This is a genomic window from Microbacterium sp. KHB019, assembly GCF_037285405.1.
Taxonomy (GTDB): Bacteria; Actinomycetota; Actinomycetes; order Actinomycetales; family Microbacteriaceae; genus Microbacterium.
Genome location: NZ_JBBDHF010000002.1, coordinates 737,017 through 847,175, shown reverse-complemented (window position 1 = coordinate 847,175; position 110,159 = coordinate 737,017). Strand labels below are relative to the sequence as shown.

Annotated in this window: 122 protein-coding genes (2 of these 122 only partly in view); 46 read left to right on the top strand and 76 right to left on the bottom strand. The window is 68.7% G+C overall.

Annotation, left to right across the window (positions count from 1 at the left end):
- A protein-coding gene (locus KHB019_RS10550; RefSeq protein ID WP_325471695.1) for an ATP-dependent DNA helicase crosses the window boundary here: on the bottom strand, positions 1–81 show its 5' portion. The gene continues 1,311 nt to the left of window position 1, outside the view; only the first 81 of its 1,392 coding nucleotides appear in the window; the start codon lies at positions 79–81; the stop codon falls past the left edge of the window.
- Between the two features lie 72 nt (positions 82–153).
- On the opposite strand from KHB019_RS10550, the gene KHB019_RS10545 reads away from it, so the two are divergent.
- A complete protein-coding gene (locus tag KHB019_RS10545; RefSeq protein ID WP_337458914.1) occupies positions 154–1,212 on the top strand; it encodes a hypothetical protein in 1,059 nt (352 codons plus the stop codon).
- A gap of 1 nt (position 1,213) precedes the next feature.
- On the opposite strand, the gene KHB019_RS10540 is transcribed toward KHB019_RS10545, so the two are convergent.
- From KHB019_RS10540 to KHB019_RS10525, 4 genes are all read right to left on the bottom strand, one after another.
- Positions 1,214–3,208, bottom strand: a complete 1,995-nt coding sequence (locus KHB019_RS10540) for a cytochrome c oxidase assembly protein (RefSeq protein WP_337458913.1) — start codon at positions 3,206–3,208, stop codon at positions 1,214–1,216.
- Positions 3,209–3,300: 92 nt separating this feature from the next.
- A complete protein-coding gene (locus tag KHB019_RS10535) occupies positions 3,301–3,588 on the bottom strand; it encodes an HU family DNA-binding protein (RefSeq protein WP_017203554.1) in 288 nt (95 codons plus the stop codon).
- 182 nt (positions 3,589–3,770) lie between these two features.
- Positions 3,771–4,355 carry a TetR/AcrR family transcriptional regulator gene (locus tag KHB019_RS10530; RefSeq protein WP_325471692.1) on the bottom strand — a complete coding sequence of 195 codons (585 nt, stop codon included), beginning with the start codon at positions 4,353–4,355 and terminating at the stop codon, positions 3,771–3,773.
- Positions 4,356–4,364: 9 nt separating this feature from the next.
- Positions 4,365–4,589 carry a hypothetical protein gene (locus KHB019_RS10525; protein WP_337458912.1) on the bottom strand — a complete coding sequence of 75 codons (225 nt, stop codon included), beginning with the start codon at positions 4,587–4,589 and terminating at the stop codon, positions 4,365–4,367.
- A 27-nt stretch (positions 4,590–4,616) separates the two neighbouring features.
- On the opposite strand from KHB019_RS10525, the gene KHB019_RS10520 reads away from it, so the two are divergent.
- Complete coding sequence (locus KHB019_RS10520) at positions 4,617–5,204, top strand: alpha/beta hydrolase (protein ID WP_337458911.1); 588 nt, start codon at positions 4,617–4,619, stop codon at positions 5,202–5,204.
- Between the two features lie 72 nt (positions 5,205–5,276).
- Here the strand turns inward: KHB019_RS10520 and rpsN are convergent, their stop codons facing one another.
- From rpsN to KHB019_RS10445, 15 genes are all read right to left on the bottom strand, one after another.
- Positions 5,277–5,582, bottom strand: a complete 306-nt coding sequence (rpsN, locus tag KHB019_RS10515; protein ID WP_175987619.1) for a 30S ribosomal protein S14 — start codon at positions 5,580–5,582, stop codon at positions 5,277–5,279.
- 2 nt (positions 5,583–5,584) lie between these two features.
- On the bottom strand, positions 5,585–5,755 hold the full coding sequence (gene rpmG / locus KHB019_RS10510; RefSeq protein ID WP_046014935.1) for a 50S ribosomal protein L33: 171 nt from the start codon (positions 5,753–5,755) through the stop codon (positions 5,585–5,587).
- Positions 5,755–5,991, bottom strand: a complete 237-nt coding sequence (gene rpmB / locus KHB019_RS10505; RefSeq protein ID WP_017203559.1) for a 50S ribosomal protein L28 — start codon at positions 5,989–5,991, stop codon at positions 5,755–5,757. Before rpmB ends, rpmG begins: the two co-directional genes overlap by 1 nt.
- 137 nt (positions 5,992–6,128) lie before the next feature.
- Positions 6,129–6,803, bottom strand: a complete 675-nt coding sequence (locus KHB019_RS10500; protein ID WP_337458910.1) for a DNA-3-methyladenine glycosylase — start codon at positions 6,801–6,803, stop codon at positions 6,129–6,131.
- A gap of 15 nt (positions 6,804–6,818) precedes the next feature.
- The gene (locus tag KHB019_RS10495; RefSeq protein WP_337458909.1) at positions 6,819–8,441 is read right to left on the bottom strand and encodes an Ig-like domain-containing protein; all 1,623 of its coding nucleotides are present in this window, start codon (positions 8,439–8,441) and stop codon (positions 6,819–6,821) included.
- Positions 8,431–9,228: a TIGR03943 family putative permease subunit gene (locus KHB019_RS10490; protein WP_337458908.1), complete on the bottom strand. Its 798-nt coding sequence runs from the start codon at positions 9,226–9,228 to the stop codon at positions 8,431–8,433. Before KHB019_RS10490 ends, KHB019_RS10495 begins: the two co-directional genes overlap by 11 nt.
- Positions 9,221–10,261, bottom strand: coding sequence for a permease (locus KHB019_RS10485; protein WP_337458907.1), 1,041 nt, complete (start codon positions 10,259–10,261; stop codon positions 9,221–9,223). Before KHB019_RS10485 ends, KHB019_RS10490 begins: the two co-directional genes overlap by 8 nt.
- Entirely contained in the window at positions 10,258–10,671 is a 414-nt protein-coding gene (locus KHB019_RS10480; protein ID WP_337458906.1) for a Fur family transcriptional regulator, read from the bottom strand. The genes KHB019_RS10485 and KHB019_RS10480 overlap by 4 nt, the downstream gene beginning before the upstream one ends.
- 10 nt (positions 10,672–10,681) lie before the next feature.
- A complete protein-coding gene (locus KHB019_RS10475; RefSeq protein WP_443193210.1) occupies positions 10,682–11,569 on the bottom strand; it encodes a metal ABC transporter permease in 888 nt (295 codons plus the stop codon).
- Entirely contained in the window at positions 11,569–12,399 is an 831-nt protein-coding gene (locus KHB019_RS10470) for a metal ABC transporter ATP-binding protein (protein ID WP_230102440.1), read from the bottom strand. The genes KHB019_RS10475 and KHB019_RS10470 overlap by 1 nt, the downstream gene beginning before the upstream one ends.
- Positions 12,396–13,400: a metal ABC transporter solute-binding protein, Zn/Mn family gene (locus KHB019_RS10465; protein ID WP_230102439.1), complete on the bottom strand. Its 1,005-nt coding sequence runs from the start codon at positions 13,398–13,400 to the stop codon at positions 12,396–12,398. The genes KHB019_RS10470 and KHB019_RS10465 overlap by 4 nt, the downstream gene beginning before the upstream one ends.
- 77 nt (positions 13,401–13,477) lie before the next feature.
- Positions 13,478–14,812 (bottom strand): dihydrolipoamide acetyltransferase family protein, encoded by a 1,335-nt coding sequence (locus tag KHB019_RS10460; RefSeq protein WP_337458904.1) that lies wholly within the window; start codon positions 14,810–14,812, stop codon positions 13,478–13,480.
- Between the two features lie 28 nt (positions 14,813–14,840).
- Positions 14,841–15,821 (bottom strand): alpha-ketoacid dehydrogenase subunit beta, encoded by a 981-nt coding sequence (locus KHB019_RS10455; RefSeq protein WP_337458903.1) that lies wholly within the window; start codon positions 15,819–15,821, stop codon positions 14,841–14,843.
- Positions 15,818–16,945: a thiamine pyrophosphate-dependent dehydrogenase E1 component subunit alpha gene (locus KHB019_RS10450; protein WP_337458902.1), complete on the bottom strand. Its 1,128-nt coding sequence runs from the start codon at positions 16,943–16,945 to the stop codon at positions 15,818–15,820. Before KHB019_RS10450 ends, KHB019_RS10455 begins: the two co-directional genes overlap by 4 nt.
- An 84-nt stretch (positions 16,946–17,029) precedes the next feature.
- On the bottom strand, positions 17,030–18,100 hold the full coding sequence (locus tag KHB019_RS10445; protein WP_230102435.1) for a histidinol-phosphate transaminase: 1,071 nt from the start codon (positions 18,098–18,100) through the stop codon (positions 17,030–17,032).
- Positions 18,101–18,162: 62 nt separating this feature from the next.
- On the opposite strand from KHB019_RS10445, the gene KHB019_RS10440 reads away from it, so the two are divergent.
- Genes KHB019_RS10440 through KHB019_RS10430 form a run of 3 tightly spaced genes read left to right on the top strand, consistent with a single transcriptional unit; the run spans position 18,163 to position 19,189 of the window.
- Positions 18,163–18,369: a ribbon-helix-helix protein, CopG family gene (locus KHB019_RS10440; protein WP_230102434.1), complete on the top strand. Its 207-nt coding sequence runs from the start codon at positions 18,163–18,165 to the stop codon at positions 18,367–18,369.
- On the top strand, positions 18,366–18,728 hold the full coding sequence (locus KHB019_RS10435) for a type II toxin-antitoxin system death-on-curing family toxin (protein ID WP_230102433.1): 363 nt from the start codon (positions 18,366–18,368) through the stop codon (positions 18,726–18,728). The genes KHB019_RS10440 and KHB019_RS10435 overlap by 4 nt, the downstream gene beginning before the upstream one ends.
- Positions 18,729–18,787: 59 nt before the next feature.
- On the top strand, positions 18,788–19,189 hold the full coding sequence (locus tag KHB019_RS10430; RefSeq protein ID WP_230102432.1) for a phage holin family protein: 402 nt from the start codon (positions 18,788–18,790) through the stop codon (positions 19,187–19,189).
- A gap of 21 nt (positions 19,190–19,210) precedes the next feature.
- On the opposite strand, the gene KHB019_RS10425 is transcribed toward KHB019_RS10430, so the two are convergent.
- The gene (locus KHB019_RS10425) at positions 19,211–20,515 is read right to left on the bottom strand and encodes a hypothetical protein (RefSeq protein ID WP_337458901.1); all 1,305 of its coding nucleotides are present in this window, start codon (positions 20,513–20,515) and stop codon (positions 19,211–19,213) included.
- Positions 20,512–20,775, bottom strand: coding sequence for a hypothetical protein (locus KHB019_RS10420; protein ID WP_230102430.1), 264 nt, complete (start codon positions 20,773–20,775; stop codon positions 20,512–20,514). Before KHB019_RS10420 ends, KHB019_RS10425 begins: the two co-directional genes overlap by 4 nt.
- Positions 20,776–20,990: 215 nt before the next feature.
- Between KHB019_RS10420 and KHB019_RS10415 the strand changes: the two genes are divergently transcribed.
- Genes KHB019_RS10415 through KHB019_RS10405 form a run of 3 tightly spaced genes read left to right on the top strand, consistent with a single transcriptional unit; the run spans position 20,991 to position 23,993 of the window.
- Entirely contained in the window at positions 20,991–21,452 is a 462-nt protein-coding gene (locus KHB019_RS10415) for a low molecular weight protein-tyrosine-phosphatase (protein ID WP_230102761.1), read from the top strand.
- 22 nt (positions 21,453–21,474) lie between these two features.
- Positions 21,475–22,857 carry an adenylosuccinate lyase gene (gene purB, locus KHB019_RS10410; RefSeq protein ID WP_230102760.1) on the top strand — a complete coding sequence of 461 codons (1,383 nt, stop codon included), beginning with the start codon at positions 21,475–21,477 and terminating at the stop codon, positions 22,855–22,857.
- 41 nt (positions 22,858–22,898) lie between these two features.
- Entirely contained in the window at positions 22,899–23,993 is a 1,095-nt protein-coding gene (locus KHB019_RS10405) for a DMT family transporter (RefSeq protein WP_337458900.1), read from the top strand.
- On the opposite strand, the gene KHB019_RS10400 is transcribed toward KHB019_RS10405, so the two are convergent.
- Both KHB019_RS10400 and KHB019_RS10395 read right to left on the bottom strand, forming a co-directional pair.
- Entirely contained in the window at positions 23,876–24,286 is a 411-nt protein-coding gene (locus KHB019_RS10400; protein ID WP_230102428.1) for a hypothetical protein, read from the bottom strand. The two genes, KHB019_RS10405 and KHB019_RS10400, sit on opposite strands and share 118 nt — an antisense overlap.
- Positions 24,283–24,957, bottom strand: a complete 675-nt coding sequence (locus tag KHB019_RS10395) for an acyl-CoA synthetase (protein WP_230102427.1) — start codon at positions 24,955–24,957, stop codon at positions 24,283–24,285. The genes KHB019_RS10400 and KHB019_RS10395 overlap by 4 nt, the downstream gene beginning before the upstream one ends.
- 330 nt (positions 24,958–25,287) lie before the next feature.
- On the opposite strand from KHB019_RS10395, the gene KHB019_RS10390 reads away from it, so the two are divergent.
- Positions 25,288–26,199, top strand: coding sequence for a hypothetical protein (locus tag KHB019_RS10390; RefSeq protein WP_230102421.1), 912 nt, complete (start codon positions 25,288–25,290; stop codon positions 26,197–26,199).
- Positions 26,200–26,205: 6 nt separating this feature from the next.
- Here KHB019_RS10390 and KHB019_RS10385 read toward each other — a convergent pair whose 3' ends face one another.
- Positions 26,206–27,027: a sulfurtransferase gene (locus KHB019_RS10385; protein ID WP_325471677.1), complete on the bottom strand. Its 822-nt coding sequence runs from the start codon at positions 27,025–27,027 to the stop codon at positions 26,206–26,208.
- Between the two features lie 19 nt (positions 27,028–27,046).
- Complete coding sequence (locus KHB019_RS10380) at positions 27,047–28,498, bottom strand: cell division initiation protein (RefSeq protein WP_325471676.1); 1,452 nt, start codon at positions 28,496–28,498, stop codon at positions 27,047–27,049.
- A 127-nt stretch (positions 28,499–28,625) separates the two neighbouring features.
- Here KHB019_RS10380 and KHB019_RS10375 point away from each other — a divergent pair, with 127 nt between their 5' ends.
- Positions 28,626–29,597, top strand: coding sequence for an acetylxylan esterase (locus KHB019_RS10375; protein ID WP_325471675.1), 972 nt, complete (start codon positions 28,626–28,628; stop codon positions 29,595–29,597).
- Positions 29,598–29,678: 81 nt separating this feature from the next.
- Here the strand turns inward: KHB019_RS10375 and KHB019_RS10370 are convergent, their stop codons facing one another.
- From KHB019_RS10370 to KHB019_RS10355, 4 genes are all read right to left on the bottom strand, one after another.
- Positions 29,679–30,698 (bottom strand): zinc-dependent alcohol dehydrogenase family protein, encoded by a 1,020-nt coding sequence (locus KHB019_RS10370; protein ID WP_337458899.1) that lies wholly within the window; start codon positions 30,696–30,698, stop codon positions 29,679–29,681.
- Positions 30,699–30,881: 183 nt separating this feature from the next.
- Positions 30,882–31,637, bottom strand: coding sequence for an SDR family oxidoreductase (locus KHB019_RS10365; protein ID WP_325471672.1), 756 nt, complete (start codon positions 31,635–31,637; stop codon positions 30,882–30,884).
- Positions 31,634–32,050 (bottom strand): FMN-binding protein, encoded by a 417-nt coding sequence (locus KHB019_RS10360; protein WP_325471671.1) that lies wholly within the window; start codon positions 32,048–32,050, stop codon positions 31,634–31,636. The genes KHB019_RS10365 and KHB019_RS10360 overlap by 4 nt, the downstream gene beginning before the upstream one ends.
- Before the next feature lie 5 nt (positions 32,051–32,055).
- Complete coding sequence (locus KHB019_RS10355) at positions 32,056–32,928, bottom strand: aldo/keto reductase (RefSeq protein ID WP_230102759.1); 873 nt, start codon at positions 32,926–32,928, stop codon at positions 32,056–32,058.
- Positions 32,929–33,034: 106 nt separating this feature from the next.
- On the opposite strand from KHB019_RS10355, the gene KHB019_RS10350 reads away from it, so the two are divergent.
- The 3 genes from KHB019_RS10350 to KHB019_RS10340 all read left to right on the top strand — a co-directional run bounded on the left by KHB019_RS10350 (position 33,035) and on the right by KHB019_RS10340 (position 35,348).
- Positions 33,035–33,928 (top strand): helix-turn-helix transcriptional regulator, encoded by an 894-nt coding sequence (locus KHB019_RS10350; RefSeq protein WP_230102414.1) that lies wholly within the window; start codon positions 33,035–33,037, stop codon positions 33,926–33,928.
- Between the two features lie 13 nt (positions 33,929–33,941).
- On the top strand, positions 33,942–34,928 hold the full coding sequence (locus tag KHB019_RS10345) for an aldo/keto reductase (RefSeq protein ID WP_337458898.1): 987 nt from the start codon (positions 33,942–33,944) through the stop codon (positions 34,926–34,928).
- Between the two features lie 69 nt (positions 34,929–34,997).
- Complete coding sequence (locus KHB019_RS10340) at positions 34,998–35,348, top strand: helix-turn-helix domain-containing protein (RefSeq protein WP_290368246.1); 351 nt, start codon at positions 34,998–35,000, stop codon at positions 35,346–35,348.
- A gap of 94 nt (positions 35,349–35,442) precedes the next feature.
- Here KHB019_RS10340 and KHB019_RS10335 read toward each other — a convergent pair whose 3' ends face one another.
- The 4 genes from KHB019_RS10335 to KHB019_RS10320 form a co-directional block, all read right to left on the bottom strand.
- A complete protein-coding gene (locus KHB019_RS10335; protein ID WP_337458897.1) occupies positions 35,443–36,039 on the bottom strand; it encodes a ClpP family protease in 597 nt (198 codons plus the stop codon).
- Positions 36,039–36,659: a ClpP family protease gene (locus KHB019_RS10330; RefSeq protein ID WP_325471668.1), complete on the bottom strand. Its 621-nt coding sequence runs from the start codon at positions 36,657–36,659 to the stop codon at positions 36,039–36,041. Before KHB019_RS10330 ends, KHB019_RS10335 begins: the two co-directional genes overlap by 1 nt.
- 137 nt (positions 36,660–36,796) lie before the next feature.
- The gene (locus KHB019_RS10325; RefSeq protein ID WP_337458896.1) at positions 36,797–38,587 is read right to left on the bottom strand and encodes a hypothetical protein; all 1,791 of its coding nucleotides are present in this window, start codon (positions 38,585–38,587) and stop codon (positions 36,797–36,799) included.
- A 93-nt stretch (positions 38,588–38,680) separates the two neighbouring features.
- Positions 38,681–39,910: a trans-sulfuration enzyme family protein gene (locus KHB019_RS10320; RefSeq protein WP_337458895.1), complete on the bottom strand. Its 1,230-nt coding sequence runs from the start codon at positions 39,908–39,910 to the stop codon at positions 38,681–38,683.
- A gap of 113 nt (positions 39,911–40,023) precedes the next feature.
- Between KHB019_RS10320 and KHB019_RS10315 the strand changes: the two genes are divergently transcribed.
- Positions 40,024–40,488 (top strand): Lrp/AsnC family transcriptional regulator, encoded by a 465-nt coding sequence (locus KHB019_RS10315; protein ID WP_337458894.1) that lies wholly within the window; start codon positions 40,024–40,026, stop codon positions 40,486–40,488.
- 137 nt (positions 40,489–40,625) lie between these two features.
- Here KHB019_RS10315 and KHB019_RS10310 read toward each other — a convergent pair whose 3' ends face one another.
- Positions 40,626–42,098 carry an MATE family efflux transporter gene (locus tag KHB019_RS10310; RefSeq protein WP_337458893.1) on the bottom strand — a complete coding sequence of 491 codons (1,473 nt, stop codon included), beginning with the start codon at positions 42,096–42,098 and terminating at the stop codon, positions 40,626–40,628.
- Between the two features lie 69 nt (positions 42,099–42,167).
- Positions 42,168–42,569 carry a hypothetical protein gene (locus KHB019_RS10305; RefSeq protein ID WP_337458892.1) on the bottom strand — a complete coding sequence of 134 codons (402 nt, stop codon included), beginning with the start codon at positions 42,567–42,569 and terminating at the stop codon, positions 42,168–42,170.
- A gap of 146 nt (positions 42,570–42,715) precedes the next feature.
- On the opposite strand from KHB019_RS10305, the gene KHB019_RS10300 reads away from it, so the two are divergent.
- Positions 42,716–43,516: an alpha/beta fold hydrolase gene (locus KHB019_RS10300; RefSeq protein ID WP_230102405.1), complete on the top strand. Its 801-nt coding sequence runs from the start codon at positions 42,716–42,718 to the stop codon at positions 43,514–43,516.
- A 47-nt stretch (positions 43,517–43,563) separates the two neighbouring features.
- On the top strand, positions 43,564–44,613 hold the full coding sequence (locus KHB019_RS10295; protein WP_337458891.1) for an NAD(P)-dependent alcohol dehydrogenase: 1,050 nt from the start codon (positions 43,564–43,566) through the stop codon (positions 44,611–44,613).
- 123 nt (positions 44,614–44,736) lie between these two features.
- Here KHB019_RS10295 and KHB019_RS10290 read toward each other — a convergent pair whose 3' ends face one another.
- Positions 44,737–46,842 carry an exo-alpha-sialidase gene (locus KHB019_RS10290; protein ID WP_337458890.1) on the bottom strand — a complete coding sequence of 702 codons (2,106 nt, stop codon included), beginning with the start codon at positions 46,840–46,842 and terminating at the stop codon, positions 44,737–44,739.
- Between the two features lie 43 nt (positions 46,843–46,885).
- Between KHB019_RS10290 and KHB019_RS10285 the strand changes: the two genes are divergently transcribed.
- Positions 46,886–47,596 carry a FadR/GntR family transcriptional regulator gene (locus tag KHB019_RS10285; RefSeq protein ID WP_325471660.1) on the top strand — a complete coding sequence of 237 codons (711 nt, stop codon included), beginning with the start codon at positions 46,886–46,888 and terminating at the stop codon, positions 47,594–47,596.
- A gap of 83 nt (positions 47,597–47,679) precedes the next feature.
- On the opposite strand, the gene msrA is transcribed toward KHB019_RS10285, so the two are convergent.
- Positions 47,680–48,222 carry a peptide-methionine (S)-S-oxide reductase MsrA gene (msrA, locus tag KHB019_RS10280; RefSeq protein ID WP_337458889.1) on the bottom strand — a complete coding sequence of 181 codons (543 nt, stop codon included), beginning with the start codon at positions 48,220–48,222 and terminating at the stop codon, positions 47,680–47,682.
- A complete protein-coding gene (msrB, locus tag KHB019_RS10275; protein ID WP_443193204.1) occupies positions 48,219–48,707 on the bottom strand; it encodes a peptide-methionine (R)-S-oxide reductase MsrB in 489 nt (162 codons plus the stop codon). The genes msrA and msrB overlap by 4 nt, the downstream gene beginning before the upstream one ends.
- Positions 48,708–48,851: 144 nt before the next feature.
- Between msrB and KHB019_RS10270 the strand changes: the two genes are divergently transcribed.
- The 5 genes from KHB019_RS10270 to KHB019_RS10250 all read left to right on the top strand — a co-directional run bounded on the left by KHB019_RS10270 (position 48,852) and on the right by KHB019_RS10250 (position 52,823).
- Positions 48,852–49,220: a cupin domain-containing protein gene (locus KHB019_RS10270; protein ID WP_230102391.1), complete on the top strand. Its 369-nt coding sequence runs from the start codon at positions 48,852–48,854 to the stop codon at positions 49,218–49,220.
- Positions 49,221–49,341: 121 nt separating this feature from the next.
- Positions 49,342–50,169 (top strand): SDR family NAD(P)-dependent oxidoreductase, encoded by an 828-nt coding sequence (locus tag KHB019_RS10265; protein WP_325471656.1) that lies wholly within the window; start codon positions 49,342–49,344, stop codon positions 50,167–50,169.
- 61 nt (positions 50,170–50,230) lie between these two features.
- On the top strand, positions 50,231–51,148 hold the full coding sequence (locus KHB019_RS10260; protein ID WP_337458888.1) for a DUF808 family protein: 918 nt from the start codon (positions 50,231–50,233) through the stop codon (positions 51,146–51,148).
- 8 nt (positions 51,149–51,156) lie between these two features.
- Positions 51,157–51,873 carry a nicotinamide riboside transporter PnuC gene (gene pnuC, locus KHB019_RS10255; RefSeq protein WP_337458887.1) on the top strand — a complete coding sequence of 239 codons (717 nt, stop codon included), beginning with the start codon at positions 51,157–51,159 and terminating at the stop codon, positions 51,871–51,873.
- On the top strand, positions 51,873–52,823 hold the full coding sequence (locus KHB019_RS10250; RefSeq protein WP_230102387.1) for a J domain-containing protein: 951 nt from the start codon (positions 51,873–51,875) through the stop codon (positions 52,821–52,823). Before pnuC ends, KHB019_RS10250 begins: the two co-directional genes overlap by 1 nt.
- Before the next feature lie 35 nt (positions 52,824–52,858).
- On the opposite strand, the gene KHB019_RS10245 is transcribed toward KHB019_RS10250, so the two are convergent.
- Together KHB019_RS10245 and KHB019_RS10240 are read right to left on the bottom strand one after the other, a co-directional pair.
- Positions 52,859–53,194, bottom strand: a complete 336-nt coding sequence (locus tag KHB019_RS10245; RefSeq protein ID WP_230102386.1) for a hypothetical protein — start codon at positions 53,192–53,194, stop codon at positions 52,859–52,861.
- 62 nt (positions 53,195–53,256) lie between these two features.
- The gene (locus tag KHB019_RS10240; protein WP_337458886.1) at positions 53,257–54,159 is read right to left on the bottom strand and encodes an RNA polymerase sigma-70 factor; all 903 of its coding nucleotides are present in this window, start codon (positions 54,157–54,159) and stop codon (positions 53,257–53,259) included.
- 148 nt (positions 54,160–54,307) lie between these two features.
- Here KHB019_RS10240 and KHB019_RS10235 point away from each other — a divergent pair, with 148 nt between their 5' ends.
- Positions 54,308–55,102, top strand: a complete 795-nt coding sequence (locus KHB019_RS10235; protein WP_230102384.1) for an SDR family oxidoreductase — start codon at positions 54,308–54,310, stop codon at positions 55,100–55,102.
- A gap of 45 nt (positions 55,103–55,147) precedes the next feature.
- A complete protein-coding gene (locus tag KHB019_RS10230; RefSeq protein WP_337458885.1) occupies positions 55,148–55,906 on the top strand; it encodes an SDR family oxidoreductase in 759 nt (252 codons plus the stop codon).
- Between the two features lie 7 nt (positions 55,907–55,913).
- Here the strand turns inward: KHB019_RS10230 and KHB019_RS10225 are convergent, their stop codons facing one another.
- Positions 55,914–56,093 carry a hypothetical protein gene (locus tag KHB019_RS10225; protein ID WP_325471652.1) on the bottom strand — a complete coding sequence of 60 codons (180 nt, stop codon included), beginning with the start codon at positions 56,091–56,093 and terminating at the stop codon, positions 55,914–55,916.
- 39 nt (positions 56,094–56,132) lie between these two features.
- Here KHB019_RS10225 and KHB019_RS10220 point away from each other — a divergent pair, with 39 nt between their 5' ends.
- On the top strand, positions 56,133–56,357 hold the full coding sequence (locus KHB019_RS10220; RefSeq protein ID WP_230102381.1) for an RNA-binding S4 domain-containing protein: 225 nt from the start codon (positions 56,133–56,135) through the stop codon (positions 56,355–56,357).
- Between the two features lie 20 nt (positions 56,358–56,377).
- Here the strand turns inward: KHB019_RS10220 and KHB019_RS10215 are convergent, their stop codons facing one another.
- On the bottom strand, positions 56,378–56,968 hold the full coding sequence (locus KHB019_RS10215; RefSeq protein WP_230102380.1) for a protein-L-isoaspartate O-methyltransferase family protein: 591 nt from the start codon (positions 56,966–56,968) through the stop codon (positions 56,378–56,380).
- A gap of 3 nt (positions 56,969–56,971) precedes the next feature.
- Positions 56,972–57,538: a dihydrofolate reductase family protein gene (locus KHB019_RS10210; protein ID WP_325471650.1), complete on the bottom strand. Its 567-nt coding sequence runs from the start codon at positions 57,536–57,538 to the stop codon at positions 56,972–56,974.
- 84 nt (positions 57,539–57,622) lie between these two features.
- Here KHB019_RS10210 and KHB019_RS10205 point away from each other — a divergent pair, with 84 nt between their 5' ends.
- The gene (locus KHB019_RS10205) at positions 57,623–58,318 is read left to right on the top strand and encodes a histidine phosphatase family protein (protein ID WP_337458884.1); all 696 of its coding nucleotides are present in this window, start codon (positions 57,623–57,625) and stop codon (positions 58,316–58,318) included.
- A complete protein-coding gene (locus KHB019_RS10200; protein ID WP_337458883.1) occupies positions 58,315–59,166 on the top strand; it encodes a patatin-like phospholipase family protein in 852 nt (283 codons plus the stop codon). Before KHB019_RS10205 ends, KHB019_RS10200 begins: the two co-directional genes overlap by 4 nt.
- Before the next feature lie 67 nt (positions 59,167–59,233).
- Here the strand turns inward: KHB019_RS10200 and KHB019_RS10195 are convergent, their stop codons facing one another.
- Positions 59,234–59,995, bottom strand: coding sequence for an SDR family oxidoreductase (locus KHB019_RS10195; RefSeq protein WP_337458882.1), 762 nt, complete (start codon positions 59,993–59,995; stop codon positions 59,234–59,236).
- Positions 59,996–60,065: 70 nt separating this feature from the next.
- Between KHB019_RS10195 and KHB019_RS10190 the strand changes: the two genes are divergently transcribed.
- On the top strand, positions 60,066–61,109 hold the full coding sequence (locus KHB019_RS10190; protein WP_337458881.1) for an Ldh family oxidoreductase: 1,044 nt from the start codon (positions 60,066–60,068) through the stop codon (positions 61,107–61,109).
- Here KHB019_RS10190 and KHB019_RS10185 read toward each other — a convergent pair.
- The 10 genes from KHB019_RS10185 to KHB019_RS10140 all read right to left on the bottom strand — a co-directional run bounded on the left by KHB019_RS10185 (position 61,096) and on the right by KHB019_RS10140 (position 70,167).
- A complete protein-coding gene (locus KHB019_RS10185; RefSeq protein ID WP_337458880.1) occupies positions 61,096–62,115 on the bottom strand; it encodes an alcohol dehydrogenase catalytic domain-containing protein in 1,020 nt (339 codons plus the stop codon). The two genes, KHB019_RS10190 and KHB019_RS10185, sit on opposite strands and share 14 nt — an antisense overlap.
- Before the next feature lie 18 nt (positions 62,116–62,133).
- Entirely contained in the window at positions 62,134–63,333 is a 1,200-nt protein-coding gene (locus KHB019_RS10180; protein ID WP_337458879.1) for a CaiB/BaiF CoA transferase family protein, read from the bottom strand.
- 53 nt (positions 63,334–63,386) lie between these two features.
- Entirely contained in the window at positions 63,387–64,364 is a 978-nt protein-coding gene (locus KHB019_RS10175) for an NAD-dependent epimerase/dehydratase family protein (RefSeq protein ID WP_337458878.1), read from the bottom strand.
- Between the two features lie 13 nt (positions 64,365–64,377).
- Positions 64,378–65,406 carry a Gfo/Idh/MocA family protein gene (locus KHB019_RS10170; RefSeq protein ID WP_337458877.1) on the bottom strand — a complete coding sequence of 343 codons (1,029 nt, stop codon included), beginning with the start codon at positions 65,404–65,406 and terminating at the stop codon, positions 64,378–64,380.
- Positions 65,407–65,419: 13 nt separating this feature from the next.
- On the bottom strand, positions 65,420–66,217 hold the full coding sequence (locus KHB019_RS10165; RefSeq protein ID WP_337458876.1) for a CoA-transferase subunit beta: 798 nt from the start codon (positions 66,215–66,217) through the stop codon (positions 65,420–65,422).
- Positions 66,210–67,094, bottom strand: coding sequence for a CoA transferase subunit A (locus tag KHB019_RS10160; RefSeq protein ID WP_337458875.1), 885 nt, complete (start codon positions 67,092–67,094; stop codon positions 66,210–66,212). Before KHB019_RS10160 ends, KHB019_RS10165 begins: the two co-directional genes overlap by 8 nt.
- Positions 67,091–67,822: an amino acid ABC transporter ATP-binding protein gene (locus KHB019_RS10155; RefSeq protein ID WP_337458874.1), complete on the bottom strand. Its 732-nt coding sequence runs from the start codon at positions 67,820–67,822 to the stop codon at positions 67,091–67,093. The genes KHB019_RS10160 and KHB019_RS10155 overlap by 4 nt, the downstream gene beginning before the upstream one ends.
- Positions 67,819–68,487, bottom strand: a complete 669-nt coding sequence (locus KHB019_RS10150; protein ID WP_337458873.1) for an amino acid ABC transporter permease — start codon at positions 68,485–68,487, stop codon at positions 67,819–67,821. The genes KHB019_RS10155 and KHB019_RS10150 overlap by 4 nt, the downstream gene beginning before the upstream one ends.
- Positions 68,484–69,188 carry an amino acid ABC transporter permease gene (locus KHB019_RS10145; RefSeq protein ID WP_337458872.1) on the bottom strand — a complete coding sequence of 235 codons (705 nt, stop codon included), beginning with the start codon at positions 69,186–69,188 and terminating at the stop codon, positions 68,484–68,486. The genes KHB019_RS10150 and KHB019_RS10145 overlap by 4 nt, the downstream gene beginning before the upstream one ends.
- An 85-nt stretch (positions 69,189–69,273) precedes the next feature.
- A complete protein-coding gene (locus tag KHB019_RS10140) occupies positions 69,274–70,167 on the bottom strand; it encodes a substrate-binding periplasmic protein (RefSeq protein WP_337458871.1) in 894 nt (297 codons plus the stop codon).
- A gap of 286 nt (positions 70,168–70,453) precedes the next feature.
- Between KHB019_RS10140 and KHB019_RS10135 the strand changes: the two genes are divergently transcribed.
- The 13 genes from KHB019_RS10135 to KHB019_RS10075 all read left to right on the top strand — a co-directional run bounded on the left by KHB019_RS10135 (position 70,454) and on the right by KHB019_RS10075 (position 84,777).
- Positions 70,454–71,845 (top strand): enolase C-terminal domain-like protein, encoded by a 1,392-nt coding sequence (locus KHB019_RS10135; protein ID WP_337458870.1) that lies wholly within the window; start codon positions 70,454–70,456, stop codon positions 71,843–71,845.
- Positions 71,842–72,615: a TIM barrel protein gene (locus tag KHB019_RS10130; RefSeq protein ID WP_337458869.1), complete on the top strand. Its 774-nt coding sequence runs from the start codon at positions 71,842–71,844 to the stop codon at positions 72,613–72,615. The genes KHB019_RS10135 and KHB019_RS10130 overlap by 4 nt, the downstream gene beginning before the upstream one ends.
- A gap of 89 nt (positions 72,616–72,704) precedes the next feature.
- Positions 72,705–73,763, top strand: coding sequence for a MaoC family dehydratase (locus KHB019_RS10125; protein ID WP_337458868.1), 1,059 nt, complete (start codon positions 72,705–72,707; stop codon positions 73,761–73,763).
- Positions 73,760–75,454, top strand: a complete 1,695-nt coding sequence (locus KHB019_RS10120) for a thiamine pyrophosphate-binding protein (protein ID WP_337458867.1) — start codon at positions 73,760–73,762, stop codon at positions 75,452–75,454. The genes KHB019_RS10125 and KHB019_RS10120 overlap by 4 nt, the downstream gene beginning before the upstream one ends.
- Before the next feature lie 27 nt (positions 75,455–75,481).
- Complete coding sequence (locus tag KHB019_RS10115) at positions 75,482–76,918, top strand: xylulokinase (protein WP_337458866.1); 1,437 nt, start codon at positions 75,482–75,484, stop codon at positions 76,916–76,918.
- Positions 76,919–76,966: 48 nt separating this feature from the next.
- Positions 76,967–78,544, top strand: coding sequence for a GMC oxidoreductase (locus tag KHB019_RS10110; protein ID WP_337458865.1), 1,578 nt, complete (start codon positions 76,967–76,969; stop codon positions 78,542–78,544).
- Positions 78,545–78,569: 25 nt separating this feature from the next.
- Positions 78,570–79,649, top strand: coding sequence for an alcohol dehydrogenase catalytic domain-containing protein (locus KHB019_RS10105; RefSeq protein ID WP_337458864.1), 1,080 nt, complete (start codon positions 78,570–78,572; stop codon positions 79,647–79,649).
- 72 nt (positions 79,650–79,721) lie between these two features.
- Positions 79,722–80,438 carry a GntR family transcriptional regulator gene (locus tag KHB019_RS10100; protein WP_337458863.1) on the top strand — a complete coding sequence of 239 codons (717 nt, stop codon included), beginning with the start codon at positions 79,722–79,724 and terminating at the stop codon, positions 80,436–80,438.
- 66 nt (positions 80,439–80,504) lie between these two features.
- Complete coding sequence (locus KHB019_RS10095) at positions 80,505–81,917, top strand: xylulokinase (protein ID WP_337458862.1); 1,413 nt, start codon at positions 80,505–80,507, stop codon at positions 81,915–81,917.
- On the top strand, positions 81,905–82,534 hold the full coding sequence (locus tag KHB019_RS10090; protein WP_337458861.1) for a bifunctional 4-hydroxy-2-oxoglutarate aldolase/2-dehydro-3-deoxy-phosphogluconate aldolase: 630 nt from the start codon (positions 81,905–81,907) through the stop codon (positions 82,532–82,534). Before KHB019_RS10095 ends, KHB019_RS10090 begins: the two co-directional genes overlap by 13 nt.
- Positions 82,535–82,573: 39 nt before the next feature.
- The gene (locus KHB019_RS10085) at positions 82,574–83,632 is read left to right on the top strand and encodes an alcohol dehydrogenase catalytic domain-containing protein (RefSeq protein WP_337458860.1); all 1,059 of its coding nucleotides are present in this window, start codon (positions 82,574–82,576) and stop codon (positions 83,630–83,632) included.
- 172 nt (positions 83,633–83,804) lie between these two features.
- Positions 83,805–83,960, top strand: coding sequence for a hypothetical protein (locus KHB019_RS10080; protein ID WP_337458859.1), 156 nt, complete (start codon positions 83,805–83,807; stop codon positions 83,958–83,960).
- Between the two features lie 31 nt (positions 83,961–83,991).
- Entirely contained in the window at positions 83,992–84,777 is a 786-nt protein-coding gene (locus KHB019_RS10075; protein WP_337458858.1) for a DNA/RNA non-specific endonuclease, read from the top strand.
- A gap of 66 nt (positions 84,778–84,843) precedes the next feature.
- Here the strand turns inward: KHB019_RS10075 and KHB019_RS10070 are convergent, their stop codons facing one another.
- The 5 genes from KHB019_RS10070 to dnaB form a co-directional block, all read right to left on the bottom strand.
- Positions 84,844–85,245, bottom strand: a complete 402-nt coding sequence (locus KHB019_RS10070) for a hypothetical protein (RefSeq protein WP_337458857.1) — start codon at positions 85,243–85,245, stop codon at positions 84,844–84,846.
- On the bottom strand, positions 85,242–85,520 hold the full coding sequence (locus tag KHB019_RS10065; RefSeq protein ID WP_337458856.1) for a hypothetical protein: 279 nt from the start codon (positions 85,518–85,520) through the stop codon (positions 85,242–85,244). The genes KHB019_RS10070 and KHB019_RS10065 overlap by 4 nt, the downstream gene beginning before the upstream one ends.
- Positions 85,517–85,819, bottom strand: coding sequence for a hypothetical protein (locus tag KHB019_RS10060; protein ID WP_337458855.1), 303 nt, complete (start codon positions 85,817–85,819; stop codon positions 85,517–85,519). Before KHB019_RS10060 ends, KHB019_RS10065 begins: the two co-directional genes overlap by 4 nt.
- A gap of 76 nt (positions 85,820–85,895) precedes the next feature.
- Positions 85,896–86,423 (bottom strand): hypothetical protein, encoded by a 528-nt coding sequence (locus KHB019_RS10055; RefSeq protein WP_337458854.1) that lies wholly within the window; start codon positions 86,421–86,423, stop codon positions 85,896–85,898.
- A gap of 115 nt (positions 86,424–86,538) precedes the next feature.
- Positions 86,539–87,930, bottom strand: coding sequence for a replicative DNA helicase (dnaB, locus tag KHB019_RS10050; protein ID WP_337458853.1), 1,392 nt, complete (start codon positions 87,928–87,930; stop codon positions 86,539–86,541).
- Positions 87,931–88,457: 527 nt separating this feature from the next.
- On the opposite strand from dnaB, the gene KHB019_RS10045 reads away from it, so the two are divergent.
- Both KHB019_RS10045 and KHB019_RS10040 read left to right on the top strand, forming a co-directional pair.
- Positions 88,458–89,507: a hypothetical protein gene (locus KHB019_RS10045; RefSeq protein WP_337458852.1), complete on the top strand. Its 1,050-nt coding sequence runs from the start codon at positions 88,458–88,460 to the stop codon at positions 89,505–89,507.
- Between the two features lie 90 nt (positions 89,508–89,597).
- Positions 89,598–91,103 carry a chaplin family protein gene (locus KHB019_RS10040; protein ID WP_337458851.1) on the top strand — a complete coding sequence of 502 codons (1,506 nt, stop codon included), beginning with the start codon at positions 89,598–89,600 and terminating at the stop codon, positions 91,101–91,103.
- Positions 91,104–91,212: 109 nt separating this feature from the next.
- On the opposite strand, the gene rplI is transcribed toward KHB019_RS10040, so the two are convergent.
- The 5 genes from rplI to KHB019_RS10015 form a co-directional block, all read right to left on the bottom strand.
- On the bottom strand, positions 91,213–91,665 hold the full coding sequence (rplI, locus tag KHB019_RS10035; protein WP_230102372.1) for a 50S ribosomal protein L9: 453 nt from the start codon (positions 91,663–91,665) through the stop codon (positions 91,213–91,215).
- Positions 91,666–91,676: 11 nt separating this feature from the next.
- Positions 91,677–91,931, bottom strand: a complete 255-nt coding sequence (gene rpsR, locus KHB019_RS10030; RefSeq protein ID WP_071641238.1) for a 30S ribosomal protein S18 — start codon at positions 91,929–91,931, stop codon at positions 91,677–91,679.
- A gap of 47 nt (positions 91,932–91,978) precedes the next feature.
- Positions 91,979–92,485 (bottom strand): single-stranded DNA-binding protein, encoded by a 507-nt coding sequence (locus KHB019_RS10025; RefSeq protein ID WP_147038990.1) that lies wholly within the window; start codon positions 92,483–92,485, stop codon positions 91,979–91,981.
- Between the two features lie 5 nt (positions 92,486–92,490).
- Positions 92,491–92,859, bottom strand: a complete 369-nt coding sequence (gene rpsF, locus KHB019_RS10020; RefSeq protein ID WP_147038991.1) for a 30S ribosomal protein S6 — start codon at positions 92,857–92,859, stop codon at positions 92,491–92,493.
- A 120-nt stretch (positions 92,860–92,979) separates the two neighbouring features.
- Entirely contained in the window at positions 92,980–93,942 is a 963-nt protein-coding gene (locus KHB019_RS10015; protein ID WP_230102371.1) for a cation diffusion facilitator family transporter, read from the bottom strand.
- Positions 93,943–93,987: 45 nt separating this feature from the next.
- On the opposite strand from KHB019_RS10015, the gene KHB019_RS10010 reads away from it, so the two are divergent.
- Complete coding sequence (locus KHB019_RS10010) at positions 93,988–94,848, top strand: hypothetical protein (protein ID WP_337458850.1); 861 nt, start codon at positions 93,988–93,990, stop codon at positions 94,846–94,848.
- 112 nt (positions 94,849–94,960) lie between these two features.
- On the opposite strand, the gene KHB019_RS10005 is transcribed toward KHB019_RS10010, so the two are convergent.
- The 8 genes from KHB019_RS10005 to KHB019_RS09970 form a co-directional block, all read right to left on the bottom strand.
- Entirely contained in the window at positions 94,961–96,334 is a 1,374-nt protein-coding gene (locus tag KHB019_RS10005; RefSeq protein ID WP_337458849.1) for a DUF6716 putative glycosyltransferase, read from the bottom strand.
- A 40-nt stretch (positions 96,335–96,374) separates the two neighbouring features.
- On the bottom strand, positions 96,375–97,247 hold the full coding sequence (locus KHB019_RS10000) for an N-acetylneuraminate synthase family protein (protein WP_230102368.1): 873 nt from the start codon (positions 97,245–97,247) through the stop codon (positions 96,375–96,377).
- An 86-nt stretch (positions 97,248–97,333) separates the two neighbouring features.
- A complete protein-coding gene (locus KHB019_RS09995; protein ID WP_230102367.1) occupies positions 97,334–98,518 on the bottom strand; it encodes an acylneuraminate cytidylyltransferase in 1,185 nt (394 codons plus the stop codon).
- A complete protein-coding gene (locus KHB019_RS09990) occupies positions 98,515–99,909 on the bottom strand; it encodes a polysialyltransferase family glycosyltransferase (protein WP_337458848.1) in 1,395 nt (464 codons plus the stop codon). The genes KHB019_RS09995 and KHB019_RS09990 overlap by 4 nt, the downstream gene beginning before the upstream one ends.
- On the bottom strand, positions 99,906–100,886 hold the full coding sequence (locus tag KHB019_RS09985; RefSeq protein ID WP_230102365.1) for a glycosyltransferase family 2 protein: 981 nt from the start codon (positions 100,884–100,886) through the stop codon (positions 99,906–99,908). Before KHB019_RS09985 ends, KHB019_RS09990 begins: the two co-directional genes overlap by 4 nt.
- A gap of 57 nt (positions 100,887–100,943) precedes the next feature.
- Positions 100,944–101,342, bottom strand: coding sequence for a DUF779 domain-containing protein (locus KHB019_RS09980; RefSeq protein ID WP_230102364.1), 399 nt, complete (start codon positions 101,340–101,342; stop codon positions 100,944–100,946).
- Positions 101,343–101,406: 64 nt separating this feature from the next.
- Entirely contained in the window at positions 101,407–102,957 is a 1,551-nt protein-coding gene (exaC, locus tag KHB019_RS09975) for an acetaldehyde dehydrogenase ExaC (protein WP_230102363.1), read from the bottom strand.
- Between the two features lie 104 nt (positions 102,958–103,061).
- Positions 103,062–104,402 (bottom strand): GAF domain-containing protein, encoded by a 1,341-nt coding sequence (locus KHB019_RS09970; protein ID WP_443193209.1) that lies wholly within the window; start codon positions 104,400–104,402, stop codon positions 103,062–103,064.
- Between the two features lie 108 nt (positions 104,403–104,510).
- Between KHB019_RS09970 and KHB019_RS09965 the strand changes: the two genes are divergently transcribed.
- Positions 104,511–105,665, top strand: coding sequence for a hypothetical protein (locus KHB019_RS09965; RefSeq protein ID WP_337458846.1), 1,155 nt, complete (start codon positions 104,511–104,513; stop codon positions 105,663–105,665).
- Between the two features lie 43 nt (positions 105,666–105,708).
- On the opposite strand, the gene KHB019_RS09960 is transcribed toward KHB019_RS09965, so the two are convergent.
- Entirely contained in the window at positions 105,709–107,010 is a 1,302-nt protein-coding gene (locus tag KHB019_RS09960) for a glycosyltransferase (RefSeq protein ID WP_230102360.1), read from the bottom strand.
- Between the two features lie 64 nt (positions 107,011–107,074).
- On the opposite strand from KHB019_RS09960, the gene KHB019_RS09955 reads away from it, so the two are divergent.
- Positions 107,075–107,710 carry a TetR/AcrR family transcriptional regulator gene (locus tag KHB019_RS09955; RefSeq protein ID WP_337458845.1) on the top strand — a complete coding sequence of 212 codons (636 nt, stop codon included), beginning with the start codon at positions 107,075–107,077 and terminating at the stop codon, positions 107,708–107,710.
- A gap of 86 nt (positions 107,711–107,796) precedes the next feature.
- Here the strand turns inward: KHB019_RS09955 and KHB019_RS09950 are convergent, their stop codons facing one another.
- Together KHB019_RS09950 and KHB019_RS09945 are read right to left on the bottom strand one after the other, a co-directional pair.
- The gene (locus tag KHB019_RS09950) at positions 107,797–109,425 is read right to left on the bottom strand and encodes an ABC transporter ATP-binding protein (RefSeq protein ID WP_337458844.1); all 1,629 of its coding nucleotides are present in this window, start codon (positions 109,423–109,425) and stop codon (positions 107,797–107,799) included.
- A protein-coding gene (locus KHB019_RS09945; protein ID WP_337458843.1) for an ABC transporter permease crosses the window boundary here: on the bottom strand, positions 109,425–110,159 show its 3' portion. It continues 255 nt past the right edge of the window; the window shows 735 of its 990 coding nt (coding positions 256–990); its start codon lies off the right edge, out of view; the stop codon is at positions 109,425–109,427. Before KHB019_RS09945 ends, KHB019_RS09950 begins: the two co-directional genes overlap by 1 nt.

Genomic DNA, 110,159 nt, shown 5'->3' with positions numbered 1-110,159 from the left:
GGTGATGAACACGTGCTCTCTGGTGTCCTCGATGAGCCGGAACAGCTCCTGCTGCTCGTCGGAGAGGGCGGGGAAAGACACGACTCTCATCGTACGTCGCTCACCGTCACACGCTCGGCACTGTCACAGGCCCGTCCTTCTAGACTTGGCGCCATGGATCAGCCCTCGACGACGCCCGCGCGCCGTCGATTGTGGTTCGATCTCACCGCTCTCGCCGTGGTCGGAGTGCTGCTGCTCGCCGCTCTCGGCGCCGGCGCCCTGGTGCTGTACAAGCAGTTCTACGGCCCATCGGCGTTCGTCACGCGTTACATCGACCTGCTCGCCACCGGCCACGCCGCCGATGCGCTGCACATCCCTGGGGTCTCGATCGACAGGGAGGTCCTCGAGCGTTCGGGCATCGACCCAGCAGCATCCGAGGCGATGCTGCGAAAGGCCGCTCTCGCACCGCTCAGCGACGTCGAGGTCGTCGGCGAGAAGACGGACGACGGCGTCACCTCGGTGACGGTCGAGTACGTCGCCGGCGGCCACGCCGGATCGTCGACGTTCCAGGTCGAGCAGGACGGCTGGGCGGGCGTCACCCCGAACTGGCGATTCACGCAGTCTCCGCTCGCCGCCGTCGCACTCACCGTGCTCGGCGCCGACCACTTCGCCGTCAACGGCTTCGAAGTCGACCGCAACCAGGTCTCGGCGGCGGGTGCAGATGCTGCGCCGACAGATCCGGTGCCGCTGCTCGTGTTCACACCGGGGCTGTACTCGGTCACCGTCGACACCGCGATCGCGACGTCGCCGGGCATGAGCTTCCTCGCCGACTCCCCGCTCACTCAGACCCCCGTCGAGCTGCAGACCGAGCCGACGGACGAGTTCGTCGGGGTCGTTCAGGACCGGGTCGAGGAGTTCCTCGACGAGTGCACGACGCAGGAGGTGCTGCAGCCCACCGCGTGCCCGTTCGGCCTCGAGGTGCAGAACCGCATCGTCGCGCCGCCGGTGTGGTCGATCACGACGCAGCCGACCGTGACCGTCGAGCCGGATGGCGGACACTGGATGATCCCGCCCGCGGATGCCGTGGCGCACATCGAGGTCGACATCCGATCGCTGTACGACGGATCGGTCGAGCACGTCTCCGAGGATGTGCCGTTCCGGGTGGACGGCACGATCACGATTCTGTCGGACGGCTCGGCATCGATCCGCGTCGGCAATCCGGGCGGCAGCTGAGTCAGCGGGCCGCTTCGCGCTCGTCCTTCGCGGCGAGCGCCGCGAGCTTCGCGTTGTACTCCTCGAGCTCGGCATCACCCGTGCGATCGGCGTTCCGGTCCGTACGACGCTGCACCTTGGTGTCGTCACGGCTCCACTGGATCGCCACGGTGATCGCGAGGATCAGTGTGGGGATCTCTCCCACCGACCAGGCGATGCCGCCGCCGATGTACTGATCCTCCATGGGGGTGGGTCCCCAGGTGCGCCCCATCGCGCCGAACCACTCGGCGACCATGAGCCCCTCCTGCATCATGATCGCCATGCCGAAGAAGGCGTGCATCGCCATGACGGCGATCAGCGTGATCAGGCGGCCGGGGTACGGCAGCCGATACGGCACCGGGTCGACGCCGACGAGGCTCATGACGAACAGGTAGCCGGAGATCAGGAAGTGGATGATCATCCACTCGTGGCCGAGGTGCTCGTACATCGCCCACCGGACCAGATCGGTGAAGTAGAAGCCCCAGAGCGAGCCGACGAAGATCCCCGCCGCCACGAACGGGTGCGTCACGACGCGGGAGAACGGCGAATGCACGGCCCACAGGATCCATTCGCGTCCGCCGCGGGTCCCGTCATCCCTCTTGTGGATGCTGCGCAGAGCCAGCGTGATCGGTGCGCCGGACACCAGCAGCAGCGGGATCGCCATCGACAGCACCATGTGGCCCATCATGTGGACACTGAAGAGGTACTCCTGGTACAGGTTCAGCGGTCCGCAGGTCACCCAGAACAGCAGAGCCAGGCCCAGCATCCAGAACACGGTGCGGTGGATCGGCCAGCGATCGCCCCGCCGATGCAGGCGCCACACGCCCGCGATGTAGAAGAACACGCCGAGAGCGGCGGCCAGCGCCCACAGGATGTCGAAGTCCCACGCTGTGAACCATCTGTCGAGTGTGAGCTCGGGCGGCAGCGGTGAGGTGGTGAGGATCTCGGCCGGCGTCTGGCGGACCGCGGCCGTGTCGCCTGTGGGCGGGGGCGTGCGCGCGAGGGCCGCGGCGGCACCGGATGCCAGGCCCATGAGCGCGACCTCACCGAGCACGAGCATCCAGAACCAGCGCGACGCGCGTTCGCCGTCCATACGTGGAATCAGCCGAGTGCGGTACCAGGCCCCGAGCAGGCCCATCCCGCACAGCAGAACCGCCTTGGCGATGATGATGAGGCCGTACGGCGACCAGAGTGCGTCCCAGCTGCCGAGGCCGACCGTCGAGCGCACGACACCCGAGACGGCCACGACGAAGAACGCGACGATCGCGAGGCTCGAGTAGCGGCTCACGAGATCCTTCGCATCGACGCCCTTCGCGAGACGCAGGACGACGAGGAGCATGAGCCCGCCGAGCCAGACGGCAGCGCCGATGGTGTGCAGCAGGATCGAGTTCACGGCGATGACGTGGCCGGACAGTTCGCCGGAGTGCCCCTGCTGCGCCATCGGGACCAGCGCTGCGAGCGCGATGACCGCGGTGATCAGCGTCGGGGTCCAGGTGCGCCAGGCGAACGCGAGGATCGTGACGAGCGCGCCCATGATGGTCGTGATGAGCCAGGCCTGGCCGAGCGGGAGGGCGAGCAGGAATCGGCCGAGCTGCTCGCCGAACTGCTGCTCCAGGCTGATCTGAGGGTTGAACGCGGCGAGGAACGTCAGGAATCCGGTGGCAGCGGAGGAGACGGTGAAGACGGCTGCGCCGATGGATGCCGTGTCCATCGCCGTCTCGAACGGCTTCTCCCCCGCGCGCAGCGCGAACAGGGCGAGCACCATCGGACCGATCATGAGCGCCGCGCTGAGATTGTTCACCGTCCGGGCGATCGGGAGGCTCCAGCGGATGACAACACCGGGGTCGCCCACGAGGAGCGGGGCGGCTCCTCCGCCGAGGATGAGTGCGACAACGAGCGCGAGCGCGGTGCTCACGCTGAGGATCAGGATGCCGGCGCCGCGGTACGACGAGACGGAGACGGCACCGGGAGAACTCATTCCTCAAGCCTAAGCTCGCGCGGGTGTCCTTGCCGCCGCGGAGACCACGAAGGCCGCCCCGATCGGGACGGCCTTCGTGGATGGAAGCAGTCTTACTTGACGGCAGCCTTGAGCTTGGAGCCGGCGGTCACCTTGACGCGCTTGCCGGCCGGGATCTTGATCTCGGCGCCGGTCTGCGGGTTGCGGCCGGTGCGGGCAGCGGTGTCGACCTGCTCGAACGAGATCCAGCCCGGGATCGAGACCTTGCTGCCCTTGGCAACAGCGTCGGACACCGTCGCGAAGAGCGAGTCGAGGACGCCCGAGACGGTGGCCTGGCTCTGGCCGGTGGCGGAAGCGATGCTCGCGACGAGCTCGGTCTTGGTGATGGACTTGTCAGCCATGTCATCCTCCAGCGACGATGTCACGTCGCATTGTCGTTTTAGTCGGAGCGGGTGCTCCTGGTCGATCGACCGCCTCGAATGTATCAACCGAGACCCGTATTTCCGCGTCATTTCGCGGGTTTTGGGCTTTTCTCAGGCGTGTCGCACCACTTCAGTCACTCCAGTCACACGATTTCGGGTCCTCAACCCGCCCGATGAGCCTCGATCACGGCGAGGGCGGTGCGCTCGAAGGCGGGGGTCACGCGGCCCTCTCCGTCCAGATACCCGCCGACGAGGGCCGCATCGCGCAGCAGGACGAGGGACGCTGCGACCTCCTCGGGCCTCTCGAGGCCGGCTGAGTCGGCAACCGTCTGCAGTGTCGCGCGGAACCACTCCCGGTGTTGATCGATGAGACGACGCACCTCGCCGTTCGCGTCGGGATACTCGGCCGCCGCGTTGATGAACGGGCAACCGCGGGTGTGGCGATCACGGATGTCGGCGGCGATGCCGTTGATCACTGCATCGAGCAGTGCGTCGGGGTCGGCGACACCCTGCCCGGCGGCGGCGAACAGCGCGCGGAGGCTCTCGTCCTCGTGCCCGAGGTAGGCGAGGACGAGGTTCTCCTTGCCGCCGAACTGCTTGTAGAGAGTGGCGCGGGTGACCCCGGCCTCCTCGATGACGCGGTCCACGCCGACGGTGTGGATGCCCTCCTCGTAGAAGAGACGGGTCGCGGCGGTGATCAGCCGCTCGCGGGCGGGACTGGGGCGCTTCGTCGTGGTGTTCATCATGGTCCTCTCTCATCGTGGCATCCGGATCGCCGGCATCCCGACAACCGATTCATGATCGTCGGGAATAGAACGTGATAGATAGAACGTTCGGTCTACTATCAGGATTCCTGACCAGGGACCGACACCGAGAGAATCGTCCCCGGTTGGCCCGGCATCGATGATCGGAGCGTCGCGGACATCCGCCGTGATCCGTCCGCCCTGAAGGGCATCGGCCTGAAGCAGATCGTCGACCATTACGAGCGCATCATCCGCACTCTCCCTGTGAAGCCGATCATCATGGGTCACTCCTTCGGCGGCGTCATCACCCAGATGCTTGCCGACCGCGGCCTCGGCGTCGCCTACGTCGGCGTCGCCCCCGGGCAGACCGCCGGCATCTCCACGCTCCCGCTCCCGACGCTCTGGACCGGCACCCCGATCCTGTCGAATCCCTTCGGCCGCAACGGCGCCAAGCCCCTGTCCAAGCGCCACTTCCACTTCACCTTCGGAAACGATCTGACCCGCGGCGAGTCCGACCTCCTCTGGGAGCAGTACGCCGTCAACTCGTACAACCGGGTGTTCTTCGAGGGCGTCGCGTCCGCATTCAACGAGAAGGGCGGCGTCACCCACGTCGACTACGCGCGCGACGACCGCGCTCCGCTCCTGATCATCACGGGCGAGATCGACCACGTCGTGCCGCCTGCGATCGGTCGTGCGATCGTCAAGAAGTACCGTTCCACCGAGAGCGACGCGGTCATCGAGTACAAGGAGTACTCCGGGCGCACGCACCGGCTGGTCAGCCAGGACGGCTGGGAGCAGATCGCCGATGACGCGCTCGCCTGGGCCGTGGCGCACTCCGCACCCGTTGCGTGAACCACGCCTCCCGACAACGCGAAAGGGGCGAGGATCCGAAGATCCTCGCCCCTTTCGGTGATGAAGCGGTTCTTACCAGCTGGACTTGGTCACACCGGGCAGCTCGCCGCGGTGGGCCATGTCGCGGAAGCGCACACGCGAGATGCCGAACTTCGTCAGCATTCCGCGGGGGCGCCCGTCGATGGCGTCACGCGAACGCACGCGAACCGGCGACGCGTTGCGCGGCAGCTTCTGCAGGCCGACGCGAGCGGCCTCGCGGGCCTCGTCGGTTGCGTTCGGGTCGACCAGGGTCTTCTTCAGCTCGGCACGACGCTCCGCGTAGCGGGCGACGATGACCTTGCGCTGCTCGTTGCGAGCGATCTTGCTCTTCTTCGCCATGTTTAGCGCTCCTCGCGGAATTCGACGTGCTTGCGGACCACCGGGTCGTACTTCTTCAGCACGAGACGGTCGGGGGTGTTACGACGGTTCTTCTTGGTCACGTAGGTGTAACCGGTGCCTGCCGTCGAACGCAGCTTGATGATGGGACGTACGTCCTGAGCCTTCTTGGCCATTAGAGCTTCACACCCTTCGCCTGGAGGTCCTTGACCACGTTCTCGATGCCCCGGACGTCGATCACCTTGATGCCCTTGGCGGACACGTTGAGCGTGATCTTACGACCGAGCGACGGAACGAAATAGGTCTTCTTCTGCACGTTCGGGTCGAAGCGGCGCTTCGTCCGGCGGTGCGAGTGCGAGACGTTGTGACCGAAGCCGGGAACAGCTCCAGTCACCTGGCACACTGCTGCCATGTGATTACTCCTTCATTACCGTGAGACCGGACGGCCTCACCCAAGATCCCTTGTCTGCGCGCCGTCCTTCGACAGGCTCAGGAGCCTGCGGGGGAACAGCACACGAACTGCGCACAGGAGTGTGCACAGACAAGGAGTCAGTCTAGCATGGCCTGCGCGTCGGCTGCGCCTCGGCCCCACCGGAACGGCGAGACCGTCGGATCGCCCTCGATCCAGAATCGCCAGGGGAAGGCATCCGTCCCGGCGATGCCGGCGACACCCACGCGCGGACCAGACGCGACGTCGACCACCTCCGACCCCCACCACAGCTCGGCCCGCGCCCCGTGCAGCGGTGTACCGGTGACGAAGTCGATGCCGTCATGAACGGGATGCCGCAGGCCAGAGACCTGTCCGAGCCGCCCAGGCCCTCGAGCGAGATCGCGTCCGGATCTCCCCGCCTTGCTCGACGAACCGGTACGGGATGCCGCGGCATCCGCCCCGAACGTCACGGAACCCGCACGCAGCAGCACACCGCCCGCCGTGCCCTGCGGACCGCACACGACGTTCACGCACGAGTGGATGCCGTGACTGAGGTACACGTACAGGTGCCCCGGCTCACCCCACATGGTCTCGTTGCGGGCCGTGCGCCCCATGCGCGCGTGCGAGCCGGGATCAGGCACGTCTCCGGTGCCCTGACCGTGGTACGCCTCGACCTCGGTGATGCGCAGACGCACTTCGAGGTCATCCACCACAGTGCGCAGTTCGGCACCGAGCAGCCTCGGGGCCACCTCGAGCGGCAATTCCTCGAGTTCGGGCCTTGTGGCGCGACGCATTCCTCGAGGCCCCGCTCAGAAGGCCGGCGCCATCTGGCACCACGACACGTCGAACCCGGTGAGGGCGACCAGTTCATCGCCGCTGCGGAGATCGATCAGGTGAGTCTCGAGAGTCGTCGGCAGCGGCACGAGCATGTCGTCGTACGCGTTGTCCACGAGGTTCGGGGCGACGGTCACCGCCGCGTACTGACCACTCGGCGAGGCGCAGGCCTGCAGGATCGCACTGCCTGACGGCACATCGATCAGCGACTCCGCAGCGCCGTCGTCGTCCACGCGTATTATCGACTGGCCGATCGGCAGGCCGGTGTCGTCGCGCGTGACTATGTGGCGCAGCGTGCCTCCGGGGAACGGAGTGATCGTGGTCGCCGGGCCGAAGTCCGGGTCGGATGCGGCGAGCGGAGTCTCGGACCCGTCAGCCAGATTCAGCTCGACGATGCTCTGGTCGATGCGCTCGACGATCGCCGTGTAGGTTCCCCGCGAGACGCCGAGGAGCTTGGCCGCGAGCCCCAGGTTCTGCGCCCCTGCGTCACCGGAGCGGTCGTCGAGCGACAGGGCTCCGGCGAAGTCGATGAAGAGAACGGCGGCCGAGTCGGGGACGAACTGCCATTCGGCGATGCTCGCCTCGTCGCCGCCGACCTCGACGACGTGCGGCTCGCCCTCGCCGCTCAGCAGCTGGGTCACCAGAACGCTGGCGCGGCCGCTGTCCTCGCTGATCTTGCGATCGGAGTAGATGTATCCGACCAGACCACCCCGGTCGGACACCTGCACCGAGCTCACATACCCGTCGCCGGGGAGTGTCAGCTCGTGCACGTTCTCGCCCTTGTGGTCCATCACGAGCACACGGGAGCCGTCGTCGTCCTCGACAGCGACGACGAGCGACGTCGAGGTCGAGCGGTAGTCGTTGATGCGCGGATGCGTGAAGACGGGCACGGCGTTCTCACCGGTCAGGTCGGTGCTGAAGATCCTGTCGTCATCGTCTGAGCGGTTGAGCAGGAACACCTCGGATGCCGGTGTCGTGAAGGTCGTCTGCAGATCGGATGCCGGCCCCCCGCCGCTGCCGGTGGCGCCGGCGACCTTCACGGTGTAGTCGGTGGCGTCATCGAGCGGCACGGTGAAGCGGATGCCGATGCTCCGACCTGCGGCGTCGACCGTGAACGGCACGGCAGGGTCGACCGTGACCTGGGACTCGTCGATCGCCTGAAGCGACTGGTTCGCGGTGAGGATGACGCGGCTGCCGGAGACCTGGATCGCCTCGGCCGGATCGACCTGCACCTGGCTGATGCGCGGCCCCTGGAGGAGGCTGATGACCCCGAGCCCGCCCGCGACGACGACCAGTACGCCGACGACGGCGAGGATCGTGTAGAGGAAGCGGCGGTTGCGTGGGGAGGCTCCTGCGGAGGATTCCCCCTGTGCGGGATCCTTCTGCTGCGGGTCGTTGAGCGAAGGCTGCGCAGCAGCCGAAGACGAAACGGGCTGAGCGACTGAAGGGAGTCGAAGCCCCACCTCCTCCGGCGCAACAGGAACGGGCGGCACCGTCTCTGCAGAGGCACGCTCAGCGGCCTCGCGCTCAGCGGCCTCGCGAGCGGCGCGGGCCTCGGCGCGCGTCTGCGGACGGCCGGCGGGGTCGTCAGTACTCATACGGGTCCCCGGGCTCGTCGATCGCGACGACGGAGGTGGGGAGCACACGCAGAGAACCGTCGGCGTCCGCCTTCACGGTTCCGGTCACCTCGATCCACTGACCCGTCTTCACGAGATCAGGGCCGTACTCCCCGGCATCCATCGTCACGGGCACGGCCGCCGGCTGGGCGTCGATCACGCAGTGCGTGATGATCATGCGGGTCAGGTTCACGGCATCCGCCTGACCGGGAGTGACGAAGCCGACCAGCGTGACCGGCGAGCCGTCGTAGGCCTCGGGGCGCGAGGCGGTCGCGAACACGCTCGACCACTCGCCGATGCCGAAGGTGGTGGTATCGGCGACGCCGAGCGTCGGGGTGTCAGCGCCGGCGAACAGGGGGCCGGTGGCGTCCGCTCTCGACATCGCCAACTCGACGGACAGAGAAGCCGGCGGCAGCACGAGCGCTGCGGCGACCACACCGGTCGCCACCACGCCCGCCGAGACGGTGCCGACCAGGGTGAGCGTGCGACGGCGGGGTGCCGCGTCATCCGCTTCGTCGTCGACGATCCCGTGATCGTGCCCGTGATCCGATTCGGCACCGAGGGGCAGCACGAACGACCAGATCGCTCCGGCGATGACGACCACGGCGCCGGCGCAGGCGAACCAGATGGACTCGGGGGCGATGTACAGGGTGAGCTGGCCGGTGACGGCGAGTCCGAGAGTGACGACCGAGATGACGGCGGCGAGCCCCACACCGAGCCATCGGGTGCCGACAGCGGACCAGCGCGAGACGGGGTGCGACTCAGCCAAAGACGTTCACCCCGATTCCGATCGCGAACGCGCTCACCAGCACCACGGCGACGATCCCGACGAGGGTGCGGGCGGTGAACGTGGTGCGCAGCAGCGCGAGCATCTTGATGTCGACGAGCGGGCCGACCAGCAGGAACGCGATCAGCGCCCCCGACGAGAAGGTCGACGCGAACGACAGCGCGAAGAAGGCATCGACGTTCGAGCAGATGGCGACCGTCATCGCCAGTGCCATCATCGCAACGATCGAGAGCACAGGGTTCGAGCCGATCGCGAGGAGCATGTCGCGCGGCACGAGCACCTGCACGGCTCCGGCGAGCGCCGAGCCGATCACGAGCGCCGGCATGACGGCACGCAGCTCGATGAGGAACTGCGTGAGGCTGCGCCGCGTTGGCGTGCCGTGCTCGTGGGCGACCCGCTCGCACGTCGCCGTGAACTGGCGGGTGAGCATGGCGTCGGGGTCGGGGTGGCGGCTGTAGATCCAGCCGATCAGGTTGGCGATCAGGTAGCCGCCGATGAGTCGGGCGATGAGGATGCCGCCGTCGAAGCCGAACGCGGCGTGGGTCGTGATGATCACGATCGGGTTCACGATGGGCGCAGCGATCAGGAAGGTCATCGCCTCGGCCGGTGCGAGTCCGCGCATCATGAGGCCGCGGGCGAACGGTACGTTGCCGCATTCGCAGACCGGGATCAGCATCCCGAGCAGCGACAGCACGGCTCGCCTCGCCCAGCCGGCGCGCGGCAGCCAGCGGTGGATGAGATCCGGCGGCAGCCACACCTGCACGACGATCGACAGCACGACGCCGAGCACCACGAACGGCAGCGCCTCGATGAGGACGCTGAGCGCGAGGGTCAGGCCGTCCTGCGCGCGCGTGGGCAGGGTGTCCTGGAACAGGGCAGGGGCGAACCGGTCGATCAGGAACAGCGCGGCGATGATCACCACGCCGATGGCGACGCCGACCCACGGCGAGCGCCTCGGTCGCTCTTGCGGAGCACGAGCCGTTCGCGGTGCCCGCGTCGGCGCGTTGGTGCTCACGCCGCCCCTTCAGCGTCCGCGCGCTTGTTGGCGCACGGCGTGCACAGCCCGAAGATGTCGACCACGTGCTCTGCCTCGCTGAACCCGTGCAGGGCCGCAGTGCGCTGGGCCCACGCCTCGACGTCCTTGGCCTCGATCTCGACGGTGAGACCGCACGAGCGGCAGATCAGGTGGTGATGATGCCCCTCGGTCGAGCAGGCGCGGTAGAGCGCTTCGCCCTCCGGGCTCTGGAGCGAGTCCGCGTCTCCGGACGCAGCGAGGCCCGACAGCGCTCGGTACACGGTGGCGAGGCCGATGCCCGTGTTCTCCTCGCGGAGGGTGGCGTGCAGGCTCTGCGCGCTCACGAAACCGCGCGCATCAGCGAGTGCTTCGCGCACGCGCTCGCGCTGCCAGGTGTTCCGCTGAGCCATGCCCTTGATTCTAGGCGGGAAGCGTTGTGCTCGGCCTGGGAGCAGCCGTGCGACGGATGCGTCCGCGGATGCGCTGGGCGACCCAGCATCCGACGTAGATCAGGAACGAGATCGTCGTGATGTACGGGCTCACCGGCAGAGTGCCTGCGAGAGCGAGCAGGATGCCGCCGACAGCGGAGACGAAACCGAACAGCGCTGCCAGCAGGGGCACCGCGAGGGGGCCAGCGGTCAGTCGCATCGCGGCGGCGGCCGGCGTGACGAGCAGCGCCATCACCAGGAGTGCGCCGATGATGTGGACGCTGACCGCGACGATGAGGCCGAGCAGGACCATGAACGCCAGGCTCACGAAGCGGGTCGGGATGCCACGGGCGGATGCCGCGACCTGGTCGAGCGAGTCGAAACGGAGCGGGTTCCACATCAGCAGCAGGCCGACGAGCACGGCCGCGCTGATGCCGATCAGCCAGCCGAGATCGGGGCTCGAGACCGAGACGATCTGCCCGGTGAGCAGGCTGAAGCGGTTGGCGCTGCGTCCGTCGTAGAGCGACAGGAACAGGATGCCGAGGCCGAGGCCGAAAGGCATGAGAACGCCGACGATCGAGTTGCGGTCGCGTGCCTTCGAGCCGAGGACGCCGATCAGGATGGCGGCGATCAGCGCTCCCCCGAGCGACCCGGCGACCACGCTGCCGCCGAACAGCAGCGCTGCCGCGGCCCCCGCGAAGGATAGCTCGCTGACCCCGTGCACCGCGAAGGCGAGGTCGCGCTGCATGACGAAGACGCCGATGAGTCCGCCGACGATGCCGAGCACGGCACCGGCGATGATCGAGTTCGCGAGCAGGGCGACCAGGTCGCCGTAGTCCTGGAAGGAGAAGATGTCGCTCCAGTCGAACAGCGGCACCATCATGCGTCGTCCTCATCGTGGTCGTGTTCGTGATGCGGCTGGGCGTCCGGCGCTCCGACGACGACGAGCCGGTCACCCGCGCGCAGCACGAACACCGGAGTCCCGTACAGGTCGGTGAGCACACGGCTCTGCAGCACCTCATCTGGAGTGCCGAGCACGAAGCGTCCCCCGGCGATGTACAGGATGCGGTCGACGCGACCGAGGATGGGATTGATGTCGTGCGTGACGAACAGCACGGCGGCATCCCGTTCGCGCCGCTGCCTGTCGATGATCTCGGTCACGCCGACCTGGTTGGCGAGGTCGAGGTTCGACAGCGGCTCGTCGCACAGCAGCAGCGTGGGCTCGTCGGCGAGCGCCTGGCCGACCCGGAGACGCTGCTGTTCGCCACCGGACAGCAGGCCCACACGGCGGTCCGCGAAGTGCGCGGCGCCGACACCCTCGAGCAGTGCGTCGACGCGGGCACGATCGCCGCGGCGAGGGATCGGCAGGCCGAAGCGCGTGCCGTTGACCCCGAGGGCGACGACGTCGCGGGCCCGCATGCTGGTGTCGGGCGGCAACGGTCGCTGCTGGGGGATGTAGCCGATGCGCGGATTGCCGCGCTGGACGGGCTGGCCGGCGACCCGGATGCTGCCGGCGCTCAACGGCTGCAGACCGAGGATCGCCCGCATCAGCGTCGTCTTGCCAGAGCCGGATGGACCGAGCACGGCGATGAACTCGCCGGGCTCGACGGTCAGGTCAAGACCCGACCACAGCTCGCTGTCACCGCGCCGGAGGGCGGCTCCGGCGATCTCGAGGACGGGTTCCGCTTCGCGTGCGACCTCCGCACTCACGAACGGAGTGCGTCGGCGAGGCTCTGGATCGCGTCGTGCATCCACTCAGAGTACGACGATCCGTCTTCGAGCAGCTCGCTGAAAGCGACGACGGGGATGCCGGCATCCTTCGCCGCCTGCTCGACCCGCTCGGTCTCGGAGCCTCCGGTCTGCGCGTTGGTGAGCACGACCTTCACGTCGCCGCTCTCGATGACGTCGAGCGCGTCGAGCAGCGTGGCGGGCGCCACGTCGCTGCCCTCCTCGACGGACTCCGCGAATCCCTCGGGGGTGAGGTCGGTGAGGCCGGCCGCGGCGGCGATGTAGCCGGGCAGCGGCTCGGTCATGAAGACACCCGCGCCGTTCGCCTCGGTCTTGATCGTCTCGAGCTGGGCTTCGGCGTCTTCGATGTCGGCGATGATGTTCTCGGCGTTGGCGGTGAACGCGTCGGCGCCGTCGGGGTCGAGCTCTGACAGCTCCTCGGCCAGACCCTCCACGACGTGAGTCATCGTGTGCGGGTCGAACCAGACGTGCTCGTTGAATCCCTCGATGTGATCGTGACCTTCGTGACCCTCTTCATCAGCGTGGTCGTGGCCCTCCTCGTCGGCCGCGTGGTCGTGAGCGTCGGCATCCTCGCCTGCGTCTTCGCCGTCGTGGCCCGCGTTGCCCGGGTAGTCGTGCGAGAACTCGGCCGCCGTGAAGACGTGCGCGTCGGATCCATCGAGGAGCGTGTCGATGAAGGCGTCGTATCCGCCGCCGTTCTCGACGACGAGGTCGGCGTCCTGCATGGCGAGGCGATCGCGGGCGGTGGCCTCGTAGGAGTGGGGGTCCTGGGTCGCCGAGTCGATGATCGTCGTCACATCGACGCGATCACCGCCGATCTGCTTCACGAGCGAGCCGTAGATGTTCGTGCTCGCGGTGACGTGGATCAGTCCGTCGTCGGCGCCTTCGCCGCCCGCTGTGGAGCATCCCGCGAGGACGAGGGCGGATGCGGTCAGGAGCGCGGCGGCGTGGAGCTTGTGCATACTCCGATGCTACACGCTAATGATAACCATTCTCACCACGAGATGACTCTCGTGGGCGGGAGACGCTACGCGGGCCCTCAGTCGACGAGCAGGGCGGGCTCCTCGAGGATCGCGGCGACGTCCGCGATGAAGCGGCTCATGCCGTCGCCGTCCACGACGCGGTGATCGAACGAGCCGGCGACGGTCGTCACGTACCGAGGGCGGACCTCGCCGTCGACGACCCAGGGCTTCTGGCTGATCGTTCCCATGGCGAGGATGCCCGCTTCACCGGGGTTGATGATCGGGGTTCCGGCATCCATGCCGAACACGCCGATGTTGGTGATCGTGAACGTGCCGCCCTGCTGGTCGGCCGGCGGCGTCTTGCCGTCACGGGCCGTGAGGGTGAGACGGTTGAGCGCGCGGGCGAGGTCCTTCATGCTGAGCTCCTGCGCGTCCTTGATGTTCGGGACGAGCAGGCCGCGCGGCGTCGCCGCGGCGATGCCCAGGTTCACGTAGTGCCGGACTGCGATCTCGGCGCCGTCGTCGGTCTCGACCCAGGCTGCGTTGACCATCGGGTTCCGGCGAATGGCCCAGATCACGGCGCGGGCCACGATCAGCAGGGGAGAGACCTTGATGTCGGCGTAGTCCGGCGACGACTTCAGGCGCTTGACGAGCTCCATGGTCCGCGTCGCGTCGACTTCCTTCCACACCGTCACGTGCGGCGCGGTGTAGGCGCTGCGCACCATGCCGGCAGCAGTGACCTTGCGAACGCCCTTGACGGGGATCGACTCGGTGCGCTCCGCATCGACCCCGGGCCGACCGGGCTCCGAGCCGCGTGACAGGCCGACGGGCGCGATCGACGCCGGCACGGTCTCCTCGCGGACATCGCCCCACTCCGGCGTCTCGATGTTGCGGAACACGCTGGCCTGCGCCGCATGCGCCACCACGTCGTCGCGAGTGACCTCGCCGTCCGCGCCGGTGGGGGTGACAGCGGACAGGTCGACGCCCAGGTCACGGGCGAGCTTGCGGATGGGGGGCTTCGCGATCACGCCGACCGATGAGCGCACGGGCCGGACGGCGGGGCGGCTCCTGCGAGAGGTCGCGCCGGCGCCGGTGCCGTACCCGACCAGAACCGATCCTCCGGTCTCCTCGCCTGCCGGCGCGGGGTTCGGCGGAGTCGTTCCGGGCGCGGCATCCGAGACGAAGCTGATGATGGGCGACCCCACCTCGACCGTCGTCCCCTCGCCGACGAGCAGCTCGCCGACGATCCCCGCGTACGGCGACGGGAGCTCGACGAGCGATTTGGCGGTCTCGATCTCGACGAGCACATCGTTGATGGCGACCGAGTCGCCGGGGGCGACCTTCCACGCCACGATCTCGGCTTCGGTCAGGCCCTCGCCGACATCGGGGAGGTTGAAGTTCTGCGTGCTCATACGTGTTGCCCTTCGATCGGACGGAATTTCAGTAGGCCATCGAGCGGTCGACGGCTTCGAGGATGCGATCGGCATCCGGCAGGAACGTGCCCTCGAGCTTGGCCGGAGGGAACGGGGAGTCATAGGCCGACACCCGCAGCACCGGCGCCTCGAGTGCGTAGAACGCGCGCTCCATCACCGTCGCGGCGATCTCGCTGCCGACGCTGGCATGGCCGGACGCCTCCTGCGCGTAGACCATGCGCCCGGTCTTGCGCACCGAGTCGAGGATCGGCCCATAGTCGACCGGCGACAGCGATCGCACGTCGACCACCTCGCAGCTCGTGCCCTCGCCCTCGGCGATCGCGGCGGCCTGCAGCAGCGTCGTCACCATCGCCCCGTGTCCGACCAGCGTGATGTCCGTGCCGGTGCGCACGACGCGCGACGAGTGCAGCGGCACAGCCGACTGCTCGAGGTCGACCTCGCCCTTCTGCCAGTACCGGCTCTTCGGCTCCATGAAGATCACCGGGTCGTTCGACGCGATCGCCTCCTGGATCATCCAGTACGCGTCGTTCGGGGTCGACGGCGACACGACACGCAGACCCGGCGTGTGGGCGAAGTACGCCTCCGGGCTCTCCTGGTGGTGCTCGACGGCGCCGATGTGCCCGCCGTATGGGATGCGGATCACGATCGGCATCGTCACAGCACCCTCGTGGCGGTTGGTGAGCTTCGCCAGCTGCGTGGTGATCTGGTCGAACGCGGGGAAGACGAATCCGTCGAACTGGATCTCGATCACCGGTCGGAACCCGGCCATCGCCAGTCCGATCGCCGTGCCGACGATGCCCGACTCCGCGAGCGGAGTGTCGAGCACGCGCTTCTCGCCGAAGTCGCGCTGCAGGTGCTCGGTGATGCGGAACACGCCGCCGAGCTTGCCGATGTCCTCGCCCATCATGAGAACGCGCGGGTCGTCCTCCATGGCTTTGCGCAGGCCGGCGTTGAGCGCCTTGGCGAACGGCAGCGTCTCGAGACTCATGCCTGACCTCCTTCGAACGACGCTTCGTACTGCTCGCGCCATGCGCGCTGCTCGTCCATCAGCGGATGCGGCTCGCTGTAGACATGATCGAAGATCTTCGACGCGGGCGGCGGCCCGAGTTCGAGGGTGCGCGTGCGCAGGTCGTCCGCAGCGGCGGCGCCTTCGGCATCCGCCTCGTCGAAGAACGATCCCGCGGCGCCCTTGCCCTCGAGGAAGGCGCGCATGCGGGCGATCGGGTCGCGCTGCTGCCAGGACTGCTCCTCGTCGCTGGTGCGGTACTTCGTCGGGTCATCGCTGGTGGTGTGCGCGCCGAGACGGTAGGTCTCGGCTTCGATCGCGCGCGGCCCGTTGCCTGCGCGCGCCTCGTCGAGCGCGATCCGAGACACGGCGTAGCTGGCGAGCACGTCGTTGCCGTCGACACGGACGCTCGGGATGCCGTATCCGCTGCTGCGCTGCGCGAACGGCACCCGCGTCTGCGTCGACACCGGAACCGAGATCGCCCACTGGTTGTTCTGCAGGAAGAAGACGGTCGGCGCCTGGTAACTCGCGGCGAAGACCATCGCCTCGTGCACGTCGCCCTGGCTGGATGCCCCGTCGCCGTAGTAGACCATGACGGCCTCGTCGCGCTCGGGGTCGCCGGTGCCCGAGCGGCCGTCGAAGGCGAGGCCCATGGCGTATCCGGTGGCGTGCAGAGTCTGCGAACCGAGCACGAGCGTGTACAGGCGCGTGTTCCCGTTGACGGGATCCGTCGGATCCCAGCCGCCGTGCGAGACGCCGCGCATCAGCTTGATGATGCCGAGCGTGTCGACGCCCCGGATGCGGGTCACGGCGTGCTCGCGGTAGGACGGGAACAGCGTGTCCTGCGCGCGGGCGGCTCTGGCGGATCCGACCTGAGCCGCTTCCTGACCCCGACTCGGCGGCCAGAGGGCGAGCTGCCCCTGCCGCTGCAGGTTGGTCGCCTGGTTGTCGATGGCTCGGATGACGACCATGTCGCGGTAGAACTGCTCGAGCTCCGTGTCGCTTATCGCCTCGATCAGCGGCAGGTACTGCTCGGCGGCTGCGTTCGGCGCGTATCGGCCGTCCGCCTCCAGGACGCGTACGAATTGGGTCTCTGACGAGGTCACCGTTCCACGCTATAGGCCTGCGCATGCCCCGTCACGCATAGCTAGGACACCCTTGCAAGTGCCCGGAATGCGGAGGATGACGGCTCAGGAGTGCACGTCGGCGGCGACCCGGAGCACCTTCTCGATCGATTCCTGCTCGCCGACGGAGATGCGGATGCCGTCGCCCGAGAAGGGCCGGACCACGATGTCAGCGCCGCGGAAGGCCTCCGCGATCTCGTCGGTGCGCTCACCGGTGGGCAGCCAGACGAAGTTCGACTGCGTGTCGGGCACGTCCCAACCCTGGCTGCGCAGACCGTCGGCGAGTGCTGTACGCCGTTCGACGATCACGGCGACGCGTTCGAGGAGTTCGGCCTCGGCATCCAGGCTCGCGATCGCCGCGGTCTCGGCGGCAGAGGTGACCGACAGCGGGATGCCGGTCGCGCGGGCTGCATTGAGCACCTGGACGTGCCCGATCGCGTACCCGACACGGAGCCCGGCGAGGCCGTACGCCTTGGAGAAGGTACGCAGCACGACGATGTTCGGGTGCGTCTCGAAGACACGTTCACCCAGCCCGTCGACGGCATCCGCGGCTGTCACGAATTCGGCGTAGGCCTCATCGAGGATGATGAGCACGTCGGACGGGATGCGGTCGACGAACGCCGCGAACTCGGCGCTCGTGACGATCGGGCCTGTGGGGTTGTTCGGGGTGCAGACGATGATGGCGCGCGTGCGGTCGGTGACGGCATCCGCCATCGCGTCGAGGTCATGACGGCCGCCCTCTGCGAGCGGAACCTGCACGGCGGTCGCGCCGGCGACGAGCACGAGACCCGGGTACGCCTCGAAGGAGCGCCAGGCGTAGATGACCTCGTCGCCGACGGATGCCGCGGCCTGAACGAGCTGGTACAGGATCGCGACGCTGCCGCTGGCGACGTGCACGTTGTCGACGCCGACTCCGTAGCGAGCGCCGAGGCGTTCGCGCAGACGGGTCGCCGACGCGTCCGGATACCGGTTGATCGGGGTCGTGCCCTGCAGCGCCTCGAGGACCGAGGGCAGCGGGTCGAAAGGGTTCTCGTTGCTGGACAGCTTGAAAGCGTCCGGACCCGCCTGCTTGCCCTGCCGGTACGGCGCGAGCGCGGCGATCTCGGGGCGGATTCGGGGCAGGATCGGCTCGGTCACGAGTTCGAGTCTACGAGCGCGCAGCCCTGTCGCAGCAGATGCCGTGGTGGTACCATATTGGTATGGCGATGAACGTGCGGCTTCCCGAAGATCTCGATGCCCGACTCGAGGCGATCGCTCGTGCGCGACACACGTCCAAGCACGCCGTGCTCATCGAAGCCGCAGAACGATTCGTCAGCAGTGAATCCAAGACATCGCGTGTACTCGATCTCGTCGACGAGATCGGCGAGCGGTACGCCGACACGATCAAGCGGCTCGAAGACGCGTGATCGAATACATCGACCCGGAGCAGGCGCTGGCGGTCGTCGAGAAACTCGGACTGCAAGTTCGCGATCAGGGACTGTTGTTCTCCGCTTTGTCGCGACCGTCGGCGAGCATGTTCGGGGTCGATGCCTACCCCGACATTCCTCTGAAGGCGGCGGCCCTGATCAGCTCCCTTGCCCAGAACCATCCGCTGTTCGACGGCAACAAGCGGCTCTCGCTCTACCTGACGTTCGCGTTCATCCGGATCAATGGGTTCGACATCACATTCACAAACGATGAAGCGTTCGATCTCGTTCTCGCCGTCGCTCAGAGCCGCCTCGATCTCGAGGAGATCGCCGACGCCTTCCGCGCGCACATCCGCTGAGTCGAACTGTCGCAGATTCCGCGACAGTTCGCGCGTGATCATGCGAGACTGAACCCACCATGCGCTTCCTCATCAGAGTCGTCATCAACGCGTTCGCCATCTGGGTGGTGACGCTCATCCCCGCCCTCGAGGTGCAGGTCAAGCCCTTCGCGCCCGGCGAGACGCTGCAGCTCGTGCTGACGCTGTTGGCCATCGCGGCGATCTTCGCCCTGGTGAACACGATCATCGGCACGGTGCTGAAGATCGTCGCCTTCCCGCTGTACATCCTCACGCTCGGCCTGATCGGGCTCGTGATCAACGGGTTCCTGCTCTGGCTGACCGCCTGGATCACGTCCGGCTTCGGCTGGGGACTCACGGTCGGGTCGTTCTGGTGGGGCGTGCTCGCGGCCATCATCATCTCGATCATCAACGCCGTGTTCGGCGCCATCCTGCGCCCGCAGAAGCGTCAGCGCCGCGACTGAGCGGTCGCCGAAGGACGAGCGTCACTCGCGCTTCGCGACGTACTCGGTCGATTCGATGGACACCGCATCGGTGAGTTCGGCGGCCTTGGCTCGCCAGGCCTCGAGCCGGACGTCGCCGGAGTCATCGAGCATTTCGGCGGTCTCGATGTAGCTCTCCATCATGTGCGGGTGCAACCACAAGTCGTGCACGCTGTACGCGGGATCACCGACCCGCGTAGCGACGATGCTGTCGGGTGACCCTGTTCCGCCCGGCAGACCGCCCCCTGCCAGCCCGTTCACGAGGTCATCGGTGTGCCGCAGCGCGATGAGCAGTTGATCGTCGTCCAACGTGGGATGAAGGGGGCTCCCGGCCGTCACCTGAACCGTCACGTCGAACTCGCTGCCCGACGCGAGATACGCAGCGTTCATCGCCCCCTGGGAGTGGGCATAGATCTGGAGCTCATCCCCCGGCCGCGCGCCGGCCGCGTCGAGCGCCTCGACGGTCGCAGCGTATGACGCTGCTTCCTGCCCGGTGTACAGGTCGAGATTCGACTGCATGTCGAACGGCTCCGTCGGGTCGATGACGCTGCTCGGTTGGGTTCCCCGCGAGTACAGGACGAAGCGGCTGCTCCCGTCCGACATCGTGTACTTCTCCACCTTCAGTTGCGCTCCTGGCGATTCGGGGAAGCGTCTCAGTGCTTCTGCGATGCTCGATGGCGGCCCGATCGGCGCGCTCGTTCGGACGGGCGTGATCGAGACGGGCCCGGCGCTCCCGCTCAGCGTCGCGTTCGGGGCGAGCCGACCGAGACCTGCGCCGCCGAGTGCCGCAACGGCCGCGAAGATCCCTCCTCCGGCCGGAGTGCCCACCGGAGCGCCGAGGAGCTGAACGAGGTCGAACTGCTGGTCGAGACCCTCGTATCGCCCGTTCTCCCACCCCGCGATCAGCCACTTCTCCATCTCGAGTACGCGCGGGTCGGCTGCCACGAGCTCGTCGATCCGATCGGACAGCACTCCTGGCACCGCCTTCCCCTGGATCTCCAGCGCATCCAGCTCGGCCCTGCGTTCGACGAGTTCGTACACGTCGGCCATGAGCCGCGTGTTCTCCCCCGCCATCCGGCACTCCTCGTGCAGCGCCTCCGCCCTGTCCGCGCTCCCCCAGAGCGCCACGGTGTCGACGCTCATGGATGCCGTCGGCAGGGCGACCAGGCTCCCGTGCGCCCGCCGGACAGCGGACGCGGCATCCACGAATCTCGGCGCCAGCGCGGTCAGCGCATCCGCCACCGCACGGAGCGCGTCCGGGTCGACGGCGATCGCGCCGCCGTGGGTCACCTCGAGGTCGTCGCTCATGAGATCGCCATGCTCTCGATCTCCCAGAGCCGTCCGCTGAGCTCGCCGATCTCGGCGGCGGTCCGCCCTCGCGCCTCGACGATGAGCGCGTGCAAGGCCATCGCACCCTTGGCGTGCCACTGGCTCGCTTCGATCAGCGGCATCAAGGCCGACCCGGCGTCCTCGAGCTCGGCGATCGCATCGCGGACGGCGCGTTGCGCGGAGTACCAGGACCACAGGGCATCCGAGGACCATGCTTCGGCGACGATGAAGTTCAGCATGCCGCCAGCATCCTCCGGCACGCGCAAGGGTGCTGACGCCGAATCCACGAGCCGTGCACAGGTTCGGACCACTCAGCCCTGTGGAGAACAAGAGATGTGCAGAACAGAAGCCGAGGATGTACGACACAGGCCGAGGGCGGCAGAATGGATGCGTGTCCCCGACAGACCCCTTCCGCGTCATCTTCGTGTGCACGGGGAACATCTGTCGTTCACCGATGGCCGAGGCGGTCTTCCGCGACCTCGCCGAGCATCAGGGACTGGGCCCGCTGATCATCTCGAGCAGCGCCGGCACCGGCGAGTGGCACGTCGGCGAACGCGCGGACGAGCGCACGTTGGAGGCGCTCGAGCGTCGCGGGTACGACGGTGCGAGACATCGCGCCAGGCAGTTCACCGCGGCATCCTTCTTCGAGAACGACCTCGTCGTCGCGCTCGACCGCACGCATGAGCGCATCCTGAAGCAGTGGGCACCGGATGAGGATCAGGAGGGCAAGGTCACGCTGCTCCTCGCCTACGATCGCGACGCCGACGGGCTGGACGTCCCCGACCCCTACTACGCGGACACCGCGATGTTCGACGCCGTGCTGGCTATGATTGAGACCGCGACCCGAGGCCTGTTCCGGCAGCTCGAACCCGCTCTGCGTCAGAGCCGCATGCCCCGCACGACGCCCCGCATCTGAGGGCCCGATCAGGAGGACTCCCCTGACTTCTGCGACTTCCTTCCCCGTCCAGCCGCTGAGCCCCCTCGATGGCCGCTACCGCCCCGCCGTCTCGGCGCTCGGCGACTACCTCTCCGAGGCGGGGCTGAACCGTGCCCGCGTCGAGGTCGAGGTCGAGTGGCTGATCGCGCTCACCGACCGGTCACTGTTCGAGACCTCGCCCCTGTCGGAAGCCGACAAGGAGCGTCTGCGCGGCCTCTACCGCGACTTCGGCCAGGCCGAGATCGACTGGCTGGCCGAGAAGGAAGCCGTCACGCGTCACGATGTGAAAGCCGTCGAGTACCTCGTGCGCGACCGCTTGTCCGCGCTGGGGCTCGATTCGATCGCCGAGCTCACCCACTTCGCGTGCACCAGTGAAGACGTCAACTCGGTCTCGTACGCGCTGACCGTCAAGCGCGCCGTCGAGAACGTCTGGCTGCCGGCCCTGGACGCCGTGATCGCGAAACTGCGCGAGCTCGGCGTGGAGCACGCGGATGCCGCGATGCTCTCCCGCACGCACGGCCAGCCCGCGACCCCCTCGACCATGGGCAAGGAGCTCGCGGTGTTCGCATGGCGTCTGGAGCGCGTGCGCGCCCAGATCGCGGCGTCCGACTACCTGGCGAAGTTCTCCGGCGCGACCGGCACGTGGTCGGCGCACCTCGCGGCCGACCCGGAGGCCGACTGGCCGAAGATCGCCCGTGAGTACGTCGAGGGGCTGGGGCTGGGCTTCAACGTGCTCACGACCCAGATCGAGTCGCACGACTGGCAGGTCGAGCTCTACGACCGGATGCGTCACGCCGGGGGCATCCTGCACAACCTCGCCACTGACATCTGGACCTACATCTCGATCGGCTACTTCACGCAGATCCCGATCGCGGGCGCCACCGGCTCGTCGACGATGCCGCACAAGATCAACCCGATCCGGTTCGAGAACGCCGAGGCGAACCTCGAGCTGTCCGCGGCTCTCCTCGGCTCGCTGTCGCAGACGCTGGTCACCTCGCGCATGCAGCGCGACCTCACCGACTCCACGACGCAGCGCAACATCGGTGTCGCGTTCGGGCACTCGATGCTCGCGCTCGACAACCTGCGCCGCGGTCTCGGCGAGATCTCTCTCGCGCGCGAGGTTCTGCTCGATGACCTCGACCACAACTGGGAGGTTCTCGGCGAGGCCATCCAGACCGTCATCCGCGCCGAGGTCGTCGCCGGTCGCTCGACGATCAGCGATCCGTACGCCCTGCTGAAGGAGCTCACCCGCGGTCACCGCGTGGGCGCTGCGGAGCTGGCGGAGTTCGTCGAAGGCCTCGAGATCGGGGATGCCGCGAAGCAGCGCCTGCTCGCCCTCACCCCCGCGACCTACACGGGTCACGCCGAGCGCCTCGCGAAGTAGTCTCGGCCGTCACGAGCGGCATGCGGCGGGAGGATCTGAGCATGCGGTCGCGTCTGCGCTGGCTGCGCCCGCGTCCGCCCGAACTCGCACTCATCGCGGTCACGGCGGTGTGGGGCGGAACGTTCCTCCTCGTCCATTGGGCGATGGAGCACTCGGGGCCCTGGTTCTTCGTCGGGGTTCGGTTCGTGTTCGCCGGGCTCATCAGCGTCGTGATCTTCCACCGCGCGCTGCGCGGCATGTGCTGGATCGATGTCGGGGCCGGAGCCGCTATCGGCGTCATGATCCATCTCGGCTACGGCCTGCAGACGTTCGGGCTCCAGACGATCGAGAGCAGCACATCGGCGCTGCTCACCGCGCTGTACGTGCCGATGGTGCCGTTCGCGCAGTGGGCGGTCTTCCGCCGGAGGCCTTCGGCGATGGCGTTCGCCGGGGCGGCACTGGCGTTCGTCGGGTTGCTGCTGATCGCCGGCCCTGACGCCCTCAGTCTCCGACTCGGCGCCGGTGAGATCGCGACGCTCATCAGCACGCTGCCGATCGCCGGCGAGATCATCCTGATCGGGCTGTTCGCGAACCGCATAGACCTCGGACGCATAACGATCGTCCAGCTGCTCACCGCCGGCATCCTCGGGTTTCTGACGATGCCGATCGTCGGCGAACGGATGCCGGAGTTCTCCTGGATCTGGGTCGGAGCCGCGGTCGGTCTGGGCGCAGCGAGCTGCCTGATCCAGCTCACGATGAACTGGGCGCAGAAGTCCGTGTCGCCGACGAGGGCGACCGTCATCTACACGGGCGAGCCGGTGTGGGCGGCGATCATCGGACGGCTCGCCGGTGAACGGCTGCCCGTCACGGCTCTGCTCGGCGGCGCGCTCGTCGTGCTCGGCATCCTGGTCGGCGAACTGCGCCTGACCCGTCGGCGCTCGGCGCATGCGGTCGCGCTGTCGGAATCCGCCGACGCTGCAGAAGTTTCCGCAGCGCCCGCAGCGAAGGACAGCGCGGAGCAGGGATCAGCCGCGCGAGGTCAGGATGCGGCGGGGTCGGCGCCGTCGGAGGGCTTCGGAGCGGAGGGCTCAGCTGCGGACGGCTTCGGAGCCGCGGAGGCCGGGCCGGAGGGCTCGCCGTCATCGTCCTTGTCGTAGAGAACCGGTCGGTCGAGGGTCTTGTCCTCGTACTCGCGCGGGTCGACGGCCAGGATGAGCATCGACAGGATCAGCAGCGTGACGATGAAGGCACCACCGCCGATGACCAGCCCGAGACCGACGGGCGTGAGTCCCTGATAGGTGCCGCTGGCGATCGCGTTGTTGACGCGCGACGTGAAGGCACCGGTCGAGACGAGAGTGACGACGGCTGCGAAGACACCGGCGGCCAGCGCGATGCCGAGCAGGTGCAACGGGCGCAGCAGCTCACGCCGGGTGGACTTCTGGTCGCTCATGCAGCGCCTCCGGTCGGGGTCGAGTCACTCGAGGTCGAATCGGTCCGCGCCGGCGCGCCTGCGACATCGGCGGCCTCGGTCGACACCGGCTCGGGGCGACGCGGCGAGAATCCCGCGATGGCGAGGAAGACCGCGACGATCGCGCAGTAGCCGCCGAACATGCCGACCGCGAGGATGATTCCGGTCAGCGTCAACTCGCCCGCGCCCTCGACCGAGTACTGCAACGCGTAGTTCGCGGGGATCAGCAGGAGAACGACCGCGAGCAGGAGTCCCAGGGCGCCGATCGTGACCGCGTCCCGCGCGGCCGGGTCGGTGCGGCGGGCGCGCAGGCCCGCGATGAGCTCGACGAGGCCCGATGCCGCCGCCCAGATGATCACCACGACGAAGAACGCCGCCTCGGTGCGCCAGGTCGGGATGCCGCTCACAATGGCCGCTGCGAGATCGATGACGGCGAGCAGGATGAACGGCCAGCGGGTGCCGGCGGATGCCACCACCCACGCGCCGACGATGAGGATGAACCCGCTCGCGGCGACGAATCCTCCGAACACGGAGAAGCCGATCGCGGCGGAGTGATCCGGCGAGAACGTGATCATGAGCGCCGAGGCTGCGGCGAACAGCGCGCGCAGCAACTGAAGGTGGCGCACGGTGAACGTGCGGGCAGGGGCAGACATGACGAATCCTCGGTCGGAGTGGTGTCTCCAGTCTACGCGGGGCGGAACGGGCCGCGCCCCCGCTGGATAATGCGGGCCGACCGGACGGCCCGACGATCGCAGGAGCCTTCGCCCCGCAAACGCGAGGCTCGGATCATCCCCAGTTCGATCCGGGCCCCGCGTCGCGCGCAGGGAGGCACCGCGTACGGTCGGCCCGCGGCAGGTACTGACCCCCAGCCACCGCGATACGACCGCGCGACCATCGCCGGGCACCTCGGGCCCGAGGTGCCCCTTCTGGCCGTATGCTCGACACTACTTCCGTGTTCGTCACATACCCCGGGGAGGGCTGTGATGCAGATGCAGGATTATTCCGCGAGCGGTCACGGCGGCGACTTCGCCGCCGCGCTGCGCACGGCCATAGACGCGCGCGCCGTCACCTTGAGCTGGTTGCGCGAACGCCTCGCCGCGAACGGGAACCCCGTCTCCGGGGCCACGCTCAGTTACTGGCGCTCAGGCGACCGACGCCCTGAGGGCCCGCAGTCGCTCGCCGCCGTGGAGCAGTTGGAGTCGCTGCTCCATCTCGACGCCGGGACGCTGCTCTCGCTGATCGGCCCGAGCCAGCGCGTCGGCCCGATCGGCACACCGCAGTACCCGCTCGAGCAGGCGCGTCTGGAGCAGGCCGTCGCGGAGACGTTCACCGCACTGGGCTCTCCGGTGATGGATCCGGGGCGCGACGTCTCCACCCACGCCGTGACCGAAGTCGGTGCGGACGGGTTCGTGATCTCGCGCACCACCCGCACGATCCTGCAGTGCACCTCCGGGACCATCACGCACGTCCCGTACTTGGATCTCACCCCCGATCAGCCTGTACCTGCACCGATCTTCAGCATGGTGTCCGGAGGCCGCATCTCGGGCCTCCACTCCCACCACACGGGTGAAGTGCACGGCGCGATGTTCGAACTCGAGCGCCCTCTCGGGCCCGCGCAGACGACGATGATCGAGTGGAAGCTCGAGTTCCCGTCCGGCTACCCCGGCATGCGTGAGACCGGGCACGGAGTGGCGCGCAATGCGCGCGACCTCCTGCTGTGGACCCGGTTCCATCCCGACGCCCTGCCGTCCTGGATCGACGAGATCGAGGAGACGCCGGATGGCACGATCGTCACCGAGCAGCACCTCGACGGTGCGACGACAATCCACCAGGTCCGGCGCAACTGGGGCCCGGGGATGCTGCTGCACCGCTGGGGCTACGACGACAGGGTGTGACCCGAGTTACTCGCCGGTGGCGACGGCGCGGCCCGGAGTGTTCGACCACTGACTCCACGAACCGTGGAAGATCTTCGGCCGGATCCCCGCCTCGATCATCACCAACGCTGTGTGCGCCGCGGTGATGCCGGAGCCGCAGTACGCACCGACCTCTACGCCGCCGGTGACGCCCGCCTCGACGAGGCGCGTGCGCAGCTCGTCGAGATCACGCAGCGTCCCGTCTTCGCGGACGTGGACGGTCGTCGGCAGGTTCACCGCGCCGGGGATGTGTCCGGCGATCGGATCCATCGGCTCGACCTCGCCGCGGAAGCGCTCCGCCGCCCGGACATCGAGCAGGATGCCGGATGCGGCGAGCGCTGCGGCCTCGTCGATCGTAAGGCTGTCACCGGTGATGTCGCCGAGCACGACGTCGCCTGGTTCCGGCGTGACCTCGCCGGTCTCGACCTCGCCACCCGCAGCCTGCCAGGCTTTCCAGCCGCCGTCGAGCACTCGGACGTCGACGCCGCCCTGGCGCAGCATCCACCATGCGCGCGACGCGGGAAGACCGCCGGCATCGTCATAGGCGATGACGACGTCGCCGTCATCGACACCCCATCGGCGAGCGGCATCCTGAACCTGTTGCGTGGTGGGAAGCGGATGACGGCCCTCATCCGGTCGGCCATGCCGTGAAAGCTCGGTCTCGAGGTCCACGTACACGGCGCCGGGGATGTGGCCCGCGCGGTGATCCGCCCGTCCATCAGGGCGATCGAGGCGCCAGCGCACATCGAGGATGCGCACCCCGCCGTCGATCAGATTCTGAAGCTCTGCCGCGCTCACCAGTTGAGACATGGCTTCAGGCTACGACGCGTCAGTCGCGGTCGCCGCCCTCGTCCGCGTCGTCCTCGTCGTCATCCGCGTCGTCGTCGGACTCCGCCGGCTCGGCGACCTCGGGGTCGAGCTCGATGATCTCGTCGCCCTCCTCGAGAACATCGACGTCGTCGGCGTCCTCCTCTTCGGCGCCGGATGCGGCGGCGACGCCCTCCGGACGGATGAGCTCGCGGACCTCGGCCATGAAGCTGTTCAACTGCTGCTGCTGCCAGCGCAGCTGACGCGTGCGGTCCTCGGCGTCGCGCAGGACGTCGGTGGTGTGGCCGGTGACGGTGCTGACGATCTTCTGAGCCTTCTGACGCGCACGGTCGAGGGTCTCGCGTGCGCGGACCTGCGCATCGGCTTCGATCGCCTGGGCCTGCGAGCGCATCAGCTTCTCGTAGTCATCGGCCTTCGCCGAGATGCGCTTGGAGTGCTCGAGAGACGCCGCGACCTGCTCGTTCGCGTCGGTGGTGATGCGCTCGGCGTGGGCGACCGCCTGATTGTGCAGGAGCAGGAATTCCTGTTGGGCGTCGTCCTGACGGCGGGTCAGTGTCTCTTCGAACTCGAGGACGCGGGCATTCATCTCGCGCACCTCGCGCTCGGCATCCGCTCGCTGCTGCGTCGTCTCGCGGGTGACCATCGAGCGGAGCGCTGCAGCGCCCTTCTCGGCCTCGGTGCGGATGGTCGCGGCCTCCTGCTCGGCCTGGTTCACCTTCTCGGCCGCGTGCGCGGCTTCCCGCTCGATGCCCGCCTGGTGAGCGGTGTACTCGGTATCGATGCGCAAGCGCACCTGATCGGCGTCGTGCTGAGCCTGGGTGGTGACGCGATCGACCTCGGCGGCGAGCTCCGCGCGGCGGCCATCTGCCTCTTCGCGCGCGGCCTGGAGCAGACGCTCGGCCTGCACGGCGGCGTTCTGGATCAGGACGGATGCCTGCTCCTCGGCGACCCGGAGCACAGCCTCGAACTGCAGGCGGGAGCCCTCGGTGTCGGCCTCGTCCTTCGGGGCGTCGACCAGCTCGTTCGACAGTGCGGTGATCCGCTGGTCCGACTCCTCGACCTGCGCGCGAGCGGCGGCGAGGTCCGCCTCGAGGGCTGCGATGCGCTCTTCATCAGCCGCACGAGCCTCGGCCAGCTGCGACTCCTGCTGCTTCTCGATCTCGGCGATTCTGGCGTCGCTCTCGGCGGCGCGCGTCTCGCTCTCCGAGCGCGCGGACTCGAGCTCGGCGCGCACTGCTTCGACCTCGCGGCTCACGCCGGATCGGGCTTCTGCGACCTCGGACTCGGCGCGCTGAACCTGCATGCGAAGGCCGGCGATCGCGGCATCCACCTCACCGCGGTCGTAGCCGCGGAAGCCGACGGTGAACGAGTCCTGCTCACGGGTGGGGCCCTGGGCGAGCTGGTCGAAGAAGTCGGCTCCGTGCTCGGCGGTGTTCTCGACGGATTCGGTCACGATGGACACCTTTCGGAGCGGTGGGAGAAGGGGCGACGAGCCCAATTCCCAGCCTAACCAGTACGCGTGCGCGCCGACACTGTCGCGACGATAAACTGCCGTCGTCCCCCGACTGAAGGAACCAGCGATGCCGCGTTTCGACCTGCCAGCAGAGCAGCTGCGCACCTACCGGCCCGAGGTGGCGGAGCCGGCCGACTTCGACGACTTCTGGGAGCAGACGCTCGCCGAATCCCGCGAGCTCGCCGCTCCCATCCAGCTGCGCCGTATCGACTCGCCGCTGCAGTCGGTCGAGGTCTATGACGTCACGTTCAGCGGGTTCGGCGGCGACCCCGTCGGCGGATGGCTGCTGCTGCCGGCGGATGCCGACGACGCCGTCCCGGCGGTCATCGAGTACAACGGCTACGGCGGCGGTCGGGGCCTGCCGCACGAGAGGCTGGCGTGGGCGGCATCCGGCTATGCACATTTCTTCATGGACACCCGCGGCCAGGGCAGCGGGTGGGGAACCGGCGGCGTGACGCCTGACCCGCACGGCTCAGGGCCCGCGGTGCCCGGGTTCATGACGCGCGGCATCGACGACCCGAACGACTACTACTACCGTCGCGTCTACACCGACGCCGTGCTCGCGATCGACGCGATCCGCTCGCTCGACCGCGTCGACGAGACGCGAGTGGCCGTGACCGGCACCAGCCAGGGCGGCGGGATCGCGATCGCCGCCGCTGCCCTCTCAACCGGGCTCATCGCAGCGATGCCGGACGTGCCGTTCCTGTGCCAGTTCGAGCGGTCCGTCGGACTGACCGAACGCGACCCGTACGCCGAGGTCGTCCGATATCTTGCCGTGCATCGGGATGCCGCGGAACGCACGTTCGAGACGCTGTCGTACTTCGACGGCGTGAACCTCGCTCGTCGTGCCACCGCACCCGCGCTGTTCTCGGTCGCACTGATGGACCCGGTGTGCCCGCCGTCGACGGTGTACGCCGCGCGGAATCACTGGGGCGGCACCGCCGACATCGTCGAGTACGCCTTCAACGAGCACGAGGGCGGGCTGGGCATGCAGTGGCAGAAGCAGGCCTCGTTCCTCGCGGAGCGGCTCGCCGGCTGAGACCGCCGCGGCTGAGGTCGCTTCAAAGAGCGCAAATGACCGCATCTGCGGCTGAGATGCGCTCATTGCGCTTCCTGACGATCAGACGGTCAGCAGCACCTTCGTGGCGCGCCGCTCGTCCATGGCCCGGTATCCCTCGGCGGCGTCTTCGAGCGGCAGGGTCAGGTCGAAAACGGCGCCCGGGTCGATGGCACGGTCCCAGATCAACTGGATGAGCTCGGGCAGGAAACGACGCACGGGCGCCGGGCCGCCGTGCAGGTGCACGCCGGAGAAGAAGAGTTCCTCACCGGGGAGCGCGACATCATGCGAGACGCCGACGTACCCGACGTGTCCGCCGGCCCGTGTGGAGCGGATCGCCTGCATCATCGACTCCTGGGTGCCGACCGCTTCGATGGTCGAGTGCGCACCGAGCCCGTTCGTGAGCTCCTTGATCCTGGCCACGCCGTCGTCGCCGCGCTCTTCGACGATGTCGGTCGCGCCGAACTTCCGGGCCAGCTCCTGGCGATCGGCATGCCGACTCATCGCGATGATCCTTTGTGCACCGAGCTGCTTCGCGGCGAGGATGCCGAGCAGGCCGACCGCACCGTCGCCGACCACAGCGACGGTCTTGCCGGGACCGACCTCAGCCGCGACCGCGGCGAACCAGCCGGTTCCGAGCACGTCCGAGGCGGCCAGCAGTGCGGGGATCAGATCAGCGTCGGGCTGTCCCGGCGTTGCGACCAGCGTGCCGTCTGCGTGCGGAACGAGTGCGTACTCCGCCTGCGTTCCGAACTGTCCCATCGGCACGACGTGCACGCAACGGGACTGGTATCCGGCCTGGCAGATCTCGCAGGTGTTGTCGGAGGCCATGAACGAACCGACGACGAAATCGCCGACCTTCACGTTCTTCACATCGGAGCCGATCTCCTCGACGACGCCGACATACTCGTGCCCCATTGGCGACTCGTGCACGCTGTCGGTGCCTCGATAGGGCCACAGGTCGGAGCCGCAGATGCAGGTCGCGGCGATCTTGATGACAGCATCCGTCGACTTCGTGATGGTCGGCTTCTCGCGCTGTTCGACACGGACATCCCGCGGTCCGTACATGACTACTCCACGCATGTGTGCGCTCCTTCTGTTCCGTCCCCTGTTCTGTTCCCTCAGTCAACTCCTTCCGGCCGCGCACCGGGAGTGCCTGGCGAGCCGTGTACCGACAGGGCACGCTCCGCCTGCTCGCGAGCTGGGCGGCGGAGCATCCGGCGCCGGCCCCACGAGACGCCGCGTCCTGACCCCTTCCGCCCGCGGTCAGGCGTGCAGCGCGCGGATCCGGTCGAGGTCGGCGCGGACATCCGCCGGCTCATCATCGAGTGGCATGTTGTCGGCGTCCAATGCGCCGTCGAGTCCGGCGTCCGAGGCGAGCGCGGCGAACAGCGGGGCGAGGTCGGATTGCGCCTCGCCTCGCTCCGCGACGAGCTCGAACGTCTTCCCGATCGCGGCATCCGAGGTGAGAGCCGCCACGAGTACGTCGGCGATCTGCGATCGGGCGATGGCGCCGTCGGCCGGGCTGCCTGCGTGACGCGTGTCGCCCTGCAGGACCTGCAGGTGATGCTGGTCGTAGTCGTTGTAGTCGAACCACGCCGGCCGCACGATCGTGTACGGGTGACCGCTCGCCCGGACGAGCCGCTCGGAGCGGCGCTTCCAGTCGTGCGCTCTCGTGGAGCGGTTGTATGAGCCTTCCCGGTACGTGACCCCGATGGCTGTCATCAGGGCGATGCGCACCGGCCGGTCGCCGATCGCTTCCAGGACGTTGCGAACCCCGCCGTAGTCGACCTCTCGAATGTCCTGCGCGGAACCGTGAGCGCCGTGGGTGAACACGACAGCGTTGATGTCGCGAACCGCGTCGGCGAGAGACTCGGGGTCGGTGAGATCGCCGGTCACGACGCTTTTCCCGGTGCCGCGACTGAGAATGCGGATGCTGTGACCGGCATCGGTTGCGACGCGAGCGACGTAGCTGCCGATGCTGCCGGCGCCTCCCACGAGAAGGACGTCGAGATTCGTCATGGTGCTCCTTCGTCTGCCGCGGATCGTGCGGCGGTCTTGATCTCGGCGAGGGCGCTCATGAAGCCCTCCGAACAGCCGCTGGCCCCGGCGAGGCGTTGTACGTCGATGGTGTCGACGTCGAGCCCGACGATCTCGTCGCCGAGCGCATCGGCGAACCGCTGCTGGTGGCCGAGGGATGCGGTGTCTTCGGCAGGGGTGGTGAGGCTGACGGCGGTGACGACGCCGCCTTCGAGGGTGAGCGTGACGTCTTGGTGAGACGGGAGTGATCCGTACCAGCCGGTCGCCTCGTACGTGCCGTCGGCGTATTCGGAAGGCAGCGCGGAAGATTCCGGTGCTGGAGTCGAGTTCGCGGCGCAGCCGCCGAGGCCCGCCCCGAGCATCACAGCGCCGAGCGCGGCAGATCGTCCCCGCACCCGCATCATGCTTCCGGGATCTCGCGCCCGAACGTCTCTATCGTGATGTCCTCGGGATCCGGGCCGCGGCGAACGTCGGTGTCGAGCGCGTCGATGGCGGCGAGCTCATCCGCTGTCAGTTCGAAGTCGAACACGGCGAAGTTCTCGGCGATCCGGGCCGGACGCACCGATTTGGGCAGAGCAGAACGACCCTGCTGCAGATGCCAGCGCAGCATCGCCTGAGCCGGTGACTTGCCGTGCTCCGCCGCGATCGCCTTCAGCGTCAGATCATCGAACGCGGATGCTCCGTTGGGGCGATACGCAGTGATACCGCCGATCGGCGACCAGGCCTGGGTGACCGTGCCGGCGGAGGAGTCAGCATTCTGCACCGCGCGCTGTTGGAAATACGGGTGCACTTCGATCTGGTTGATCGCCGGAACGATGCTCGTCTCGGCCTCGAGGCGGTCCAGATGATCGGTCATGAAGTTGCTGACGCCGATCGCGCGGACCCGACCATCGGCGAGCAGCCTCTCGAGTGCCCTGTACGCGCCGACGGTCAGATCGAAACGCGACGGGAGCGCTTGGTGCAGGATCAGCAGGTCGAGCCGGTCGACGCCGAGCTTGCCGGTGGACTTCTCGAACGCATGCAGAGTCTCGTCATAGCCGTAGTCGCTGATCCACACCTTGGTCTCGATGAAGATCTCGTCGCGAGAGAGGCCGGACCGGCGAATCGCCTCGCCGACCTCTCGCTCGTTGCCGTAGGCGGCCGCCGTATCGATCAGGCGGTAGCCCGTCTCGAGTGCCGTCGTGACCGCTGCGACGGTCTCCTCGGGGGCGGCCTGGAAGACGCCGAAGCCGAGGGCCGGCATCGTGACGCCGTTGTTCAGATTGAGGTTCATGGTCATGAGGTCATTCCACTCCGTCCGCGGCATCCGGAACAGTGCAGGCCGTTCCGGGTACTGGCAGTGCCTCCCTCCCTCGGGTGACTCGGCGTACGGTCGGATCATGGACACCAGAGGCGAAGTGCGCGAGTTCTTCTCGACGAGGCGCGCACGCATCACCCCCGACCAGGCAGGCCTGCCGGCGTACGGCACCAACCGACGGGTCCCTGGACTGCGCCGTGAAGAGGTGGCGATGCTGGCCGGCGTCAGCGTCGACTACTACACGCGGATCGAGCGGGGTGATCTGTCCGGCGCATCGGACGGCGTCCTCGACGCCCTGGCACGGGCCCTGCAGCTCGACGACGCCGAGACGGCGCACATGTTCGATCTCGCCCGGATCGCCAGTGCCTCGCCGATCGCGCACAAACCGCGCAAGAAGACCGATGAGCTGCGTCCAAGCATCCTGCGCCTGCTCTCGGCCATCACGGAGGCGCCGGCGATCATCCGCGACAACTACTTCGACTATCGCGCCGCGAACGACCTCGGCCGCGCGCTCTACGCACCGGTCTTCGCAGAGGCTGCTCCGAACAGCGCACGTTTCGCCTTTCTGAATCCCGCCGCGCAGGATTTCTTTCCGGACTGGGACCGAAACACGCAGGAGCTCGTCGCGACCATGCGCGGCGAGGCCGGCCGCAACCCGTTCGACAAGAAGCTCACCGACCTCGTGGGCGAACTGTCGACGCGCAGCGAACGGTTCCGCACCCTCTGGGCTGCCCACAACGTGCGTTACCACCGCACCGGCGTCAAGCGGATCAATCATCCGATCGTCGGAGAGCTCGAACTCACCTATGAAGCGTTCGAGTTGCCGGCCGACCCCGGGCTGCAGCTGTCCACCTACACCGCCGAGCCCGGATCGCCCTCGGAGGACAAGCTCCGACTGCTGGCCAGCTGGGCCGCACCGGACACCACGGGGGGTCCGTCCCTGGCATCCGATGCAACCGACCACACGCAGATCTGAAGGGAGATCGACCGTGCACACGCGCACTCTCGGCCAAGGCCTGCAGGTCTCCGCCATCGGCCTCGGCGCTATGGGGATGTCCCAGAGCTACGGCCCGAACCCCGGCGACCGCGAGGCCATGTTCGGCGTGCTCCGCTACGCGGTCGAGCACGGCGTCACCTTCATCGACACAGCCGAGGTCTACGGGCCGTTCGACAACGAGGAACTCGTCGGGGAGGCCATCGCTCCGATCCGTGACGAGGTCGTGGTCGCGACGAAGTTCGGGTTCGACATCGTGGACGGCGTCTCGCGCGGAACGGACTCGCGGCCGGAGCACATCCGCCGTGCGGCGGAAGGCTCGTTGCAGCGCCTGGGTGTCGAGGCGATCGACCTGCTCTACCAGCACCGTGTCGACCCGACGGTTCCGATCGAGGACGTCGCAGGGACGGTCGGCGAGCTCGTTGCCGAGGGCAAGGTGAAGCACTTCGGCCTGTCCGAGGCGGGGGTGGGCACGATCCGTCGCGCGCACGCCGTGCATCCGGTCACCGCCGTGCAGAGCGAATACTCCCTCTGGACGCGCGACCCGGAGGCCGGGGCGCTGGCGACGTGCGCGGAGCTGGGCATCGGCTTCGTGCCGTTCAGTCCGTTGGGCAAGGGATTCCTCACCGGGACGGTCAGCGCCGACGCAACCTTCGGCACCGGCGAGATCCGTGCGCGCGTCCCGCGCTTCGAGCCCGAGAACCTCCGCGCCAACCAGGGGCTCGTCGACCGGGTCCGGAGTCTCGCCGCCGAGCGGGATGCGACCCCGGGGCAGGTGGCCCTGGCGTGGCTGCTGGCGCAGCATCCCTTCATCGTGCCGATTCCTGGTACGAGACGCCGTGAACGTATCGACGAGAACATCGCTGCCACCCAGGTCGCCCTGTCGGCGGACGACATCGTCGAGCTGAACGGGCTCGCCGACCGCATCGGTGTCGCAGGCGATCGTTACGACGAAGCGGGGATGGCAGCGGTCGGCCTCTGAGGCGCGTCGACGATTCTGCTCTGAGCAGAACGGCTCCCGCCGCGGCGGGGCACGGCGTTACCGTGAACCATGGCTGACATCCTCGATTTCCCCGATCGCTCCACACCGCCTCGACCCGAGCCGCTGTGGCGTCACATGCTCGGCGATCAGTTGCGCCGCAGGCGACACGAGAACCAGGAGACGCTCGGCGAGACCGCCGCGAAGGCCGGGGTGTCGCCGCAGTACCTCTCCGAAGTCGAGCGCGGGCTCAAGGAGCCGTCCAGCGAGATGATCGCCGCGATCGCCGGCGCCCTGGACACCACGCTCATCGACCTCACCAGCAGCGTCGCAGATGACTTGCGCGCGGCTTCGGTGCCGGCATCCGCCGCCGTCCCCGTCTCCGTGTCGGCCGGCCGCGGCGCGTTCGCCCTCGCGGCGTGACGCGCGTCGACAGTCTGGGGTCCGGGAACACGGATGTCGGACGGATGCTGCCGAATCACCCGGCATCCGTGCATCCGGCCCCCGAACTGTCGTCCTAAGCGGCCGTCCGCTCACCGAGCACGGTGTCGATCAGCCCGTACTCGAGCGCTGCCGATGCCGTGAACACCCGGTCCCGGTCGGTGTCGGCGCGCAGCGCCTCGACCGTCCGACCGGTGTGACGGGCGAGGATCGCCTCCATATCCGCTCGCACGCGCACGACCTCGTCGGCGGCGAGGATGAGGTCAGGGATCGCCCCGCGCGACTGTCCGGCCGGCTGATGCAGCACGATGCGCGCGTGCGCGAGGGCAGCACGCTGCCCCGCCGCCCCGGCCGCTGCGAGCAGCGCCGCCGGCCCGATCGCCTGCCCGACGACGGTGGTGGCGACGGCCGGTCGGATGTGCTGCATGGTGTCGTGGATCGCCAGCGCAGCGCCGGGGTCGCCGCCCTCGCTGTTGATGTAGAACTGGATGCCGGTGTCCGGGCTGTCCGCGTCGAGATGCAGCAGCTGCGCGATCAGCACGTTCGCGACGCCCGCGTCGATGCCGGTGCCGAGGTAGATGACCCGCTCGGACAACAGCTGCGAGTAGACGTCCATGATTCGCTCGCCGCGCGGATGCTGCGCGATGACGTTGGGGATCGTGTAGCCGCTCATCACTTCTCTCCTTCGAGGCCGAGCCCCACACGCGCCCTGCGACGGGGGAACACATCGCCGATCGATGTCGCGATCTCGTCGATGAAGCCGTACTCTTCGGCTTCGACCGCCGTATACCAGCGGTCATGCAGTGAGTCCTCGAAGACGCGGCCCGGCTGCTGGCCGGTGTCGTCGGCGATCAGGCCGAGCACGGTGTCGCGCATCTGGCGGAGGTCGTCGGCCTGGATCTCGATCTCGGCGGCCGAACCGCCGATGCCGGCCGAACCCTGATGCATGAGGATGCGCGCGTGCGGAAGCGCGCGACGCTTGCCCTTGGTCCCTGCGGAGAGAAGGAACTGTCCTGCGCTGGCTGCGAGCCCGAGGGCGAGCGTTGCCACGTCGTTCGAGATCATGCGCATGACGTCGCGGATGGCGAGCATCGACGGAACCGAACCTCCTGGCGAGTGGATCCACAGGGCGATGTCCGCGACCGGATCCTCCGCCGAGAGGGTGAGCAGCTGGGTCATCAGCAGCGTGCCGTTGTCATCGTCGAGGGCGCCGTCGAGCACGAGGATGCGTTCGTGGAACAGTGCGCGTCGGGCTTCGGGGCCGAACTGCGGGATCGGTGTCTCTTCGCTCATGCCCCCACTCTGCGAGCCCTCCGGGGTCGCGTGGCGCGAATCCGCTCTGAGCGGCTCTGCTATCGGCAGAGGCCGTACCTCAGACGGAGAACAGGGCCGCGAGACGTCTCGTCCCGCGGCCCTGTTCGGCAGTGGTGCTAGGCCATGGCCACCGCGCGTCGGTGACTGACCCGGTGACCGACCCAGAACCCGATCGCGATCAGACCGGCCAGGGCGATGCCGAGCATCCACGGAAGCATCGACGGTGCGGCGCCGGCGGTCGCCGTTGCGAGCGTTCCGGAGCCGTCAGCGATACGACCGTTGCCGTCTGCGAGTGCGGCGGCACCCGTCTCGAGCCTGGCTCCGCCGTCGGCGAGGGTGCCCGTTCCTTCGGCGACCGTCATCGCGCCATCGGAGAGCGTGCCGAGCCCGGTGTCGAGGTCGAATGCGCCCTGCTGCAACGTCGAGGTGCCCTCAGCGAGCGTCGCTGCGCCTTCGGACAGGCTCGTCGCACCCGAGTTCAGGCGGACTGCGCCATCGTGGAGCGTCGTCGCGCCTGCGGAGAGCGTCGTCAGGCCGCCCGACAGCGTACCTGCACCGGTCGCGAGCTCGGCGGTGCCGGACTTCAGCGGCTTGAGGCCGGAGGCGAGCTGCTTCGCACCGGACGCGAGCTGGGACGTGCCCGCCTTCAGTGGGGCGACTCCGGTCGCCAGGTCGGATGCGCCCGATGCGAGGCCAGTCGTGCCCTGCGCCAACGAAGTGAGGCCAGCGCTGAGCTTCGACGTGCCACCCGCAAGCTCGGCGCTGCCGGCCTTCAGATTCCGCGCACCGGCCACGAGGGCGGGTGCGCCCACCTCCACGTTGGTCAGACCGACAGTTCCGGGCCATTTGACAGAAGCGTCGCCGTTGAGGAGAGCGTACGTGCCAGCGGCGAGCCGCTGCGCACCACCCGCGGCTTCGATGACGCCGCTTGCGAGGACGGGAGCCGCCGCGGCTGCGGGCGCAATGCCCTTCACCTGCTGATTGACACCCGCGGCCAGCGTTACGAGGTCTGCAAGATCGGGGTTCGTCTTGGCGAGCTCGGCCAAGCGATCAGCCAGAACCTGGGAGTCCTGCGACGCGGATGTCACCATTCCCGTGATCGCATCCTTATTGGCTGCGAGATACTTCACCTGATCCGTCGCAGCGGCGGAGATCGCGGCGCTGAGATCCTGAGCACCTGCGTTGAGGTTCGTCGCGTACTGATGGGCACCACCGACACCGTTGGCGAGGCTGGTCACACCCACGAGCAACTCCTCTGCGCCGGCATCCACCCGCGCCGCACCATCCGACACCAGTTTGGCGCCGCCGAGCGCGCTCTGCGCCCCGGCATCCACCTGCGCCGCGCCACCGGCCAGCGCCTGCGCACCGTCGGCGACCTTTGTCGCACCGGCATCCACCTGCGCGGCACCACCGGAGAGCTTCTCCGCCCCCGCGACCGCGGACTGCGCGCCGAGGTCGGCCTTCAGCAGACCGGCGGCGAGCTTCTGCGCACCCGAGAGCGCCGACTGCGCACCGTTGTCGAGGCGCGCGGCGCCCGACTCGGCGCTCGCGGTTCCGGCCGCGAGCGTGCCTGCGCCGGTGACGAGCGTGGCTGCACCCGTCGACGCCTTCAACGCCCCGGCGGCGAGTTTCTGCGAGCCGTCGTGGGCGCTCGATGCGCCGGCTGCGAGGCTCTCGGTTCCGTCCGCGAGCTTCTGAGCTCCGGCGGACAGGTCCTGCGCTCCTGCGGCGAGCTCGGCCGAGCCGTCGCGGGCTGTGCCCGTTCCGTCGGACAGCTCGGCGGCACCCGCCGCGATCTTTCCGGTCGTGAGGAAGAAGATCATCACCATCGCTGCGAGAAGCAGAGCGAGGATGATGACGGTGATGCGCACGCCGTTGCCGTGCGCGTGAGGCTTAGAACTCGTCATCGAGGGCTCCAGAGGTCAGTGGCGTCGTTGCCACTCGCGAGTGTAGGAGCGCGCGGGCCGAAGTCGTCCGGCTTTGCGACTGGGTACTAAGTTTCAGATCCGCTGGGACTCGGTTTCTTGTAGCGATCCGACAACAGTGAACGCGCGAGCGAGGTCGGCGATCAGATCGCCGGCGTTCTCGAGGCCGATCGAGAGGCGCAGGACGTCGGCATCCGGACGCGCGTCCGCCGGCACAGGGCGGTGCGTCAGGGCGGCGGGATGCTGGATGAGCGAATCCACTCCCCCGAGCGAGACCGCGTGCGTGAACAGCGTGACCGCGGATGCCACCCGACTCGCCGCCGCGTACCCACCGCGCATCCGCATCGCGATCATCGCGCCGGTGCCGCGCATCTGACGCTCGAGGATCCCCTGCGGATCTCCATCGAGACCGGGGAAGAACACCTCGTCGACCTCGGGCCGATCGATGAGCCATTGCACGACATGCTGCGCGTTCTCCTGCTGCTGGCGGATCCGCACCGGCAGCGTCGTGAGACCGCGGTGCAGCAGGTAGGCGCCGAGCGGATGCAGCAGCCCACCAGTCACCGCACGAACGCGGCGCAGAGCCTCGGCGATCTCCTCGCTGCACGCGACGACGCCGGCGATCACGTCGCCGTGGCCGCCGAGGTACTTCGTCGCGCTGTGCAGCGACATGGCTGCGCCGTGGTCGAGCGGGTTCTGCAGGATGGGCGTTGCGAACGTGTTGTCGACCACGACGGGAACATCGCCCGCCCCGGCCACGACAGCGGCGATGTCGACGAGGTCGAGCGTCGGGTTCGCCGGCGTCTCCATGACGACGAGCCCGGTGTCGGGGCGGATGCTGACGCCCACCTCGGACGCATGGCAGAAGGTGACCTCGGTGCCGAGCAGGCCTGAACCGAGCAGGTGATCCGTTCCGCCGTACAACGGTCGCACTGCTACGACGTGATGCTTGCCCGTTGCCGCCGTCATCGCGAGGATCACGGCCGTCATCGCGGCCATGCCGGAGGAGAACGCGACAGCCGCCTCGGCGTGCTCCATCTCGGCCAGCGCGTCCTCGAACCGTGCGACCGTCGGGTTCCACAGCCGCTGGTACACGAGACTGCCGTCGGCGATCGGCCGGCCTCCGGTCGCCATCGCCTCGTACGAGTCACCGCCGCGCTCGATATCGGGCAGCGGGTTGGTCGTCGACAGGTCGATCGGCAGAGCGTGGACGCCGAGGTCGGCGAGGTCTCCTCGGCCGCTGTGCACCGCGATCGTGTCGGGATGCAGAGGCGTGTCGAAGGGCGAGTGCGGCATTGCAGTCATGCTCTCTACGTTGCCGGAATCCCGGTGAGAATGGGAGAATTCGACTGCATCCGCCGCCTGAACGCGTGGATGCAGAATTTTCAACGGATTCGACGGGATCAGAGGTGACCAGGTTGGCGAAAGCGCAACTCGACGAGCTCGACCTCGAGATCCTCGCCGCGCTCAGCACGCGCGCCGATCTCACGAACAAGGCGCTGGCGCAGCGGCTTGGGCTCGCCGAGTCGACGTGCGCGCACCGCGTGCGCAGCCTGCGCGATCGCGGCATCATCCGAGACACCCGCGTCCGCCTCGACGCGGCAGCGCTGGGCTACCCGCTCGAGGCCATCATCAAGGTGCGACTGGCCAACCACACCGGCGAGAAGGTCAACGCCCTGTTCGATGCGCTCGTCGCGACACCACGGGTGCTGCAGGTGTTCCACGTCGCCGGCGTCGATGACTTCCTGGTGCACGTCGCGGTTCAGGACGCCACGGCGCTGCGCGACATCGTCCTCGAGCACATCACGGTGCATCCGGTCGTCCGCGGAACCGAGACCCAGCTGGTCTTCGAGCTGCGCGACGGCCGCGGCGTGATCAGGTAGCGCGCCCGTCGCGCTGCTCATTCCTGTCGACGCGGCAGAAGTTTCCGCCGCGCGAACAGCTTTGGACAGCGCGGGGCAGGGAACAGCAGCGCGAGCGCGGGAACAGCAGCGCGGGCGCCTCCCGATAAGGCGAGGTCCTACCGGCGCAGCAGCTTCTTCCACCGGCGCTGCACGACGACCGGGATGGGCTGAGTGACAACGACATCCACGTTCAACGAGCTGTTGTCCGGTCCCACGATCGCGATCGGGGTGGTCAGCGTCGGCTCGAGCGGATCGACCGGCATCCTCATCAGCGCCCGGTGGGCCCGTACGTAGGCCGGGATCAGGATCACGACCGCACCCACCCACGCGAGCGGGTTGCTCATCGCGACGCCGGCGAAACCGAGCACCGCACCGAGCGCGACAGCTGCCGCCACACGGGCGAACAACTCGACGACCCCGGTGATCGTCGGGATCATCGCCTGCCCGAGTCCCTGCAGCGCTCCGCGCAGCACGAACAGCACTCCCAGCAGCGAGTAGGTCGATCCGTTGATGATGAGCATGAGGTGGGCGCTGTCCACGACCTCGTCGGCTCCGTCTCCGACGAAGAGACGGACGAGATTCGTGCCGAATGCGATGAGCACGACTCCCAGGACGAGTGAGGCGATGATCGCCATCCAGGTGGCCTGCACGACGCCGGCGCGAATGCGGTCGGGGCGACGACCGCCGAAGTTCTGCGCGACGTACATCGAAACGGCGAGCCCCAGCGAGGCGAGCAGAGCGGTTGCGAGACTGTCGACCCGGGATGCCGTCGTGTAGGCGGCGATGGCCTCGGGGCCCAGGACGTTCAGTGCCACCTGCACGACAAGGGTGCCGATCGCGATGATGGATGCCTGGAACCCCATCGGCAGGCCGAGCCGAAGGTGGTCGAAGATATCGCCCCGTGTGATGCGCCAGTCTTCGCGCCGCACGTGCAGCACAGGCATCCGCCGCCTGACGAACTCGAGGCAGAGCAGCACGGAAACGGCCTGCGCGACGACGGTCGCGAGAGCCGCGCCGGCGACGCCCCACCCGACCGGACCGACCAGCACGATCACGAGGACGACGTTCAGCGCGCACGCGATCGTGAGGAACACCAACGGCGTCTTGGAGTCGCCGATCGCACGGATGATCGCCGACAGGTAGTTGAAGAACATCGTCGCGCCGCCGCCGAGGAAGCTGATCTGCGTGAACAGCGTCGCCTCCGCGAGCAGCTCGGGCGGTGTTCGCATGAGCACGAGGACGGGCTCTGCGAGCAGAGGGCCGCCGACCGTGATCAGGATGCTGGCGACTGCGGCCAGCAGGGTTCCGGTGGTGACCGAGCGGCGCACCGCTGCGGAGTCCCGGGCGCCGAAGGCCTGTGCGGTCGGGATCGCGAATCCGCTCGTCATGCCCCAGGCGAATCCGAGCAGCAGGAACAGCAGACTGCCGGTCGCGCCGACCGCGGCGAGGGAGTTGACGCCCAGCTCACGACCGACGACCACCGTGTCGACGACCTGGTACAGCTGCTGGACGACATTGCCGATCAGCAGAGGGACGGAGAACGCGAGGATGACGCGCCAAGGGCGCCCGGTGGTAAGGGACGTGGCCATGCGGGGGAACGGCTTCCGGAGACGAAGATCAGGGGGAATCGGCTCGCCGAGGATCGGCGAGCGCCCAGTCTATCGAATCGATTCGGAAGCGACAGTGCGCACGCCGACGATTCGCGGCGCCGGCTTCGCTGACGAAACCGCGGCCGGCGCGGGCAGCGTGACGGATGCCGTTACCTCTGGACGCTGCGGCGTCGGCCGTGCCTGGAACGCCCTGACGAGCGGGCGCGCGAGACCGCCGAGCACGAGAGCCGCGACGAGGCCGCCGACTGCGGCGAGCGCAGGAATCCACTGCCCCGAGAACCCGGACGTGAGGCTCAGCAGCGCCCCGCCGATCCATGCGGCGGATGCTCCGCCCGCGATCCCGGCGGCACCGAACGCGAGTGCGACCAGAGCCACGATCGCGCAGACGAGAGCGATGCCTGCCCCTGAGATGCCGACCCACAGGAAGAACTCTGCAAGGTCTCTAACCATTCCGATCGTTGACATCCTGACCCCCCGGTCGACTATCTGATTCAACGGTACGCACGACCGCGGACATCCGCATCCATCGGAAGGATGATGTTATTGAAACGGGTCCAAGAAGCGTGAGGTCGCGCCGGGAGGACCATGATGGAGATGTGGCTGTTCCTCTCTCCGAACTGACGCGGATGCCGGATCCGCAGCTCGTCTACGCCGCCGACGGAACCCGGTTGGCGACCTACACGTGGGGCGAGTTCGATGCGCCGGTCGTGGTGATCGTCCACGGCTTCGCCTCGAACGTGCGCGACAACTGGGTGCTCACCGGCTGGGTGCGAGAGCTCACGCGCGCCGGCTACCGAGTGCTCGCCCTCGACCAGCGCGGGCACGGCAACAGCGACAAGCCGCATGAACCGGATGCCTACGCGATCCGCACCCTCGTCGGGGACGTCGAGACGGTCATGGACACCTACCTCGTGGAAGAAGCCTTCTACGTCGGGTACTCGCTCGGCGCCCGCGTGGGCTGGGAGGTCGTGCGCGATCTTCCGCAGCGCATCGACCGTGCCGTGCTGGGCGGCGTGCCGGACGGCATCCCTCTGGAGCGACTCGACCTCGACCAGGTGCGCGCGTACGCGGACGACGGCACGCCGGTGACGGATCAGGCGACGCAGAACTACATCGCTCTCACGGAGCGGGTGCCGGGCAACGATCTCCGTTCGCTCGTCGCGCTGGCTGAGGGAATGCGCAGGACGCGGACCGTCGACCCGGACCCGGCGAACGCGCCGACCAGACCGATCCTGTTCGCCACCGGATCGGAGGATGCCATCATCGCCGGCTCCCGAACCCTGGCGGAGGCGGCGCCCGAAGGGACGTTCTTCGAGATCCCCGGCCGTCACCACTTCAACGCGCCGGGGTCGCGCGCGTTCAAGGATGCTGCGCTGGAGTTCCTCGGCCGCGCCTGACCCGCTTCAACGAGCCCAACCCCGGGAGAGCGGTCTACGCTCGGATCATGCCAACTGTGATCCCCGCCATCGTCGCACCCTCAGCCACCGAGGCCCTCTTCACCGGCAGCGTCGAACGCCGTGATGTCGGGCCGAAGGACGTCCGCATCGACATCCGCTGGGCCGGCATCTGCCACTCCGACATCCACACGGTGAACGGCGACTGGGGTCCGCAGCACTACCCGCTGACGGTCGGGCACGAGATCGTCGGCGCAGTCGCCGAGGTCGGATCGGACGTCACGAAGTTCGCGGTCGGCAACCGCGTCGGCGTCGGATGCCTCGTGAACTCCTGCGGCGAATGCGCGAGTTGCGCCGCCGGCGAGGAGCAGTACTGCGAGAGCGGCGCGATCGGAACCTACGGCGCGAAGGACGTCGACGGCACCATCACGCAGGGCGGCTACGCCACCTCCGTCGTCGTGACCGAGGACTTCGTGCTGCGCGTTCCCGAGGCGATCCCGTACGAGAAGGCCGCTCCCCTGCTGTGCGCAGGCATCACCACGTATTCGCCGCTGCGCCACTGGAACGCCGGCCCCGGCAAGAAGGTCGCCGTGATCGGCCTGGGCGGCCTCGGCCACATGGCCGTCAAGATCGCGCACGCCATGGGCGCCGAGGTCACCGTGCTCTCGCGTTCGGACTCGAAGCGGGACGACGCCCTGAGGCTCGGCGCCGACCACTACTTCGCGACGCAGGACCCGGAGACGTTCCGCACGCTGCGGAACAGCTTCGACCTGATCATCAACTCCGTCTCGGCCGCGATCGACCTCGACGCGCACCTGAGGCTGCTCGCACTGAACGGGACGATGGTCAACGTCGGCGCCCCGCCGGAGGCGATGAGCGTCCGCGCCGGAACGCTGATCGGCCGCCGCCGCTCGTTCGCCGGCTCCAACATCGGCGGCATCGCCGAGACCCAGGAGATGCTCGACTTCTGCGCCGAGCACGGCATCGCCCCCGAGGTCGAGATCACCTCGGCCGATCAGGTCAATGAGGCGTGGGCACGGGTGCTGGCATCCGACGTCCGCTACCGGTTCGTGATCGACATCGAGACGCTGCAGGGCTGACGCGGACCTGTTCAGGTCGCACTTCTCGCCGCTCTGGTCCCTTTAGACCGACGAATCCTGCGACCTGAAACGCGGCGAGGGGCGCAGTCGACTGGATCGGCTGCGCCCCTCGCTGTCCGGATGCTACTTCCAGGGCCCGTTCGCGAGCCCGGGCTGCTGGTTCCGCGTCCACCACTTCGCGGTGTACTCGGTGCCGTCGTAGACGACCTCGTCACCCTTGTCGAAGATGCGGGTGGGCGTCCAGACCGTGCGGCCATCGGCATCCACGGCGATCTCCTGCCAGGGGCCGTTCGGGTCGCCGGGCTTCTGCGCCTTCGTCCACCAGGACGCCATCCACAGGCGACCGTCGTACGTGACGTGGTCGCCCTTCGGATAGGCCGTGCCGGTCGCCCACGTCGGCGCCACCGGCAGGACCACCCGATCGGAGTCGACCGAGACGTCTGCGGCGCGCTTCCCGTTCGATGCACTCGCCTCGACGGATGCCGCGCTCACCGTTCCTGCGGCGATGTCGGCGGTCGTGAGCGTGGTCGTCGCCGCCCCGAGATCCGTGCTCGCACCTGACGCGAGGGTGCCGATCTCGGCACCGCCGACGGTGACACCTGTGAGGGTCACGTTGCCGGTGTTGCGGACGGTGCGCTCCCACGTGACGGTCTCGCCTGCCGTGGCGAGACCGTTGCCGTCCGCGTCGTTCCAGGTGCCTGCGACCTCGACGGTCAGGCGCGGGTCGCGGGCGATCACGTCGACCTCGCCGCCGGCGACCTCGATCGTCTTGGTCGGCTGACCGGATGCCGAGACCGTCCAGGTCGTGTCAGCGACGAAGTAGCCGCGCGCGATGTCATCCGCCGTGACGGCGTGCTTCGGCGTCGCGCAGTTGTAGCCGGCATCCACGGCGAGCACCATGAAACGGCCGTTTCCGGCACCCGGCGGGATGAACGGCGCGAAGTCGCCCTTGGTCGGCACGACGGCGACCGTCATCGTCGAGGCGTTGTCGACGCGGAACGCGTACGGCACCTGCTCCCCGGCCGTGTAGGGCTGGGAGGCGAGATCGCGAGCCGTGTCGGTCCGGGCGCCGGTGATCGTCGCGCCGATGACAGTCGGAGCCGGCGGCAGCTCGAGCACCGTGGTCGTCTGGCTCACGCGACCGTCCTGTGTCGTGAACGCGGCCTGCAGCCGCTGCGTTCCCGCCGCCGACGCCGGAGCGGTCACGCTCACCTGCACAGTGGTGCTCTCGCCCGGCGCGAGGTCGGAGACCGGAGCATCCGTCGCCGACCATCCGGACGGCGTGAACAGCGACACCGAACCGGTGAGCGCGGTGTCCTCCTGGTTCGTCACGGTCACCGGCACGCTCTTCACCACGGACGGCTCGAGCGTCGTGGCCGGCACCGACAACGGGGCGCACACAGCGTTCAGCCACGCCTCGTCGAACGACGAGAACGGCATGCTGTTCGTGTAGTTGCCCTCCCACAGCACGCCGACGCGACCGTCGTCGATCGCGGTGGCGGTGGAGTACGCGAAGAACCCCGTCTCGAGCGTCCGCAGCCCTGGCCAGGTCTCTCCGTCGTCGCAGGAGAGGCGCACCGCGCCGTTCTTGCGGTCGCCGTTCGCACCGTTGTTCGCGTTCGTGAAGATGAGCTTGCGCGCATCGGCCGTCCCGGCCGCGGCATCCGGGTGCAAGCGCGTGATCGACGCGTTGTTCGTCGGGTCTGGGAGCTCGGCGTCGGCGGTGACCGGACCGTAGGTGGCACCGCCGTCCGTCGAGATAGCGACCTTGCGCAGGCGACCGTTCGAGCTGTCGCGCGAGTTCAGCATGACGCGTCCGTCCGAGAGCTCGACGGTCTTGTTCTCGTCCATGCCCGTTCCGACATATGCACCGCGGTGCCACGTCGCGCCGTTGTCGTCCGAGTACACCGAGTACGACTGGATGGCAGTCGAGCCATTGGCCTGGAGCACCGTTCCCGCGTATTGCTGGATGAGGCGCCCGGCATGCTCGCCGTAGCGGAGCTGGATGCCCTCGCCCGAGGTGGCGAACATGCCCTTCACGTCACCGGCGACAGGCGTGTAGATGCCGCCGCTGGTGGTGCCGTTCGCGGGCTTTGCGACATCCGTGATGAGGCGCGGCTCGCTCCACGTGAGCCCCTGGTCGTCGGACTGGATGACGGCAGCGCTGGTGATCTGCCGATCCGCGTCGTCGTTGCCGTACCCGCCGTTCTGGAAGTCAGCCGCTCGCACAAGGGTGAGATGATCAGAATTCTCAGAACGAGACGGAGCCGTAATGAAGTCCACCCAGAGTCGGGCGTCGCGGATGCGGCGTTCCACGACGGCGGATCAGATCAAGCAGCTCATCCTCACGCGCGGGCTCGCGCCGGGCGATGCGCTCCCCACGGAGACGGAGCTGTGCGAGACGCTGGATGTGTCACGCTCGTCCGTCCGTGAGGCGATCCGCACGCTGTCGACTCTCGACATCGTCGACGTCAGGCACGGCCACGGCACCTACGTCGGTGAGATGTCGCTCGACCCGATGGTGGAGACGCTGGTCTTCCGCGGAGTTCTCACTCCGGAGGGGTCGCTGCAGGCGCTCCGCGAGGTCGTCGACGTGCGTCTGGCCCTCGATCTCTCGATGGCGGAGCAGGTCGTCGCCGGCGCCCGTGACTCGTCGACGCTCGGCGAGCTGGATCGCCTGGTCGACGAGATGGTCGACAACGCCTCACGCGGCGAATCGTTCCTCGAGGCCGACCGGGCGTTCCACACCCAGTTGTTCTCGGGAATCGACAATCACCTGGTCGGACAGCTCGTCGGTGCGTTCTGGGATGTGCACACGGCCGTGCTCCCCCACCTCGGCATCGCGCAACCAGGCGACATCGACCTCACCGCCAAAGCGCACGGCGACATGCTCGCGGCCGCCCGCGCCGGGGATGTCGAGGCCTATCGCAGGGCCGTCGTCGAGCACTACCAGCCGCTGCAGCGGGTGCTCGCGGAGTCGTAGGCCGGCTTTCTACCGAGAAATCATCATCAGCTCGAGACACCGCGTGTGCAGTGGTGTCTCGTGCGGATAGTGGTTTCTCGAGCTCAGTTCGCTGCGGCTTCGCGCTTCGGCAGCACCCAGCCGGCCCGCGGGAAGTGGCAGGTGTAGCCGTTGGGGATGCGCTGCAGGTAGTCCTGGTGCTCGGGCTCGGCCTCCCAGAACGGTCCCTCGGGCTCGATCGTGGTGACGGCCTTCGCCGGCCACAGGCCCGAGGCATCCACGTCGGCGATCGTGTCCCGGGCGACCTGCTCCTGCTCGGAGCTCAGCGGGAAGATCGCCGAGCGGTAGCTCGAGCCGACGTCGTTGCCCTGACGGTCCAGCGTCGACGGATCGTGGATCTGGAAGAAGAACGCCAGGATGTCGCGGTACGTCGTCTTCGTCGGGTCGAACACGATCTCGACGGCCTCGGCGTGACCGGGGTGGTTGCGGTAGGTCGCGTTGGCGTTCTCGCCGCCGGTGTAGCCGACGCGGGTGTCGAGCACGCCTGGCTGGCGGCGGATGAGGTCCTCCATGCCCCAGAAGCACCCTCCGGCGAGGACGGCGGTCTCGGTGCCCGGTGTTCTGGTGATGGTGCCGGTGTCGGTCATGATGCGTTCTCCTTGGGGGTGGCGTCGAGATCGGTGGCGTCGAAGAGGCTGCGGTACTGACCGTACCCCTCTTCATCGAGGCGGTCGGCGGGAACGAAGCGGAGCGCAGCGGAGTTCATGCAGTAGCGCATGCCGCCCGCTTCTTCCGGCCCGTCGGGGAAGAGATGGCCGAGGTGGCTGTCGGCTCCGGCCGAGCGCACTTCCGTTCGCGGCATCCAGAGCTTGCGATCCGTCTTCGTCGTGACCGCGTCCGCGTCGATCGGCTTGGTGAAACTCGGCCATCCGGTGCCGCTGTCGAACTTGTCGGTCGACGCGAACAGCGGCTGCCCGGAGACGACGTCGACATAGATCCCGGCTTCGTGGTTGTCCCAGTATCGATTGCGGAAGGCGGGCTCGGTGCCGTCCTCCTGTGTGACGCGGTACTGCGCCTCGGTGAGTCGGCTCAGCGACTCGGGGGTCCTGCTGTAGTCCTGTGTCACGATCATTCCTCTTTTCACGTCGCCGGCTGCGGCGTCACTGGGAAGAACCGCGAAGGGGCCCGTTTTGGTCCCGCGGGGCTGGGAGCGCGCTGTGAGTTCGCGGCTGCGGGTGCCAGTCTGGAGAGAACGCGAACGACCTGAGGAGGAACCATGGACGCCGAGGCCTCTGGCGACGTGCCGCGCCTCGTCGGCGATGCCTTCAGAGCATCGGGCCCCGAGGCCGGATCGGTGTGGAGACTCGAACCATCGGAACGCGGACTCGACGCGAACGTGATCGTGCTGCCGGCGGGCGATGAGATCCGGGCGCACATCGGACCGGAGCTGGACGTGCTGATCGTGGTCGTCAGCGGTTCGGGGACGCTCGAGACCGCAGCCGAGTCGATCGCGCTCGAGGCGGGCGGGATCGTCTGGCTGCCTCCCCGGTCGCACCGCAGATTCGTCGCCGGGGACGACGGGCTCAGGTACTTCTCCGTGCATACCCGCAAGCCCGGTCTCGGCATCCGCTCTCCGGCCCGATGAACGCACGCATGCCGTATCGGTTTCGTCGGTTTCGGGCGCTCAGAACCGACGAAGTCGATACCGCATGTCGATGATGCACAAGATCGTGAGGGCCGCTGACGCGAACGCATAGCGTGGCGATATGGAGAACCCGATCACTGACGCTCTCGTCCTCATCACCGGCGCCGCACGAGGCATGGGTGAGCTGTACGCCCGGCGGGCGGTCGCTGCGAACGCACGCGCCGTCGCGCTGTGGGACATCGACGAGGATGCCGCGACCGCTCTGGCCACGGATCTCTCGCGCTCGGGCATCGACGTGCGCGCCTACCGCGTCGACGTGTCGCAGCGCGAGGACATCGCCGCCGGCATCCAGCGCGTGCGCGCCGACCTGGGCTCACCCGACGTCGTCATCAACAACGCCGGAATCGTTCGCGGCACGCCGTTCTGGGAGCACGACCCGCAGCGCGACATCGAACTGACCATGCGGATCAACTCTCTCGCGGCGATGTGGTTGACGCGCGAAGTGCTGCCCGACATGATCGCCGACACGTCCCGCCCGAAGCGCATCCTGAACATCGCATCCGCCGCCGGAACCCTCGCGAATCCGCACATGAGCGTGTACGCGGCATCCAAGTGGGCGATGATCGGCTGGAGCGAGTCCGTCCGTCTCGAGCTGAAGGCGCACGGCCACCGGCACATCGCGGTGACGACGTTCTGCCCGAGCTACGTCTCGACGGGAATGTTCGAGGGGGCGCGGGGTCCGCTGCTCACACCGATCCTCACGCCTCGATCGGCGACCGCCGCCGCCTGGGACGGAATGCTGCGCGGGACGCCGATGGTGCTGCGTCCGTGGACCGTGAAGCTGTCGATGGCGCTTCGCGGCGTGCTGCCGACGGCGACGTGGGACTTCCTGGCCCGGAACGTGTTCAAGGTGTACTCGTCGATGGACCGGTTCACCGGACGACGGTAAGCGGGCAGTAGTCTTGCTTTCCTGAACAGGGTTGGTCCCTGCACACCTCACAGGGGGACGCATGTCTGTTGGTCTGCTCGCTGTCGTCGACGACATCCTGAGCGCGGCGCTGAAGGCGTCGGCGAAATCGGCCGGTGTCGTGATCGACGACGCCGCCGTCACTCCGCAGTACGTGCAGGGCATCTCGCCGGCCCGGGAGCTGCCCGTCGTCCTGAAGATCATGCTCGGATCGCTGGCGAACAAGTTCCTCATCATCATCCCGATCGCACTGCTGCTGACCGCATTCGCGCCGTGGGTTCTGCCGTTCCTGCTGATCATCGGTGGCACGTACCTGTGCTTCGAGGGCGCGGAGAAGGTGCTGGAGTGGTTCGGATTCCATCACGGCCATGAGGGCGAGGGCGCGCGCAACGAGAACAAACTCGTGTGGGGCGCGATCCGCACCGACCTGATCCTGTCGACGGAGATCATGCTCATCTCACTGGCGAACCTCGAGGCCGGGCTGAGCATCTGGATGACGCTGGTCATCCTGGCGGTGATCGCGCTCGTGATGACGGGTCTCGTCTACGGCGCTGTCGCACTTCTGGTGAAGATCGACGACATCGGGCTGAAGATGGCCAAGAGCTCGTCCTCGCGCGTGCGCCACACCGGCACGCGGATCGTCAGGTCGATGCCCGCCGTGTTCCGCGTGATCAGCGTGGTCGGAACGGTGGCGATGCTCTGGGTCGGAGGTCACCTGCTGCTCGCGAACCTCGGCGAGGTCGGGCTGCACTTCTTCAGCGACATGCTGCACGGGATCCACGGGTTCTTGGAGCCGGCCGGCGCCGTCATCGCGTGGATCGGCGAGACCTTCGTCTCGGCCGTCGCCGGGCTCGTGGTCGGGCTGATCGTCGTCGGCGTCGTCATGCTGATCGGTCGGATGCTGGGCAAGAAGCCCTCGTTCACCGAGGGCGGCGAGTCGCCGGTCAACGCAGCCCACTGAACGCCCCGATGGACGTCCTGCGCTGGCTGGTCGACGCCTTCAATTCGCAGTGGATGCTGCCGGGCGGGCAGACCCTCCTGATCCGCGAAGTCGTCGGCAACATCTTCGGACTCGTCAGCGCGCTCGGCGGCATGCGCCGCAAGGTCTGGGCGTGGCCCGTCGGCATCGTCGGCAACCTGCTGCTGCTCACGGTGTTCCTCGGCAGCATCCTCAGCCCGGAGCACGACTTGCCGAACCTGCTCGGCCAGGCCGGACGTCAGGTGATGTTCATCGCCGTCGCCGTCTACGGCTGGAATCGCTGGCGAAACGCAGCATCCGGCACCGGTCAGGTGACTCCGCGCTGGGCGTCGAACCCCGCACGGATCGGTCTCGTACTCGTCCTCGTGATCGGCACGATCGCGCTCACTCCCCTGTTCCGACTGCTCGGCTCGTACGAACCGGTGTGGGCCGACGCCTGGACGTTCGTCGGGTCGCTCCTGGCCACGTACGGCATGGCCAAGGGCTGGACGGAGTTCTGGCTGATCTGGATCGCCGTCGACGTCGTCGGCGTTCCCCTCCTGTTCAGCGCCGGGTACTACGCCACCGGGTTCATGTACGTCTTCTACGGGGCCTTCACCGCCGTCGGCTTCGTCGTCTGGTGGCGCGCGCAGGCGAACGCCAAGCCGCACATCGAGACGATCATGCCCGACCCGCGCATAGCCGGTGCGGACGATAATGGGGACTGATGTTCGACAGCCCGCTCTCCGCCTCCGCCTACGAGGTGCTCGGCGTCGACCCGACGGCGACGGACGACGAGATCAAGCGCGCATTCCGGCTCCGGCTCCGCCAGACCCATCCGGATGCCGGCGGTGACGCCGCCGCGTTCATCCAGGTTCAGCGCGCGTGGGAACTCGTGGGCACCGCTGAGGCGCGTGCCGCCTACGATCGCGGGCATGGCTTCGCCGCGGCGTCCAATACGACCACGACCCAGCAGCACTGGAGCGGTTGGCGACCGCCCGCACCCCGCGCCGACACCCGCCCGAAGGCTCGCACATACGGACACCCCGGCGGCTGGCGCCGCGAACGGTACCTCTCCCTCATGCGCGAATGGGCCGGCCATGGGGTCGAGCTTCCCGATCCGTACGATCCGGCGCTCGTGCGCTCGGCCCCGCTGGAGATCCGACGCCTGCTGGCGGATGCTCTCGCCGAAGAGGCGACCGCGAGCACCGTCTCCGACCTGGGCATGGGCTTCACCGTCTGGCACGACGTCGCGACGAGCTCGGGCCCCACGCGGTCCGCAGACGCCGACAAGCTCGACCATGTCGTGCTCAGCCCGTCGGGCCTGTATGGAGTCATGTCGGAGGACTTCGCCGAGACGGCGCGCTTCCGCCGTGGCGAGATCATCGGTCGGAACCTCGACGGGCGAGCGCCGGTCGCCACCCTGCTCGCCCGAATGCGCGTGGTCGCGCGCACCGCGAAAGTCCGCTTCGGCGGCGCGATCCTCGTGCTTCCGGACGACGATCTCGACCAGGCCGTGGTCACTCTCGGCAAAGTCCGCGGCATCCCTGTCGTCGTCGTGCGCCGAAGCGCGCTCGGCATGGTGCTGCGTCAGGGCGTCCCCGGCGCGCGCGACATCGGCGGCAACGAGCTGTTCGACGTGCGCACGCGCCTGCAGCAGACCATCCGGTTCGTCTGAAGCTGCGCAGGCTCAGGCCGGATGCGGTGCCGCGCTCACCGCCGATTCCAGTGCTCCAGCTTCGTCGGGTTGCAGACGACCCAGACGCTGGAAAGACCTGTCGAGGTCATCTCTGCGGTGACAGCGGTCACGACGACATCTCCTCGAGTGAAGATCAGGCCCGGAGCGCCGTTGATCGCCGCGAGACTGATCGAAGTGTCGGGCGTGAGCAGTGCGGCGAGCGCGGATGCCGCGGCGGTGTCGCCCTCGATCGGGGAAGACGCCGACGGCAGCGCGCCTCCGCTGTCGATGATCAGAATCACGTCCGGATGCAGGAGCGCGCGCAGGGACGCCTCATCGACAGTGCGCAGAGCGCCGGCCAGTGCCTGCATCGTGGCTGTATCGGGCGCGCGACGACCTCTCCGGCGCGCCCCCGCCGGATGCTTCCCTCGGGTCATGCGGTGACCGCGGTGACGTGATGCAGCTTGGGTGGACTCATCACCCAGAGGAGCTGGAGGATTCCTTCGCTCGACGCTGTGAGGGCGACCATGGTCGTGACGGTCCCGTCCTCTGTCAGCGTCGCCGCCGGCTGACCGTTCACCTCGACCCAGCCGATCGACTTGCCCGTCCAGAAGTGGTGTGCGAATGCGGCGACGAACTTCGCCACCCGACCCCGACCGATCACGGGGATCCGCGCGGCGAGCTTGACTCCGTTGCCGTCCGAGTAGCTCACGACATCGGCGGCGAAGAGGGTCTCCAATTCCTGTGCGTCGCCCTTCTGCGCTGCGGTGAGGAAGGCCTCGAGGAGCCGCCGGTGCGCCGACGGCTCCACCGTCGCGTGGCGGGCGGATTCCAGATGTGAGCGCGCTCTGCTGACCAGCTGCCTGGCGCTGACGACCGTGGAGGAGATCACTTCGGCTATCCGCGAATACGGGTAGTCGAATGCTTCGCGCAGGATGTACGCGGCCCGCTCCGTCGGCGTCAGCTTCTCCAAGGTCAGCAGGATCGCGAACTCCAGCGCCTCGCCGCGCTCCGCGCCGAGGGCCGGATCGTCTTCGGTGTTCACCGGCTCGGGAAGCCAGGGCCCGATGTACGTCTCCCGCTTCACATGGGCGGACTGCAGCACGTTGATCGAGAGCCTCGTGGTGATCGTCGCGAGGAACGCGGCAGGCTCATGGACCTCCGCCCTGTCGGTGTTCTGCCAGCGGATCCAGGTGTCCTGGAGGATGTCCTCCGCATCGGCCACGCTGCCCAGCATCCGATAGGCGATACCGAACAGACGTCGTCGCTGTGACGTGAACACGTCCATCGCATCGCCGAGGTCCGTCGTGGATCCTGAATCGTTCGTCACCGTCATGCCGCCAGCCTCTCACCGCAAGGGTCTCCTCAAGACATGACCGGGTAGCGGGAAGTTCTGTGACAAGGAGGTGTCACAACGAGGCCGACTGTCCGGTCTTACGGGTACGGGCGCGTATCGGTCGCCCCGGACATACCGAAGGAGCGACATGAGAATCACAGTCATCGGCGGCACCGGCCTCATCGGCACCCGGCTCGTGCGAACCCTGCAATCGGCCGGTCACGACGTCGTCGTCGCCGCGCGCGCGACGGGCGTCAACTCCTACACGGCGGAGGGGCTCGAGGCCGCGCTGGACGGCGCTGAGGTGCTCGTCGACGTCTCCAACTCGTCGTACATAGACGAGGCCGCCGCTCGAGAGTTCTTCTACACCTCGACAATGAATCTGCTCAGCTACGGTGAAGCCGCAGGCGTGCGTCACCATGTCGCACTGTCGGTGGTCGGCACCGACCGGCTCGCGCGCGCCGAGGGCGGCTACTTCATCGCCAAGGAGCAGCAGGAGCGCCTCATCTCGGCATCCCAGCGACCGTACTCGTTGGTGCACGCCACGCAGTTCTTCGAGTTCATCCGGCACATCACGGCTCACGCCGTGCGCAGCGGGGTCGTCCGGGTGGCTGACGTTCTCATCCAGCCGATGGCCGCCCAGGATGTGGCTGCCGCCGTCGCGCAGACGGCTCTCGCCGAACCGCTGTACGGCACGGTGGAGTTCGGCGGCCCCGAGGTCTTCAGCCTCGGCGAGTTGGCCAGGATCGATCTGCGCTATCGCGAGGACGACCGCGAGGTCGTTCCCGATCCGCTCGGCACGTACTTCGGGGCTCGTATCGCGCAGCGCGACCTCCTGCCCGAGGCCACGGCGACGATCGCACCGACGAGGTACCACGACTGGCGGGTGGGAAACGAGTATGGAGTGGCGCCTGTCACATCCGGCGACTCGCTCCTGTCATAGCTGGCGGATGCCACGAAGGCACCCTCCAATCAGAAAGGCACGGACATGGCAAAGATCGTCGTCATCGGAGGCACTGGCCTCATCGGCTCCAAGGTGGTCGCGAAGCTGACCGCACACGGTCATGAGGCCGTAGCCGCCTCGCCCAACACGGGGGTCGACAGCGTGACTGGAGAGGGCCTCGCCGAAGCTCTGGAAGGAGCGAGCACCGTCGTCGACGTCTCGAACTCGCCGTCGTTCGCACCCGCGGACGTGCTGGAGTTCTTCACCACCTCGACACGGAACCTGCTCGAGGCCGAGTCCGCTGCCGGCATCGATCACCACGTCGCGCTCACGATCGTCGGCACCAACCGGCCGCAGAGCATCCCCTACTTCGTGGCCAAGGTCGCGCAGGAGAAGCTCATCCGCGAATCGGGCATCGGCTACTCGCTCGTGCACGCCACACAGTTCTTCGAGTTCATCGGCAGCATCGCCGACGTCTCCACGGACGGTGACACGGTGCGTCTGCCTGGCGCACTCATCCAGCCGATCGCCGCTGAAGACGTCGCGACCGCAGTGGCGCGCGCGGCTTCGGGCGACGCCCCGCTCGGTGACGTCGAGATCGCCGGGCCGGAGGCGTTCGGCATGGATGAGTTCATCCGCCGCGGTCTGACGTTCCGCGGCGACCCTCGCACCGTCGTTCGCGACGACGATGCGCCGTACTACGGAGCGAAGATCGAGGAGCGCACCCTCATCCCGATCGAGGGGGCGCAGATCTTCACGACCAGCCTCGAAGAGTGGCTGCCGCTGAACCCTCCGCGGAAGTAGTCGCGCACTACTCCGCGTCGGAGCGGAACATCCCTCGAAGCACGAGATACACGATCACGGCCACCACCACGACGATCGCCAGCTTCGCGATGAACCACAGCAGAGAGAACAGCACGCCGACCAGCCACCAGGCGATGACCACGGCGACGATGACGCCGATGACGGTCCACAGGGAGTTCTTGGTCATGACTCCAGCCTAGGCAATGGCGGCGGTTAGCATTCAGACATGATGAACGAAGCGATCACCGAGGTCTCCATCGGCGGCGAGATGATCCGCCTCGGGCAGTTCCTCAAGTTCTCGGGTCTCCTCGACTCCGGCGGAGACGCCAAGGAGGTCATCATCGACGGCTACGTGCAGGTCAATGGCGAGGAGGAGCGCCGGCGCGGACGACAACTCCACGACGGCGACCTCGTCGCATTCGAGGGTCGGACGGTCCGCGTCCGGCCCTGACGGGTGCTCGCCGGCGTCGTTCAGTCCTCCCGTAGCGGCACGAACGTGTAGAGACCCGCATCCTGCCGGCGCCGCACGCGCCCGTCCCGCCGGTCGACGACGGTCATGACGCCGGCGATCGGGGCGACCATCCGCCCGCCCTCCCCGAGCTGGTCGACCAAGGCATCCGGCATCCGCGCGAAATCGGCCGAGACCAGGATGCGGTCGAACGGCGCGGATGCGGGCAGGCCGAGAACCCCGGCGGAAGCCCGCTCGATGCGGGCGATGACTCCGGCGGCAGCGAGCCTGTCCCGCCCGAACTCGACGAGCTCGGGCACCCGTTCCACACCGATCACTCTCCCCTCTTCCCCGGCGAGGTGCGCGAGAAGCGCGGTCGTCCACGCGGAACCGCTGCCCACGTCGAGCACCCGATCGCCCGGTCGCACGGCGAGGAGTTCCAGCATCCGAAACACCGTCGACGGCTGGGAGTTCGTGGCATCCCACCCGATCATCACCGGGCGATCGGCATCGGCGAGGTGCCGCACGGCATCCGGGAGGAAGTCCGCACGCTCGATGACGGCGAACGCGTCGCGCACGCTCCGGCGCGTCTCGTCACTGACCTGGATGCTCACGACTCAGCCGCCTGGAGGACCGTCCAGCACAGTGGGGATGTACTCGAGGAGCTGGCTGCGGTCGTCGAAAGTGCGCGACTCGATCAGGTCGAGACGCACGTCGGGATAGCCGTCGAAGATCCGCTCCTGGCCCGTCGCACCGGTGATGACGGGGAAGATGACGACCCGGAAGCGATCGGCAAGCCCTGCCATCAGCAGCGCCCTGCACAGCGACAGACTGCCGAGGGTTCGAAGCGGGAGGTCGGAGGTCTCCTTCAACCTCCGCACGAAATCGACGGCGTCCTCGCGGATGAGGGTCGAGTTGACCCAGGTGAGCGGCTCTTCAAGTGTGGACGAGAACACGTATTTCTGCACGTCGTTCAGCGACTCGACCCCCTCGGTCTGGCTCGACGCGAACTCCGACATCAGTCGGTAGGTCGTCGCCCCCATGAGGATCGGGTGATCCTTCTCGGGAAGACCGTCGAGCCAGCCGAGGTACTCGGGACCCTCCAGCCCCCACCATCCGGGCCACCCTTCGGCCGCGCCGTACCCGTCGAGGGAGATGATGAAGTCGATCGTCAGTTTCTGCATCGGAGCCTCCGTGTGCGATCGGGCCGACGTTGGCCGCGATCCTACGCCGAGGGATGCTTCGGCATAACCCCGATTCCGGCACGGATGCCCGCCTCGGCACCGGTCGACGAGTACGGTTGCCGTGTGGATGCCGCCGACCCGCTGCCCGATCGCCCCGCCCCGGACAACCCGCAGGGCAAACTCGTGCTGCTGCGGCATGGCGAGACCGAGTGGTCGCGCTCCGGACGGCACACCGGACGCACCGACGTACCGCTGACCGAGCACGGCGAAGAACTGGCGCGGGCAGCCGGAGAGCTCGTGCGCGGGTACGACTTCCGCCTGGTTCTCAGCTCTCCCCTGCAGGGGGCGCGCCGCACCGCCGAGCTCGCGGGACTCGAGGCCGAGATCGATCCGCTGCTGATCGAGTGGGACTACGGCGGATACGAAGGGCGCACGACGAAGGAGATCCGCGCCGAGCTCGGGTACGACTGGTCGGCGTTCATGCACGGCGTCGTCCGCGGCGAGACCCCGGGCGAGACGGTCGAAGAGGTCGCGGCGCGCGCATCCCGCGTGCTGACCAGGGTGCTGCCCGCGATGGTCGACGGCGACGTCGCGCTCATCGCGCACGGTCATTATCTTCGGATCCTTGCGGCCGTGTTCCTGCGGCAGGCGCCCCGGTTCGGAGCATCCATCACGTTCGGTGCCGGCTCCGTCTCGGTGCTCGGGTACGACCGCGAGCAGCCGGCGATCCTGGCCTGGAACCACGGGCCGCAGCTGCCGCTCGAGCCGCCGAAGTCATGACGCGTGCACTCGTCCTGGGCGGCGGAGGGTCGGCGGGCAACGCCTGGACCATCGGGGTGCTCGCCGGTCTTCTGGAAGGCGGAGTGGATGCTGCCGCCGCGGACCTCATCATCGGGACGTCGGCGGGCGCGACGGCAGCCGTGCAGATCACGAGCGGTTCCGCATCCGAGTTGTATACGGCGATTCTCGACGCACAGCTCCCGCCCCAGTCTCAGCGCGGCCGGCCGTCGGTCGATCACCTGGCGCGCACCGGTGCGATCATCGCTTCGGCATCGGATGCCGCCGACATGCGACGCCGCATGGGCGCTGCGGCGATCGTGCTCGATGACGAGTCGGACGGTGCGTGGGAAACCCGCTGGCGCGCGATCACTGCGCATCGGCTGCCAGACGCCGTGTGGCCGGAAAGGCGGATGCTGATCGCCGCGGTGGATGCCCGAACGGGCGAACCGGTGACGTTCGACGCGGCGAGCGGCGTGGACATCGTGGATGCCGTCGCCGCCAGCACCTCCAGCGGTGCCGCCTACCGGATCGGCGACGGGCGCTACATCGACGGCGGCTACCGCCGGAACGAGAACGCCGATCTCGCTGCCGGGCACGACCGGGTGCTCGTGCTGTCTCCGCTGGGTGGGCGGACGCGGCATCCGCTCGCATGGCGCATGCAGCTCGCGGCGCAGGTCGACGACCTGCGGGCGGTGGGCAGCGCGGTGTCGACGATCCTGCCCGACGAGTCCTCGCTCGCGGCTTCCGGCGACGACCTCATGGATCCGTCGGTCAGGCGGCCCGCGGCCGAGGCCGGGTATCGGCAGGGACGCGCCGCGGCATCCGCACTCGCAGAGTTCTGGGGCTGACGCGTCACCGCTTCGGGTTCGATTGGCCGCCGAGCTTGAGCGCACGGTCACCCCGCGCCACTGGGTATCAGCGGACGAGCCACCCGCCATCGACGGGAAGGGTCACGCCGGTGATGTAGTCCGCCGCGGGGCCGACGAGGAAGACGACGGCTCCGGCGATGTCCTCGGGTGTGGCCCACCGGCCGATCGGGATGCGGTCCATGATCCGCTGGTACGCGGCCTGATCCTCCTGCAGGACCCGGGTGTTCTCCGTCGCGACGTAGCCGGGTGCGACGGCGTTGGCCGTGACGTTGTGGCGGCTCCACTCGTTCGCGAACGACCTCGTGATGCCGGCGAGCCCGGCCTTCGACGCGGTGTAGCCGAGAACGCCCTCGCCGCCCTGGAAGACCCGCATCGAGGCGATCGAGACGATCCGGCCGAAGCCGCGTCCGACCATCGCGCCGCCGAGCACCTGGGTGAGCACGAACTGCGACGTCAGGTCGATGTCGAGGATCCGCTGCCACTGCTCCTGCGAGTGCGTGAGCGCGGGCTCGCGGTGGATGGCACCGGCGTTGTTCACGAGGGTGTCGATCGCCGGTCCCTCCGCCACGAGCCGGTCCGCGAACCCGCGGACCGCGTCGGGATCCGAGAAGTCGACGTCGTGACCGGTGAAGCTCCTGCCGTGGGCCTCGACCGCCCGCAAGGTCTCGGCACCGGTCTTCGACATCGAGGAGCTCGCCGCGACGATGTCCGCCCCGGCCTCCGCGAGGGCGATCGCTATCGCCTGTCCGATCCCGACATTGGCACCCGTGACGAGGGCGGTGCGCCCCCTGAGGTCAAAGCTCACCATTGAACGCTTCCTTTGATTGGCCTAGACATCTAGGGTAGCACTGAGGGCGACGGGAACACGAGGTGGATGCATGGGAGAAGCCGTGGCGCATGTCGGCGACGACGAGCTGCGCGCCTGGGCGGAGGCCGTGCTGCGCACCCTCGGCGCGACCTCCGGCAACGCTCGCCTCGTCGCCCGATCGCTCGTCGACTCCGACCTGCGCGGCTACGACACGCAGGGGGTGTGGCGCCTTCCGGACTACGCCGACGCGATCTCGAAGGGCGTCGTCGCGCCCGCGGCGACACCGCGGGAGGAGCCGACGGGGCGGGCGTCGCTGCTCGTCGTCGACGGACACGACGGCTTCGGCCAGGTCGCGGCGGATCTCGCCGTCCGGCGGCTGCGCGAGGTCGCCGCCGACACCGGCATCGCCGTCGCCGCGCTGCGGCGCTCCCACCACGTCGGGCGTCTCGGCGCCTGGGTGGAGCACCTCGCCGCGCACGGGCTGGTCGGACACGCGCTCTCGCAGAGCAACGCGCTGATGGCGGCACCGGGCACGGCGACCCGACTGTTCGGAAGCAACCCGATGGCGTGGGGCCTGCCTGCGCGTTCCGGCCCGCCGGTGATCGTCGACTTCGCCACCTCCGCGACGTCGGTGGGCCGCGTCGCGGCCGCATCCGCGCGCGGCGACGCCCTCGAGCACGGCATGCTGGTCGACGCCGACGGCGCTCCGAGCAGCACCCCCGACGCCCTGTTCCGCGGTGGAGCGCTCCTCCCCTTCGGCGGCCACAAGGGCTACGGCCTCTCCGTGCTCACCGATCTCCTCGGCGGCGCGGTCTCGGGAGACGGCCCGGCCTCCGGCACCGCGTACTCCGGCAGGCACGGCGTCGCACTGCTCGCCGTCGATCCGGCGCTGTGGGGCGGTGCAGACCGGCTGCTCGACGACGTGGAGCGGCTGCGGGCGACGCTCGCCGGCACACCGCATCCGACCGGGCCCGCTCCGCGACTGCCCGGCGAGCGCGCCGCCGACGAACTCGAGCGCCGCCTCGCCGACGGGATCCCACTCGAGGAACCCTGGCTGCGCCGCCTGGACGAACTCTCCGACCGCCTCGGAGTGGCGGTCGTCAGTCGGTCGTGACGACAACCCGCACGGGCGACCCGACCCGCGAGACGAACGCCTCGATCGCCTCGTTGACCCGGTGCAGCGGATAGGTCGCGCTCACCGACGACGAGAAGTCGAGCACGCCGTCGACGAACAGGCGCGCGATGTACGCCAGGTCGGCCGGCGTGTAGCCGTACACGCCGCTGACCCGGATGCCGTTGCGCACGAAGTGCGTCGGGACGGACAGCGTCAGCCGCCGGGTGCCGATCCCGCTGACCGCGCAGATGCCGTTCGTGCGCAGCAGCGACAGCGACACATCGAAGGTGGAGGGGAGCCCCACGCTGTCGACGACACCGATCAGCCTCTCGGGCTCGAGCTCGCGCGCCGCCGCGAGGATGTCGTCGCTCGGGTCGAGCGCCCGCGCCGCCCCGGCATCCGCGGCGCGCTCGCGGGCGACGGGATCGGGATCGACCGAGATCACGGTCGCCCCCTCGGCCACCGCGAGCCGCACGGCGTGCAGGCCGACCCCGCCGGCGCCCATGATCGCGACGACCTCTCCCCCGAGGGGTCCGAGCAGCCGCAGGGCGTGACGCGCGGCCCCGGCGGACTCGATCATCGCGATCTCGGCGAACGGGCGAGAGTCCGGCATGACGATCAGATTCGCCGCGGGGGCGACGACGTACTCTGCGAGGCCCCCGTCGACGTGCACGCCGAGGAGCCGGCGCTGCGAGCAGTGGTTCGGCTCGCCCCTCCGGCAGAACGCGCAGTCGCCGCATCCGGTCAGCGGGTTGACGAAGACCCTGTCGCCGGGCGCGAGCCCCTCGACTCCCGGGCCGACCTCGTCCACCGTGCCGGCGATCTCATGGCCCAGGGTCTGCGGGAGAGGACCGGTCGGCACCTCTCCCGCCATGAAGTGGAGGTCGGAGGCGCAGATGCCCGCCGCGCGCACGCGGATCACGCATTCGCCGGAGCCGGCGCGGGGCTTGGGCACCTCCTCCGCGACGAGCGGCCGGCCGATCTCGTACAGCCTCTGAGCGAGCATCCTCGTCCCGTCCCTCCGTCAGAGCACTCCGTCGTCGCGGAGCTGCTGGAGCCGCTCCGGCGTGTAGCCGAGGAACTCTCGGTAGATGAACTCGTTGTCCTCCCCCACCAGCGGCGGGGGCTTGCGCACCGAGCCGGGGGTGGCGCTGAGCTTGATCGGCATCCCCGGGAGCTTGAGCGTGCCGAGCTCGGGGTGCTCGATGTCGAGCATCATCTCCCGGGCGGCGATCTGCTCCGAATCGGTGATCTCGTCGACGCCGACGACAGGGCTGAACGGGATGCCGGCCGTCTCCAGCACGGCGCTCGCCTCGGCGACGGTCAGGCCGCCGATCCAGTTCTGGACGACGTCCTCGATCGCGCCGATGTTCGCCATCCGGTCCGCCACGGCGGCGAAGCGGGGGTCCTCGACGAGCTCCGGCTGTCCCATGCCCCCCGCCAGTCGCCGGAAGAGGGCGTCCGTGCCGGCGTGCAGGTAGACGAAGCCGTCAGATGCCGTGAAGAGGTTCGCCGGTCCGCTGAGGCGATCGCGCGAGCCGTTGCGAGCCATCTTCTGCCCGAGCATCGCCCAGGCGCTCGGCGCGGTGCCGAGGGTCGAGAACAGCGCATCCACGGAAGCGACGTCGACGCGCTGCCCCTCACCCGTCATCCGGTGGTGGAGTATCGCCACGAGCGCACCGATGGCCGCGTGGTAGCCGGCGATGTAGTCGGCGACGAAGGCGCCGGTGAGCGTCGGCTGCCCGTCCACCTCTCCAGTCATGCTCATGAGGCCCGATGCCGCCTGCGCGATGCCGTCGAACAGCGCCCGCTCGGCGAGCGGCCCGTCCTGGCCGAAGCCGGAGATCGAGACGAGGATGATCCCGGGATGCAGTTCCTGCAGGCGCTCGTAGGAGAGCCCCATCGCCGCCATGGTCCCAGGACGGTAGTTCTCGACGACCACGTCCGCCTTGCGGACCAGATCCTCCAGGATGCCGGCCGCCTCGGTGTGCCGGGTGTCGAGCGTGCCGGCGTGCTTGTTGCGGCTGTACAGCATCGTGTAGATGCTCGCCCCGTTGTAGAAGGGAGCGAGTCTGCGGCTGTCCTCGCCGCCCGGACGCTCGATCTTCAGGACCTGCGCGCCCATGTCGGCGAGGATCTGGCAGCACAGCGGGCCTGCGATGAAGCGCGTGAGATCGAGGACGGTGACCCCGCTGAGGGGCTGCGGGGATGCGGCATCGGCCATGTCGGATGGGCCTTTCTGAATGGTCGGTGGTCTGTTCGTGAGCGTACGCGGGGTCAGCCGAACTGCGCGGCGAGGGCATCGTAGGCGGCGTCGACCTCGCGGTGCACGATCCGCCGCTCGGGCACCTCGTACCAGTCGACGATGTCCCGTGCCCCCTCCTCGAACCGCGTGGTGGCGACCCAGCCGGGCGCAAGAGAGCGGATCTTCGAGTTGTCGAACCAGACCGAGTGCGAGTAGTCGCCGAGGAGCCGCCCGGCGAACTCCGGGAGGGCCCTCGCGACCGTGTCGGTCGCGACGTGCACGATCCTCGCCTCCGCGCCGAGGTGCCGCGCGAAGGTTTTGACGATGTCGTCCCAGGTGAGGTGCTCCTCCGAGGTGATGTGCACCGAGGTACCGATCGCGTGCGGGTTGCCGAGCAGCTCCACGAAGGCGCGCGCGAAGTCCCGGGAGTGGGTGAGGGCCCACCAGCTGGTGCCGTCCCCGTGCACGACGACGGGCTTGCCCTCGAGCATCCGCCCCAGCGATGTCCACCCGCCGATGAGTGGCATGTTCCCGCCGTCGTAGGTGTGCGAGGGGCGCACGATCGTGACGGGGAAGCCGGTCTCACGGTACGCCGTCGTCAGCATCTCCTCGCAGGCGATCTTGTCGCGGGAGTACTGCCAGAACGGGTTGCGCAGCGCGGAACTCTCGGTGATCGGGATGGCGGCGATGGGCTTCTGGTAAGCGGAGGCGGTCGACGGGAAGACGTACTGACCGACGGCTCCGGAGAAGGTCTCGATGTCGGCGGCCACCTGCTCCGGCCGGTACGCACGGAGGTTGACGACGACGTCGAAGCTCCGCCCGGCGATGGCGCTGCGGATGCTCGCGGGATCGTCGGCGTCGCCGACGAGCTCGATGACGCCCTCCCTCGGCGGCCGGTCACGGTTGCGCCCGCGATTGACGATGGTGACCTGCCACCCGCGCTCCTGCGCGCGGCCGGCGACCCACCACGAGATGATTCCATTCCCACCGATGATCAGCAGCTGGCGCATGGCGGCATCCGTCCTATTCCTTGTTCTCTCGCTCGCCGGGAAGGGGGAAGACGAGTCCGATCCGGCGGCGGATCGCGTCCATGACCTCCAGCACGGCGATCGAGTCGGCGAGCGGATGCACCCCCGACTGGAGCGCCCCCTCGTCCACCCCGGTCGCGAACTCCGCGACCTGGTACTGGAACCCGTTCTCGACGGGGAGGTCGAAGGTCCAGCGAGCGCCCTCGCGGGTCGTCATCACCAGGGATGCCGGCACGGCGAACGGCCGCTCCAGATCCACGCGTGCGTGCGTTCCGAGCACGTGCGCCGACTTCGGTCCGAGACCGCGCGTGCTCGTGTAGACGCTGGCCTGCGCTCCGGACGCGTACGTCAGCATCGCCGAGACCTGCTCGTCGACGCCGGTCGACGCGAACTCCGCCACGGCGTGCACGCCCTCGGGCGCGCCGAGCACGGCGTGCGCGAGCGAGAGCGGGTAGACGCCCATGTCGAGCAGGGCCCCGCCCGCGAGCTCCGGTGCGAACATCCGGTGCGCCGGGTCGAAGGGGAAGAAGTGCGCGTAGTTCGCGCTGACGTGCACGACCTGGCCGAGATCGCCGGCGTCGAGGAGCGACTGCAGGACGCGCCGGTGCGGGAGGAACCGCGCCCACATCGCCTCCATCGCGAATACGCTCGCCGCTCGCGCGCTGCGCGCGATCTCCACCGCGTCCTCGGCGGTGACCGCGAGGGGCTTCTCGACGAGGACGTGCTTGCCCGCGGCGATCGCCAGCAGGGCGTGCTCGCGGTGGAACGGATGCGGGGAGGCGATGTAGACGGCATCGACGTCATCCCTCTCGACCAACTCGGCGTGACCGCCCGCCCATCCCTCCACCCCGGTGGCCGAGGCGAACGCCCGCGCACGGTCCGCGTCGCGCGATCCCACCGCGGAGACTGCCGAGCGCGTGTGCCGCTGCACCGCGTCGACGAACTTCCGGGCGACCTTGCCGCCGCCGATGACGCCCCAGCGGATCGGGGGCGCCTCCTCGGGGAGCACGAGCTGCGTCTTCATCGTCGCCTCCTCCTCAGGCGCGCAGCAGTGCGCCGGACGGATCGATCTCCTCGCGGATGAGGCGTAGGGTCGCGGCACTCGGCGCCTCCGTCTCGACCACGTCGTCGGCGACGACCGGTGCGAACGACATCCGCTCGAGGACGTCGTCGACCGACACCCCCGGGTGGACCGACCGCAACCGCATGCGTCCGTCATCCGTGAAGTCGAACACGCCGTGGTCGGTGACGACGAGCGTCGGTCCGCCCCCGGAGTAGCCCAGCGACTCGCGCGTCCTCGTCTCGCTGCCGAAGCCGAAGCTGGTCACGTGGTCGACCCGCTCCACGAACACGCGGGGCGACAGGTCGACGACGATGATCGGCCGCCGGACGAAAGCGAGGTGCTCGGGCTGGGCCAGGCATCCGACCAGACGCACCTTGGGGTGGTCGGCCGGTCCGATGCGCGTGATGTTGAGGTTGCCGTAGCGGTCGACCTGAGCCGCCGACTCGAAGCTCACGTCGAACTCGCCGCGCACCAGCATGTCGACCTTCTGGCCCACGTCGGCCGGCGCGTAGGCGCCGCGCCAGCGGGTGATCGCGTCCTGGGTGAGGTGCTCCGGCACGTCGGTGAGATCGGGGCTGAGCAGGTTGCCCCAGTAGATGTCCAGGCCCGGGGCGTGATCGAGCTGCGCGAGCCGCGCCGCGACCAGCGGGATGCCGACGGCGAGCGTGAACGCGCGGCCGGAGGTGCCGACACCGACGAACACGACGTCGTCGTCCTGCAGCGTGCGGCTGATGGCCGCGACCATCAGCTCGTTGCGAGTGGCGTCAGTCATCGGTGCCCGCTTTCAACGACGAGAGCAGATCGGGGTCGACCGCGGCGAGGAAGGCGGCGTGATCCGGCACACCGTGCACCGTGCGGTCGATGTAGCGAGCGAAGTCCTCCTCCGACCTCCCCGCCGCCGCCCACGCGGCGATCTCGTCCTCGTGCTCGTCGTACACGGTGTCGCAGCTGCCCGGGTAGGCGCCGAAGGGCGCCTCGCAGACGGCGGTGACCTTGGTGTGCGGGATGTAGGTGAGGTTCGGCCTGCGCACCACCTCGGAGTGCGGGATCACGCGCTCGACCGAGACGATCAGGGTCGTCGAGGCGGCGCCCATGATCAGGTCGATGTCGTCGCTGTCGCGGTGGACCGGCCAGACGATGTTGCCGTACTCGTCGCCGGCGTACGCGTGCAGGACCGTGACGTCGGTGGTCGCGGCCGAGACGGTCTGGAGCTCGACCCCGGTGTACGGGCAGGTGACGCTGCGGATGTCGTCACGCGCGCTCATCTCCGTCCCCCGGATGGGGACGACGGGGAGGAACGGCAGGCCCATGGCCGCGGCGCGGAACCGCGCCGTCATGAAGGACTCGGAGAAGTCCGTCGTCCTCACCCTGCCCTGCTCGACCGCGCGGCGGAAGTTCGGCGCACCGCCCTGCCACCACATGCCCACGTAGATGCCCTCCCAGGCGCTAACGCAGCCCGCGGCGACCAGGAGGTCGGTCGCGAGACTCGACGCCCAGGTCAGCAGGGTCAGATCGCGCCGGCCCTGGCGGATCAGCTCGCGGGAGAGCGCCAGGGGCTGGCGGCGGAGGAGGGAGCCCCCGAGGGCGACGGCGTCGCCGTCGGACACGAGTGCGGCCGCCTCGGCGACCGACGTCAGCTTGCGCTTCATCGCTGGTCCAGCACCCGGCTCAGGAACTGACGCAGCCGCGGGTTGGTCGGCGAGCTGAAGATCTGCTCGGGGGGGCCCTCCTCGCCGATGACGCCGCCGTCGAAGTACAGCACCCGGTCGGCGGTCTCCCGGGCGAAGCCCATCTCGTGCGTCACGACGAGCATCGTCATGCCCTCCGAGGCCAGACCCCGCATGACCTTCGTCACCTCGCCCACCAGCTCGGGGTCGAGCGCGCTGGTCGCCTCGTCGAAGAGCATCACCTGCGGCTGCATGGCCAGGGCGCGGGCGATGGCGACGCGCTGCTGCTGGCCGCCGGAGAGCTGCTGCGGGTAGGACTGCGCCTTCTCGGCGAGGCCGACCCGCTCGAGCGCCGTCATGGCCACCTCCCTGGCCTGGTCGCGCTTCATCTTCTTGACCTTGCGCAGGGCGAGCGCCGCGTTGTCGACCGCGTTCAGGTGCGGGAAGAGGTTGAACTGCTGGAAGACCATGCCGACGTACTTGTGCACGTCGTGGGCGGACTTGCGGTCGTGCACCTGCACGCCGTTGACGACGATCTCGCCGGAGTCCACGGTCTCCAGGCCGTTGATCGCGCGCAGCAGCGTGCTCTTGCCGGATCCGCTCGCACCGATGATGGCGATCACCTCGCCGGCCTCCACGGAGACGCTCACCCCGCGCAGCACCTCGTTGTCGCCGAAGCGCTTCCGGACATCGCTGACGTCGACGATCATGCGATCCTCTCCCTTTTCCTGACGCCCCGCTTCTCCAGGCCTCGTGCCACGAGGGAGAGCGGGTAGCTGATGATGAAGAACATGGCGGCGACGACCAGGTAGACCTGGAACGAGTTCACGCCCTGGTCGATGATCGCCTGGCCCTGCCGGACGATCTCGAAGTAGCTGATCACGGACGCGAGGGACGTGTTCTTGATCAGCGTGAGGTACTGCCCGAACAGCGGCGGGAGCACGACGGGCAGCGTCTGCGGGAAGACGACGTCCTTGGTGATGTGGAAGCGCGACAGTCCCAGCGTCGTCGCCGCCTCGCGCTGGCCGCTCGAGACGGACTCGAAGCCGGCGCGGAAGATCTCGGAGATGTACGCGCCCTGATAGAGGGTCATCGCGATCAGCGACGCGGTGAACACCGAGATGCCGTCGAGCCGCAGGTACGCGGCCCCGAAGTAGACGAAAAGCAGCTGCACCAGCAGCGGCGTGCCGCGGAAGATCTCGAGGTAGATGCGCAGGATCACTCCGACGACGGGGATGCGCGCGTAGCGGCCGAGGCCGACGAGGAAGCCGAGCACGGTGCTCGTAGCGATCGACGCGAGAACCAGCACGATGGTCGCGAAGAAGCCCTGCAGCAGCAGGTCGCGATAGTCCCAGATCTGCTCCCAGCCGCTCATGACCGGCCTCCCGTCCGAAGCTGTCGTGATCCGCGGAAGCGGAACCGGTAGGTGGCGGGCACCGAGGGTTTGAAGACGCGGCGCGAGAAGACGCTCGCCCCGAACGAGACGAGGTTCGTGAGGACGAGGTAGAACAGCATGGCGAAGGCGAAGATCGCCATCGTCTCGTAGGTGATGCTGTTCACGATCCGCGCGGCGCTCGTGAGCTCGTTGATCGCGATGGCGGACAGCAGCGAGCTGCCGAGGATCATGTCCACGTACTGGTTGATCACCGGCGGGAACACCGTCCTCATCGCCTGCGGGAGGACGATGCTGAAGAAGATCTGCGCCGGAGAGAGGCGGAGCGTGCGCGCGGCCTCGAGCTGTCCGGCGGGCACGGCGCTGATCCCCGCGCGGATGATCTCCGCCAGGTAGGCGCCGCCGTTCACGCCGAGGGCGAGCACTCCCGCCAGGAGCGCCGGCAACCGGAGACCGATGGAGGCGAGCCCGAAGTACGCCATGAAGATCTGCACCAGCACTGGGGTGTTGCGGAGGACCTCCACGTAGACGGCGCCGATGAAGCGCAGCACGCGCCACTTCGACTCGCGCATGACCGCGACGAGTGCACCGAGCACCAGGGCGAGGGCGAAGGCGACCGTGGAGGTCCAGATCGCCACCCACGCGCCTTCGATGAACTGGGGTGTGTATTGAAGGAAATTCAAGGCTTGTCGACCGATCTTCTTCAGACGGGCAGAGAAGAGGAGTGACGCTGCCGCGGCGAGGCCGCCGCAGCGTCACTCGTGAGGTTCAGTCCTCGAGTCCTGCGAAGACATCCTCGGGCGGAGCCTGACCGAACCACTTCTCATAGAGCTTCTTGCCTTCGCCCTTGGCGTGGAAGTCCGCCAAGAACTCGTCGACCTTCTCCTTGAGGGTCGTGTTGCCCTTCTGCAGGCCCAGCCCGTACGCCTGCTTCTTCCCGATGACGCCGGGGAGGATCTGCAGGTTCGAGTCGGCCTCGCTGGAGATCGCGTACTGCAGCACGCTCACGCTGTCGACGGCGGCGTCGGCCTGTCCCTGCTGGACGGCGAGCCGCACCGCGACCGCCGTGTCGTACTGCTGCATGTTCACGCCGGGGTAGGCCTCGGGGGTGACGGTCGCGCTGATCGCGCCCTTCTGGACGGCGACGACCTTGTCGGCGATCTGGTCGACGTCGGTGATGTCGGAGCCCTTCTGCACCGCGGCGGCCTGATACGTGTTCATGGTGTCGGTGGAGAAGTCGATCTGCTCGGCACGTTCGGGCGTGTGCGTGAGCGTGAACGAGATGACGTCCGCCTTGCCGCTCTGGATGGCAGGGATGCGGCCGTCGGCGCTCACCTCGAAGATGTGCGCCTCGACGCCGAGGTAGTCCGCCAGCTGCTGGGCGACGTCCACGTCGTAGCCGGCGGGCTTGCCGCTCTTGTCCGTCGAGCCATAGGGCGGCGTCGTGAGACCGACGCCGACGTTGATGGTGCCGCGGGCCTGGACGTCCTCCCAGGTGCTGCCCTTGACGCTGGAATCACCGCCGCCCCCGCCGTCCGTGTTCCCCCCGTCCGGCGCGCTTCCCACCGAGCAACCGGTGAGGAGTGCGAGCGCTGCGACACCGGCGACGAGGGCGCCGGAGCGCCACCCCTTCGTGGAGCGCGCTGACGTGAATCTCCGCATATTTGCTCTCCTTTGAGCAGGCCGGGCACGATGCTCCGGCGGTGGCTGATAGTGCTGTGAATCATCTAGACGACTAGTCGAGATTGAACACAGACTACCCGCCGTGCCGCCGGTGTCAAGTCTCGATCCCGACACGTCGGGCAGGGCTTGACAGTCGCACGATGCAGGTGCTCACATGTACGTATCCAGATTGGATGTCTAGATGTTTGGGTCAGCGGCGACCGCCTCCTCCGAGGATACGGAATCGCGACGCCGACGGACCCGGCGGAAGAGTCGGAGGAGCTGTATGGCCAGGATCGTCAGCGCACGCATCAGCGATGTGCGCTTCCCCACGTCGCTGGACGCATCGGGTTCGGATGCCGTCAACGTCGATCCGGATCACTCCGTCGCATACCTCGAGCTGATCGCCGACGACCCCGAGTGGCCGTCGGGCTTCGGCTACGTCTTCACCCAGGGCCGCGGCAACGACCTCGCCGCCCTCGCGATCGAGATCGTCGTCGGCCTCCTGCCGGACGAGGACCTCGAGCGCATGCTCGACCACCTCGGCGAGATCGGCCGAGCCCTGGTGCACGACTCGCAGCTGCGCTGGCTGGGGCCCGAGAAGGGCGTCGCCCACATGGCCGCCGGGGCCGTCGTCAACGCGCTGTGGGACATCAAGGCGCGCCGCGCGGGTCTCCCGCTCTGGCGCCTGCTCGCCGAGATGGAGCCTGAGGAGCTGGTCGAGATCGTCGACTTCTCCCACCTCTCCGACGCCCTGACCCGGGAGGACGCGCTGGAGATCCTCCGCGCCGGACAGCACGGCAAGGCGGATCGGATCGCCGAACTGGAGCGCGACGGTTTCCCGGCCTACACCACGGGGCCCGGCTGGCTCGGGTTCAGCGACGAGAAGATGCTGGGCCTCGTGCGCGGCGCGGTCGAGGCCGGCTTCACGATGATCAAGATGAAGGTCGCCGGCGATCTCGCTGACGACCGCCGGCGCCTGGGCCTGGCCAGGGATGCCGTCGGTCCCGACTTCCGGCTGGCGATCGACGCCAACCAGCGCTGGGAGGTGGACGAGGCCATCGAATGGCTGTCGCACCTGCACCGGTTCGGACTCTGGTGGGTCGAGGAGCCGACGGCGCCGGACGACATCCTCGGCCATGCCCGCATCCGCGAGGCGATCGCACCGACCCGCGTCGCGACGGGCGAAGCGGGCGCGAACCGGCTGATGTTCAAGCAGTTCCTGCAGGCCGACGCCCTCGACGTGGTGCAGATCGACATGAGCCACTACGCGGGCGTCAACGAGAACATCGCCAGCATCCTGCTCGCGGCGAAGTTCGGCAAGCCGGTCGTGCCGCACGCCGGCGGTGTGGGCCTCTGCGAGCTCGTCCAGCACCTGAGCTACTTCGACTACATCGTCGTCGGTCGGAGCCTGGACGGCCGGATGCTCGAGTACATCGACCACCTCCATGAGCACTTCCGCGCGCCGGTCGAGGTCGTGGACGGCCGCTACCGGCTCCCCTCCGCACCCGGGACGGGGGCGGAGCTGCATCCCGCGTCGGTGCGCACCTGGCTCTTCCCGGACGGTCCGGGCTGGCGGGATCTGCGGGAGCGAGGACTCGTACCACGGCCGCAGCCGAGCATCGTGGAGCACGCGATCTCCGCGGACGCCGACGAGCGCGTGGAGGTGACGGCATGACCCTGCAGCTCGCCGCCAACGTCGACCTCCTGTTCACCGAGGCCGGCGACGTGCCCGCCCGTATCGCCGCCGCGGCCGACGCCGGCTTCACGGCCGTGGAGATGTGGACCACCTCAGATCGCGACGTGCGCGAGATCGCCCGCGTCGCCTCCGACCGCGGCGTCGCGATCACCGCGATCATCGCGGAGCCACGGACGAACATCACCTTCCCCGACACCGACCTCGAGGTCTACTACGACGGCGTGGCACGAACGGTCGAGCGGGCGCTCCTGATCGGATGCCCCCGGATCATCACGAGCGGCGGCACCGGGTACATGAGGATGAAGCGGCCGGAGCAGCTCTCGCTGGTCGCCGACATCTACTCGGAGATCATCTCTCGGACGGAGGGATCGGGCATCGAGTTCGTACTCGAGAACTTCAACGCCCGCGTCGATCACCCGGGGTGCCTGCTGGACCAGACGCGTGAGACGGTTCAGACGGCTCGGAAGGTGGGCTCGGACCGGTTCGGCGTGCTCTACGACCTTTACCACTCGATGGTCGAGGGCGAGGATCCCGGCGCCGAACTCGCCGCGGGGATCGACATCATCCGTTACCTCCAGCTCGCAGACGTCCCGGGGCGCGGCGAACCGGGCTCCGGGAGGGTCGACTGGCGCGCGCTGTTCGAGACCGTCCGCGCCTCGGGCTTCGACGGCACGATCGGGCTGGAGTTCTACCCCACCAAGGCGACGCCGGAGGCACTGCGGTACCTGCTGAGCGTCTTCTCCGGGTGACGTCGCACGACCGCTTTGCTCTGGGAGCATCCGTCCCTTAAACTGTATAGACCTCTAGTCTTAAACTGACGAACGACGAAGGAGTCCGAATGTCCGTGGCCGCGTCCGGTGGAGCCGAATGGCGTGACATCACCGACCCCCGGCGAGCCGACGAGATCGACGACCTCGAAGCCGGGCTCAAGACCCCGGTGTTCGAGAACATCGAGCTGCCCGAGGAGTTCGGGCCCGTGAGCGTGCAGGTCGACGATCACAAGATCAAGAGGTACGCGTTCAGCCAGGACGACCACCTCGACTGGGCGATCCGCGGCGACAGCCCGTTCGGGGGGCGCATCGGCCACGCGGCGCTGCTGGCCAACGACGTCCTGCAGCTGTTCACCCTGACGTACGCCGCGAGCGAGGTCGTCGGGCTGCACATCGAGGAGCAGCTCTGGTTCGACAGCCCCGTCCACCTCGACGAGATCGCGACCATGAGCGCGCGGTACGTCGACGCGTACGTGCAGCGCGGACAGGGCTGCGTCGTCATGGAGGGCGAGGCGCGCGGAGAGGACGGACGCACCCTCATCCGCCACCGCGGTGTCGAGATCCTCCGCACCGTCCCCGGAGACATCATCGGCCGCGCGGAGTCCGGCGAGCCCCGCCGCCGGGTGACCGGCACCGTGCCGCCCGAAGCGCGGCGGTCGCGACACCTCCGCGACGACGTCAGGATCGGCGACGCCCTCGAGCCCCTGCGCAAGACGGTCACCGTCGAGCAGGCCGCCGTCTTCTCCCGCATCGGCGAGTACGTCCGCACCACGCACACCGACCTCGCCGTCGCGCGGGAGGCCGGGCTGCGCGTGCCGATCGTGCAGGGACAGCAGCTCGTCGGCATCCTCGCCGAGCTGCTCACCGCGGCGTTCGGCGAGAGCTTCTTCACCTCGGGATGGCTTCGCGTCAAGTTCATCGCCCCCGTCTTCGTCCACGACGACCTGACGGTGGAGGGGATCGTCACCGCGGTCGACCGGAGGGACGACTCCACCGAGGTGGAGCTGGAGATCTGGATCCGCCGGCCGGACGGGCGGCTCGCCGTCGCCGGTTGGGCGAGCGCGACACTGCCCGACGCATCGGCGGGCGGACGTACACAAGAAGAGAAAGAGACACACACACCATGACCACTGCAAAGACCGGCGGGCAGCTCGTCGTCGACTACCTGCGCTCCTTCGGGGTCGAGTACGTCTTCGGCGTCGTCGGGGGCCAGACGCTCGCGATCACCGATGCGATCATCGACACTCCCGGCATCGAGTTCATCCACACCCGCCACGAGGGCGCGGCCGCCGTCATGGCCGACGCCTATGGCCGCCTCACCGGCCGCCCCGCCGCGTGCATCGCCACCACCGGTCCGGGCGCGACCAACCTCCTCACCGGCGTCGGCGGCGCGTTCCGCGACTCCAGCCCGGCCTTCATCCTCACCTGCAACAACAACGGCGAGAACATCCACAAGGACGACGCGCAGAACGCCGACCACGTCGAGCTGTTCGCGCCGCTGACCAAGTTCAGCAGGCTCGTCGCCCACGCGACGTCGATCAAGCAGGCCATGGAGGAGGCCTACGTCAACGCGATGAGCGGCAACCCCGGCCCCGTGCACCTCGACTTCGCCAGGGACACCATCGAGGGGACCATCGAGAATCCCCCCGTCGTGCCCGAGGTCCACCCGTCGCGCAGCTGGGTCACCGACCGGCCGTCGCCGAACCGCGAGGCGCTGGCGCGGGTTGTGGAGCGCGTCCTGTCCGCGGAGCGCCCGGTCATCTGGGCCGGCAACGGCGTGAACATCGCCGGCGGCGGCGAGGCGGTCCTCGCCCTCGCCGAGGCCCTCGATATCCCCGTCATCACCACCTTCAACGGCATCGGGTCGGTGCCCACAGGGCATCCGCTCGTGTTCGGCTCGCTCACCCGCATGGGCACCAACCTGTCGAGCCGCGTCATCCAGGGCGCCGACCTGGTGCTCGCGCTCGGCAACAGCCTCAACGCCGTATCGACGTCGCGCTGGAAGCGCGCCCTCCCGGAGGTCGTCCAGGTCGACGTCGACCCCTCGATGATCGGGCGCTACTACGGCGAGGTCACCTACGGCGTGGTCAGCGACGTCGTGTCGTTCTCGGACGAGCTGCGCGCGGCGGTCGGCGAGAAGGCCGCTCCGGCCCGCGCATCGCGCGCCGACTGGATCGCCGAGCTCACGGCCGCGAAGGCGCAGTGGCTCGAGGACACCGCTGTCGCCGACGCGTCGCCCGAGGGGTTCGTCTCGCCGGCCGACATCGTCACGGCGCTGCGCGAGGTCGCACCCGACGACACGGTGCTCATCCCGGATGCGGGGAACCCCGGCATCTGGTCCTTCCTCTGGGAGATCACCCAGCCGCGCAGCTACATCAAGCCGGTCGGGTTCGGCAACATGGGCTTCGCACTCCCCTCCGCCATCGCGTCGACGCTCATCGACGCCGAGCGGCCCGTCCTCGCACTGATCGGCGACGGCTCCCTCGGCATGAGCCTCGGCGAGCTGGAGACGCTCGCTCGCGTCGGGGGGCGGATCTGCGTGGTCGTCCTCAACGACGCCAGCTACGGCAACATCCGTCAGGAGCAGGAGCTCCACTTCGGCCGCACGGTCGGCGTGGACTTCAACCCGGTCGACTTCGCCGCCGTGGCCCGCGGCATGGGTGTCGACGGCGAGGTCGTCAGCGACCTCACCACGCTGAAGGATCGCGTCGGGGCCGCCCTGCGCGGCGACCGGCCGGTCGTGCTCGACGTGCCACTCGACCGCGATGTGAACGCGTGGACGTTCCCCCCGTTCGCCGAGTTCTCGGCGGGCGAGTGACCACCGAACCGGTGTAAGAAGAGTCCCATGCCTGCCGTCCTCGCCATCGACATCGGATCGTCCGCCGTTCGTGCCGCCGTGGTGCTTCCCCGCCGCATCGTCGCACAGCAGACGGTCCGGCGCGGCGGGGCCGGCTCGGGCCTCAGGTTCGACCCGCTCGCGCTGTGGGACGACGTCTGCCGTGCGGTTGCGGCGCTGCCCGAGCGGCATCGCCGCGACCTCGGCGCCGTCGGCATCGCCGGTCACGTCGGCGCGGTCATCGTCGACGACGTGCTCGCACCGATCGGCGCCGCCTACGGGTGGGCCAATCCGGAGGGCGTGGAGGAGCTCCGCGGCGCGCTCGGCGACGAGCAGGATGCGGTTCTGCGCGAGACGGGCCGCCCGACCCTCGGCGGCGGCCCGATCGCGACCCTCCTCTCCCTCCGTCGGCGCAGTCCCGGAGAGTACGCCCGCGTCGCGCACGTGCTCTCGCCGAAGGATTACGTGCTGGCGCGGATGGGCGGCGCGGTCGTGACCGACCACACCTCCGCGGCCTACTACGGAGCCTCCTCCGTGCGCGACCGCGCGTGGTCGCCCGGCATCCTCGCCCGTCTCGGCCTGCCGGAGCAGCTGTTGCCGGTGCAACACGCCTCCGCCGACGTCGTGGGCGCCGTAACCACCGACGCGGCGCACCGGCTCGGCGTCGCACCCGGCCTTCCCCTCGTCGCCGGCGGACCGGACGGGACGATCGGGGCGATGGCCGTGGCCGGCACCCGGCGCGACGCGATCGTCGACGTCGCCGGCACGACCGACGTCCTGGTCCGGGTCGTGGCCGAGGCACCGACGCCCGGCGGACCCGAGCTGAAGAACCCGTACGCCCTGGACGGACTGTGGACGACGGGCGGATCGACCGGTATGACCGGCGGCGCCGTGTCGTGGTGGGCGCACGCCCTCGGCCTCGGCTCCGCAGCCCAGGCCCTCGACGCACTCCGCGGCGAGATGGAACACACCGGTCCGGGCGCGGACGGCGTCAGGATGCTGCCGTGGATGTCCGGCAGCAGATACCCACGCTGGCGGCCGGACGCCCGGGGTGGCCTGTCGGGCCTGCGCGGTGAGCACGGACCGGCGCACGTGTTCAGGGCGGTGCTCGAGGGCGTCGCGTTCTCGGTGCGGCAGGGCATCGACTCCGCAGCGCACGACGACGGCATGCCGGTGCTGCTCGCCGGGGGCGCCGCACGTTCGCCGTGGCTGGTGCAGCTGCGCGCCGACATTCTGGGACGCCCGGTCACGGCGATGCGCGAACCCGACGTAAGCCTGGTGGGCGCCGGTCTGATCGCCCTCGTGGCGACGGGCGAGCTCGACCGGGACGAGGTGGTGTGGTCGGAGAGCGAGGACATGGACGAGGTCGTCCCGTCCCGCGACTCGGCCGCGTATGACGAGGTGTATTCGGAGTGGCTCGACGCGGCATCCGCCGCGGACGGCTGACGACGAAGACCGGCGATCGAACGCGAGCGCCGGAGGTGGAGTCATCGGATGCCGATGACGAGAGCGCCGCTGCGGCGGAATGGAGACAGCGTGGTCGACGAGATCTTCGACATCATCATCGTGGGGAGCGGCCCCGTGGGGAGCGCGTTCGCGCGCACCGTCGCCGACCTGTCCCCGGATGCGCGGATGCTCATGCTGGAGGTGGGCCCCCAGGTGTCCACCCCGGCGGGCCGGCACGTGCGCAGGCTCGTCGACCCGCGGGAGTCGCAGCGGGCGCAGGTCGCCTCGCAGGGACCGGTCCGGGGCCCGCTGGGTCTGCCGCCCGCCCGCGCGCTGGGGTCGGATGCCGACCGACGACTGCCCGTCGGCATCCGACCCGGCACCTTCCTCCTGTCGGACGGGATGCTGGCCTCGGACTCGCGCGGATTCCCCGCGGGCGCCATGAGCTCGAACGTGGGCGGCATGGGCGCGCACTGGTCCTGCGCGTGCCCCGCGCCGGGATCGAGCGAGCTCATCCCCTTCCTCCCCGCCGACCAGTTCGCCTCCGCGCTCGCAGACTCGTACCGGCTGCTCCACGTCACGCAGCACGCGTTCGACGGCTCCGAACTCGCCGCCGGTGTGCTGGGCGCACTGCAGGCGCGCTTCGACCCGCGGCTGCCCGAGGGCCGCGGCGTGCAGGCCATGCCGCTGTCGCTGCCGCCGGATGCCGACGGCGTCCTCGGCCTCGGCGGCACCGACACGATCCTCGGCGATCTGCTCACCGAGGAGAGCACGCGGTTCACGCTGCGCCCCGACACTCTCGTGACCTCGCTGATCCGCAGCGGCGACCGCGTCGTGGGCGTGCGGACGAGGAGCATGATCGACGGCAGCGAGGCCGTGATCCACGCGGGCATCGTCTACGTGGCGGCGGACTCGCTGCGCACCCCGCAGCTGCTGCACGCCTCCGGCATCCGCCCCGATGCGCTGGGACGCTACCTCAACGACCACCTGGACGTGCGCTGCTTCGTGCGCCTGCACGACGACTTCCGCGATCTGCCGCGGGGCGTCTCCGAGGCGGACAGGGGCGGGCTCGCCCGCGACGCGGGAGTGGTCTGGATGCCGTTCCTGGAGGATGTCTTCCCGTTCTCGGTACAGGTGATGCAGATCGACGCCTCACCTATAGCCCTCGACGAGAGCACCGCTCCGTGGCCGGGCTCCTACATCGGGGTCGTCGTCTTCGGCGGGAAGGACCTCTCCCCCGACGACCGCGTCCGGTTCAGCGACACCGAGACCGACGCGTACGGGATGCCGGCGCTGAAGGTGGAGCACGCGCTCAGCGCCCGGGATCACGAGACGTACGGGCGGATGTTCCAGGTCGAGGACGAGATCGCCCGGACGCTGGGGACCTATGTCAGCGAGGCCGCCGCCCTGCAGGAGGGCGGCTCGTACCACTACATGGGCACGATCCGGATGGGTGAGCACGACGACGGGCGGAGCGTCGTCGACCCGTTCGGTGCGGTCTGGGGCGTCGACGGACTGTGGCTCGGCGGCAACGGTGTCATCCCGACCTCGACCGCGTGCAACCCGACCGCCACCAGCGTCGCCCTCGCCGTCCGCTCGGCGAAGAGCGTCATCGCCGGCTCCTGACCGAACACATCGACGGAGGATATCCATGCACCACGCCATCGTTCTCGCCGAGCCCGCTCCGCTGGCCGAGGTCTCCCTCGACTGGCGCGAGGTGGAGACGCCGGAGCCGTCCGAGGGGCAGCTACGGATCCGGGTCGCCGGATGCGGGGTGTGCCGCTCGAATCTCCACATGATCGAGGGCGACTGGGTGGGCGGTGGGCTCCCGGCCTTCACGCCCATCGTGCCCGGGCACGAGGTCACCGGCATCGTCGACGCCGTCGGCGCCGGGGTGGAGGGGTTCCAGGTCGGAGACCGGGTCGGGACCCAGCCGCTGTGGTGGACGTGCGAGGAGTGCGAGCACTGCCTCGGCGGCCGCGAGCAGTACTGTGCGCGGCGCATCACGGCCGGAGAGCGGGTGGACGGCGGCTACGCGGAGTACATGCTCTCCACGGCCGCGCACACGTACCGCGTCCCGCCCGAGCTCGACCTCGTCGCGGCTGCACCGCTGTTCTGCCCCGGGATCACGGCGTACACCGCGGTGTCGTCGCTCGGCCTGCGTCGGGGCGAGCGGGTCGCCGTGTTCGGGCTGGGCGGGGTCGGTCACATGGCCGTGCAGTTCGCGGCGCTCGCCGGCGCCGAGGTGACCGCCGTCGCGCGCAACCCGAGCCACCTGGAGGCGGCAGGCGAGCTGGGTGCCACGACGCTGGTGGATGTCACGGACGACGACGCTGTCGCGGCACTGCGGGGGACGATGGACGCCGCCGTGCTGTTCGCGCCGTCCGATGCCGTCGCGCGGACCGCCCGCGCCTCGGTCCGGCTCGGCGGCCGGATCGTCAGCGGCGTGAACGCCGACTTCGGCACGATCCGGTTCGCCGAGGGGAAGAGCTACAGCGGATCGCTGCTGGGGTCGCGCGCGGCGATGCACGAGGTCCTCGCCCTCGCCGCCGCGGGCCGCATCCGCACCGTGGTCGAGGAGTTCCCCCTGCGGGAGGCGCGGGAGGCGCTCGATCGCCTCGCTCGCGGCGAGATCCGTTCGCGGGGGGTGCTGCGGATGATGGACGATGCCGAGACGCGTCCTCGCGTAGCACGCCGAGATGGTTCTCGCGCGAGCCAACAGCATAGATAACTATATGATTGCCGCACCAGGTCGCCTCTGGTATATGCGCCCTGATGGCAGTCGACCGGACGGAACCGAACCATGGCCAATGCGCCCCTGTACCAGACCATCACGCAGGACATCCTCGATCAGATCCAGAGCCAGATCTTCCCACCCGGGCACCGGCTCGAGAGCGAGTCCGCGCTCGCCGTGCACTACGGCGTCAGTCGGATGACGGTGCGTCAGGCGCTCGGCCAGCTGGAGTCCGACGGACTGGTCACCCGGAAGCCGGGGAGCGGAACGTTCGTGAACGCCCCGCAGGCGACCCGGCGGGAGACGAACAGGATCGCTCCCTTCCACGAGGAGCTCGGCGTGAGCGCCGAGGAGATCACCACCGTCGTCGAGCTGCAGGAGGTCGAGACTCCGCCGGAGTCCGTCGCGGAGCAGCTGTTCACCGCACCGGGCGCGTCCGCGACCCATCTGATCCGCGTGCGGAAGTACAAGCAGCGCCCCATCGCGGTGCAGGAGTCGTGGGTGCCCTACCTCCGCGCGCCGCAGCTGTCCCGCGAGCCGCTGATCGACGGATCGCTGTACAAGACCCTCGGTCGGCTGGGGCTGGAGGTGGCGACCGCCGACCAGCGGGTGACGGCGGTGCTGGCGACCGAGCGCGATGCCGTGCTGCTCAAGATCGAGGTGGGGAGCCCGCTGATCCGCACCCGGAGGACCGCCCACTCGAGTGCTCGCGACGTGGTGGAGGTCGCCGAGTCGGTGATGCTGCCGGAGTTCCCGATCGCGATCCACCTTCGAGCCGGTGCTTGACTAGACGTCTAGAGTAGGCCACCCTTGCTAGGGGGCCTCGATCGGGCCGCCGAAGGGAACGACGAGGTGACCTACTGGCTCGGACTGGACGTCGGCACATCCTCTCTGAAGGCGGTCGCCGTGGATGCCGGCGGCGACGTGCGGGCACGTGCGTCGATCCCCTACCGCGGCGTCGACCGCGTCGGGGAGCAGGACACCCGCGCCTGGGCCGACGCCGCGCGGCAGGCGATCGCCGAGTGCGCGCACGACGACGGACTCGCCGGCGTCAGCGTCACCGGCCAGGTGCCGACGATCGTGCTCGTCAACGAGCACGGCGACCCCGTGCGGATCGCCTCCACCTGGCAGGAGCAGAAGTCCGCCGCGCACGCCGACGCGCTGGAGGCGCGCTTCGGGCGCTCGACCGAGCTGTTCGGGTTCGCGCTCCCCTGGGCGGCCTCGCAGGTGCCCGCCAAGCTGAGCTGGCTCGCCGACACCGATCCGGAGGCGCGCTCGCGCACCCGCTGGTTCCTGCAGCCCAAGGACTACCTCGGCCTGCTGCTGACCGGGAACGCGGCATCCGATCCGTGGTCGATGAAGGGCGTGGTCAGAGTCCCGGGCGGCCAGGTCATCCCCGACGTGCTGGCCGCGGCCGGCTGGGATGCCGCGACCTGCCCGCCGATCGCGCGGCCGGAAGCGCCGCTGGGCACGACCCGCGGGCGGCCGTTCGGCCTTCCCGACGGCATCCCGGTCAGCGTCGGCTGGTCGGACGCGCTGTCCAGCATGTTCGCCCTCGGGGTGCTGACCGCCCCCGGCGCGTTCGTGATCTCCGGGACCTCGGACGTTGTCGGTCTGACGGGCGACTGGGAGGACGTCGACGCCGCGGGACTGTACGTCGTGCCCGCCGGCATCGCGCCGAAGACCATCGTCTACGGGCCGACACAGACCAGCGGCGCCTCGATCGCGTGGGCGGCGGCCCTCCTCGGGCTGCCGGTCGACGAGGCGCTCGCCCTCGCCGAGACCGCCGACCCCGCCCACACGCCGTCGTTCGTGCCGTACCTCGATGGCGAGCGCGCGCCGCTGTGGCGCAGCGATCTGCGCGCGGTCGTGGCAGGACTCGACCAGCACTGCGGGCGGGCGGAGTTCATGCGCGCGGTCGTCGACGGCGTCGGCGGCTCCGCCCGTCATATCCTCGAGGTGGCGGCGGCGGCCACCGGCGCCTCGATCGCGGGCGTGCGCGTCGGGGGTCGCGGCGAGCAGGAGCTCGTCGGCCTCTCGGCGAAGGCGGCGGCGCTGGGCCAGCCGCTGTCCGTACTCACCGAGCCCTACGTCTCGGCGTACGGCGCCGCCATGCTCGCCGCCGTCACCTCCTCCGGCGGCGACTGGTCGGCGGCGGATCGCCTCCGCGGACGCTTCCTCGACCTCGAGCCTGCCGCCACCGATCGCGACACCTACGACACCTACCTCCGCACGAGCAGAACGGCTATGGAATGGACCGGCTGACCCCCGACACGGCACTGCCCGCAGGCATCATCTGCGTCGTGCGAGCCCCCACCCCCGAGCAGGCCCTGACGATCGGGCGCGGCGTCCGTGCGGCGGGCGTGGATGCGATCGAGATCACCTTCACGGTGCCCGGCGCCGTCGACGTGATCGCCGAGCTGCGCCGCTCCCCCGGCGCCGCCGTCGGAGCCGGGACCGTGCGCTCCGTGGCGCAGGCCGAGCAGGCTCTCGGGGCCGGCGCCGAGTTCCTCGTCAGCCCCGCAATCCGCGCCGAGGTCGTCGCGGCGGCGCACCGCGGCGGAGTGCCCGCCGTGCCGGGCGCGCTGACCCCCGTCGAGGTCGAGGCGTGCCTCGACGCGGGGGCTGTGCACGTGAAGATCTTCCCGATCGGGTCCGTCGGCGGGGCCGCCTACATCAGGGCGCTGTCGGAGCCGCTGCCCGAGGTGCGCTGGGTGGTCTCCGGCGGCATCTCCGTCGACGACGTCGCGTCGTACCGGGACGCGGGGTGCCACGCCGTGTGCCTGGGCGGCACGCTGATCGATCGCCGCGCCGCCGAAGCCGGGGACGTCGACGCGGTGACCCGCCACGCGGCACAGGTCATGGCAGCCCTCGCACCGTGAACCGCGCCAGGCGCACGACCACTTTCGAAGGAGAGAGCGATGACCACGACCATGCCCGCGACCAGCGACACGATGAGGGCGGTGGTGAAGCGCGGCGAAGGCGTCGAGAACGTGGTCGTCGCCGACGTGCCGGTCCCCGGCACCCTGCCGGGACTCGTCAAGGTGCGGGTCGTCGCGACCGGTATCTGCGGGTCGGACGTGCATGTCGCCCACGACGACTTCGGGTACGAGGCTCCGGTCGTCATGGGTCACGAGATCCTCGGCCGCGTCACCGAGGCGGGCTCCCCGGAGGACGAGCACTGGGTCGGGACGAGGGTGGCGTGCGAGACGTACTTCTCCACGTGCGAACGGTGCGACATGTGCCGCTCAGGTCGCCGCAACCTCTGCCGCGACAGGAGGTCCCTTGGGTCGTTCGAGAATGGGGGGTTCGCGCCGTACATCGTCATGCCGGTCATCAACCTGCATGCGCTCCCCGACCGGCTCGACGAGTACGAAGGCGTGCTCACCGAGCCCCTCGCCTGCGTGGCCCACTGCCTCCTGGACCCGCCGGTGGTCGACGCCGGCGACCGGGTCCTCGTCACCGGCCCCGGTGCAATGGGGCAGCTCGCCGCGCAGGTCGCCCGGGTGCAGGGAGGCGACGTCACCCTCGCCGGCCTTCCGCGGGATGCCGAACGACTCGCCGTGGCCGAGGACCTCGGCATCCGCACCACGACGGATGCCGTCGAAGACGAGGCGTTCGACGTCGTGATCGAATGCTCCGGCACCGCCCTCGGAGCGGCAGACGCCCTGCGCGCCGCCGCACGAGGCGCCCGCTACGTGCAGATCGGCATCTTCGGCCGCGAGGTGCAACTCCCGTTCGACCAGGTGCTCGTCAAGGAGCTGAGGGTCTCCAGCGGGTTCTCGTCGACCCCGGAGTCCTGGCGGCGGGCGATCAAGCTCATCCGGCAGGGGCGCGTCGTGCTGAGTCCGCTCGTGACCGCTCGCATTCTCGCGCTTCGCCGACGCCCTCGCCGTAGTCGAGAGCGGCCAGGGGTTGAAAACGGTCATCGTGCCCAAGTAACAAACGACCGTCGTTGTATGGTGCCGCCGCGAGGTTGACGCGATGAGCCTTGAGACTAGTACAGAGCGACGCCGGCGAGTTCGTTCTCACCGAAATGCTGCGCGACGAGTCGGGGAAGGGTCGCAATGAACCGGCAGTCGATCTTGAAGGCTGGATATCCTGGGACGTTAGTCAGGTCGACCCAGTCACCGCCAGGATCTCAAATTTGCGGTGGGCAGCGCGGTGTCGACGATCCTGCCCGACGAGTCCTCGCTCGCGGCTTTCGGCGACGACCTCATGGATCCGTCGGTCAGGCGGCCCGCGGCCGAGGCCGGGTATCGGCAGGGACGCGTCGCGGCATCCGCACTCGCAGAGTTCTGGGGCTGACGGCGTCGGTGGTCTCGGGCACGATGGAGGCATGACCGACGGGTACGACTCCGAGTTCTTGGCCACCTCCGTCCCGCTCCCCCGCCCGCGCGGCGTCGTGCGCGACCTCGCCTATCCGCGGTTCTCGGTGCTGCTCGACCCTGAGCGCCGGTTGGCCGCCGTCACCGCGGTGAACATCGACGGGGCGCAGCTGCGCGAGGTGCCGCGCTCCGGCGACTGGCGCCTCGATTCGCGAGTGGATGCCGACGAGCAGGCCGGCCCCGACGTGTACTCCGGCAACGACCTCGACCGCGGCCACCTCGTGCGCCGTCGCGACCCGGGCTGGGGCACCGCCGCGGAAGCTCGGGATGCCACGGAGGCGACGTTCTTCTACACGAACGCCGCGCCCCAGGCCGCCGGATTCAACCAGTCGAAGGAGCTCTGGCTCGGGCTCGAGGACCACGTGCTCGAGTACGCCGAGGCGACCGACCAGCGGGTCTCGGTGTTCACGGCGCCGGTGCTCGGCGACGACGATCCGCCATACCGCGGCATCCGGGTTCCGCTGAGGTTCTGGAAGGTCGCCGCCTGGCAGGGCCCATCAGGGCTGGCTGCTGCGGGGTTCGTCCTCGATCAGACCGAGCTCGTCGACACCTCGCAGGGTGTTCTCGCCGTTCCCCCGCTGGGAGCGTTCCGGACGTTCCAGGTTCCGATCGGCGACATCGCCGAGATCGCCGGGCTCGACTTCGGCGCCCTCGCCGAGGCGGATGCGCTGAGCGTGCGCGGCGTGCGCCCGGGTGACTGGCAGGTGCTCGACGGCACCGCCGACATCGTGCTCTGAGCGCTGGATTCAGATCGCCATCGCGTACTCCGCCGTACCCCAGCGCGATCAGCAGCGACAGTGCACTCAACCCCCATTCCAGTGCCGCAGCTTCTGCGGGTTGCATACGACCCACACGCTGCGCAGATACCCGGCCCGAATCTCGCTCGTGACCACACCGACGACGACCCCTCCGCGGCGGAGAACGACGCCGGACGCCCCATTGATCGATGCCATCTCGACAGACGTCCCTGGCGTCACCAGCTTCACCAGAGCGAATGCGACGGCGTTCCGCCCTCTCATCGGGGTCGGCGGGACCTGCGCCTCGCCACCGCTGTCGATCGTCAGGATCACGCGAGGATGAAGCGTCGCACCAGCGCGCTCAGCGTCCGTCTCGGCGAGCGCTCGCGCCAACTTCTCGACCGGATCTCGTCCTGACGCACCGCGGCGCCACCGGCGCATCCACGCCGGGTGATTCCCGCGATTCATGCTGTCGCTGCAGCGACATGCTGGAGCTTCGGCGGACTCATCATCCAGAGCAACTGAAGAATGCCGTCCTCCGAGGTCGTCACCGTCACGACAGTGGTCACAGCGCCGTCTTCGATGAGAGCGGCGGCCGGCTGACCGTTGACCTGCACCCAGTCGATCGACTTCCCCGTCCAGAAGTGATGCGCGAATGCCGCGACGAACTTCGCCACCCGGCTGCGCCCGATCACGGGGATCCGCGCGGCGAGCTTCACTCCATTGCCGTCGGAATAGCTCACGACGTCGTCGGCGAAGAGCGTCTCCAGTTGCTGCGCGTCGCCCTTCTGCGCCGCAACGAGAAACGCTTCTCGCGATTCTCATCGCCCGTGAACAGGTCGAGACCGACCCTCCCTGCCCCGACGATAAGCATGAGGTGCGTCGCGTACCGGTGCCAGTCGTCCGTAGGATGTTCGCCGAGCGGCACATGCGCCGCGGTCAGCAAGAAAGCTCTGCCCTCCACCTCCGCGAGGAACGCACTACCGAGCAACGTTGCAACCGGCGTCACCGCGCAGGCCGGGATGGCTGGCAAAAGCGTCACTCTTGCATCCTGGCAGGCGAGGGCGAAAGGCCGCTGGCCGCTCGCGTCTTGTTCGGCTTCCACACAGAGATACCCGCTAGCTTCGATCAAGCAACCGCCGGAGAGCTCCGTAAGCCTCCTGCTCGAAGCCGAGCGAGTAGATCTGCTCGTATGCGCGGTAGGTGCGGCTCCACTTGAACATCTTCGGCTCGCTGCCGTGCCGCCAGATCACAAGACGGCCCGATCGCGTCCAGGGCAGAATGGCTGATTGCCACGTGATCGGGATCAGAGCGATCTCCCCCGGCCTCACATCGAACCGGATCTCCTTCTCTCGCGGAGGATCCATGTGAATGCACTCGTCAGGGTCTTGGAGCTCAGTTGCCGCAAACTCACCCCGGTGCAACGCGCTGACGAGCGGCAGATGCCCGTCACCGCGAAGCGGGCGCCCCTGCTGATCCATGATCGACTGACTGACTGTTATGTCCTTCACCGGGCGCCCTCCACGAGCGTTAGACAGGTGGATAGTGACTTCGGCGGAGTGCGTCAGACGGATCTCGAGGCGGGGGCGGGACAGGTATGCGCTGGCGACTCCGATGATCGCGATCACGCCAGCGACGATCGTCATCCAGTTCGCGACTTGGACAACCGCAGCGTCGAACGCACTCACACGCGGGACCGCCCGAGCTCCGAAATGTCCAGATGGACAAGTCGTGGACATTTCATCTGCGAAATGGACATTTCTAACTAATCCCTACACCACCGCCGCCGAAGTCGCCGGGCGCCATATCCGCGAAGCGCGAGTAGTGGCCCTGGAACGCCACGTTGATCGTCGCGGTCGGGCCGTTACGGTGCTTGGCGACGATAAGGTCGGCCTCGCCGGGACGCACGTCCTTGTCGTAGACGGAGTCGCGGTGCAACAGGATCACCATGTCGGCATCCTGCTCGATAGAGCCCGACTCGCGAAGATCGCTGATCTGCGGCTTCTTGTCCTGACGAGCCTCTGAACCACGGTTCAACTGCGACAGCGCGATGACCGGAACCTGCAGCTCCTTGGCCAGCAGCTTGAGCGCACGAGAGAACTCCGAGACCTCCTGCTGACGCGACTCGACGCGCTTGCCGCTCGTCATCAGCTGCAGGTAGTCGATCACGACCATCTTGAGGCCCGCGCGCTGCTTGAGCCGGCGGCACTTCGCGCGGATCTCGACGAGCGTCATGTTCGGGCTGTCGTCGATGTACAGCGGCGCGTCATTGATGCGGCCACGCGTCGAAGCGACCGTCGTCCAGTCGCGCGGGTCGAGCGTTCCCTTGCGCATGTGCTGCAGCGGAATGGCGCCCTCTGCACTGAGCAGACGCATCGCGATCTCGCTCTTGCCCATCTCGAGCGAGAAGAAGATCGCGGGCTGGTTGTGTCCGATCGCCGCGGCGCGAGCGAAATCGAGAGCCAGCGTTGATTTGCCCATGGCCGGCCTTGCGGCGACGACGATCATCTGACCACCGTGCAGGCCGTTGGTGAGCTCGTCCAACTCTTTGAACCCGGTGGGAACACCGGTCATCGAGCCATCGCGTCCGCTCGCTGCCTCGATCTCCTCGACCGCGGCATCCACGGCGACGGTGAGCGGGACGTAGTCCTCGGCGGTCTCGGTGCCGGTGACCGAGTAGATCTCGGCCTGCGCGTTGTTGACGATGTCCGTCGCGTCGCCCTGGCCGTCGTAGCCGAGTTGCACGATGCGCGTGCCGGCATCGACGAGGCGGCGGAGGATCGAGCGCTCCGACACGATACTCGCGTAGTACCCCGCGTTCGCCGCCGTGGGGACGATCGAGGTCAGGGTGTGAAGGTAGTCGGCGCCACCTGCACGGCCGAGTTCGCCGGTCTTGATCAGTTCGTCGGTGACGGCGACGACGTCCGTCGGCTCGCCGTGCGAATACAGCGACAGGATCGCCTCGAAGATGAGCTCGTGCTTGGGGATGTAGAAGTCGGCGCCCTTGAGCGTCTCGATCACGTCGGCCACGGCGTCCTTCGACAGGAGCATGCCGCCGAGGGCACTCTGTTCTGCGAGGAGGTCGTGCGGCGGGGTGCGTTCTGGCTTGCGCTGCCCTCCGAGTCGCTCCTCCGAGATGTCGGCTATCGACACGGGGCTCCCTTCGGTGCGGCTGGCTGGTGTTACGGCAAGGGATGCTGCGTTCCCCGGCCAGGCGACCACGGAGTGTTCCGCGGCCACTGCGAGCGAACCACACACCACCGACATCTCGTCGCTCGTCCACGCTAAGAGCGGAGTTTTCCCCATGCAACACGGCCTGTGGATAACTCTGTGGAGAGGGTGCGAACAACTTCGGAGTGTCTGTGCAGAACGGGTGTGGATAACCCTGTGGCGCGCTTTCATGTTGGACTTTTATTTGTGCCCTTACCTGCGATTTCCCTTTTCCCCACCCTGTGGATGGCAACCTGCTTAAATCAGTGATTGAAGGTTTCCCCTGCCGCTGCGGGGTGTGTACAACTTGGGGAGAAGTCAAGAGGGAATTTTCTCGGGCGCGTCCGACCCCTGTACACCCCCTGATGGCGTCCATCAAGGCCCCTGGACAAGCCTCGAAACCATGGGTATGGTCTCGACAAACACGCGCGGCATGCTGGCGCGACGTTTCCTCAGAGGGGGAGGTGAACGTGAACTCAACAGCAACGCGTCGGCTCTCGACCGGTATCGGCTGGGGCGCGTTCATCGTGCTCGCCTGGGCCGCGCTCACGCTTCTCGTCTCCAGTGGTACTGCGCACGCCGATGAGGATGCGGACGGACCTCTGGACGGCGTGACCTCGCTCATCGGCTCGACTGTCGGCGCCGGTTCTGGCCTCGTCTCCGACGTCGTCAAGGAGACGGTCCCCACCGTCGTCGAGAAGGTGGCACCCGTCGTCACGAAGACGGTTCCGGCAGTCGCCGCCCCCGCGACGAACACGGTCGCCGCGACAGTCCAGGCGATTCCCGTCGTCCGCGACGTGGTCCCGCCGATCGTCACCCCGGTCGCGCAAGCAACCACCGAGACCGTCGCGGAGGTCACGACCCCGCTGACGGATGCCCTCCAGGACTCCCCCGTCGCTCAGCTCACCGACCCCGTGCTCGAAGTCGTCTCCGACGTGCCCATCGTCGGGCATCTGGTCGATGACCTCGCCCTCCCGGATGCTGTCACCGACATCGCCGGCTCGGTGGATGCCACGACAGCAGCGCTCGGCAGCACCGTAGAAGATGCAGTGCCTCCGGTTCTGGATGCCGTCGAGGCAGTCGTTCCTCCCGCTCCTTCAACACCGGGAGCGGATACGGGCACGGACGTCGTCGTGGAATCGCCGGTTGTGAACCTGCCGCCGCGCGCGGATGCCGTGACGGACGGGTCGAGAGTCACAGCATCCACCGCCGTGCTCGTCTCATCGTCCGCCTTCGTCGAGCGGTACGCGACACCGGCCTTCGAACAGGCGACGTCCACGGCCGAGCCTGACGCCACCGGTGTGCCCGTCCGACCGACCGGCCCCGCTCACGCACCCCCGGGGATCACCAGCGGTCCATCGTCCTCCTCCTCCGGCTCGCCCGGAGGGTCAGTGGGTGATGCCGCTCGCCTGAGCGACGCATCCGCCGACGCGCTGCACGCCTGGCACCGTGCCCTCGGCGACGTCGACGACGATCTGCCGTGTTCACCGGTCGCCGAGACCGACGCTTCTCCTGACTGATCAGGGTCCGGTCATCCCTCGCGGGTGACAGATGATCGGCGCGCACCCGCGCGCTGTTCCGGATCCATTTCAGTCAGGAGTTGAATCAACATGCGAACCTTCGTGAAGCGCGCCCTCTGGGGCGTCGCGATCGCCGGCGGGATCACCCTGCTCGGCGCAACTGCGGCCAACGCGGCCGAAACCGATGGAGAGGACAGCATCCTCTCCGGAACCCAGGCGCTCATCCCCGTCTCGGTACCCGTCGATGTCACAGGCAACGCGATCTCCTTGCTCGGGACCTCCACAGCGGATGCTCCGGCGCCCGCTGCAGCCCAGCCGGCCCCGGCGCCAGCCGCGTCGACGCCAACGGCTCAGACCAGCGGCGCTGACGGCACAGCATCCGGCACCCAGGCGGTGGTCACCGTCGATGTTCCGGTGACGATCGACAACACCGCGGTGAGCGTGCTCGGCACATCCAGTGCTGACGCCCCCGCCGCACCGGCGAGCAACGAACCGGCGGCGCCCGCGACCCCGTCCGTGACGACGTCCGGCACCGACTCGCTGCTCAGCGGAACGCAGGCGCTGCTCGACGTGAACGTGCCGGTGACCGTGACGGGCAACGCGGTCTCCGTCCTCGGCGAGAGCGATGTGGCGGCGGCGAGCGAGTCGCCGGCACCGGTCTCCACGACCCCTGTCACCTCGGATGCCGCAACTGATGGAACCGACGGTGTCGCGAGCGGCACACAGGCGATGGCTCCGGTCACCGCACCGGTGAACGCCACGGGCAACGCGGTCTCCGTCCTCGGAGAGAGCACCGCGACCGACAACGGTGCGACCGCCGCGCCGACCACACCGAGCACCGGAACCTCGGCCATGCCGAACACCGGAGGCATGGACGGCGTCGCGAGCGGCACGCAGGCCGTGGCCCCGGTCACCGCACCGGTGAACGCAACCGGGAACGCGATCTCCGTCCTCGGAGAAAGCACCGCAACCGACAACGGTGCGACCGCACCGGCCGGCGAAGCGAGCGGCACGGCGCCGGCCACTGACGGAACCGACGGCGTCGCAAGCGGCACGCAGATCGCAGCTCCGGTCACCGCACCGGTCACAGTGACCGGCAACGCCATCTCTGCGCTGGGCTCCAGTGCGGCGACAGGTATGACGGCTCCGATGACCGGCGGCACCGGCGGCGGTGACGGCATGCTCACCGGCGGTGCGGACTCGATCCTCGGTGGATCGCAGGTGGCACTGCCGATCTCGATTCCGATCACGATCGGCGGCAACGCCGTGGGTGTGATCGGCGACTCGACGGTCGACGTGCCAGCGGTCGACCCGGGAACGGATCCGGGCACCGACCCCGGAACAGACCCCGGAACAAACCCGGGAACCGATCCTGGAACCGAACCCGGCACAGACCCCGGCACTGATCCCGGAATGACTCCGGGCGCGAACCCCGGCACCGCCCCCGCCCCCAGCGGGCAGGGTGGCAATCTCGCAACAGCAGACGGCGACATGCTCGCCATGACTGGTTCGGACCTCCCGGTCCTCCCGGCCCTGCTCGCCGCGATGATGCTGCTCATCGGAGCCGGACTGCTGCGACGTCACGTCATCGGCTGATCCCCATCAGCGGATGACGATCGTCCGTCCCCAGCGGACGCACGTCGCACACCAAAAGACGGATGCCCCGGGGTCCGAAGACCTCGGGGCATCCGTCGAGCCGTGCTGCTTACTTGGCGGCGACGACCTGAAGGGTGATGACGGCGACGACGTCCTCGTGCAGACGCACGGTGGCCTCGTGGTCACCCGTCGACTTGATCGGCGCGGTGATGGTCACCTTGCGCTTGTCGATCGTGCCCAGGCCTGCGGCCTCGACAGCGTCGGCGACGTGCTCGGTCTTGACCGAGCCGAACAGGCGTCCACCGTTGCCGGCCTTGACCGTCAGGCGGACCTTCTGGCCCTCGATCTTGTCCTTGAGTGCCACAGCCTCGTCGCGGTCGTGGATCGCGCGTGCCTTGCGGGCGGCCTGGATCGACTCGACCTGCTTGGCGCCACCACGGGTCCACGCAGTCGCGTAGCCCTGGGGGATGAGGTAGTTACGGGCGTACCCGTTCTTGACCTCGACAACGTCACCGGCGCTTCCGAGCCCGGCAACTTCGTTCGTGAGAATCAGCTTTGCCATTTCCGTACCCCTTAGCGGCCAGCGCCGGCGTAGGGCAGGAGAGCCATCTCGCGTGCGTTCTTGATCGCCTTGGCGATCAGACGCTGCTCCTGCACCGAGACTCCGGTGATACGACGGGCGCGGATCTTTCCACGCTCCGAGATGAACTTGCGAAGGGTCGCGACGTCCTTGTAGTCAATGACGCCAACCCGGATCGACTTCGCGGGAGCGGTGGGCTTGCCACCCTTCCGCGGCTTGCGGCGGTCGCCGCTCGACTTTCCAGCCATGGTTTTTCCTTAGTGAATGAGCGGATGCCGTGGCATCCAGAAGTTGTTTAGAAAGGCGTGTCGTCGCCGAAGCTGCCCGGAGTGCTCCAGGCATCTGCACTGGTCGACGAGCCGGGCGTTGACCACGGCTCCTCCGACACCTGCTGCTGCTGAGCCGGACGCTGTCCGCCGCCGCCACCTGCGCCGCCGGAAGCAGCGCGCGTGACCTGAGCGGTCGCGTAACGCAGCGACGGGCCGATCTCGTCGACCTCGAGCTCGATGGCCGTGCGGTTGTTGCCCTCACGGTCCTGGTAGGAGCGCTGACGCAGGCGGCCCTGCGCGATGACGCGCATGCCCTTGGTCAGTGATCCAGCCACGTGCTCAGCGAACTCGCGCCACACGGACGCACGGAGGAACAGCGCTTCGCCGTCCTTCCACTCGTTCGCCTGACGGTCGAAGGTTCGCGGCGTCGATGCGATGGTGAAGTTCGCCACCGGCAGCCCGTTCTGCGTGTAACGCAGCTCGGGGTCGGCCGTGAGGTTTCCCACCACGGTGATGACGGTTTCGCCGGCCATGAGACTCAGGCCTTCGCAGCCTTGGCGGCCTTGCGGGCAGCCTTCTCTTCGGAACGCTTGGCCTCAGACGCGATCATCGCCTGTGCCTCTTCAGCGCGGAGGACCTTGGTGCGCATGATCTGCTCGTTCAGCTTCAGCTGACGGTCGAGCTCCTGCGTGGCCTCGCTGGTAGCGGTGAAGTTGACGACGGCGTAGATGCCCTCGTTCTTCTTCTGGATCTCGTATGCGAGCCGGCGCTTGCCCCAGACATCGACGTTGTCCACTGAACCGCCATCGTTGGTGATGACCTTCAGGAACTTGTCGAGCGTGGGAGCAACCTGGCGCTCGTCGATCTCAGGGTTCAGAATGACCATGAGTTCGTACTGGTGCGTCACTTACCCACCTCCTTCGGACTTGAACGGCTTCCGAGACTTTCTCGGAAGCAGGAGGGTGTGTGCACGTGCCAGCCCTTCGCGCCGCAGAGTGCGGTTCGGTGGGCAGACAACCACAACAGTCTACTTCAGATCCGGGCGTGTCGCGAACGGGGCTGTGGAGTCGAGCGCTGCGCCGCCGAACTCCAGCGACGGCTCGTCGTCGACCGACAGCGACAGGACGGCCGTCTCGACCACCTCGTGCGCTTCGATCTGCCGCTCGACCTCGCGCAGCCGGCGAGCGACGTCGTGCTCGCGTTCGTCGCCGGAAAGGTCGATCTCGGCGACGATGAACAGCCGGTTCGGGCCGACGTATTCGATGTGCAGGTAGGTGACGCGTTCGATCGCCGGCGCTTCCAGCAGCGCCCGCCCGACGCGCGAGCGCAGCTCGGGCGATGCGCTGGTGCCGACGATGAAAGCGAGATTCCGGCCGATGAGCAGGACGGCCACGATCGCCAGCAGGATGCCGACGAGGATCGAGCCCACCGCATCCCACACCGCCTCGCCCGTCACCTCATGCAGCGCGATGGATCCGCCGGCAAGGACCAGACCGATCAGCGCAGCGGCATCCTCGAAGAACACCGCACGCAGCGTCGTGTCGCTCGTCTGGATCACGAAGTCCCACGTCGACGATCCCCGCTCGCGCGCCAGCCGCCGCGAGCGGACGAGCGCCTGCGTGAACGACGCGCCCTCGAGGACGAATGCGATACCGAGCACGATGTACGCGATCACCGGGCTCTCGACCGGCTCATCGGAGGCCAGCTCCTGGATGCCGTGCATGATCGACACGATCGCGCCGGCGGTGAAGATGCCGAAGGCGGCGATCAGCGACCAGACGAACGCACTGCGGCCGTAGCCGAGGGGATGGCGCTCATCCTTCTTGCGGCCGCCCTGCCGGTCGGCGATGAGCAGGAAGATCTCGTTGCCGGCATCCGCCCACGAGTGCGCGGCCTCCGCGACCATGGACGCTGAGGACGTGATGATCGCCGCGACCGTCTTGGCGATCGCGACGAGGACGTTGGCGAGGAACGCGATGAGCACCGTCACGCGCCCAGGCTACGCCCGCTGGGGGCGGCGGGTACCGTGGTCGGCATGGAGTGGATCTCGGACGTCTCGGTCGGCGACTGGTTGCGTGCGCGCCTCGACGACGACTGGTCGATGCACCACTTCGTTCCGCACGGGTACGAGGCGTATGCGCGGGTGTTCCATCCTGGGTTTGTCCATCGCGCGCCGGATGCTGTCGAGCATCCCGCCACGTGGGCCGACGCGGCGGCGGCCTTCGGCACGACTCTGCATGCACAGGCATCCTGGCAGCACCTGGTCCGCACCCCCTCCGACGGCGACTGGCACTCGCGCATCGCTCCGGACGGTCGCGAGTTCGCAGCTCCTCTGGAGGGCGCACTGGATGCCAGCATCCTGAGTCGCCTCGTCGACCATCTCTCGACGCACACTACGACGCCGGACTCCTGTGTCGCGGCGGCCTGGGAAGGCTGGGGCGGGATGCTCGGGTACACGGGCACCGGGCCGTCTCAAGCATCGCTCTCGTTCAGTGACGACGAGGTTCATCAGCAGGTGCTGCGGCAGAGCTTCCGCAATCCGTTCGAGAACCCGTTTCAGCGCGCGACCTGGCAGCCCGGCGTCCTATCGGACGAGATCTCGAAGGGCGCCCGACTCGAACTGCCCGACCGCGGTCACGTGCTGTTCTCCAGTTCGTTGTCGGACTTCGCTGACCCGGAGTGGCAGAGCCGGGCGCCATGGGGCGATCAACCACTGAGCCTGTTGTGGCCCGAAGACCGCGCATGGGTGATGGTGAGCGAGATCGACTTCGACTCGACGGTCGTGGCCGGGTCTCATGAGCTGGTCCGTGCGATCTGCGCGGACCCCGCGATCGAAGCGCTGCCGATCCGCGAGAGCTCGTCGCTCCACTGGGACTCCGACGAGATCAACCGCTGAACGCTCGCGTTCCCTGTTCCTCCCAGCGAAGAAGGATTTCGCGGGTCCGGATGCTCCGGAAGCCGAGAGATCCTTCTCCCATCGGGCGCGTAGCGCCCAGCACCGCCTGGGCTCAGCGGCGGACGGGGTCCTTCTGCGGACGCGGCTCGAGCGTGTAGTCCGTCGTGATGTCTGCCCAGGTGTCCTCGCCCGCACGGCCGCGCGCACGGCGCATCCCGAGGATGCCGTCGACCAGCGGTGCTCCGATGCCGAGCGCGAGAGTGCCGGCGACCGAGCGGTCCTCCGAGCCCAGCACGCTCTTGCGGTGCCACGCCGCCCGCAGCGCACCGCCGCGTCCGGTGGGCACGACTTTCGCCGGCAGCGCCCCGCCGCGGCGGAGGGTGACGAGTTCCTGAACGCGGCTCCACCAGTCCGACTCATGCGGGGCATGGAAGTAGTTGTCGTGCATCCAATCGGCCTCGGGATGCCGGAACCGCCGCGCGACGACGTCGTCGGCGTCGCCGAGCAGACCGCTGCCCACGAACACCGTGTTCAGGAGCGACTTCTCGACCCCGAACGTGCTGAGGGCGATGACCGGGATGCCGCGCGCGATCGCCTCGACGGCCGCGGTCGAGCTGACCGTGACCAGTCCCTCGGCACGGGAGAGCGCAAGAGCCATCGGCTCGTACGAGAAGACGAGGTTCGCCGGCCGATTCGCCAGCAGCTCGGCGTAGGCATCGCGCTCGAGGTGCGTCTCGGCCTCTCCTGGCCGCGACCGAAGTTTGACGACCACGCGCCGGTTCGGTCTGGCCGCTGCCGCCCGGCGCAGGATGTCGACGAGCGCCTCGCGCTCATGGCGCTCCGCGGGGACGAGAGCCTGCGCGGCGAAGATCAGATCGGTGCCTCGGCGCTCGCGCTCGGCGACTGCAAGGCCGCCGCGCGGCATCCGCTGATCGCGATCCGACGCGCCGGAGCCGACGGCATCCACGGCTCCCGCGCGCGAACGGGAGAGAGCGCTCGCCGTTGACGCGGTGCGCGCGTACGGCAGGGTCGCGAGGGCCGTCGGAACGACGATGCCGAGCCGATCGGCCAGAGCCTCGAAGGCCCGGATCTCACGGTGCGAGTGCAGCACGAGCAGATCGGATTCGCGACGGTACTCGAGCGCACCGCGCAAGGCCGGGATCGACATCCCCGGCAGTCCGCTCACGACCACCGGTCGTTGCGGAAGACGGTCGATCACCCGTGCTATCAGCCGCACGAAGTGCCCGCGGCCGGCGAGCACGACGACATCGGGCAGGTGCCCCTGCAGCCAGCCGCGAACCTCGTCGAAGCCGAGCCTCGTGACCGATTCACCGCCGAAGCTCGTGCCGGCGAGGGCCATGTGCTCCTGCTCGCGGCTGACCGTGAGCGGCGTGCGCACGAGCAGCATGTGACGGCGGATGCCAGGCACGGCGTCCAGCAACGACGCCGACCACTTCACGAAGGAGTCGGCATCGCCGATCGCCACGACTCGAAGTTCGGAAGCGCGCGGCTCTGGGTTCATGAGCTCAGGCGCCCACCCGCCGCAGCTTCGCCATCGGCGCCTGTTCACCGGGGAAGACGCGCTTGACGCCGTCGCCGAGCGCGGTCTCGATGATGCGGATGTCGCGCACGAGGTGCTCGAGCCCGCCGGGCTCGAGCGAAGCCGCGTGGTCGGAGCCCCACATCGTGCGGTCGAGCGTGATGTGCCGTTCGACGGCGACGGCACCCAGCGCCACGGCTGCGAGCGAGATCTGCAACCCTCGCTCGTGACCGGAGTATCCGATCGGCACGCCGGCGAACCTGTCACGCAGCGTGGAGATCATGCGGATGTTCGCCTCGTCGGGCTCCATCGGATATGTCGACGTCGCGTGCATGAGGATGACGCGATCGGTGTTCAGGACGTCCATCGCGCGATCGATCTGATCCATCGTCGACATGCCCGTCGAGAGGATGATCGGCTTGCCCGTCTCGCGAAGAGCCTCGAGGAGCTCGGTGTCGGTGAGGGATGCCGAAGCCACCTTGTGCGCGACGACGTTCAGCTCTTCGAGGAACTCGACGCTCGGCACGTCCCACGGCGAGGCGAACCAGTCGAGTCCGCGCATCGTGGCGTAATCGCCGACCTCGATGTACTCGTCGCGCCCGAACTCCACGCGGCGGCGGTAGTCCAGATAACTCATCGTGCCCCACGGCGTCTCCCGCTGGACGTCGCGCATGTGCTCCGGTGTCGCGATCTCGGGCGTGCGCTTCTGGAACTTCACGGCGTTCGCGCCCGCGTTCGCCGCGACGTCGATGAGACGCTTCGCGATCTCCACGTCGCCGTTGTGGTTCAGGCCGATCTCCGCGATGACATAGGCCGGGCGGCCCCCGCCGATCACGTGTGAGCCGATGCTGACGGTCATGTCGCCTCCTGTCGTACGGCCTGAGGCCGGAAATGCCCCATCTCTCCTGGGTACGCCCCGACTTTGAACGGCGCGAGACGCGGAGGTTACCGGGGCCGGTCGGCGAGCAGAACGCGCTCGATGAGCTCGCGCACCGCCCCATCGCCGCCGCCGTGCGACAGGACGACGCGGGCGGCAGCGCGCACCTCCGGGCGGGCGTCGGCGACGGCGATCGGCCAGCCCACGATGGCCATCGCCCCGAGATCGTTGACGTCGTTGCCGAGATAGGCGATGTCGTCGAGCGCGATGCCCTGCTCGCCCGCCCACTCGGAGAGCGCTGCTGCCTTGTCGTCGATCGCCTGCAGAACGGGAACCCGCAGCTTGCGCCCTCGAGCGCCGACGACCGAGTTCGTCTCGGTCGAGATGATGAGCATCGGGATGCCGGTCCGGCGCAGCCGCGAGACGCCCATGCCGTCCGCGCGGCTGACCCGGACGAACTCGCGCCCCTCGCTGTCGACGAAGGCGGTGTCGTCGGTGTGGACGCCGTCGAAGTCCGTGACGATCGCTTTCGCAGGGATCGACTCCGGCTGGGCTGCATCGACGGACGGCTCATCGAGTGCGGCGATGGCGGATGCCACAGCGAGCTGCTGTTCGTCGTCGATCTCGATCGCGGTGCGCTCCGGTACCTCGACGATGCCGATGCGTCCGAAGAAGCGGTGCCCCGCCGCGCGGAACCCTGCCGCTGTGAAGGCGTAGAACGCTCCGGTCTCGAGGTAGTGCGGCTCGCGATCCTGCCGCCGCGGGCGGTGTTCGGCGTCGTGGTTGATCGCCTCGGCATGTCCGTGCTCGTCGCGACGCCACAGGAACCCGTAGGTCTCGAACGCGGAGAAGACGCTGTCGTATCGGTCTTCACGGATATGCGAGACCGCCTCGTCGATCCCGGCTGAGGGGATGAACGGCGAGGTCGCCTGCACGAAGACCACCGTGCCGACGGTCTCACCGTCGGCTTCGAGCGCGTCGATCGCGTGCAGCAGCGCGCTCTCGGAGGATGCCTCGTCGCCCGCGAGGCCCGCAGGGCGCTGGACGACCATCGCGCCCGCTGCGGTGCTCGCCGCGGAGATCTCGGCATCATCGGTCGTGACGACGACGAGATCGATCCTGGATGCCGCGGCCGCCGCCCGCACGGCGCGCTCGACGAGCGGCACTCCGCCGACCAGACGGAGGTTCTTGCGCGGAACGCCCTTCGACCCCCCGCGCGCGGGGATGATCGCGACCGTGAGTGCGTGCGTCATAGCCCGCGCACCGCCTTCCATGCTCGGGCTGCGCGACGACGCGCGCCATGGATCGTCAGGCGCAGCTCCTCGACGCGACCCACTCCCCCGGCCGAGCGCAGCATGCGTCGGGGCAGGCTCTCGACCGGAGCACCGGGCAGTCGCAGCTTTGCCAGCCGCGCCGGGTCGAAGTACCGGTCGCGCTCGATCTGCGGCATCGAACGAAGCAGTTCCTCGGCGCGGGGACGCAGGGATGCCGCGATCTTCGGCTGCATCGCGTAGCCGACCGCGTCGGTCAGCAGCTGCAGCCGTTCCGGCGACGCGTACGGCGAATCGGCTCTGGTCAGAGCATCCACGATCGTCGTCGGCACGCGATTGCTGTTCTCGAAGGGACTCAGACCGCGCAGCATCCGGCGCGTTCCTACCGAGGCGATCGGCCGTCCGTACAGAGCGCGGATGGTCGGCAGGGCGGTGGAGAACCCGGCGACGACCCCGACGGCATCCAATCGCTCAGCGACGATCTCGGCCGGCACCGGCCCGCGGTAGACGACGAAGTCGAGGCCATGGCTCTCCGCGCGCTCGCGCACCGCGTCGGTGAGCGCGGGCGGCGCCGACGGGTGCGGCTTGAACACGATGCGGGCGGGCTTCCACTGCAGCGCCGCGTCGATCATGTCCTGCTGCATCCCGACTTCCTCGTCGGACGAGACGAGGCCGAGGGCTGCGAGATACTGCCCGAGCACGAGCGCGGTGCCTCGTTCATCAGACGGCGTGCCGTCGGCGAGCGCGTCGAGCTCGGGGTCGGATCCCCCGGTCTCAGCGAGTGCGGTCTCCTCAAGTGCTGCGGCGAAGCGAGCGGCCGGCACCGGCGTCCGCGCGGCCCCCGATTCCCGGAACACGAGCGGTTCGACGCCGGGGACGACGTCGGCGTAGACCACGCGACCGATGCGCGCGACGACAGTACGGGGCAGCTGCACGCGGATCGGCGAATACGTCATGAGTCCGTCGCCGATGATCGTCAGGCGCGCGTTCGGGAACAGCGCCATCAACGTGCTGGCCGGCGCGACCTGCGGACTCTGCACGCACAGTTCGAGGTCGTCGTCGAGGTTCCATGCGCGCTCGAGCAGGCGGCGGAGGACCGGGAACTCGTCGGCGGGAGGTGCCCAGGAGCTCGGATGCCGCGGCTGCAGCAGCGCGTCGAGCGACTCGACCCGATCGAACCGGACGCGCAGTGAAGCCAGCCCGGCGTGGGCGTCGATGCCGACCGTCGTCTCCGGCACCCGAGCGGAGTTGAACGGCACGAGAACCCGCTCGCCGCTGCCCCACTGCCCGTCGCCCCCGAACAGCCCCTCGTCGATGGCGGCGGCCGCGGTGGTCAGGCCGTAGGCGCTGTGCAGCGCGAACAGGACGGTCACGTCGTGCGCCCCGCCTTCCGCAGCGATCGCGCCAGCACCCGGCGGCGCGATCCGTCGAGTCGCTGCAGGGCGCGCGCGGCGTCGTCGGCGGGAAGGGTCGCGAGCAGGCCCCGGATGCTGCGGCGCATGTCACGGCGGAGCCCGGCGTCCATGCGCCGCGAGCGCACCATGTGGTGCGAGCTCAGGGCCAGGACCGTCTGCACCGCTTTGGGGAGGAAGCGCTCGGCCTCGGCATCCGCCCGCACGATCTCGAGCACCTGCGCCATGGCGCGCGCGAAGTCGAGCTGGCGGCGATCGTGCACCTGGGTGAGCGAGGTCGCGACCCCGCGGCGATACAGCAGCGCCGGGGCGTCGACGACCGCGAAGCGCCGAGCCTGCAGGTGCAGCCGCCAGATCCACGGCCGGTCCTCGGCGGTGAACAGCCCGTCGGGGAAGGCGGCCAGCCCGTCGTCGATCACGCGGCGGTGGAGGATGCCGGCCCACGCGAACGGGTAGTCGACCATGGTCTTGTCGTCGGCGGGGAGGATCGCGTCGCGCGGCGAGGCGACGACGCCGCGCCACGGGTGCGGAGCCCGCACGAGAGTGCGCTCCTGGCCGGTCACCCGGACGTGGTCGGTCCGCAGGAAGTCGCAGTCCAACCCGTGCAGCTTCTCGGTGAGGACCTGCAGCCGGTGCGGCTGCATCCAGTCGTCGCCGTCGATGAAGCAGAAGGCGTCGCCCTCGACACGGGCGAGGCCCTGGTTGCGAGCCGTGGCGAGACCGCTGGGCGACGCGTTTCCGAGCACCTCGGCGTGGGCGAACCGCTCGGCGTACGCACGCATGATGTCGCCTGTCCCGTCGCTGGAGCCGTCGTCGATCGCGACGAGCTTGAGGGCAGAGGTGTCTTCGAACTGGCGCAGCAGCGTCTCGAGCGTGGTGCCGATGTACGGTGCGGCATCCTTGGCGGGGAGGATCGCGGTGACCTGTGCGCTGCGCATGGATTCGGATGCTGGCATCCGCACGTTAACGCCTGGTGACTTGCCCCACCCTCGGCGTCAGGCGGTGGGCGCGAGCCCGAAGTAGGCGAGCTCCGCATCGTTGAGCATCCGGGAGCGGATGAGGAACCGCATTCCCGTCGGCCCCTCGACCGAGAAGCCCGCTCCCCTGCCGGGAACGACGTCGATCATGAGGTGCGTGTACTTCCAGTACTCGAACTGCGACTCGGACATGTACACCTCGATGGGCGCGTCGAGCCCGGCATCGATCGTGCCGAGGAGCACGTCGCTCGGTCCGGTCAGGAACATCCCGACCGGGTAGCACATGGGCGATGATCCGTCGCAGCATCCACCGGACTGGTGGAACATGAGGGGGCCGTGCTGCGCTGTGAGATCCCGGAGCAGGGATGCCGCGGCATCCGTGACCGCGACCCGCTGATAAGTGCCGATGCTGACCATGTCATCCTCCTCGCGTGGTCTCGGGCGGGCGCCAGCGGCGGCACCCGCCCGAAGTCGTGGCGGATCAGAAGAAGCCCATCGGGCCTTCGGCGTACGAGACGAGGAGGTTCTTCGTCTGCTGGTAGTGGTCGAGCATCATCTTGTGGTTCTCGCGACCGACGCCGGACTGCTTGTACCCGCCGAAAGCGGCGTGCGCCGGGTACTGGTGGTAGGTGTTGGTCCAGACGCGGCCGGCCTCGATCGCGCGGCCCGCACGGTACGCGGTGTCTCCACTGCGACTCCAGACGCCGGCACCGAGACCGTACAGCGTGTCGTTCGCGATCGAGATCGCGTCGTCGAATCCGTCGAAGCTCGTCACCGACAGCACCGGTCCGAAGATCTCCTCCTGGAAGATGCGCATGTCGTTGGTGCCCTCGAAGACGGTGGGGGCGACGTAGAAGCCGTCGGTCAGGTCGCCGCCGAGGTCGACGCGCTCCCCGCCGGTGAGGAGTCTGGCACCGCCCTGCTTGCCGATGTCGATGTAGCTGAGGATCTTCTCCAGCTGGTCGTTCGATGCCTGCGCGCCGATCATCGTCGTCCGATCGAGCGGGTTTCCCTGAACGACCTTTCCGACCCGATCGAGGCCGTCGGCCAGGAACCCGTCGTAGATCGAGCGCTGGATCAGCGCCCGCGACGGGCACGTGCACACCTCGCCCTGGTTCAGAGCGAACATCGTGAAGCCCTCGAGAGCCTTGTCGTAGTACGGGTCGTTCGTGGAGCGCGCGACATCCTCGAAGAACACGTTCGGCGACTTGCCTCCGAGTTCGAGCGTGACGGGGATGAGGTTCTGCGAGGCGTACTGCATGATGAGGCGACCGGTGGTGGTCTCGCCGGTGAAAGCGACCTTGCGGATGCGCTTGTGCTGCGCGAGCGGTGCACCCGCCTCGATGCCGAAGCCGTTGACGATGTTCACGACGCCGGCCGGCAGCAGGTCTCCGATGATGTCGAACAGGAACAGCAGGGATGCCGGAGTCTGCTCGGCCGGCTTGATGACGACGCAGTTGCCTGCGGCGAGCGCCGGGGCGAGCTTCCACACGGCCATGAGGATCGGGAAGTTCCACGGGATGATCTGGCCGACCACGCCGAGCGGCTCGTGGAAGTGGTACGCGACCGTGTTCTCGTCGAGCTGGCTGATGCCGCCCTCCTGTGCGCGGAGGACCCCGGCGAAGTAGCGGAAGTGATCGACGGCGAGGGGGATGTCGGCGGCGAGCGTCTCGCGCACCGGCTTGCCGTTCTCCCACGTCTCGGCGACGGCGATGCGCTCGAGGTTCTGCTCGATGCGATCGGCGATCCTGTTGAGGATCACGGAGCGTTCGGCAGGACTCGTCTTGCCCCAACCGGCGAACGCCTTCCAGGCGACGTCGACCGCCCGGTCGATGTCCTCGGTCGTACCGCGCCCGACCTCGGTGAAGGGCTTGCCGTTGACCGGACTGACGTTCTCGAAGTACTGCCCCTTGACGGGATCGACGAACTCTCCGCCGATGTAATGCCCGTAGCGCGGGCGATAGTCCGCGATGGCGCCCGCCGTACCCGGCGCGGCATATGCGGTGGACGCGATCTCTTCGACAATGGTCATGACTGTCTCCTTCGACGGGTCGCAGCGGCGTCGCTGCAGGCTGTGCGTCGACGATAGGACTCCGGACGTTGCACGCCGATGCACAACGTTGCGGATGGTTGCAGTCAGCTGTTCTGCAGCCGCTCGATGCGGGTGACGAGCCCCGCGCGCCGCGGCGAGCGCGCCGGCAGCATCTCGAGGCACAGCTGCAGCACCTCTTCGTCTTCGGCGCCCTCGGGGATGTCGGCGTAGGTCAGCAGCACGTCGATGCTCGCCTCGGTGAGCATCGCCTCACGAAGAACTGCGCGCACCGTGGCGCGGACCTCCTCGACGCCCGGCGACCTCGACTCGGGAAGCACCGGCCCCGCGTATGTCGTGAGCGCGACCCGGTGCGCACCGCGATTCAGGAGGGCGATCATGTTCTGGGCGTCGGTCTCCAACCCCGCGGTGAGTCGATACGGTCGGGACTCCGGCACCAGTGCGGGCGCCGAACCCTGCAGCGCCTTGCGCAGCCGCACCATCTCCGGGCGCAGCGTGTCGGGGGATGCCCCGTCGCCGTAGACGAGCTCGGCGAGCCGTTCGGCCGAAACGCCGTGGGGGTGCACGGCGAGCATGAGCAGGATCTCCGCATGCCGCGCGCTGAGTTCGAGGGCGGCACCCGCTCCTGCCGTCTCGAGCCGTGCCCGATCCCTCCCGAGCACGCGCAACGTCGCACGCATCGGCGAGGTGTGCTTCGCCGCGGGTCGTGCCGACGCGGCTCGTGCCGACGGCGATCGTGTCGGAGTCGCACGTGCCCGAAGCCGGCCGACGAGCAGTTCTGATTCGACCGCGCGAGCCGTGGCATCCACGAGCAGACGCGCCTGCGGCGTCGCCACCTCGGGCCCGCCGGTGACATCGATGACACCGAGGATCCGCCGCGTCTCAGGGTCGAACACCGGGGCCGCGGTGCACGACCAGGGGTGCACGAGCCTGTTGTAGTGCTCGGCCTGGTGGATCTGCACCGATTCGCCGAGCGCCAGAGCGGTACCGGGCGCAGAGGTGCCCACGGCATCCTCTGACCAGTTCGCGCCCGCGACGAAGCCCATCTCGCCGGTCATCACCCTCGTGTGCAGGTCACCCTCGACCCACAGCAGGCGCCCGGCGTGGTCTCCGACCGCCACGATCACCCCGGACTCCGCCGGATCCCCCGGCAGCAGCAGTGAACGGATCATCTCCATGACCCCGGCGAGCGGATGCTCGAGTCGATAGTGCTCCAGGTCCTCTGCGGTGAGCGCGAGTGGAGGCAGACCATCCGCGCCGACCTTCTGCCGCCGTGACCGCTCCCACGAATCGCGGACGAGCGGCCGCACCTGTTCGAGACGCCGGTCGTCGAGGTTGCCGGCGACGAGCTCTTCGTGTGCGCGCTCGATGATCAGCCGGGATGTCTCGGGTGAGACACCACGCGATGCGGACCACGGCGATGACACGAGTCTCCGATCGTCCATGACTCGATCTCTGATCGTCCTCGAGCAGAGTTTCGTCCAGTGTAAGCGCCGGATGACGTGCGGTGCGGGGTCGGCGGCTACCGTTGAGGCGTGACAACGCCCGCACCGGTCTCCTTCGACGCCCGACCGCTCACCGAGCCCGTCGATCCGAAGGACGTCAGCGCGTTCGTCCGCGAGATGCGGGCACGCGGGGCCGGAGGGTCCGTGGCGAGCACGGTCATCGTGGTCATCGTGGTCGCGATCATGGCCGCCGTCGCGCTGCCGATGGTCGCGGTCGGCATCTCCGCCGGCATCCGGAGCGGATCGGCCATCATCGGTCTGCCGTTCCTGTTCTTCTTCGTGGTGCTCGTCGCCATCGCCGCGTTCGCCTTCATCGCTCACCGCCGGAGCCGCGTCGCGCGCTTCCGCCTCAGCCGCTTCGCCACGGCGAACGGCATGACGTACCAGGACCAGGTGGATGATCCGCCGCTGCCCGGCATGATCTTCCATCTCGGCCGTTCGCGCAGGGCGACGCAACTCGTCCGCGGGCACACGCCACGGTTCGTGGAGTTCGGCAATTACCAGTACACGGTGAAGTCGGGCAAGAATTCCACGACCTACAAGTGGGGCTACGTCGCCGTGAAGCTCGACGTTCCGCTGCCGAACATCGTGCTCGACGCCCTCGGCAACAACGGGTTCGGATCGAACCTGCCTGCTTCCTTCGCCAGGGACCAGCGGCTCTCGCTCGAGGGCGATTTCGACAAGTACTTCACGCTGTACTGCCCCGAGGGTTACGAGCAGGACGCCCTGTACCTGTTCACCCCCGACATCATGGCTCGCTTCATCGACAGCGCAGCTCAGCTCGACGTCGAGATCGTCGACGACTGGCTCTTCCTCTACACCAAGCGGGAGGCCTCGACGCTGGATGCCGCGACCTGGGCCTGGCTGTTCGGCGCCGTCGGCGCGCTGATGACGAAGCTCGATCAGTGGGCGCGGTGGCGCGATGATCGACTGATCCAGGAGCAGGGCCCGACGTACTCATCGGCCTCGGCATCCGCCCCGGGTGCGCCCGCCGGTGTTCCGGATGCCGGGAGCACCGGCGCCGGCACGCACGCGCTGCCGTTCGCGCCCCCGGCCGGGATGCTGACGCCGCCGCCCGGGGTGGCCAGGCAGGGTCGGCGGCTGAAGCGGAGCGGCCGCTGGGTCATGATCCTGATCGTCGTTCTGGTGGGCGTCGGGTGGATGTTCTTGCGCGTGCTCGCGTAGCACCGCCCCTCGTCGCACACCCGCCCGCGAGAAGCGGGGGGCGTCAGGCCGCCCGAACCCAGTCGAGGGTCACAGCATCCAGCGCTTCGACCAGCGCCGCCTCGGCGTCGGAGGCGCGCATGGCGGCGCCGATGCGCTCGGCGTTCGCGCGGTAGGACGCATCGTGCAGGACCTTCTCGACTGCTGCGCGCACACGCTCGTGCCTGACCGTGGTCGCGCGCAGGTTCACCCCGGCACCCGACCATCCGACGCGGGCCGACACCTCGACCTTGTCCTCGGTCTGCCCTGCGACGACGATCGGCACCCCATGGGACAGCGCCTGCTGCACACCGCCGTAGCCGCCGTTCGTGACGAGCACGTCGACGAGCGGCAGCAGCCGGTCGTACGGCAGGTACTCCGCGACGCGTACGTTGATCGGCAGGTCGGACGGGAGCGTGTCGATCGGCCTACCGCCGGTGGACACGACGACGAGAGCGTCAGATGCCGCGAGCGCCGTGATCGTGGGGATCACGAGCTGCGTGAAGTCGGAGTTCGCGATCGTGCCCTGAGTGACGTGGACAACGGGGTGCGACCCGTCGAGGTCGCCCCACCAGTCCGGCAGGTCGCCGGTGTTCGCCGGTCTCGGAGTCAACGGCCCGGCGAACTGCACGGTTCCGGGCAGATCCGGGCGCGGATACTCGAACTCCGGCACCGTGAACTGCACGTACGCGTCGGCGCGACCGGGCCAGTCGAGCACGAAGCCGCCGAGCAGCTGCCCGGTCTCGCGGACAGCCATGGCGTCGGCCTCCTTCTGCACGCCGCCGAAGATGACACGCTCGGCCATGGTGCGCAGCGCTGCGTTGCGCAGTCGACCGATGGGTCCGGGCATCGGGGTGACGCCGAGGCCGAACGGCGCCGTGTCGCGGCTGCGGGCGCCGAGCGGGAAGATTCCGAGCACGACGACCGGCGGTCTCCGGGTCTTCGGCAGCAACTGGAGCAGCGCGCAGCCGACGAACAGCGGTTCGGACAGGATCGCGTCGATCTGGCCGCGGGCGATCTCGGCCCGCACAGCGGCGAGCTGCGCGGCGCCGGGACGGATGAACAGGTTGCTCATATCGAAGCGGAGAGCCGCGGGGCCGGTCAGGCCCACGCGCTCGGGGAACGCGGCATCCGCGTCGTCCAGGTCGACGTCGGCGTCGGCCGGCAGTGCGACGAACTGTGCGCCGGTCGCGGTGACGCGTTCGGCGTAGCGGATGCTGGTCAGAAAGCGCACCTCGTCGCCGCGCTCGATGAGGTGACGCGCGATCTGAAGCAGCGGCAGAACGTGGCCGTGCGCCGGCGTACAGGTGATGAGGTAAGTGGACATGCGCTGTTCTTTCCGTAAGGTTGAATTTACTGAAGAAGTATTCATCACCCCGTGAGGAAAGTCAATGGTTTCTGAGGCTCCCCGTGCCTACCGCTCCGAGCTGCGGGCGCAGCAGGCGCTCGAGACACGACGACGCATCATCGAAGCATCCGCCCGCCTTTTCGCCACCAACGGCTACCAGGCGACCACAATCGCGGCAATCGCGCGCGAGGCCGGGGTGTCCAGCGAGACGGTGAAGTCGGCGTCGTCGAAGGCCGAGCTGCTCATCTCGGCCTTCGAGGTCACGTTTTCGGGCTCGGAGGGGGCCGACTCGCTGACCGACACCGAGGTTGCGGCTGGCGTCCTGGATGTCCCGGATGCCGGGTTCCTCGACGCCGTGCTGACGCAGATCGCCGCGGCGAACGCCCGTGGTCACGCGCTGTGGACGGTGCTGCTGGGTGCCGCGCTGTCCGACCCGGTCGTCGATGCCGCGCTGCAGGGGATGCTGGCCCGTCGAGCCGCCGACAACATCGCGTTCGTCACAGAGCTCGTGCGGCGCGGACTCGCCGCGCACACGCAGGATGTCGCCGGCACCGCGGCGGTGCTGTCGTTCCTGCTCTCGCCCGAGGCGTACCAGCAGCTCGTGGCGCAGTCCGGGTGGAGCCCCGAACGCTATCGCGCATGGCTGCGGGCTGCCGTCGCCGCCGAGCTCGGCCGCTGACGCCCGCCCGCGAGAAACCACTTCCAGCCCGAGAAACACCCCTTGAGGTGGTGTCTCGTGCTGGAAATGGTTTCTCGGCAGCGAGGTCAGCCGCGCGCGGCGGCGCGGCGGGCGGCCTGCTCGACCGGATCGGGGACGGGAAGGCTCGCGATGAGCCTGCGCGTGTAGTCGTCCTTCGGGTTGCCCAGCACCTGTGCGGTCGGGCCGGACTCGGCGATCTCACCGTGGTGCAGCACCACGACCTTGTGCGCGAGCATGTCGACGACAGCGAGATCGTGCGTGATGAACAGCGTCGCGAATCCGAACCGCTCCTGCAGCTCGCCGAACAGCTCGAGGACCTTCGCCTGTACGGAGACGTCCAGGGCGCTGGTCGGCTCGTCGGCGATGAGCAGTTTCGGGTCCAGAGCCAGTGCTCGGGCGAGCGATGCGCGCTGGCGCTGCCCACCCGAGAGCTCGTGCGGGAACCGGTCGCCGTACGATCCCGACAACTGCACGGCTTCGAGCAGCTCGTCGACCTTGCCTCGGGCATCGACCGGGTTCTTCGCCAGGCCGTGCACGATCAGCGGTTCTGCGACGTTCTGCGCGATCGTCAGCAGCGGGTTGAAGCTGGTCGCCGGATCCTGGAAGACGAAGCCGAGCTGATTCCGCAGAGGACGGAACCGGCGCTCCTTCATCCCGAGCATCTCCATGCCGAGCACCTCGAGCGAGCCGCCTGCGACGGGGGTGAGTCCGGCGATCGCGCGTCCGATCGTGGTCTTGCCCGATCCGCTCTCTCCGACCAGTCCCACGACCTCACCCGGTGAGAGCGTGAAGTCCACGCCCTTCACGGCCTGGAACGCGTTCCGCCCGAAACGCCCGGCGTACTCGATCACGAGCCCTTCGGCCTTGACGAGCGGTCCCGTCTCGGACACCGGCGCCTCGCGCTCGCTGACCTGCAGCCGCGGCACGGCGGCGAGCAGTCTCCGCGTGTATTCGTGCTGCGGGTCGGCGAACAGCTCCCTGACGGGGGCGGTCTCGACGAGTTCGCCCTCGAGCATCACCGCCACGCGGTCGGCGAGGTCTGCGACGACACCCATGTTGTGGGTGATGAGCACGATCGCCGTGCCCTCCTCGTCCCGCAGGGTCCGCAGCAGCTCGAGGATCTCGGCCTGCACGGTCACGTCGAGCGCCGTCGTCGGCTCATCCGCGATGATCACCGCGGGGTCGAGAGCGAGGGCCATCGCGATGACGACGCGCTGCTTCTGACCGCCCGAGAACTGGTGCGGGTAGTCGTCCACTCGCCGCTCCGGCTCGGGGATGCCGACCCTCCGCAGCATGTCGATCGCTCGGCGTCGCGCCTCCTTCTTCGACACGTTGCCGTGCGCACGGAGGCCCTCGGCGAGCTGCCACCCGACGGAGAACACCGGGTTCAGGGCCGTCGACGGCTCCTGGAACACCATCGCGGCCTTCTCACCGCGCAGCCTGCGCAGGCCTGCGGCATCCAGAGTCGTGACGTCCGTGCCGTCGACGACGACGGCACCGCGCACCGTCGAGGTCTCGGGCAGGAGCCCGAGGATCGAGCGCGCCGTGACGGTCTTGCCCGATCCGCTCTCACCGACGATCGCGAGCACTTCGCCCGCGCGAACATCCAGACTGACGCCGCGGACGGCGTGCACATCGCCGCCGTCCGTGACGAACGTGACGTCCAGGTCGTTGATCTCGACAGCGGATGCCATCACTGCACCTCTCCCAGGTCTTCACGTGCGATCGGCTGCGTCGCGGCCACGGCATCTGCGGGCGTCTTGCTCGCACGCCGGCGGGCCCGCAGGCGGGGGTCGGCGAGGTCGTTCAGGCTCTCGCCGATGAGGGTGATGCCGAGCACCGCCAGCACGATCGCGAGCCCTGGCGGGACCGCCGTCCACCAGATGCCGGCTGCGACGTCGCTGATCGACTTGTTGAGGTCGTACCCCCACTCGGCGGCGGCCGTCGGCTCGATGCCGAAGCCGAGGAAGCCGAGGGCGGCGAGCGTGGCGATCGCCTCGGAGGCGTTGAGCGTCACGATCAGCGGCAGCGTCCTGGTGGAGTTGCGCAGCACGTGGCGGAACATGATGCGTCCGTTCGACGCACCGATGACCCTGGCCGACTCGACGAACGCCTCGGCCTTCACCCGCACGACCTCTGCTCGAACGACGCGGAGGTACTGCGGCACGAACACCACGGTGATCGAGACGGCGGCGGCCATCACGCCGGGCCAGAGACCCGATTGGCCGCCCGAGATCGCGATCGCGGCGACGATCGCCAGCAGAAGCGTCGGGAACGCGTAGATCGCATCGGCGACGACGACGAGGATCCGGTCGACCCAGCCACCGAGGTAGCCGGAGACGAGTCCGAGCAGCACGCCGATGACGACGGAGAGGGCGACGGCCACGATGATGACCATGAGTGCGGTCTGCGCACCCCAGATCACGCG

Bases quoted from the DNA above. Each gene is read 5' to 3' on its own strand.
- KHB019_RS10545 (WP_337458914.1), top strand. From the start codon at position 154: ATGGATCAGCCCTCGACGACGCCCGCGCGCCGTCGATTGTGGTTCGAT.
- KHB019_RS10540 (WP_337458913.1), bottom strand. From the start codon at position 3,208: ATGAGTTCTCCCGGTGCCGTCTCCGTCTCGTCGTACCGCGGCGCCGGC.
- KHB019_RS10535 (WP_017203554.1), bottom strand. From the start codon at position 3,588: ATGGCTGACAAGTCCATCACCAAGACCGAGCTCGTCGCGAGCATCGCT.
- KHB019_RS10530 (WP_325471692.1), bottom strand. From the start codon at position 4,355: ATGATGAACACCACGACGAAGCGCCCCAGTCCCGCCCGCGAGCGGCTG.
- KHB019_RS10525 (WP_337458912.1), bottom strand. From the start codon at position 4,589: ATGGTCGACGATCTGCTTCAGGCCGATGCCCTTCAGGGCGGACGGATC.
- rpsN (WP_175987619.1), bottom strand. From the start codon at position 5,582: ATGGCGAAGAAGAGCAAGATCGCTCGCAACGAGCAGCGCAAGGTCATC.
- rpmG (WP_046014935.1), bottom strand. From the start codon at position 5,755: ATGGCCAAGAAGGCTCAGGACGTACGTCCCATCATCAAGCTGCGTTCG.
- rpmB (WP_017203559.1), bottom strand. From the start codon at position 5,991: ATGGCAGCAGTGTGCCAGGTGACTGGAGCTGTTCCCGGCTTCGGTCAC.
- KHB019_RS10500 (WP_337458910.1), bottom strand. From the start codon at position 6,803: ATGCGTCGCGCCACAAGGCCCGAACTCGAGGAATTGCCGCTCGAGGTG.
- KHB019_RS10495 (WP_337458909.1), bottom strand. From the start codon at position 8,441: ATGAGTACTGACGACCCCGCCGGCCGTCCGCAGACGCGCGCCGAGGCC.
- KHB019_RS10480 (WP_337458906.1), bottom strand. From the start codon at position 10,671: ATGGCTCAGCGGAACACCTGGCAGCGCGAGCGCGTGCGCGAAGCACTC.
- KHB019_RS10475 (WP_443193210.1), bottom strand. From the start codon at position 11,569: ATGGTGCCGCTGTTCGACTGGAGCGACATCTTCTCCTTCCAGGACTAC.
- KHB019_RS10465 (WP_230102439.1), bottom strand. From the start codon at position 13,400: ATGCACAAGCTCCACGCCGCCGCGCTCCTGACCGCATCCGCCCTCGTC.
- KHB019_RS10460 (WP_337458904.1), bottom strand. From the start codon at position 14,812: ATGAGCACGCAGAACTTCAACCTCCCCGATGTCGGCGAGGGCCTGACC.
- KHB019_RS10455 (WP_337458903.1), bottom strand. From the start codon at position 15,821: ATGAGTCTCGAGACGCTGCCGTTCGCCAAGGCGCTCAACGCCGGCCTG.
- KHB019_RS10440 (WP_230102434.1), top strand. From the start codon at position 18,163: ATGGCGATGAACGTGCGGCTTCCCGAAGATCTCGATGCCCGACTCGAG.
- KHB019_RS10430 (WP_230102432.1), top strand. From the start codon at position 18,788: ATGCGCTTCCTCATCAGAGTCGTCATCAACGCGTTCGCCATCTGGGTG.
- KHB019_RS10425 (WP_337458901.1), bottom strand. From the start codon at position 20,515: ATGAGCGACGACCTCGAGGTGACCCACGGCGGCGCGATCGCCGTCGAC.
- KHB019_RS10420 (WP_230102430.1), bottom strand. From the start codon at position 20,775: ATGCTGAACTTCATCGTCGCCGAAGCATGGTCCTCGGATGCCCTGTGG.
- KHB019_RS10415 (WP_230102761.1), top strand. From the start codon at position 20,991: ATGGCCGAGGCGGTCTTCCGCGACCTCGCCGAGCATCAGGGACTGGGC.
- KHB019_RS10405 (WP_337458900.1), top strand. From the start codon at position 22,899: ATGCGGTCGCGTCTGCGCTGGCTGCGCCCGCGTCCGCCCGAACTCGCA.
- KHB019_RS10400 (WP_230102428.1), bottom strand. From the start codon at position 24,286: ATGAGCGACCAGAAGTCCACCCGGCGTGAGCTGCTGCGCCCGTTGCAC.
- KHB019_RS10395 (WP_230102427.1), bottom strand. From the start codon at position 24,957: ATGTCTGCCCCTGCCCGCACGTTCACCGTGCGCCACCTTCAGTTGCTG.
- KHB019_RS10390 (WP_230102421.1), top strand. From the start codon at position 25,288: ATGCAGATGCAGGATTATTCCGCGAGCGGTCACGGCGGCGACTTCGCC.
- KHB019_RS10385 (WP_325471677.1), bottom strand. From the start codon at position 27,027: ATGTCTCAACTGGTGAGCGCGGCAGAGCTTCAGAATCTGATCGACGGC.
- KHB019_RS10375 (WP_325471675.1), top strand. From the start codon at position 28,626: ATGCCGCGTTTCGACCTGCCAGCAGAGCAGCTGCGCACCTACCGGCCC.
- KHB019_RS10370 (WP_337458899.1), bottom strand. From the start codon at position 30,698: ATGCGTGGAGTAGTCATGTACGGACCGCGGGATGTCCGTGTCGAACAG.
- KHB019_RS10365 (WP_325471672.1), bottom strand. From the start codon at position 31,637: ATGACGAATCTCGACGTCCTTCTCGTGGGAGGCGCCGGCAGCATCGGC.
- KHB019_RS10355 (WP_230102759.1), bottom strand. From the start codon at position 32,928: ATGAACCTCAATCTGAACAACGGCGTCACGATGCCGGCCCTCGGCTTC.
- KHB019_RS10350 (WP_230102414.1), top strand. From the start codon at position 33,035: ATGGACACCAGAGGCGAAGTGCGCGAGTTCTTCTCGACGAGGCGCGCA.
- KHB019_RS10340 (WP_290368246.1), top strand. From the start codon at position 34,998: ATGGCTGACATCCTCGATTTCCCCGATCGCTCCACACCGCCTCGACCC.
- KHB019_RS10335 (WP_337458897.1), bottom strand. From the start codon at position 36,039: ATGAGCGGCTACACGATCCCCAACGTCATCGCGCAGCATCCGCGCGGC.
- KHB019_RS10330 (WP_325471668.1), bottom strand. From the start codon at position 36,659: ATGAGCGAAGAGACACCGATCCCGCAGTTCGGCCCCGAAGCCCGACGC.
- KHB019_RS10325 (WP_337458896.1), bottom strand. From the start codon at position 38,587: ATGACGAGTTCTAAGCCTCACGCGCACGGCAACGGCGTGCGCATCACC.
- KHB019_RS10320 (WP_337458895.1), bottom strand. From the start codon at position 39,910: ATGACTGCAATGCCGCACTCGCCCTTCGACACGCCTCTGCATCCCGAC.
- KHB019_RS10310 (WP_337458893.1), bottom strand. From the start codon at position 42,098: ATGGCCACGTCCCTTACCACCGGGCGCCCTTGGCGCGTCATCCTCGCG.
- KHB019_RS10305 (WP_337458892.1), bottom strand. From the start codon at position 42,569: ATGGTTAGAGACCTTGCAGAGTTCTTCCTGTGGGTCGGCATCTCAGGG.
- KHB019_RS10295 (WP_337458891.1), top strand. From the start codon at position 43,564: ATGCCAACTGTGATCCCCGCCATCGTCGCACCCTCAGCCACCGAGGCC.
- KHB019_RS10285 (WP_325471660.1), top strand. From the start codon at position 46,886: ATGAAGTCCACCCAGAGTCGGGCGTCGCGGATGCGGCGTTCCACGACG.
- msrA (WP_337458889.1), bottom strand. From the start codon at position 48,222: ATGACCGACACCGGCACCATCACCAGAACACCGGGCACCGAGACCGCC.
- msrB (WP_443193204.1), bottom strand. From the start codon at position 48,707: ATGATCGTGACACAGGACTACAGCAGGACCCCCGAGTCGCTGAGCCGA.
- KHB019_RS10270 (WP_230102391.1), top strand. From the start codon at position 48,852: ATGGACGCCGAGGCCTCTGGCGACGTGCCGCGCCTCGTCGGCGATGCC.
- KHB019_RS10265 (WP_325471656.1), top strand. From the start codon at position 49,342: ATGGAGAACCCGATCACTGACGCTCTCGTCCTCATCACCGGCGCCGCA.
- KHB019_RS10260 (WP_337458888.1), top strand. From the start codon at position 50,231: ATGTCTGTTGGTCTGCTCGCTGTCGTCGACGACATCCTGAGCGCGGCG.
- pnuC (WP_337458887.1), top strand. From the start codon at position 51,157: ATGGACGTCCTGCGCTGGCTGGTCGACGCCTTCAATTCGCAGTGGATG.
- KHB019_RS10250 (WP_230102387.1), top strand. From the start codon at position 51,873: ATGTTCGACAGCCCGCTCTCCGCCTCCGCCTACGAGGTGCTCGGCGTC.
- KHB019_RS10245 (WP_230102386.1), bottom strand. From the start codon at position 53,194: ATGCAGGCACTGGCCGGCGCTCTGCGCACTGTCGATGAGGCGTCCCTG.
- KHB019_RS10240 (WP_337458886.1), bottom strand. From the start codon at position 54,159: ATGACGGTGACGAACGATTCAGGATCCACGACGGACCTCGGCGATGCG.
- KHB019_RS10235 (WP_230102384.1), top strand. From the start codon at position 54,308: ATGAGAATCACAGTCATCGGCGGCACCGGCCTCATCGGCACCCGGCTC.
- KHB019_RS10230 (WP_337458885.1), top strand. From the start codon at position 55,148: ATGGCAAAGATCGTCGTCATCGGAGGCACTGGCCTCATCGGCTCCAAG.
- KHB019_RS10225 (WP_325471652.1), bottom strand. From the start codon at position 56,093: ATGACCAAGAACTCCCTGTGGACCGTCATCGGCGTCATCGTCGCCGTG.
- KHB019_RS10220 (WP_230102381.1), top strand. From the start codon at position 56,133: ATGATGAACGAAGCGATCACCGAGGTCTCCATCGGCGGCGAGATGATC.
- KHB019_RS10210 (WP_325471650.1), bottom strand. From the start codon at position 57,538: ATGCAGAAACTGACGATCGACTTCATCATCTCCCTCGACGGGTACGGC.
- KHB019_RS10205 (WP_337458884.1), top strand. From the start codon at position 57,623: ATGCCCGCCTCGGCACCGGTCGACGAGTACGGTTGCCGTGTGGATGCC.
- KHB019_RS10200 (WP_337458883.1), top strand. From the start codon at position 58,315: ATGACGCGTGCACTCGTCCTGGGCGGCGGAGGGTCGGCGGGCAACGCC.
- KHB019_RS10195 (WP_337458882.1), bottom strand. From the start codon at position 59,995: ATGGTGAGCTTTGACCTCAGGGGGCGCACCGCCCTCGTCACGGGTGCC.
- KHB019_RS10190 (WP_337458881.1), top strand. From the start codon at position 60,066: ATGGGAGAAGCCGTGGCGCATGTCGGCGACGACGAGCTGCGCGCCTGG.
- KHB019_RS10185 (WP_337458880.1), bottom strand. From the start codon at position 62,115: ATGCTCGCTCAGAGGCTGTACGAGATCGGCCGGCCGCTCGTCGCGGAG.
- KHB019_RS10180 (WP_337458879.1), bottom strand. From the start codon at position 63,333: ATGGCCGATGCCGCATCCCCGCAGCCCCTCAGCGGGGTCACCGTCCTC.
- KHB019_RS10175 (WP_337458878.1), bottom strand. From the start codon at position 64,364: ATGCGCCAGCTGCTGATCATCGGTGGGAATGGAATCATCTCGTGGTGG.
- KHB019_RS10170 (WP_337458877.1), bottom strand. From the start codon at position 65,406: ATGAAGACGCAGCTCGTGCTCCCCGAGGAGGCGCCCCCGATCCGCTGG.
- KHB019_RS10165 (WP_337458876.1), bottom strand. From the start codon at position 66,217: ATGACTGACGCCACTCGCAACGAGCTGATGGTCGCGGCCATCAGCCGC.
- KHB019_RS10160 (WP_337458875.1), bottom strand. From the start codon at position 67,094: ATGAAGCGCAAGCTGACGTCGGTCGCCGAGGCGGCCGCACTCGTGTCC.
- KHB019_RS10155 (WP_337458874.1), bottom strand. From the start codon at position 67,822: ATGATCGTCGACGTCAGCGATGTCCGGAAGCGCTTCGGCGACAACGAG.
- KHB019_RS10150 (WP_337458873.1), bottom strand. From the start codon at position 68,487: ATGAGCGGCTGGGAGCAGATCTGGGACTATCGCGACCTGCTGCTGCAG.
- KHB019_RS10140 (WP_337458871.1), bottom strand. From the start codon at position 70,167: ATGCGGAGATTCACGTCAGCGCGCTCCACGAAGGGGTGGCGCTCCGGC.
- KHB019_RS10135 (WP_337458870.1), top strand. From the start codon at position 70,454: ATGGCCAGGATCGTCAGCGCACGCATCAGCGATGTGCGCTTCCCCACG.
- KHB019_RS10130 (WP_337458869.1), top strand. From the start codon at position 71,842: ATGACCCTGCAGCTCGCCGCCAACGTCGACCTCCTGTTCACCGAGGCC.
- KHB019_RS10125 (WP_337458868.1), top strand. From the start codon at position 72,705: ATGTCCGTGGCCGCGTCCGGTGGAGCCGAATGGCGTGACATCACCGAC.
- KHB019_RS10120 (WP_337458867.1), top strand. From the start codon at position 73,760: ATGACCACTGCAAAGACCGGCGGGCAGCTCGTCGTCGACTACCTGCGC.
- KHB019_RS10115 (WP_337458866.1), top strand. From the start codon at position 75,482: ATGCCTGCCGTCCTCGCCATCGACATCGGATCGTCCGCCGTTCGTGCC.
- KHB019_RS10110 (WP_337458865.1), top strand. From the start codon at position 76,967: ATGCCGATGACGAGAGCGCCGCTGCGGCGGAATGGAGACAGCGTGGTC.
- KHB019_RS10105 (WP_337458864.1), top strand. From the start codon at position 78,570: ATGCACCACGCCATCGTTCTCGCCGAGCCCGCTCCGCTGGCCGAGGTC.
- KHB019_RS10100 (WP_337458863.1), top strand. From the start codon at position 79,722: ATGGCCAATGCGCCCCTGTACCAGACCATCACGCAGGACATCCTCGAT.
- KHB019_RS10090 (WP_337458861.1), top strand. From the start codon at position 81,905: ATGGACCGGCTGACCCCCGACACGGCACTGCCCGCAGGCATCATCTGC.
- KHB019_RS10085 (WP_337458860.1), top strand. From the start codon at position 82,574: ATGACCACGACCATGCCCGCGACCAGCGACACGATGAGGGCGGTGGTG.
- KHB019_RS10075 (WP_337458858.1), top strand. From the start codon at position 83,992: ATGACCGACGGGTACGACTCCGAGTTCTTGGCCACCTCCGTCCCGCTC.
- KHB019_RS10070 (WP_337458857.1), bottom strand. From the start codon at position 85,245: ATGAATCGCGGGAATCACCCGGCGTGGATGCGCCGGTGGCGCCGCGGT.
- KHB019_RS10055 (WP_337458854.1), bottom strand. From the start codon at position 86,423: ATGACGATCGTCGCTGGCGTGATCGCGATCATCGGAGTCGCCAGCGCA.
- KHB019_RS10040 (WP_337458851.1), top strand. From the start codon at position 89,598: ATGCGAACCTTCGTGAAGCGCGCCCTCTGGGGCGTCGCGATCGCCGGC.
- rplI (WP_230102372.1), bottom strand. From the start codon at position 91,665: ATGGCAAAGCTGATTCTCACGAACGAAGTTGCCGGGCTCGGAAGCGCC.
- rpsR (WP_071641238.1), bottom strand. From the start codon at position 91,931: ATGGCTGGAAAGTCGAGCGGCGACCGCCGCAAGCCGCGGAAGGGTGGC.
- KHB019_RS10025 (WP_147038990.1), bottom strand. From the start codon at position 92,485: ATGGCCGGCGAAACCGTCATCACCGTGGTGGGAAACCTCACGGCCGAC.
- KHB019_RS10010 (WP_337458850.1), top strand. From the start codon at position 93,988: ATGGAGTGGATCTCGGACGTCTCGGTCGGCGACTGGTTGCGTGCGCGC.
- KHB019_RS10000 (WP_230102368.1), bottom strand. From the start codon at position 97,247: ATGACCGTCAGCATCGGCTCACACGTGATCGGCGGGGGCCGCCCGGCC.
- KHB019_RS09995 (WP_230102367.1), bottom strand. From the start codon at position 98,518: ATGACGCACGCACTCACGGTCGCGATCATCCCCGCGCGCGGGGGGTCG.
- KHB019_RS09985 (WP_230102365.1), bottom strand. From the start codon at position 100,886: ATGCGCAGCGCACAGGTCACCGCGATCCTCCCCGCCAAGGATGCCGCA.
- KHB019_RS09980 (WP_230102364.1), bottom strand. From the start codon at position 101,342: ATGGTCAGCATCGGCACTTATCAGCGGGTCGCGGTCACGGATGCCGCG.
- exaC (WP_230102363.1), bottom strand. From the start codon at position 102,957: ATGACCATTGTCGAAGAGATCGCGTCCACCGCATATGCCGCGCCGGGT.
- KHB019_RS09960 (WP_230102360.1), bottom strand. From the start codon at position 107,010: ATGTCCACTTACCTCATCACCTGTACGCCGGCGCACGGCCACGTTCTG.
- KHB019_RS09955 (WP_337458845.1), top strand. From the start codon at position 107,075: ATGGTTTCTGAGGCTCCCCGTGCCTACCGCTCCGAGCTGCGGGCGCAG.
- KHB019_RS09950 (WP_337458844.1), bottom strand. From the start codon at position 109,425: ATGGCATCCGCTGTCGAGATCAACGACCTGGACGTCACGTTCGTCACG.